General features: G+C 68.7%; 105 protein-coding genes and 2 tRNA genes. 80 read left to right on the forward strand and 27 right to left on the reverse strand.

Annotation, left to right across the window (positions count from 1 at the left end; all coding sequences use genetic code 11):
* Positions 1-129: 129 nt before the first annotated feature.
* Positions 130-1965 carry a long-chain fatty acid--CoA ligase gene (locus tag J7E25_RS04955; protein ID WP_214868538.1) on the reverse strand — a complete coding sequence of 612 codons (1836 nt, stop codon included), beginning with the start codon at positions 1963-1965 and terminating at the stop codon, positions 130-132.
* Positions 1966-2118: 153 nt separating this feature from the next.
* Here J7E25_RS04955 and J7E25_RS04960 point away from each other — a divergent pair, with 153 nt between their 5' ends.
* The 3 genes from J7E25_RS04960 to J7E25_RS04970 all read left to right on the forward strand — a co-directional run bounded on the left by J7E25_RS04960 (position 2119) and on the right by J7E25_RS04970 (position 5264).
* Complete coding sequence (locus J7E25_RS04960) at positions 2119-3069, forward strand: ROK family glucokinase (RefSeq protein ID WP_214868539.1); 951 nt, start codon at positions 2119-2121, stop codon at positions 3067-3069.
* Positions 3070-3121: 52 nt separating this feature from the next.
* Positions 3122-3811: a 1-acyl-sn-glycerol-3-phosphate acyltransferase gene (locus J7E25_RS04965; RefSeq protein ID WP_214868541.1), complete on the forward strand. Its 690-nt coding sequence runs from the start codon at positions 3122-3124 to the stop codon at positions 3809-3811.
* Positions 3812-3893: 82 nt separating this feature from the next.
* Positions 3894-5264 (forward strand): class II 3-deoxy-7-phosphoheptulonate synthase, encoded by a 1371-nt coding sequence (locus tag J7E25_RS04970; RefSeq protein ID WP_374196192.1) that lies wholly within the window; start codon positions 3894-3896, stop codon positions 5262-5264.
* Positions 5265-5385: 121 nt separating this feature from the next.
* Here the strand turns inward: J7E25_RS04970 and pknB are convergent, their stop codons facing one another.
* A complete protein-coding gene (pknB, locus tag J7E25_RS04975) occupies positions 5386-7299 on the reverse strand; it encodes a Stk1 family PASTA domain-containing Ser/Thr kinase (protein ID WP_214868545.1) in 1914 nt (637 codons plus the stop codon).
* Positions 7300-7421: 122 nt separating this feature from the next.
* Entirely contained in the window at positions 7422-8693 is a 1272-nt protein-coding gene (locus J7E25_RS04980; protein WP_214868547.1) for a LysM peptidoglycan-binding domain-containing protein, read from the reverse strand.
* 173 nt (positions 8694-8866) lie between these two features.
* Between J7E25_RS04980 and J7E25_RS04985 the strand changes: the two genes are divergently transcribed.
* Positions 8867-9205, forward strand: a complete 339-nt coding sequence (locus J7E25_RS04985; protein WP_214868549.1) for an Rv2175c family DNA-binding protein — start codon at positions 8867-8869, stop codon at positions 9203-9205.
* A gap of 65 nt (positions 9206-9270) precedes the next feature.
* Here J7E25_RS04985 and J7E25_RS04990 read toward each other — a convergent pair whose 3' ends face one another.
* On the reverse strand, positions 9271-10383 hold the full coding sequence (locus tag J7E25_RS04990; protein ID WP_214868552.1) for a polyprenyl synthetase family protein: 1113 nt from the start codon (positions 10381-10383) through the stop codon (positions 9271-9273).
* Between the two features lie 74 nt (positions 10384-10457).
* Here J7E25_RS04990 and J7E25_RS04995 point away from each other — a divergent pair, with 74 nt between their 5' ends.
* From J7E25_RS04995 to J7E25_RS05110, 24 genes are all read left to right on the forward strand, one after another.
* Complete coding sequence (locus tag J7E25_RS04995) at positions 10458-10841, forward strand: DUF3040 domain-containing protein (protein WP_214868554.1); 384 nt, start codon at positions 10458-10460, stop codon at positions 10839-10841.
* A 309-nt stretch (positions 10842-11150) separates the two neighbouring features.
* Complete coding sequence (gene mraZ, locus J7E25_RS05000; protein ID WP_129521516.1) at positions 11151-11582, forward strand: division/cell wall cluster transcriptional repressor MraZ; 432 nt, start codon at positions 11151-11153, stop codon at positions 11580-11582.
* A 103-nt stretch (positions 11583-11685) separates the two neighbouring features.
* Positions 11686-12639, forward strand: coding sequence for a 16S rRNA (cytosine(1402)-N(4))-methyltransferase RsmH (rsmH, locus tag J7E25_RS05005; RefSeq protein WP_214868556.1), 954 nt, complete (start codon positions 11686-11688; stop codon positions 12637-12639).
* The gene (locus J7E25_RS05010; protein WP_214868558.1) at positions 12636-13220 is read left to right on the forward strand and encodes a hypothetical protein; all 585 of its coding nucleotides are present in this window, start codon (positions 12636-12638) and stop codon (positions 13218-13220) included. Before rsmH ends, J7E25_RS05010 begins: the two co-directional genes overlap by 4 nt.
* 83 nt (positions 13221-13303) lie before the next feature.
* Complete coding sequence (locus tag J7E25_RS05015; protein WP_251038823.1) at positions 13304-15079, forward strand: penicillin-binding protein 2; 1776 nt, start codon at positions 13304-13306, stop codon at positions 15077-15079.
* Between the two features lie 13 nt (positions 15080-15092).
* Positions 15093-16640 carry a Mur ligase family protein gene (locus tag J7E25_RS05020; protein ID WP_214868562.1) on the forward strand — a complete coding sequence of 516 codons (1548 nt, stop codon included), beginning with the start codon at positions 15093-15095 and terminating at the stop codon, positions 16638-16640.
* Positions 16637-18049 (forward strand): UDP-N-acetylmuramoyl-tripeptide--D-alanyl-D-alanine ligase, encoded by a 1413-nt coding sequence (gene murF, locus J7E25_RS05025; RefSeq protein WP_214868564.1) that lies wholly within the window; start codon positions 16637-16639, stop codon positions 18047-18049. The genes J7E25_RS05020 and murF overlap by 4 nt, the downstream gene beginning before the upstream one ends.
* Positions 18046-19143, forward strand: a complete 1098-nt coding sequence (mraY, locus tag J7E25_RS05030) for a phospho-N-acetylmuramoyl-pentapeptide-transferase (protein WP_214868566.1) — start codon at positions 18046-18048, stop codon at positions 19141-19143. Before murF ends, mraY begins: the two co-directional genes overlap by 4 nt.
* Positions 19143-20693, forward strand: coding sequence for a UDP-N-acetylmuramoyl-L-alanine--D-glutamate ligase (gene murD / locus J7E25_RS05035; protein ID WP_214868876.1), 1551 nt, complete (start codon positions 19143-19145; stop codon positions 20691-20693). Before mraY ends, murD begins: the two co-directional genes overlap by 1 nt.
* A complete protein-coding gene (gene ftsW / locus J7E25_RS05040) occupies positions 20653-21903 on the forward strand; it encodes a putative lipid II flippase FtsW (protein ID WP_214868567.1) in 1251 nt (416 codons plus the stop codon). The genes murD and ftsW overlap by 41 nt, the downstream gene beginning before the upstream one ends.
* Complete coding sequence (murG, locus tag J7E25_RS05045) at positions 21900-23000, forward strand: undecaprenyldiphospho-muramoylpentapeptide beta-N-acetylglucosaminyltransferase (protein WP_214868569.1); 1101 nt, start codon at positions 21900-21902, stop codon at positions 22998-23000. Before ftsW ends, murG begins: the two co-directional genes overlap by 4 nt.
* A 91-nt stretch (positions 23001-23091) precedes the next feature.
* Complete coding sequence (murC, locus tag J7E25_RS05050; protein ID WP_214868571.1) at positions 23092-24492, forward strand: UDP-N-acetylmuramate--L-alanine ligase; 1401 nt, start codon at positions 23092-23094, stop codon at positions 24490-24492.
* Positions 24493-24505: 13 nt separating this feature from the next.
* Positions 24506-25555 carry an FtsQ-type POTRA domain-containing protein gene (locus J7E25_RS05055; protein ID WP_215009452.1) on the forward strand — a complete coding sequence of 350 codons (1050 nt, stop codon included), beginning with the start codon at positions 24506-24508 and terminating at the stop codon, positions 25553-25555.
* A 168-nt stretch (positions 25556-25723) separates the two neighbouring features.
* Positions 25724-26920: a cell division protein FtsZ gene (ftsZ, locus tag J7E25_RS05060; RefSeq protein WP_214868573.1), complete on the forward strand. Its 1197-nt coding sequence runs from the start codon at positions 25724-25726 to the stop codon at positions 26918-26920.
* A 31-nt stretch (positions 26921-26951) separates the two neighbouring features.
* Positions 26952-27623, forward strand: coding sequence for a YggS family pyridoxal phosphate-dependent enzyme (locus J7E25_RS05065; RefSeq protein WP_214868575.1), 672 nt, complete (start codon positions 26952-26954; stop codon positions 27621-27623).
* 33 nt (positions 27624-27656) lie between these two features.
* Positions 27657-28133, forward strand: a complete 477-nt coding sequence (locus J7E25_RS05070; protein ID WP_214868577.1) for a cell division protein SepF — start codon at positions 27657-27659, stop codon at positions 28131-28133.
* A gap of 6 nt (positions 28134-28139) precedes the next feature.
* Positions 28140-28445, forward strand: coding sequence for a YggT family protein (locus tag J7E25_RS05075; RefSeq protein WP_214868579.1), 306 nt, complete (start codon positions 28140-28142; stop codon positions 28443-28445).
* A 115-nt stretch (positions 28446-28560) separates the two neighbouring features.
* On the forward strand, positions 28561-29247 hold the full coding sequence (locus J7E25_RS05080) for a DivIVA domain-containing protein (RefSeq protein ID WP_214868582.1): 687 nt from the start codon (positions 28561-28563) through the stop codon (positions 29245-29247).
* Entirely contained in the window at positions 29237-29860 is a 624-nt protein-coding gene (gene lspA, locus J7E25_RS05085; protein ID WP_251038824.1) for a signal peptidase II, read from the forward strand. The genes J7E25_RS05080 and lspA overlap by 11 nt, the downstream gene beginning before the upstream one ends.
* 2 nt (positions 29861-29862) lie before the next feature.
* Complete coding sequence (locus tag J7E25_RS05090; protein WP_214868584.1) at positions 29863-30780, forward strand: RluA family pseudouridine synthase; 918 nt, start codon at positions 29863-29865, stop codon at positions 30778-30780.
* A gap of 149 nt (positions 30781-30929) precedes the next feature.
* Entirely contained in the window at positions 30930-34397 is a 3468-nt protein-coding gene (gene dnaE, locus J7E25_RS05095; RefSeq protein WP_251038831.1) for a DNA polymerase III subunit alpha, read from the forward strand.
* A gap of 47 nt (positions 34398-34444) precedes the next feature.
* Positions 34445-35758: a histidinol dehydrogenase gene (hisD, locus tag J7E25_RS05100; RefSeq protein ID WP_214868587.1), complete on the forward strand. Its 1314-nt coding sequence runs from the start codon at positions 34445-34447 to the stop codon at positions 35756-35758.
* Between the two features lie 94 nt (positions 35759-35852).
* Positions 35853-36326 carry a transcriptional regulator NrdR gene (nrdR, locus tag J7E25_RS05105; protein ID WP_214868588.1) on the forward strand — a complete coding sequence of 158 codons (474 nt, stop codon included), beginning with the start codon at positions 35853-35855 and terminating at the stop codon, positions 36324-36326.
* A gap of 42 nt (positions 36327-36368) precedes the next feature.
* On the forward strand, positions 36369-37430 hold the full coding sequence (locus J7E25_RS05110) for a quinone-dependent dihydroorotate dehydrogenase (RefSeq protein WP_214868589.1): 1062 nt from the start codon (positions 36369-36371) through the stop codon (positions 37428-37430).
* Positions 37431-37492: 62 nt separating this feature from the next.
* On the opposite strand, the gene J7E25_RS05115 is transcribed toward J7E25_RS05110, so the two are convergent.
* The gene (locus J7E25_RS05115) at positions 37493-38554 is read right to left on the reverse strand and encodes an App1 family protein (protein WP_214868590.1); all 1062 of its coding nucleotides are present in this window, start codon (positions 38552-38554) and stop codon (positions 37493-37495) included.
* 109 nt (positions 38555-38663) lie between these two features.
* Between J7E25_RS05115 and J7E25_RS05120 the strand changes: the two genes are divergently transcribed.
* From J7E25_RS05120 to J7E25_RS05140, 5 genes are all read left to right on the forward strand, one after another.
* A complete protein-coding gene (locus tag J7E25_RS05120; protein WP_214868591.1) occupies positions 38664-39326 on the forward strand; it encodes a TetR/AcrR family transcriptional regulator in 663 nt (220 codons plus the stop codon).
* A 115-nt stretch (positions 39327-39441) separates the two neighbouring features.
* Positions 39442-40254, forward strand: coding sequence for an ABC transporter ATP-binding protein (locus J7E25_RS05125; protein WP_214868592.1), 813 nt, complete (start codon positions 39442-39444; stop codon positions 40252-40254).
* Positions 40251-40940 carry an ABC transporter permease gene (locus J7E25_RS05130; protein WP_214868594.1) on the forward strand — a complete coding sequence of 230 codons (690 nt, stop codon included), beginning with the start codon at positions 40251-40253 and terminating at the stop codon, positions 40938-40940. Before J7E25_RS05125 ends, J7E25_RS05130 begins: the two co-directional genes overlap by 4 nt.
* The gene (locus tag J7E25_RS05135) at positions 40937-41677 is read left to right on the forward strand and encodes an ABC transporter permease (RefSeq protein ID WP_214868597.1); all 741 of its coding nucleotides are present in this window, start codon (positions 40937-40939) and stop codon (positions 41675-41677) included. The genes J7E25_RS05130 and J7E25_RS05135 overlap by 4 nt, the downstream gene beginning before the upstream one ends.
* Positions 41678-42601, forward strand: coding sequence for an ABC transporter substrate-binding protein (locus J7E25_RS05140; RefSeq protein ID WP_214868599.1), 924 nt, complete (start codon positions 41678-41680; stop codon positions 42599-42601).
* On the opposite strand, the gene J7E25_RS05145 is transcribed toward J7E25_RS05140, so the two are convergent.
* The 3 genes from J7E25_RS05145 to J7E25_RS05155 are packed head-to-tail and all read right to left on the reverse strand — an operon-like array spanning position 42598 to position 44649.
* Positions 42598-43305, reverse strand: a complete 708-nt coding sequence (locus J7E25_RS05145) for a DedA family protein (RefSeq protein WP_214868601.1) — start codon at positions 43303-43305, stop codon at positions 42598-42600. The genes J7E25_RS05140 and J7E25_RS05145 overlap by 4 nt on opposite strands.
* A gap of 40 nt (positions 43306-43345) precedes the next feature.
* Positions 43346-44272 carry a M56 family metallopeptidase gene (locus J7E25_RS05150; protein WP_308164373.1) on the reverse strand — a complete coding sequence of 309 codons (927 nt, stop codon included), beginning with the start codon at positions 44270-44272 and terminating at the stop codon, positions 43346-43348.
* 2 nt (positions 44273-44274) lie between these two features.
* Positions 44275-44649, reverse strand: a complete 375-nt coding sequence (locus J7E25_RS05155) for a BlaI/MecI/CopY family transcriptional regulator (RefSeq protein WP_214868603.1) — start codon at positions 44647-44649, stop codon at positions 44275-44277.
* Positions 44650-44758: 109 nt separating this feature from the next.
* Here J7E25_RS05155 and J7E25_RS05160 point away from each other — a divergent pair, with 109 nt between their 5' ends.
* From J7E25_RS05160 to holA, 10 genes are all read left to right on the forward strand, one after another.
* Positions 44759-46171, forward strand: coding sequence for a cytochrome ubiquinol oxidase subunit I (locus J7E25_RS05160; protein WP_214868605.1), 1413 nt, complete (start codon positions 44759-44761; stop codon positions 46169-46171).
* 12 nt (positions 46172-46183) lie between these two features.
* Positions 46184-47188, forward strand: a complete 1005-nt coding sequence (gene cydB, locus J7E25_RS05165; RefSeq protein WP_214868607.1) for a cytochrome d ubiquinol oxidase subunit II — start codon at positions 46184-46186, stop codon at positions 47186-47188.
* 2 nt (positions 47189-47190) lie between these two features.
* Positions 47191-48822 carry a thiol reductant ABC exporter subunit CydD gene (gene cydD / locus J7E25_RS05170; protein ID WP_214868609.1) on the forward strand — a complete coding sequence of 544 codons (1632 nt, stop codon included), beginning with the start codon at positions 47191-47193 and terminating at the stop codon, positions 48820-48822.
* Positions 48815-50557, forward strand: coding sequence for a thiol reductant ABC exporter subunit CydC (gene cydC, locus J7E25_RS05175; protein ID WP_214868611.1), 1743 nt, complete (start codon positions 48815-48817; stop codon positions 50555-50557). The genes cydD and cydC overlap by 8 nt, the downstream gene beginning before the upstream one ends.
* A 153-nt stretch (positions 50558-50710) precedes the next feature.
* A complete protein-coding gene (locus J7E25_RS05180; RefSeq protein ID WP_214868613.1) occupies positions 50711-52561 on the forward strand; it encodes a PA domain-containing protein in 1851 nt (616 codons plus the stop codon).
* Between the two features lie 158 nt (positions 52562-52719).
* Positions 52720-54195 carry an aminodeoxychorismate synthase component I gene (gene pabB, locus J7E25_RS05185; protein WP_214868615.1) on the forward strand — a complete coding sequence of 492 codons (1476 nt, stop codon included), beginning with the start codon at positions 52720-52722 and terminating at the stop codon, positions 54193-54195.
* A gap of 87 nt (positions 54196-54282) precedes the next feature.
* A complete protein-coding gene (gene leuS / locus J7E25_RS05190; RefSeq protein WP_308164374.1) occupies positions 54283-56856 on the forward strand; it encodes a leucine--tRNA ligase in 2574 nt (857 codons plus the stop codon).
* Positions 56857-56962: 106 nt separating this feature from the next.
* Positions 56963-57658, forward strand: coding sequence for a ComEA family DNA-binding protein (locus J7E25_RS05195; protein ID WP_214868619.1), 696 nt, complete (start codon positions 56963-56965; stop codon positions 57656-57658).
* Entirely contained in the window at positions 57659-60037 is a 2379-nt protein-coding gene (locus J7E25_RS05200) for a ComEC/Rec2 family competence protein (protein WP_214868621.1), read from the forward strand.
* Positions 60038-60061: 24 nt separating this feature from the next.
* Entirely contained in the window at positions 60062-61090 is a 1029-nt protein-coding gene (gene holA / locus J7E25_RS05205) for a DNA polymerase III subunit delta (RefSeq protein ID WP_214868622.1), read from the forward strand.
* Between the two features lie 75 nt (positions 61091-61165).
* On the opposite strand, the gene rpsT is transcribed toward holA, so the two are convergent.
* Together rpsT and J7E25_RS05215 are read right to left on the reverse strand one after the other, a co-directional pair.
* On the reverse strand, positions 61166-61426 hold the full coding sequence (rpsT, locus tag J7E25_RS05210; protein ID WP_214868623.1) for a 30S ribosomal protein S20: 261 nt from the start codon (positions 61424-61426) through the stop codon (positions 61166-61168).
* Between the two features lie 116 nt (positions 61427-61542).
* On the reverse strand, positions 61543-62373 hold the full coding sequence (locus tag J7E25_RS05215) for an alpha/beta fold hydrolase (RefSeq protein WP_214868624.1): 831 nt from the start codon (positions 62371-62373) through the stop codon (positions 61543-61545).
* Between the two features lie 140 nt (positions 62374-62513).
* Here J7E25_RS05215 and lepA point away from each other — a divergent pair, with 140 nt between their 5' ends.
* Genes lepA through hemW form a run of 3 tightly spaced genes read left to right on the forward strand, consistent with a single transcriptional unit; the run spans position 62514 to position 66260 of the window.
* On the forward strand, positions 62514-64370 hold the full coding sequence (gene lepA, locus J7E25_RS05220; RefSeq protein WP_214868625.1) for a translation elongation factor 4: 1857 nt from the start codon (positions 62514-62516) through the stop codon (positions 64368-64370).
* A 10-nt stretch (positions 64371-64380) separates the two neighbouring features.
* The gene (locus J7E25_RS05225; protein ID WP_214868626.1) at positions 64381-65031 is read left to right on the forward strand and encodes a DUF1990 family protein; all 651 of its coding nucleotides are present in this window, start codon (positions 64381-64383) and stop codon (positions 65029-65031) included.
* A gap of 2 nt (positions 65032-65033) precedes the next feature.
* Positions 65034-66260, forward strand: a complete 1227-nt coding sequence (gene hemW, locus J7E25_RS05230; RefSeq protein ID WP_214868627.1) for a radical SAM family heme chaperone HemW — start codon at positions 65034-65036, stop codon at positions 66258-66260.
* 6 nt (positions 66261-66266) lie between these two features.
* Here hemW and J7E25_RS05235 read toward each other — a convergent pair whose 3' ends face one another.
* The gene (locus J7E25_RS05235; protein WP_214868628.1) at positions 66267-66647 is read right to left on the reverse strand and encodes a DUF4870 domain-containing protein; all 381 of its coding nucleotides are present in this window, start codon (positions 66645-66647) and stop codon (positions 66267-66269) included.
* A gap of 127 nt (positions 66648-66774) precedes the next feature.
* Positions 66775-67209 carry a DUF4870 domain-containing protein gene (locus J7E25_RS05240; RefSeq protein ID WP_214868629.1) on the reverse strand — a complete coding sequence of 145 codons (435 nt, stop codon included), beginning with the start codon at positions 67207-67209 and terminating at the stop codon, positions 66775-66777.
* 190 nt (positions 67210-67399) lie between these two features.
* On the opposite strand from J7E25_RS05240, the gene hrcA reads away from it, so the two are divergent.
* The 13 genes from hrcA (at position 67400) to leuA (ending at position 80681) form a co-directional block, all read left to right on the forward strand.
* Complete coding sequence (hrcA, locus tag J7E25_RS05245) at positions 67400-68422, forward strand: heat-inducible transcriptional repressor HrcA (protein WP_214868630.1); 1023 nt, start codon at positions 67400-67402, stop codon at positions 68420-68422.
* 61 nt (positions 68423-68483) lie between these two features.
* Positions 68484-69581: a molecular chaperone DnaJ gene (dnaJ, locus tag J7E25_RS05250; protein ID WP_214868631.1), complete on the forward strand. Its 1098-nt coding sequence runs from the start codon at positions 68484-68486 to the stop codon at positions 69579-69581.
* Between the two features lie 6 nt (positions 69582-69587).
* Positions 69588-70322: a 16S rRNA (uracil(1498)-N(3))-methyltransferase gene (locus J7E25_RS05255; protein WP_214868633.1), complete on the forward strand. Its 735-nt coding sequence runs from the start codon at positions 69588-69590 to the stop codon at positions 70320-70322.
* Between the two features lie 24 nt (positions 70323-70346).
* On the forward strand, positions 70347-70706 hold the full coding sequence (locus J7E25_RS05260) for an HIT domain-containing protein (RefSeq protein WP_214868635.1): 360 nt from the start codon (positions 70347-70349) through the stop codon (positions 70704-70706).
* Between the two features lie 73 nt (positions 70707-70779).
* Entirely contained in the window at positions 70780-71793 is a 1014-nt protein-coding gene (locus J7E25_RS05265; RefSeq protein ID WP_215009521.1) for a PhoH family protein, read from the forward strand.
* A complete protein-coding gene (ybeY, locus tag J7E25_RS05270; protein ID WP_214868639.1) occupies positions 71790-72251 on the forward strand; it encodes an rRNA maturation RNase YbeY in 462 nt (153 codons plus the stop codon). Before J7E25_RS05265 ends, ybeY begins: the two co-directional genes overlap by 4 nt.
* Before the next feature lie 2 nt (positions 72252-72253).
* Complete coding sequence (locus J7E25_RS05275) at positions 72254-73570, forward strand: hemolysin family protein (protein ID WP_214868641.1); 1317 nt, start codon at positions 72254-72256, stop codon at positions 73568-73570.
* Entirely contained in the window at positions 73515-74456 is a 942-nt protein-coding gene (era, locus tag J7E25_RS05280) for a GTPase Era (RefSeq protein WP_214868643.1), read from the forward strand. The genes J7E25_RS05275 and era overlap by 56 nt, the downstream gene beginning before the upstream one ends.
* A gap of 145 nt (positions 74457-74601) precedes the next feature.
* Entirely contained in the window at positions 74602-75795 is a 1194-nt protein-coding gene (locus J7E25_RS18150) for a histidine kinase (RefSeq protein WP_214868645.1), read from the forward strand.
* Complete coding sequence (locus J7E25_RS05290; RefSeq protein WP_214868647.1) at positions 75792-76457, forward strand: response regulator transcription factor; 666 nt, start codon at positions 75792-75794, stop codon at positions 76455-76457. The genes J7E25_RS18150 and J7E25_RS05290 overlap by 4 nt, the downstream gene beginning before the upstream one ends.
* Before the next feature lie 87 nt (positions 76458-76544).
* Entirely contained in the window at positions 76545-77306 is a 762-nt protein-coding gene (locus tag J7E25_RS05295; protein ID WP_214868649.1) for an ABC transporter ATP-binding protein, read from the forward strand.
* On the forward strand, positions 77303-78703 hold the full coding sequence (locus tag J7E25_RS05300; RefSeq protein WP_251038825.1) for an ABC transporter permease: 1401 nt from the start codon (positions 77303-77305) through the stop codon (positions 78701-78703). The genes J7E25_RS05295 and J7E25_RS05300 overlap by 4 nt, the downstream gene beginning before the upstream one ends.
* A 202-nt stretch (positions 78704-78905) precedes the next feature.
* Positions 78906-80681: a 2-isopropylmalate synthase gene (gene leuA, locus J7E25_RS05305; RefSeq protein WP_214868651.1), complete on the forward strand. Its 1776-nt coding sequence runs from the start codon at positions 78906-78908 to the stop codon at positions 80679-80681.
* Positions 80682-80729: 48 nt separating this feature from the next.
* On the opposite strand, the gene J7E25_RS05310 is transcribed toward leuA, so the two are convergent.
* Positions 80730-81389, reverse strand: coding sequence for a trimeric intracellular cation channel family protein (locus J7E25_RS05310; RefSeq protein WP_214868653.1), 660 nt, complete (start codon positions 81387-81389; stop codon positions 80730-80732).
* A gap of 62 nt (positions 81390-81451) precedes the next feature.
* Between J7E25_RS05310 and recO the strand changes: the two genes are divergently transcribed.
* A complete protein-coding gene (gene recO, locus J7E25_RS05315; protein ID WP_214868655.1) occupies positions 81452-82189 on the forward strand; it encodes a DNA repair protein RecO in 738 nt (245 codons plus the stop codon).
* Positions 82186-82992, forward strand: a complete 807-nt coding sequence (locus J7E25_RS05320; protein WP_214868657.1) for an isoprenyl transferase — start codon at positions 82186-82188, stop codon at positions 82990-82992. Before recO ends, J7E25_RS05320 begins: the two co-directional genes overlap by 4 nt.
* Positions 82993-82995: 3 nt before the next feature.
* Here J7E25_RS05320 and J7E25_RS05325 read toward each other — a convergent pair whose 3' ends face one another.
* Positions 82996-83385: an AAA family ATPase gene (locus J7E25_RS05325; protein WP_308164376.1), complete on the reverse strand. Its 390-nt coding sequence runs from the start codon at positions 83383-83385 to the stop codon at positions 82996-82998.
* 250 nt (positions 83386-83635) lie between these two features.
* Between J7E25_RS05325 and J7E25_RS05330 the strand changes: the two genes are divergently transcribed.
* Complete coding sequence (locus J7E25_RS05330) at positions 83636-84301, forward strand: DsbA family protein (RefSeq protein WP_214868661.1); 666 nt, start codon at positions 83636-83638, stop codon at positions 84299-84301.
* Positions 84298-84426, forward strand: coding sequence for a hypothetical protein (locus J7E25_RS18155; RefSeq protein WP_285289803.1), 129 nt, complete (start codon positions 84298-84300; stop codon positions 84424-84426). The genes J7E25_RS05330 and J7E25_RS18155 overlap by 4 nt, the downstream gene beginning before the upstream one ends.
* Before the next feature lie 27 nt (positions 84427-84453).
* On the opposite strand, the gene J7E25_RS05335 is transcribed toward J7E25_RS18155, so the two are convergent.
* Positions 84454-84936: an aminoacyl-tRNA deacylase gene (locus J7E25_RS05335; RefSeq protein ID WP_214868663.1), complete on the reverse strand. Its 483-nt coding sequence runs from the start codon at positions 84934-84936 to the stop codon at positions 84454-84456.
* A 92-nt stretch (positions 84937-85028) separates the two neighbouring features.
* Here J7E25_RS05335 and dusB point away from each other — a divergent pair, with 92 nt between their 5' ends.
* The 11 genes from dusB to J7E25_RS05390 all read left to right on the forward strand — a co-directional run bounded on the left by dusB (position 85029) and on the right by J7E25_RS05390 (position 97951).
* Entirely contained in the window at positions 85029-86186 is a 1158-nt protein-coding gene (gene dusB / locus J7E25_RS05340) for a tRNA dihydrouridine synthase DusB (RefSeq protein WP_214868665.1), read from the forward strand.
* Entirely contained in the window at positions 86176-87435 is a 1260-nt protein-coding gene (locus tag J7E25_RS05345) for a deoxyguanosinetriphosphate triphosphohydrolase (protein WP_308164377.1), read from the forward strand. The genes dusB and J7E25_RS05345 overlap by 11 nt, the downstream gene beginning before the upstream one ends.
* 42 nt (positions 87436-87477) lie before the next feature.
* Complete coding sequence (gene dnaG, locus J7E25_RS05350; RefSeq protein WP_214868667.1) at positions 87478-89355, forward strand: DNA primase; 1878 nt, start codon at positions 87478-87480, stop codon at positions 89353-89355.
* A gap of 188 nt (positions 89356-89543) precedes the next feature.
* Positions 89544-91175 (forward strand): ABC transporter substrate-binding protein, encoded by a 1632-nt coding sequence (locus J7E25_RS05355; RefSeq protein WP_214868668.1) that lies wholly within the window; start codon positions 89544-89546, stop codon positions 91173-91175.
* Between the two features lie 84 nt (positions 91176-91259).
* Positions 91260-92354 carry an ABC transporter permease gene (locus J7E25_RS05360; protein ID WP_214868669.1) on the forward strand — a complete coding sequence of 365 codons (1095 nt, stop codon included), beginning with the start codon at positions 91260-91262 and terminating at the stop codon, positions 92352-92354.
* 1 nt (position 92355) lies between these two features.
* Positions 92356-93429, forward strand: a complete 1074-nt coding sequence (locus tag J7E25_RS05365) for an ABC transporter permease (protein WP_214868670.1) — start codon at positions 92356-92358, stop codon at positions 93427-93429.
* Complete coding sequence (locus tag J7E25_RS05370) at positions 93426-95114, forward strand: ABC transporter ATP-binding protein (RefSeq protein WP_214868671.1); 1689 nt, start codon at positions 93426-93428, stop codon at positions 95112-95114. Before J7E25_RS05365 ends, J7E25_RS05370 begins: the two co-directional genes overlap by 4 nt.
* Positions 95114-95971 (forward strand): ATP-binding cassette domain-containing protein, encoded by an 858-nt coding sequence (locus J7E25_RS05375; RefSeq protein WP_214868672.1) that lies wholly within the window; start codon positions 95114-95116, stop codon positions 95969-95971. Before J7E25_RS05370 ends, J7E25_RS05375 begins: the two co-directional genes overlap by 1 nt.
* A gap of 81 nt (positions 95972-96052) precedes the next feature.
* Positions 96053-96125: transfer RNA gene (locus J7E25_RS05380), tRNA-Asn, on the forward strand.
* A 138-nt stretch (positions 96126-96263) separates the two neighbouring features.
* Positions 96264-96611, forward strand: a complete 348-nt coding sequence (locus tag J7E25_RS05385) for a PadR family transcriptional regulator (RefSeq protein WP_214868674.1) — start codon at positions 96264-96266, stop codon at positions 96609-96611.
* Positions 96608-97951, forward strand: a complete 1344-nt coding sequence (locus J7E25_RS05390; protein ID WP_214868676.1) for a permease prefix domain 1-containing protein — start codon at positions 96608-96610, stop codon at positions 97949-97951. The genes J7E25_RS05385 and J7E25_RS05390 overlap by 4 nt, the downstream gene beginning before the upstream one ends.
* Positions 97952-97987: 36 nt before the next feature.
* On the opposite strand, the gene def is transcribed toward J7E25_RS05390, so the two are convergent.
* Positions 97988-98554, reverse strand: coding sequence for a peptide deformylase (gene def / locus J7E25_RS05395; protein ID WP_214868678.1), 567 nt, complete (start codon positions 98552-98554; stop codon positions 97988-97990).
* A gap of 52 nt (positions 98555-98606) precedes the next feature.
* Between def and J7E25_RS05400 the strand changes: the two genes are divergently transcribed.
* From J7E25_RS05400 to J7E25_RS05420, 5 genes are all read left to right on the forward strand, one after another.
* Positions 98607-99512 (forward strand): DMT family transporter, encoded by a 906-nt coding sequence (locus J7E25_RS05400; RefSeq protein WP_214868680.1) that lies wholly within the window; start codon positions 98607-98609, stop codon positions 99510-99512.
* 156 nt (positions 99513-99668) lie between these two features.
* Complete coding sequence (locus J7E25_RS05405; RefSeq protein ID WP_215009432.1) at positions 99669-100925, forward strand: glycosyltransferase; 1257 nt, start codon at positions 99669-99671, stop codon at positions 100923-100925.
* Positions 100926-100934: 9 nt separating this feature from the next.
* Positions 100935-101008 (forward strand) — tRNA-Ile (locus tag J7E25_RS05410).
* 170 nt (positions 101009-101178) lie between these two features.
* On the forward strand, positions 101179-101412 hold the full coding sequence (locus J7E25_RS05415; RefSeq protein ID WP_214868682.1) for a helix-turn-helix domain-containing protein: 234 nt from the start codon (positions 101179-101181) through the stop codon (positions 101410-101412).
* Entirely contained in the window at positions 101412-102650 is a 1239-nt protein-coding gene (locus J7E25_RS05420; RefSeq protein ID WP_214868684.1) for a tyrosine-type recombinase/integrase, read from the forward strand. Before J7E25_RS05415 ends, J7E25_RS05420 begins: the two co-directional genes overlap by 1 nt.
* 55 nt (positions 102651-102705) lie before the next feature.
* Here J7E25_RS05420 and J7E25_RS05425 read toward each other — a convergent pair whose 3' ends face one another.
* The 11 genes from J7E25_RS05425 to J7E25_RS05475 all read right to left on the reverse strand — a co-directional run bounded on the left by J7E25_RS05425 (position 102706) and on the right by J7E25_RS05475 (position 114069).
* The gene (locus J7E25_RS05425) at positions 102706-103278 is read right to left on the reverse strand and encodes a hypothetical protein (protein ID WP_214868686.1); all 573 of its coding nucleotides are present in this window, start codon (positions 103276-103278) and stop codon (positions 102706-102708) included.
* 8 nt (positions 103279-103286) lie between these two features.
* Positions 103287-103784 carry a single-stranded DNA-binding protein gene (locus J7E25_RS05430; protein ID WP_214868688.1) on the reverse strand — a complete coding sequence of 166 codons (498 nt, stop codon included), beginning with the start codon at positions 103782-103784 and terminating at the stop codon, positions 103287-103289.
* A 94-nt stretch (positions 103785-103878) separates the two neighbouring features.
* Entirely contained in the window at positions 103879-105702 is a 1824-nt protein-coding gene (locus tag J7E25_RS05435; protein ID WP_214868690.1) for a type IV secretory system conjugative DNA transfer family protein, read from the reverse strand.
* Positions 105703-105707: 5 nt separating this feature from the next.
* Positions 105708-106706: a DNA-processing protein DprA gene (gene dprA, locus J7E25_RS05440; protein WP_214868692.1), complete on the reverse strand. Its 999-nt coding sequence runs from the start codon at positions 106704-106706 to the stop codon at positions 105708-105710.
* A gap of 60 nt (positions 106707-106766) precedes the next feature.
* Positions 106767-108251 carry an ATP-binding protein gene (locus J7E25_RS05445; protein WP_214868694.1) on the reverse strand — a complete coding sequence of 495 codons (1485 nt, stop codon included), beginning with the start codon at positions 108249-108251 and terminating at the stop codon, positions 106767-106769.
* Positions 108248-108694: a hypothetical protein gene (locus J7E25_RS05450; RefSeq protein ID WP_214868696.1), complete on the reverse strand. Its 447-nt coding sequence runs from the start codon at positions 108692-108694 to the stop codon at positions 108248-108250. Before J7E25_RS05450 ends, J7E25_RS05445 begins: the two co-directional genes overlap by 4 nt.
* A 228-nt stretch (positions 108695-108922) precedes the next feature.
* Positions 108923-110062 carry a hypothetical protein gene (locus J7E25_RS05455; protein WP_214868698.1) on the reverse strand — a complete coding sequence of 380 codons (1140 nt, stop codon included), beginning with the start codon at positions 110060-110062 and terminating at the stop codon, positions 108923-108925.
* On the reverse strand, positions 110059-110595 hold the full coding sequence (locus J7E25_RS05460) for a DUF4365 domain-containing protein (protein WP_214868700.1): 537 nt from the start codon (positions 110593-110595) through the stop codon (positions 110059-110061). The genes J7E25_RS05455 and J7E25_RS05460 overlap by 4 nt, the downstream gene beginning before the upstream one ends.
* A 312-nt stretch (positions 110596-110907) precedes the next feature.
* Positions 110908-112371, reverse strand: coding sequence for an SCO6880 family protein (locus J7E25_RS05465; protein WP_214868702.1), 1464 nt, complete (start codon positions 112369-112371; stop codon positions 110908-110910).
* 15 nt (positions 112372-112386) lie between these two features.
* Complete coding sequence (locus J7E25_RS05470) at positions 112387-113772, reverse strand: conjugal transfer protein TrbL (protein WP_214868704.1); 1386 nt, start codon at positions 113770-113772, stop codon at positions 112387-112389.
* 27 nt (positions 113773-113799) lie between these two features.
* On the reverse strand, positions 113800-114069 hold the full coding sequence (locus tag J7E25_RS05475) for a DUF6112 family protein (protein WP_214868706.1): 270 nt from the start codon (positions 114067-114069) through the stop codon (positions 113800-113802).
* A 162-nt stretch (positions 114070-114231) separates the two neighbouring features.
* Here J7E25_RS05475 and J7E25_RS05480 point away from each other — a divergent pair, with 162 nt between their 5' ends.
* Positions 114232-115176 carry an abortive infection family protein gene (locus J7E25_RS05480; RefSeq protein WP_214868708.1) on the forward strand — a complete coding sequence of 315 codons (945 nt, stop codon included), beginning with the start codon at positions 114232-114234 and terminating at the stop codon, positions 115174-115176.
* The last annotated feature ends 167 nt before the right edge of the window (positions 115177-115343 follow it).

Genomic DNA, 115343 nt, shown 5'->3' on the forward strand with positions numbered 1-115343 from the left:
GCGCCGTCCGCGATACGGACGACGCCCATCAATATTGTGTGGCATCACAACTCCTGATCACTCAGGTGTTGCAACGACCCCTAGAACCCAAGCGGTCGGCGAGGGCCCCGCTCCGCTGTGCGGTTCGGCTCAGTGCACGATCGAGTGGCCCTCGGTCGCGGGCGCGCCGGAGTACATCGCCTCGATCTGCGGGGAGAAGTCCTCGAGGATGACGTTGCGCTTGATACTCATCTTCGGCGTCAGGTGGCCGCTCGCCTCGGTGAGCTCGATCGGGAGGATCGTGAATTTGCGGATCGACTCCGCACGCGAGACATTCTCGTTCGCGGCGTCGATAGCGCGCTGCACCTCGGCAAGGACGGCCGGGTTCGTGATGGCCTCGTCGATCGTCATGCCCGCGTCTTCGCCGTTGTTGTTGAGCCAGACGGGGAGCATCTCGGGGTCGAGCGTGATGAGCGCGGAGATGAAGGGCTTCTTGTCGCCTACCGCTATGACCTGTCCGACGAGCGGGTTCGCGCGGATCGGATCCTCGAGTGCCGCGGGCGCCACGTTCTTGCCACCGGCGGTGACGATGATCTCCTTCTTGCGACCGGTGATGGTCAGGAAGCCCTCGCTGTCGAAGGCACCGATGTCGCCGGTCTTGAGCCAGTCGCCATCGAACGTCGCGGCCGTCGCGTCGGGATTCTTCCAGTACTCCTTGAAGACGTTGACGCCCTTGATCTCGATCTCGCCATCGTCGGCGATCCGCACGGAGACGCCGGGAAGGGCCGGGCCGACGGTACCGATCTTCGACTTGTTCGCGAGGTTGACGGTGGCGGGGGCGGTGGTCTCGGTGAGCCCGTAGCCCTCGAGGATCGTGATGCCGAGCGAGTGGTAGAAGTGCCCGAGCCGTGGGCCGAGCGGCGCGGATCCGGATACCGCGTACTGGACGTTGCCGCCCATCGCCGCCCGAAGCTTCGAGTACACGAGCCTGTCGAAGACGCGGAACTTCAGCTTGAGACCGAACGGTACGTGGCCGCCGGCCGCCTTCGCCATCGAGTATGCCGCGGCGGTGTCGGCTGCGGCGCGGAAGATCTTGCCCTTGCCGCCCGCCTCGGCCTTCTGTTCGGAGACGTTGTAGACCTTCTCGAACACTCGCGGCACTGCGAGGAGGAAGGTCGGCTTGAACGTGCCGAGCGACGGCAGCAGCTGCTTCGTGTCGGGCTGGTGGCCCACGCGCACGCCGGCGTGCACGCTCAGCACGGCGATGAACCTGGCGAAGATGTGCGCGGTCGTGATGAACAGCAGCGTCGAGGCGCCGTTCGGATCGAGCACGACCTCCCGCAGCGCGATCGCGGCGTTGCGTGAGGTCTCGACGAAGTTCGAGTGGGTGAGCACGCAGCCCTTGGGCTTGCCGGTGGAGCCGGAAGTGTAGATGAGCGTCGCGATGTCGGAGCCGACCGCGAGGTTGCGGCGCCGCTCGATCTCGTCGTCGGAGACCTCGGTGCCGGAGGCGGTGAGCTTGTCGAGGTCACCGAGGTCGATCTGCCACACGCTGCGGATGGCGGGCAGCTCGGGGTGTACCTCGTCGAAGCGGGCGAAGTGGTCTGGCGTCTCGACGATCACGGCGATGGCGCCCGAGTCGGAGAGGTTCCACCGCACCTGCGCAGGCGAACTCGTCTCGTAGATGGGAACGAGCACCGCTCCGGCGAACCACGTCGCGAAGTCGATGAGCGTCCACTCGTAGCGGGTCTTGCACATGAGGCCGATCTTGTCGCCGGGCTGGATGCCGGCAGCGACGAGGCCCTTCGCGAGGGCGATGACCTGGTCGTAGAACTCACGGGTCGTCACCGGTGACCATCCGCCGTCGGCGGTCGGCAACGAGAACAGCACGGAATCAGGGGTCGCAGCTACGCGATCGACGAGCAAGTCGGTGGTGTTCGCCTCGACGTCGGGGGCCACCACTGCTGGGGTAGCGAATTCGATCACGGTAGCTCCTTCGGCACCGGGGAGGCTCACGCGCGGCGCGGGTGCTTGCGCAAACCTCGGCATTGGGGTCTATTACACTCTAGTCGTCGCCCGCCCGGCCATCAGGGCCCGGCACGACTCGACTTCATCCCTCTCCTGGAAGGCAGTTGCCTGGTGCACGCGATCGGAATCGACATCGGTGGTACGAAGATCGCCGGCGCCGTCGTCGACGAATTCGGAGCGATGGTGCGCAGCGAGCGGGTGCCCACTCCCGCGGGCGACCCGGCCAGCCTCGAAGACGCCGTCGTCGAGATGATCCGCTCGCTCAGTACCGGCCAGGAGATCACCGCCGTCGGCGTCGCCGCAGCGGGCTTCATCGACGCCGCACAGTCCACGGTGTACTACGCCCCCAACATCAACTGGCGCAACGAGCCCTTCCGCGAGAAGCTCGAGGCTCGCGTCGGCACGACCGTCGTCGTCGACAACGATGCGAACGCCGCAGGCTGGGCAGAGTTCCGCTTCGGCGCGGGCCGCATGGTGAGCGACATGGCCATGCTCACGATCGGCACCGGCGTGGGCGGCGCGATCGTCGCCGGAGACCGCCTGTTCCGCGGCGGCTTCGGCGCGGGCGCTGAGCTCGGCCACTTGCGAGTCGTGCCCGACGGCCTCGCGTGCGGCTGCGGCCAGCGCGGATGCCTCGAGCAGTACGGCTCCGGAAGGGCGCTGCTCCGCATGGCCAACGAGATCGCCGACGCCGGCGGCATCGGGCAGGGTCTGGCTCGAGTGCGCGACGAGCACGGTGCGCTCGACGGCCGTTCCGTCGGCGCGCTCATCGAAGTCGAGGATCCGGGCGCCGTCGCCGCGCTCCGCCAGCTGGGGCACTGGCTGGGCCAGGCCGCCGCGAGCCTGTCGGCCGTGCTCGACCCGCAGCGATTCGTCTTCGGCGGTGGTGTCGCCGTCGCGGGGGAGCTGCTCCTCGGTCCGGTGCGCGAGGCGTACCTCGAGCATCTTCCGGCGCGCGGATACCATCCCGAACCCGACTTCGTGGTCGCGGAGCTCGAGAATGACGCGGGAGTCGTCGGCGCGGCCGACCTCGCTCGCGTGTGGGTCGCCGAACACGCCTGAATCGCCCGGCGATAGGGTGAGTCGTGACCACTGGCCGGGAAGGGGCAGCACGGTGTTCTACTGGATCATGAAGAACCTCGTGGTCGGGCCGATCCTGCTGTCGATCTTCCGCCCGTGGGTCGTCGGGCTCGAGCACGTGCCGAAAGTGGGCGCCGTCGTGCTCGCGAGCAACCACCTCTCATTCATCGACTCGATCTTCCTGCCGCTCGTCGTCGACCGCCCGGTGATCTTCCTCGCCAAGAGCGAGTACTTCACGGGCAAAGGGCTGAAGGGCTGGGCGACGCGGGTGTTCTTCCAGGCCGCCGGACAATTGCCGATCGACCGCTCGGGCGGCAAGGCTTCGGAGGCATCGCTCGAGACCGGACTGCGCGTGCTCGGCGAAGGCCACATCCTCGGCATCTACCCTGAGGGCACCCGCAGCCCCGACGCACGCCTCTACCGTGGGCGCACCGGCGTGGCCCGCATGGTGCTCGAGGCTGGCGTGCCGGTCATTCCCGTCGCCATGATCGGCACCGAGCGCGTCATGCCGATCGGAACCCGGTTGCCGAAGGTGCGCCGCATCGGCCTCGTGTTCGGCGAGCCGCTCGATTTCAGCCGATTCGAGGGGCTCGAGAGTGACCGCTTCGTATTGCGCTCCGTGACCGACGAGCTCGTCTACGACTTGCGCGAGCTCAGCGGGCAGGAATACGTCGACGTGTATGCGAGTTCGGTCAAGGAGCAGCGGGCCACGCAATCGCGATAGGCTCGTTCTGCGGCGGTCGCAGCGTGCGACGCCGTATTCCATTCCCGGCGCTCCGTGCGCCCGAACCCTCCAGGACATTCCCGTGGTACAGCTCGTCGAGCCGGTCGTCAATGCAGATCCTTCCGTGATTGCCGGCCTCGACTATTGGCGCACGCTGCCGATCAAGCAGCAGCCCGCGTGGCCCGACCCCGAGGCGGCGCACGCGGCATCCGCAGAACTCGCGACGCTGCCGCCGCTCGTGTTCGCGGGCGAGGTCGACATCCTGCGCGACCGGCTGGCCGCGGCGTCTCGCGGCGAGGCGTTCCTCCTGCAGGGCGGCGACTGTGCCGAGACCTTCGCCGGTGCCACGGCCGACCAGATCCGCAATCGTGTGAAGACCGTGCTCCAGATGGCGGTCGTGCTCACGTACGGCGCCTCCATGCCGGTCGTGAAGATGGGTCGCATGGCGGGCCAGTTCGCCAAGCCCCGCTCGAGCGACATCGAGACGCGCGGCGACGTCAGCCTGCCCGCGTACCGCGGCGACATCGTGAACGGATACGACTTCACGCCCGAGTCGCGCGCAGCAGACCCTGCACGCCTCGTGAAGGGCTACCACACGGCGGCGTCGACGCTCAACCTCATTCGCGCGTTCACCCAGGGCGGGTTCGCTGATCTCCGCCAGGTCCACTCGTGGAACCAGGGGTTCGCCACCAACCCGGCGAACGCCCGCTACGAGTCGATGGCTCGCGAGATCGACCGCGCGATCAAGTTCATGGAGGCGTGCGGCGCCGACTTCGAGGCGATCAAGCACACCGAGTTCTACACGGGCCACGAGGGCCTGCTCATGGACTACGAACGGCCGATGACGCGCATCGACTCGCGCACCGGCACGCCCTACGACACGTCGTCGCACTTCATCTGGATCGGCGAGCGCACTCGTGAGCTCGACGGCGCGCACGTCGACTTCCTGTCTCGCGTGCGCAACCCGCTCGGCGTGAAGCTCGGCCCCACCACGACGCCCGAGGTCATGCTCGAGCTCGTCGAGAAGCTCGATCCCCACCGTGAGCCGGGTCGTCTCACCTTCATCACCCGAATGGGCGCAGGCAAGATCCGCGATGCACTGCCGCCCCTCCTCGAGGCGATCAAGGCGAGCGACGCGAACCCGCTGTGGGTCACCGATCCCATGCACGGCAACGGCATCACGACCCCCACGGGCTACAAGACGCGTCGCTTCGACGACGTCGTCGACGAGGTCAAGGGCTTCTTCGAGGCGCACCGGGCCGCAGGCACGCACCCTGGCGGCATCCACGTCGAGCTCACTGGCGACGACGTCACCGAGTGCCTGGGCGGCTCGGAGCACATCGACGAAGAGACGCTGGCGACGCGCTACGAGTCGCTCTGCGACCCGCGCCTGAACCACATGCAGTCGCTCGAGCTCGCGTTCCTTGTGGCCGAGGAGCTCGCGGCCCGCTGAGCACGCGCGGGGCATCCGGCAACGGATGCCCCGCGCTGCTGCCTGAACCGGGCGGCGCTCGTCTTCGCGCGCCATCCGCTCGATCGGTTCACCGCCCACGGCCGCGGGCGCGCTGCGCCGCTCAGCCGAAGTTGACGGTGACCTCGGAGCCGCGCTTCAGCATCTCACCGGGGGCGGGGCTCTGGACCGAGGCGACGACGGCGCCCTCGAGAAAGGCGGGCACGTTCGACGTGACCACGAACCCGAGTGCCTCGAGCTGCGTTCGTGCCTGTGCGATCGTCTGGCCGGTGATCACGTTCGGCACCTCGACGAGGTCTTGACCCTTCGAGGGCGTGAGCACGATCGTATCGCCGGGCCGGACGGGATCGGTCGCCGGCGTCGCGGAGATCACGTGATCGGCCGGCACGTCGTCGCTGAACTCGGCGTCGGCGTAGTCGAAGACGAGCCCGGCGTTGGTGATCGCGGCCTCGGCGTCGCCGACAGGAAGGCCGGTGACATCGGGCACCGGCCCGAGGGAGACCACGAGCGTGAGGGCGCCGAGCTCGGCGTAGGTTTCGCCGACCGGCGCGCCGTCGGCGTCGAGCACGGCGATGACCGATCCGGCGGCGACGTCGGAGGAGAACTGCTGCGCGTTCTGCTCGGCGACCGTGAAGTCCTTGAGCTGCGCGCGGGCGTCTGCCTCGGGCAGCCCGAGCACTGCGGGCACGCCCAGTATGCGCGGGCCGATCGAGACGAAGAGCGTGACGGTGGTGCCCCGCCGCACCTGCCTTCCGGCAGCCGGGTCGGTGCCCGACACCTGGTCGACCGGCACGACGGGATCGTTGCGCTGGTCGAGCTTGACCTGGAACCCGGCCTCCTCGAGCAGGTCGGTGGCACGATCGGGAAGAAGCGTCGCCGTCTCGGGCACCGTGGCGAGCGCGCCGGGGCCGGCGCCGAAGTACCATCCGGTGCCCGCCGCGAGCCCCGTGAGCAGCAGCACGAGGGCGAAGATCCAGTAGCCGCGCCGCTTGCGACGCTCGGCGCCCTTGGCGAGTGCGGCGGTGTCGTCGCCTTCGGATGCCTCGAGCGTCGGCGCCGCGGCGGGTGCGACGCGCCCGCCGATCACCTGCGTCGCTGCGGTGGCCGCTCCGGCCGGCACCGCGGCATCCGTCAGCACCATTGTGGCCTGTTCGGTGCGCGGCGACTGCGGACCGCGGATCGCCGGCTCGACCTCTCGGAGGCGATCGAGCATTTCGCGTGCATCGCGCGGGCGTTCCTCGGGGTCGCGGACCGTGGCCCACAGCACCAGCTCATCGAGCTCTGCGGGCACGGTGGGGTTCTTCGAGCTCGGCGTCGGCACGGAGTCGTTCGCGTGCTGGTAGGCGATCGCCATCGGTGCCTCGCCCACGTAGGGCTGGTCGCCGGTGAGCATCTCGTACATCATGATGCCGACGGAGTAGATGTCGCTGCGCGCGTCGGCGACGCCACGCGTGACGAGCTCGGGGGAGAGGTATGCGATCGTGCCGAGCAGCGCCTGGCCAGTGGCCGTGTTCGCGCTCGTGGCCCGTGCGAGACCGAAGTCACCGAGCTTGATGCGGCCGTCGTCGGCGAGCAGCACGTTCTCGGGCTTGAGGTCGCGGTGCACGATGCCCGCCTTGTGCGCCGCAGCGAGGCCCGCGAGCACAGCGTCCATGATGTCGACCGTCTGCTCGGGCGTGAGGATCTTGTAGTCCTTCAGCAGCTCGCGCAGCGTGATGCCGGGGAGGTACTCCATGACGAGATACGCCATGTCGGAGTCCTGCCCCTGGTCGAACACGTTCACGACGTTGGGGTGTGCCAGGCGAGCAGCCGAACGGGCCTCCTGCACGAAGCGCGTCTTGAACGAGTTGTCATCGGCGAGGTGCCCGTGCATCACCTTGATCGCGACGCGGCGCTCGAGGCGCAGGTCGGTCGCGAGATACACGGTGGCCATGCCGCCGCGGGCGATTCGCGAGCGCACCTGATACCGGCCGTCGACAAGACGGCCGATCATCGGATCTGCAGGCGCGGTGGTCACCGTTCGAGTCTACGAACACCCATATGCCTGATCTTGAACAAACGCCGTGGACGCGCGGATCGCAATCCCATCGTGATACGCGGATGTCGCGTGCAGATGTGGGGCGAGTCGGTACGCGGGGGCTACCCCAACTCGGAGAGCCAGGCCCGAGCCGATGCCTCCCACTTCGCGTAGTGGTCGGGGAACGCGCTCTCCTGCACGGCCTGTGCCGCTTGCGTGACGGTCATCGCCTCCCACCCGGCGATGTCGAGGAGGCCGAGGGTGCGGCCCGTGTTCGGATTCGCCGGGCCGCCGTAGAAGGCGGTCGCGGCGCGCACCGGATCGAGCACCTCCTCGACGGTGCCCCAGCCCTGGCTCGGCCGCTGCTGGAACAAGCCGAGGGAGCCGAGGTCGCCGTACTGCACGTTCTTCAGGCCCGATTCCTGCGCCGCCGCGGCGAGCGCGACGACGATGCCCTGGTCGGGCACTCCGAGCCCACGTCCGACGGCGACGATGATCGCGGCGTTGGCGCGCATCTCGTCGGTGAGCGCGACGTTCACCGACGCCACCGTCGTCACGGCGACGGGGCGGGGGATCCGCAGGGTCTGCCCGGGCTGGATGATGCCCGACGCGTCGAGGCCGTTGGCGTCGATGAGCTCCTGCACGCCGACGTCGTTGCGTGCGGCGATGTCCCACAGGGTGTCGCCGTCGACGACGACATGGGCGTCTTCCGTCGCCGTCTCGGGGGGCGTGGGTGCGGGCGCGGGCGCAAGCGCCGGCGTCGGAGCGGGAGCGGGGGTGGGTGCGGGTGCGGCGGCATCCGGGGTGCCGTTCACGGGTGGCAGCACGATCGCCTGCCCGAGGAAGATCAGGCTCTGGCGACTGAGCCCGTTCGCGCTCAGCACCTGCTCGACGTCGAGGCCGTAGGCGGCCGCGATGCCGCTCACCGTGTCGCCGGAGACCACCACGTGCTTCGCGATCTCCGCATCGGGGGTCGGAGCCGCGGCGGGCGCACCTCCGCCGGGGAGCGCGAGCCGCTGTCCGGGGAAGATGAGGCTCGACCAGCCGAGCCCGTTGAGCGCGAGCACCTCGGCCGTGGCGAGACCGAATCGCTCGGCGATGCTGCTCACGGTGTCGCCGTCGGCGACGGTGTATTCGGACGGAACGGATGCCGCGGCGCCCACCGCCACGTTCATGGGCTTGGCAGTGGTCGCCTTCGCCTTCGGCTGGCGCTTCGAATGCTGCGGCGTCGCCTCGGCCGGCTGGGCGATGCCGAGCGTCACCGCGATGGTGCTCACGATGGCGAGCGGCAGGGTGAGCAGACGACGGATGCGCCGTCGTCGCGGTCTGTTCAGCTCGGCGGCTTCGGTCGTGGGCGCGCGATCGGCCGCGGCGGCCTCGGACTGGTGGTGCATTGTTCCCCCTTCGCCGGCGTCCGATGCCGGCTCCCGCGCCAACCGTCGCACAGGCGTATAGGGGAGTCAAACACCTCGCCGCGCGTCCGCTGACTCGGGGTGGGTCCGTCGGCGGCGGCGAGATCCGAGAGTCGCGCTTTCCGCTGTCCCGCCGGACATGGCAGTCTTGAGACGTGACCGACGCCGCCCAGCCTGAATGGCTGACTGTTCCCGACCTCGTTGAATTGCTCGGGCAGAGCCCCAGCCGCATCCGCAGGCTCATCGATGACCGACACCTCCTTGCCACCCGCATCGACGGCGTGCTGAAGGTGCCCGCGTCGTTCCTTCGCGACGGGGAGCCGTTGCACGAGCTGCACGGCACCGCGATGGTGCTCGCCGACGCCGGATTCAGCGACGACCAAGCGCTCGAGTGGCTGCTGGCCGATGAGGACAGCCTCGGCACCACCCCGATCGCCGCCCTCCGCGCCGGCCGGAAGGCCGAAGTACGCCGCATCGCGCAAGCGCTCGCCTGAGCTTCGGGCAGGTCGTTCAGCCGAGGCTCGCGGCATCCTTCGGCCCGACCGGCCCCAGACGCCGGTCAGTGCGCCCGTCTGGTGACGGCCTTCGCGAGCGAGCCGAGCTCGGCTCGCGCATCGCGGCTCAACGGGGCCTCGGCGAGCACGGCGGTCGCCCGTGCCACGTGCTCGGCGATGATCCGCTCGATCTCGTCGACCGCTCCGCATTGCCGGATCGTGCTCTGCAGCATCCCCACCTGCTCGGCGTCGAGCTCGGGGTCGCCGAGCAGCTCGTCGAGCAGCCGGCGCTGTCCTGGTGCCAGGCGTTCGCGTGCGATCGCGATGAGCACCGTGCGCTTCCCCTCGCGCAGGTCGTCGCCGCTCGGCTTGCCCGTGACGTCGGGGTCGCCGAACACGCCGAGCAGGTCGTCGCGCAATTGGTAGGCGATGCCGAGCGGCAGGCCGAACTCGCGGAGCGACTCGAGTTGTGCGCTCGTGGCGCCGGCGATCGCGCCGCCGATCGTGAGCGGCGCCTCGACGCTGTACTTCGCGGCCTTGTAGATGATGACCCGTTCGGCCCGAAGCCGTTGCTCTGAGTCGGGCTTCGTCAGCCAGGCCCGCTCCTCGAGCACGTCGAGGTACTGCCCCGCGGTCACCTCGGTGCGCATGCGCATGAACTCGGCGCGAGCTGCTCGAGCGGACGCCCGGTCGGGCAGCGCCGAGAGCCCCTCGTCGAGCAGTTCGTCACTCCACCCGAGCAGCAGGTCGCCGAGGAGGATCGCCGATGCACGACCGAATGCGGCGGAGCTGCCTGCCCAGCCCGAGTCGTCGTGCAATTGCTCGAAGAGCCGGTGCGCCGACGGCGCCCCACGCCGCGTATCGGAGCTGTCGATGATGTCGTCGTGCACGAGGGCTGCGGCGTGGAAGAGTTCGAGGGCGGATGCCGCGGAGACGACCGGAAAGCGGTCGCCGTCGCCATCGGTGGCGTACGGGTCGAACCCCCGCGCGCGCACCGCTTCCCAGCCCCAGTAGCAGAACAGCGCCCGGAAGCGCTTGCCTCCGCTGAGAAAGCGCCTTGAGAACGCATCGAGCGGTTCGAGGTCAGTGCTGATGGAGCGGAGAATGGAAGAGCGTTCGGCGAGGAAATCCTCGATGCGTTCGTGCACCAGATCGACCAGCCGGGAACCGTGAGCCACCTGCCTAGCCTAGCGAGGCGGCGCAGCGCTAGAATGGACACGGATGCGTCGATCCCGAGCCTGAGGGGAATGAGATGCCGCTTTCAGAGCAGGAGCAACGTCTTCTCGAGGAGATGGAGCGGAACCTCTATCGCAATGACGCTGACTTCGTCCATGCAGTCGGCGGAGTTCGTGGACGCCGCCCCAACTACCGGTCGATCGTGCTCGGAATCCTCCTCGCCGTCGCCGGCATTGCCGCGCTCATCGCAGGGGTCGCGCTGCAACTCCTCGTGGTCGGCATCGTCGGTTTCGCTCTGATGTTCGGTGGTGTGCTCATCGCCATCACCCCCTCGAAGCGCGGGCCCATGTCGGCCGCGCCTGGGGAGCCGACGAGCGCCAAGCGCACTGCTCGCTCGGGTGGCGGCTTCATGGATCGCATGAACGACCGCTGGGATCGTCGTCAAGAGGGTCGCGAGTAACCCTCCACTTCCCACCACTTCACGGGTCGATCTTCGGATCGGCCCGTTTTTTCTTGCTCGGAGTGCCGCTTGACGGCCGCGCGCCGGGCCTTCGGGCCGCCTCAGCGCCCTGAGCCCGCCTCCTCGTCGAAGCCGCCGCGCCGTCGGTCCTCTCGTGTGCTCCATTTCCCTCCACGGCTCACTGCCGCGTATTCACAGGGAACTCCCATGCCTGAACCGCCGAAAACGAGCGAATGTCGTTGATTGGTGGATGAGAGTGGAGTAAAGTGGGGTCACCTGGATTCTGGCCGGAGGAAAGGGGGTGATGCGATGTTCCTCGGAAGCTACGAACCAAAGCTCGACGAGAAAGGTCGAGTCATTCTTCCGGCGAAGTTCCGTGAGGAGTTGTCGAACGGCCTCGTGCTCACACGAGGCCAGGAGCGCTGCATCTACGTGTTCAGCGTGCGGGAGTTCGAGAGCATGAGCGACAAGATCCGCCAAGCCCCGGTAACGAGCAAGCAGGCGCGCGACTACATGCGCGTCTTCCTCTCCGGGGCGTCAGCGGAGACCCCCGACAAACAGCATCGCGTCACCATCCCCGCCACGCTCCGCAGCTATGCGGGGCTCGACCGTGACCTCACGGTCATCGGCACGGGCAGCCGGGTGGAGATCTGGGATGCAACGGCGTGGCAGAAATACCTCGCCGAGCAGGAGGCGGCCTTCGCAGACACGGCGGAGGAGGTGATCCCCGGACTCTTCTGATCCTCTGGCTCCGACTCCCAGCCGGCCGCGCCTGATGCACTTCCCCGCACCAGGACGAACGGATGGGGATCGGAACCCGAGGCCCCGAAGGCAAGGCGGAAGTATGGACTTCGAACGTATTCACACCCCGGTGATGCTCGACCGAACGGTCGAGCTGCTCGCTCCCGCCCTCGAACGCGAGGGCGCGGTGCTCGTCGACGCCACGCTCGGCATGGGCGGTCACACCCGCGCATTCCTCGAGCGCTTCCCGAATCTCACCGTGATCGGCCTCGATCGCGACCCCGACGCCCTCGAGATCGCCCGAGAGCGTCTCGCGGCGTTCGGCGACCGCGTGCGGTTCGTGCACACGGTCTACGACGGCATCGCGCGCGCCGTGCGTTCCGAGGGATTCCGTGAGGTGCAGGGAGTGCTCTTCGACCTCGGCGTCTCGTCGCTGCAGCTCGATCGGGCCGAGCGCGGATTCGCCTACTCCAAAGACGCCCCGCTCGACATGCGGATGGACTTCACGCAAGGGCGCACCGCGGCCGACGTCATCGCCGAAGAGAGCGAAGACGAGCTCAAGCGCATCTTCCTCGACTACGGCGAGGAGAAGCTCGCGGCGAGGTACGCGCGGGCGATCGTGCGGGCCAGGGCGGAGGCCCCGATCACCCGTTCAGGCCAGCTCGTCGCGATCATCACCGCGGCAACGCCCGTCGTGGTGCAGCGGCAGGGGCATCCGGCCAAGCGGGTCTTCCAGGCGCTGCGCATCGAGGTGAACGAAGAGCTCTCGGTGCTGCAGGCTGCGATGCCCGCCGCCCTCGACACGCTCACCGTCGGCGGACGCATCGTCGTGCTCGCCTACCAGTCGCTCGAGGACCGCATCGTCAAGCGGGCCCTCCAGGCGGCTGCGAGCTCCAGCGCGCCCGCCGGGTTACCGATGGAGCTGCCCGAACATCGCCCGATGTTCAAGCTCCTCGTACGCGGAGCCGAACTCGCGAGCGAATCAGAACAAGCGGAGAACCCGCGTGCGAAGCCGGTGCGACTGCGTGCCGCCGAACGAGTGAGGAGGCCGTCATGAGCGCTGTGCCGGCCCAGTCCGTACCAGCCCCTCGCCGCATCGAGACCGAGCGTCAGCGACGCCTCCGCCCTGCGCCCGAACGCGAGATCAGCCGCGCCAAGCCCACGCTCGGCTATGCCGTGATCGCCCTCGGCAGCGTCGCGATCATCATCGTCGCGCAGCTGCTGCTCTCCATCGCGGTCACCCAGGGCGCCTACGAGATCGACGCCTACCAGGTGCGCCAGGCCGAGCTCGCGCGCGAGCAGCAGACGCTCAGCGAAGACCTCGATCGGGTCGAGTCGCCGCAGTTCCTCGCCATGAACGCCGAGGCGCTCGGCATGGTGCCGAACGCGAGCCCGGTGTACCTGCGTCTGTCCGACGGGGCGGTGCTCGGCCAGCCGACCGCCGCAACCGGCGGCGCCGGGGCATCCGCTCCGCTCGTGCCGAACACGCTCATCGACGGCGTGCCGCTCGTGACCGACCAGCAGAACGGCAACGCCGGGAACGCGGCGAAGCCCGAACATGCCGCCGACGCAGCCACGCCGAACCAGGCAGCCGCGCCGCCGGCGGGCAACGGACTCCCGACACCCGCGACGCACTGAACGCGCGCACGCCGCAGCACGAGGACGATGAAGATCACGAGGACGGGGGGCGGGAACGGATGAATCGCATCAGCCGGCACCCGATGCGTCGCATCTTGATGGCGGCGGTCGTGCTCGTCGCCCTCGTCGGCGTCTTCGTCGTGCGTCTCGTCGACATCCAGGTGGTGCGCGCCGCCGAGCTCAACGTGCAGGCCGAGGATGCCCGGTCCCAACCGGTGACCACCTACGGCGCGCGCGGCGACATCGTCGACGTGAACGGGAAGGTGCTCGCCGACAGCGTCATCCGGTACGACATCGCCCTCTCGCCGAAGAACGCCGGACCGGTCACTCGCGATGTTCCCGACCCCGCTGATCCCGCGAAGACGAAGAGCGAGACGATCCCGCTCGAACAGGTCGCCGCCGAGCTCGGCGCGGCCGTGGGCATCACGGGAGAGGAGGTGCTCGCCATCATCTCCGACCGCCTCGCCGACAACCCGAAGTCCGACTTCGCCTACGTCGCGAAGCTCGTCGACACCCCGATATACGAAGCGGTGAAGGCACTCGACATCCCCTGGGTCGAGCCCTACGAGCATGCGAGCCGTCGGTACCCGAACGGTGCCGTCGCCGGCAACCTCATCGGATTCGTCGGCGATGAGGGCGAAGCGCTCGCGGGCCTCGAACTCGCCGAAGACGAATGCCTCGCCGGCGAGAACGGGCAGGTCAGCTACCTGCACAGCCTGCGCGACTGGGTGACGATCCCCGGAACGGAGGTCGTGCACAAGCAGGCCCGCGACGGCGGCACCCTCAAGCTCACGATCGACAGTGACCTGCAGTGGTTCGTGCAACGCGCAGCGGAGGCGCAAGTGCAGGCGACCGGGGCCGATTGGGCGACGGTGACGGTCATGGAGGCGAAGACCGGCCGGCTCCTCGCCGTCGCCGACGTGCCGACGATCGACCCGAACGACCCCGCGGCAACGCCCGAGGGCGACCGCGGCTCACGGTCGTTCACCGCCCCGTTCGAGCCCGGCTCGACGTTCAAGGCGCTCACCGCGGCATCCGTCATCGACAAGGGCAAGGCCAACCCGCTCAGCGAGGTCATGGCGCCCTATCGCTACACGCCCGCGAACGGCGCCGACATCAATGACAGCTTCTATCACGAGGACACCCCGTACACCCTGACGGGCGTGCTCGTCGACTCGTCGAACACGGGCATGTCGATGTTCGGCGAGCGCCTGACCGACCAGGAGCGCTACGACGACATGCTCGCGTTCGGGCTCGGCGAGCGCACCGAGGTCGGGTTCCCGGGCGAGGAGCCCGGCGACCTGCACGGCGGCCCCGACGAGTGGGACAACCAGACGAAGTACGCCACGATGTTCGGCCAGGGACTCACCACGACCGCGGTGCAGATCGCGAGCGCCTACCAGACGATCGCGAACGGCGGCGTGCGCATGCCTGTCTCTCTCGTCGACGGATGCCGTGACGAGAACGGCGACGTCAGCAAGACCGAGTCCACTGGCACGCAGGTCATCTCCGAGACCGCCGCCGACGAGACGAGCCAGATGCTCGAGCGCGTGTACCTCGACGGCTGGCTCGCCGACAAGTGGGAGATCCCCGGCTATCGGGTGGCGGCAAAGACCGGCACGGCGCAGGTTCCCGACGGCGAAGGCGGCTACTTGAGCGGCTACCTCGTGTCGGTCTCCGGCTTCGCCCCGGCCGACGACCCCGAGTTCGTCGTTTCGGTGAGCATCATGAATCCCGTTAAGATGAACTCGTCCGCCGCATCCGCTCCCGTCTTCCAGCAGGTGATGAGCCAAGTGCTGAAGAAGTATCGGACCGTTCCGTCCGGCGCCCCGGCGCCCGAGCTGCCAGCCACCTGGTGAGAAAGTTGGGTTCGTGACCGGATCGCCTCCCACGGCCCTCCGGCCGCAGCATCCGAGCCCCCGATCCGTTCACGGCCTCGCCGAGGCGTTCGGTCTCGAGGTGCGCGGCGACGTCGACGGTCTCGAGATCACCGGCGCAGCGCTGTCCTCGGCCACAGTGCGCCCCGGCGACCTCTACGTCGGCGTTCCCGGCAGGAATGCGCACGGAGCCGACTTCACCGCCGCCGCTCGCGATGCCGGCGCGGTCGCCGTGCTCACTGACGAGGCCGGTGCCGAACGCGCCGCAGGAGCCGGGCTGCCGATCCTCGTGACGCCCGACGCGCGAGCCGCGCTCGGCGACGTGGCCGCATGGATCCACCGCACGGCCGAGAATCCGGCGACCCTCTTCGCCGTGACCGGCACGAACGGCAAGACGAGCGTCGTCTACCTGCTCTACGGAATCCTCCGCCAGCTCGGCATCGTCGCCGGCCTCACCTCCACTGCCGAACGGCGCATCGGCGACGAAGCCGTCACGAGCTCGCTCACGACGCCCGAGGCGAGCGAGCTGCACGCGCTGCTCGCGCGCATGCGCGAGGTCGACGTGCGCGCCGTCGGCATCGAGGTGTCGGCGCAGGCGCTCTCGCGGCATCGGGTCGACGGGCTCGTGTTCGACGTCGTCGGGTTCACGAACCTCACGCACGACCACCTCGACGACTACGCGTCGCTCGAGGAGTACTTCGACGCGAAGCGCGAGCTGTTCCAGCCCGAGCGCGCACGTCGCGGCGTGATCACGGTCGACTCCGAATGGGGGGAGCGACTCGTCGGCGCGTCCCGCATCCCGGTGACGACGCTCACGACCGTCGACGGCGTCGAGGCCGACTGGCGCCTCACCGTGCTCGACGAGACGGCCACCCACACGAGCTTCGTGCTCGACGGCCCCGAAGGGCGCCACCTCGAGACGAAGGTGCCCCTGCTCGGCTGGTACATGGCGGCGAACGCCGCGCTCGCGATCATCATGCTCGTCGAGTCGGGCATGGATCTCGAGCGCATCGCGCACGTGCTCGAGCGCGACGGCGGCATCGATGCGTACATCCCGGGTCGCGCCGAGCGCATCTCGGGCGATCGCGGCCCCGTCGTCTACATCGACTACGGGCACAGCCCCGATGCGTTCCTGCAGACCCTCGGCGCCATCCGTCGCTTCACCTCGGGCAAGCTCGTGATGGTCTTCGGCGCCGACGGCGACCGTGACACCACGAAACGCGCCGAGATGGGCGCGATCGCGGCACGCGGCGCCGACGTGGTCGTCATCACCGACTTCCATCCCCGCTTCGAGGACCCCGCCGCCATCCGCGCGGCGCTCATCGCGGGCGCGCGCGCGGCGGTGCCCGAGCGTGAGATCCACGAGGTTCCCGACCCGCGAGCCGCGTTCCGCGCCGCGCTCGCCCTCGCCGGCGAGGGCGACGCGATCCTCTATGCGGGGCCCGGCCATGAGGACTACCACGAGGTGCGCGGCGTGAAGATCCCGTATTCCGCTCGCGAAGACTCGAAGCAGGCGCTGCGCGACGCCGGGTGGCTCGAATGATCGCGCTGACCCTCGCGGAATTCGCGGCTGCCGCCCCGGGCGAACTCCGCCTCGACGGCACCGACGCGACGCCCGAGACGGTGGTCTCCGGCGCCGTCACGACCGACTCGCGCGAGGTATCGCCCGGCGGCGTGTTCGTCGCGAAGCGCGGAGAGTTCGACGACGGCCACCGTTTCGCTCCCGCCGCCGCCGAACAGGGCGCCGCTCTCCTCGTCGTCGAACGACCGCTCGACGTGCCGGTGCCCCAGCTCGTCGTGGCCGACTCGGTCGACGCGCTCGGTGCGATCGCGGCTGAGGTCGTGCGGCGCGTGCGCTCTCACGGGCAGCTGCGCATCGTGGGCGTCACCGGATCGAACGGCAAGACGACCACGAAGAACCTCCTCCGCACGGTGCTCGAGCGGGTGGGTCCCACGGTGGCCGCCCGCGCCTCGTTCAACAACGAGGTGGGGGCGCCGATCACGATGCTCGAGCTCACCGACGAGACCCGGTTCCTCGTCGCCGAGATGGGCGCGAGCGCGGTCGGCGAGATCGCCCGGCTCATCCGCTTGGCCAAGCCCGACATCGGCATCGTCCTGAAGGTGGGCCTCGCGCATGCGGAGGGATTCGGCGGCATCGAGCAGACCGTGCGCGCGAAGTCCGAGATGGTCACCGAACTCCTCGAGACGGATGTCGCGGTGCTGAACGCCGACGACCCGCGGGTGGTGCCCATGGCCGACATCACCGCTGCCCGTGTCGTGTGGTTCGGGCTCGGCGAATCAGCCGACGTGCGAGCAGTCGACCTCATCGCGCACTCCCGCGGCACCGAGTTCACCGTCGTCCTGGCGAGCGGCGAGCGAGCACGAGTGCGCTTCGGCGTGCTCGGCGAGCACCACGTCATGAACGCGCTCGCGGCGATCGCGGCATCCGTCGAACTCGGCGTGCCGCTGCCGGCCGTCGTCGAGGCTCTCGAGTCGGTCACCCTCGCCGAGCGCTGGCGGATGCAGCTCATGGGCGGCCGCGACGACGTCACGATCATCAATGACGCCTACAACGCGAGTCCCGACTCGATGGCCGCGGCGCTGAAGACCCTCGCGCAGGTGAAGTCCCCGGGCGGGCGCACGATCGCCGTGCTCGGCGAGATGAGCGAGCTCGGCGAGTTCTCGGGCGAGGAGCACGACCGCATCGCCCTGCTCGCGGTGCGACTCGGCGTGTCGCAGCTCGTCGTCGTCGGCAAGGGCGCGAGGCGCCTGCACATCACCGCGATCAACGAGGGCTCATGGGACGGCGAATCCGCCTACGTGGAGACCGCAGACGAGGCGTTCGACCTTCTCGTGTCCTCCATCCGTCCCGGTGACACGGTGCTCGTCAAATCGTCGAACTCGGCGGGCCTGCGTCACCTCGGCGACCGACTGGGAGAATGGTTCTCGTGAGAGCACTGCTGACTGCCGGAGCCCTGTCGCTCTCCTTCACGCTGTTTCTGACCCCGTTGTTCATCCGCCTCTTCACGAGGCTCGGGTGGGGCCAGTTCATCCGCGACGACGGTCCGAAGAGCCACCACGTGAAGCGCGGCACGCCCACCATGGGCGGCATCATCTTCATTCTCGGCACCCTGTTCGGCTATTTCGTCGCGACGCTGCTCGTGAGCAATGAGCCGCCGACGGCATCGGGGCTGCTCGTGCTGCTCATGATGGTCGGCCTCGGCGCCGTGGGCTTCATCGACGACTTCCTGAAGACACGCAAGAAGCAGAGCCTCGGACTCGGCGGCTGGGCGAAGGTGCTCGGCCAGGTCGCCGTGGCGGCGGCGTTCGGGCTGCTGGCGCTGGAGTTCCCGAACGTGCAGGGCGTGACCCCGGCGAATACGAAGATCTCGTTCATCCGTGACCTTCCGCTGGACTTCATGGTGTTCGGCACCATCGTCGGCGTGGTCCTCTACGTGCTCTGGATCTGCCTCATCACGGCCGGCACCTCGAACGCGGTGAACGTCACCGACGGCCTCGACGGCCTCGCCACGGGCGCCTCGATCCTCGCGATCGGTTCGTTCGTCATCATCGGGTTCTGGCAGTTCAACCAGTCGAAGTTCGGCGAGAACCTCAATCCGAGCGACCTGTATCGCAGTTACGACGTGCGTGACCCGCTCGACATCGCGATCGTCGCGACGGCTATCGTCGGCGGCCTCATCGGCTTCCTCTGGTGGAACACCAACCCCGCGCACATCTACATGGGAGACACGGGCTCGCTCGCGCTCGGCGGCGCCCTCGCCGCGCTCGGGGTCGTCAGTCACACCGAGCTGCTGCTCCTGCTCATCGGCGGTCTCTTCGTGATCGAGACGGGCTCGGTGATCGTGCAGCGCGCCTACTTCAAGCTGACCCGTGGCAAGCGCATCTTCCTGATGAGCCCGATCCACCATCATTTCGAGCTCAAGGGCTGGGCCGAGGTCACGATCGTCGTTCGCTTCTGGATCATCGGCGGCCTGTTCGTGGCCGCCGGCGTCGGCAGCTTCTACTTCGAATGGCTGCAGCGTTGATGGCGGATGCCGCGACGACCCCGCCGAGCTCCACTGCCCGCCTCGACTCGCTCACGAGCTGGCACGCCGACTGGAGCGGACTGCGCGTCGCCGTGCTCGGACTCGGCGTGACGGGGTTCGCCGTCGCCGACACCCTCACGGAGCTCGGCGCGAAGGTGCTCGTGCTCGCGCCCGATGCCGACGACGACCGGGCGCGCATCCTCGAGGTCATCGGTGCCGAACTGCTGCGGCATCCGCTCGACTCGGTGCCCGACGGGCTCGTCGGCTTCGCCCCCGAGCTCGTGGTCGCCTCGCCCGGGTTCCATCCCGACCACCCGGTGCTGGAGTGGGCAGGGGAGACCGGCACCCCGGTGTGGGGTGACATCGAGCTCGCCTGGCGCGTGCGCGACAAGGTGAACGCCGCCGAGTGGATCCTCGTGACCGGCACGAACGGCAAGACCACGACAGTGCAGCTCACGTCGACGTTCCTCGCGGCGAACGGCCTGCGCGCAGCGCCCTGCGGGAACATCGGCGTGCCCGTCCTCGATGCCGTGCGCGATCCCAGCGGATTCGACGTGCTCGTCGTGGAGCTCTCGAGCTACCAGCTCCACCACCTGCCGACCACCGGACCTGGAGCCCTGCATCCGTGGGCGAGCGTGTGCCTGAACGTCGCCGACGACCACCTCGACTGGCACGGCTCGGCCGAGGCGTACCGTTCGGCGAAGGGCACCGTCTACGCGAACACCAAGGTCGCCTGCGTCTACAACCGCGGCGACGACGCGACCGAGCAGATGGTGCGCGACGCCGACGTCGAAGAGGGAGCCCGGGCGATCGGGTTCGGGCTCGACGTTCCAGGGCCGAGCGACTTCGGCGTCGTCGAGGGCATCCTCTGCGACCGTGCCTTCCTCGACGAGCGGCAGAGCTCCGCGCTCGAGATCGTGACGGTCGGCGAACTCGAGCCGCGCGGCCTCGCCGCGCCGCATGTGGTGGCCAACATCCTCGCGGCATCGGCGCTCGCCCGATCCTTCGGCGTGCCGGTCGGGGTCATCCACGATGCGCTCGGCGACTTCCGACTCGACGCGCACCGCATCGAGACGGTCGCGGTGGCGGGCGGCATCCGCTGGATCGACGATTCGAAGGCCACGAATCCGCACGCCGCCGAGGCCTCACTGCGGGCGTTCGGGCAGGTCGTCTGGATCGTCGGCGGGCTCCTGAAGGGTGTCGACGCCGACGCGCTCGTGGCCGCGCACGCGCCGCGCCTCCGCGCCGCCATCGTGATCGGCGTCGATCGCGCCCAGCTCGTCGCGGCATTCGCACGACACGCGCCGGCACTGCCCGTGTTCGAGGTCGCCGCGGATGACACTGAACGTGTGATGCCCGAGGCGGTCGCACTGGCTGCGGCGGTCGCGGGGGAGGGCGACACCGTGCTCCTCGCGCCGGCCGCGGCATCCATGGACCAGTTCGCCGACTACGCCGACCGCGGCCGGCGATTCCACGACGCGGTCATCGCACAGCTTGGGGGTGAGGCGGATGGCGACCCCGCCCCGCAAGAGCCGCCCAGAGAAGGCTGAGCAAGCGGGCATCTCGGCCGCCCGCATCGGGCTCGGCCGTGTGTTCCGCGTCGAGTCGAAGGACTACTTCCTGCTGCTCGGCACGACGCTGTTCCTCGTCGTGTTCGGTCTCATCATGGTGCTCTCCTCATCGTCGGTCGAGTCGCACCTCGATGACGGCGGGTTCTTCGTGCAGGCGACCCGACAGGGCCTCTACGCGCTGTTCGGGATTCCGATCATGCTCATCGCCAGCCGGATGCCCGAGACGCTGTGGATGCGCGTCGCGTGGCCCGCCCTCATCGCCTCGTGCGTGCTGCAACTCCTGGTGGTCGCGACCCCGCTCGGCATCACCGTCGGCGGGAACACGAACTGGCTCGAGATCGGGCCCGTGCAGTTCCAGCCGTCAGAGCTCATCAAGGTGGCGCTCGTCATGTGGCTCGGACTCATCGTGACGAAGAAGGAGCCGTACCTCGGCGAGTTCCGGCGGGGCATCCTGCCGATCCTGCTCGTCGGCGGCGGCTCGATCGGGCTCGTGCTCCTCGGCGGCGACCTCGGCACCGTCATGATCATGGGCGCGATGCTCCTCGGCGCGCTCTTCCTCATCGGCGTCCGATTCCGGCTCCTGCTGCCGCCGGTCTTCCTCGGCGCGATCGCCTTCGTCATCGTCGCCGTCTCGAGCGACAGCCGGATGCGTCGCATCACGGCGTTCCTCGAGGAGAACTGCTCGCAATACGACCAAGAGGACTGCTACCAGATCCAGCACGGGATGTTCGCTCTCGCCAACGGCGGGGTGTTCGGGGTCGGACTCGGGAACTCGGCGGCGAAATGGTCGTGGCTGCCGGCCGCCGACAACGACTTCATCTTCGCGATCATCGGCGAGGAGCTCGGCCTCATCGGCGCAGTCGTGGTCATCGCCCTCTTCGTCGTGCTCGCGGTCACGTTCGCGCGCGTGCTCCGGGCCGCTCGCACGCAGTTCGCGCGCGCGGTGACCGCGGCGGTGCTCGTGTGGATCATCGGTCAGGCCTGTGTCAATATCGGTGTCGTGCTCGGCGTCTTCCCCGTTCTCGGTGTTCCCCTTCCCCTCGTCTCGGCGGGCGGCACCGCCCTGCTCACGACGCTCTTCGCAATCGGCGTCGTCCTGTCGGTCGCGCGCGACCCCGAAGCGCCCGCTCGCGCCGCGGCTCGTGCAGAGGCCCGCAAGGCACGTGCAGCGGGGCGCCCGCTGCGATGACCGTCTACCTGCTCGCCGGCGGGGGAACCGCCGGTCACGTGAACCCGTTGCTCGCGGTCGCCGACCGCTTGCGCGAACGCGACCCCGAGGCGCTCGTGCTCGTGCTCGGCACTGCCGAGGGTCTGGAGTCGAGGCTCGTGCCGGCGCGCGGCTACGAGCTCCTCACGATCGCGAAGGTCCCGTTCCCGCGTCGCCCGAGCCGAGCCGCGCTCGCGTTCCCTGCCCGGTTCCGTCGGTCGATCGACGACGTGCGCGCCATCATCGCCGATCGCGGCGTCGACATCGTTGTCGGCTTCGGCGGCTACGTCGCAACGCCCGCGTACTTCGCGGCACGCCGCGCCGGCGTGCCCGTCGCGATCCACGAGGCGAACGCGAGACCGGGTCTGGCCAACCGGCTCGGCGCGCGATCGGCGGCGGCCGTCGGCGTCGCGTTCGCCGGCACCCCCCTCCCGGGCGCCGAAGTCGTCGGCATGCCGCTTCGCAGAGAGATCGAATCGCTCGACCGCCCGGCGCTTCGGGCCGAGGCGGCGGAGTTCTTCGGCCTCGACGCGGATCGCCCTGTCGTGCTGGCGACCGGCGGCTCGCTCGGCGCGCGTCGCATCAACCGCACGGTGGTCGAAAGTGCGGACGCGATCACGGATGCCGGGTGGCAGGTGCTGCACATCACAGGAGCCGCGTCGGAGGTCGCCGATCCGGCCGTGGCCGGCTATCGCATGGTCGAGTACGCCGACCGCATGGACCTCGCGCTCGCTCTCGCCGATCTCGCCGTCTCCCGGGCCGGCGCCGCAACGGTCAGCGAGCTCGCGGCACTCGGCATCCCGGCCGTCTACGTGCCCTATCCCGTCGGCAACGGCGAGCAGCGCTTCAATGCAGCCGAGGTGGTCGGAGCGGGTGGAGGCATCCTCGTCGACGATGCGGCGTTCGTGCCCGCGTGGGTCACCGCAGAGCTCGCGCCACTCCTCGGCGACCGTGAACGCGTCGCGGCGATGGCCGAGGCAGCGGCATCCGTCGGCCACCGTGACGGCACCGATCGAATGGTCGCGCTCGTCGACGCCGCGCTCGGCGGGGGAGCCGGCCAGTCCGCGCGAGGCGCGTAACGTTGAGTGAGCGGATGCCGCGGCCCCGCTTCACACCGAACGATTCATCGACCAGACCGAGATCGACCACACCGAGGAAGACCCGCACCCCGTGACCATCAAGCCCGACCTCTCCGTAAAGATCCCCGCCGAGCTCGGCGCCGTGCACTTCGTCGGCATCGGCGGATCCGGCATGAGCGGCATCGCACGGCTCTTCATCGGCGCTGGTCATCGCGTCACGGGCTCCGACGTGCGCGACTCCGACAACATCGCGGCCCTGCGCGAGCTCGGCGCCGAGATCGCGATCGGGCACGACGCCGCCAACCTCGGCAATGCCGATGCGGTCGTCGTGACCGGCGCACTGTGGGAGGACAACCCCGAGTACCGGCTCGCGCTCGAGCGAGGACTGCCGGTGCTCCACCGGTCGCAGGCGCTCGCCTGGCTCATCGCGGGCCAGCGTCTCGTGTCGGTCGCCGGCGCGCACGGCAAGACCACGTCGACGGGCATGATCATCACGGCCCTGCTCGAGCTCGGCGCTGATCCGAGCTTCGTGAACGGCGGCGTCATCGAGGAGCTCGGCGTGAGCTCGTCGGCGGGCGAGGGCGAGCTCTTCGTCGTCGAGGCCGATGAGTCCGACGGCTCGTTCCTGCTGTACGACACCTCGGTCGCCCTGATCACGAACGTCGATGCCGACCACCTCGACCACTACGGATCCCTCGAGGCGTTCGAGCAGGCGTTCGTCGACTTCGCCGATCGTGCCCGTGAGTCGGTCGTGATCTCGTCCGACGATGCCGGCGCGAAGCGCGTCTCCGAACGGCTCTCGCACGAGAACGTGGTCACCTTCGGCGAGGCGGCGGATGCCTCGGTGCGCGTGCACTCCATCGAGACCGACGGTCCTGTCTCATTCGCCATCTCCTACCGGGGCGTCGACCACCGCGCCACGCTCCGCATCCCGGGCCGGCACAACGCGATCAACGCAGCCGGCGCGTTCGCGGTGCTCGTCGGCCTCGGATTCGACCCCGCGGCATCCCTCGACGGCATCGCCCGGTTTGCCGGCACAGGCCGCCGCTTCGAGCTGCACGGCACCGTCGGAGGCGTGAGCGTCTACGACGACTACGCTCACCACCCGACCGAGGTCGCCGCCGCCCTCTCGGCGGCGCGCACCGTCGTGGGTTCCGGGCGGATCATCGCAGTGCACCAGCCGCACCTCTACAGCCGCACCAGGCTGTTCGCGAACGAGTTCGCCGAGGTGCTCGAGCGGTTCGCCGATGAGACGGTCGTGCTCGACGTCTACGGGGCGCGTGAAGACCCCGAGCCCGGCGTCACCGGCGCGCTCGTGAGCGAGCGGTTCGCGGACGCGACGCACGTCGCATACGTGCCCGATTGGCAAGAGGCCGCCGACTACACGGCGCGCATCGCGCGCGAGGGCGACTTCGTGATCACCCTCGGCTGCGGCGACGTGTACCGCATCGTGCCGCAACTGCTCGGCTCGCTCGAGCGGGAGCGCGGATGAGGGCGCGCGGCGCGTGAAGCGGCCGCAGGGGTTCGACCAGCCGGCCACGCGTCGTGCCGAGCGGCACAAGCCGCCCGACGAGGCGCCGCCCGTGGGCGAGTCGGCCGCCGCGGCGCCGCCCGTCGGCGCGTCCCAGCGGAAGGCCCGATCGAAGCGGTCGTCCGATCGCGATCGGGTGGCGACCGAGCCGATCGCGGTCATCGCGGCATCCGGCAGCACAATGTCGCACACCACCGATGCCGAGCCAGGGCAACTCGTCGCGGCATCCGGATCGGCCGTCGCGGAACGCTCGCGCGACGCCCGCTCGCCCAAGCGCGTCCTCGCGGCGGCCGCGCGAGAACGTCGCCGGTACGAGCGACTGGAGGTGCGCCGCTTCACGAAGCGGTCACGTCGCCGCCGGCTGGTCTGGACCGTGGTGCTCGGCTCGATCGCGGCGCTCGTCGCGGTCGTGATCGGCGGGGCCTACTCGCCCCTGATGGCACTGCGGGACGTGCGCGTCGAGGGTGCCCAGCGCATTCCCGCCGCCGACGTGCAGGCGGCCTTCGCCGGCATGCTCGGCACGCCGCTGCCACTCATCGCCTCGGCCGACGTGCATGACGCGCTCTCGGCGTTCCCGTTGATCGAGACGTACTCGACCGAGACGATTCCGCCCGGCACGCTCGTGGTGCGAATCGTGGAGCGCACGCCCGTCGGCGTCATCGACACGGGTGATGGCCTCGAGCTGGTCGACGCGGCCGGCGTGGTTATCGAACGACCCGACGCGCGGCTCGAAGGTCAGCCGCTCATCGAGGCCGAGGGCGGCATCGCGGGCGAGGGGTTCCGCGCCGCGGCCGCCGTCGTGCGGAGCCTGCCCGCCGAGGTGCGCGCGCAGCTCGTCGGCGTGCAGGCGGCGACCGCCGACGACGTGCGGCTCCAGCTCGCAGCGGGTGCGACGGTCGTGTGGGGGAGCGCTGAGGACTCGGAGCTGAAGGCGGCGGGGCTCGCGAGGCTCATGCAGGCGGCGCCGCCCGATTCGGTCTCGCAGTACGACGTCTCGGCGCCGTCGAGTCTCGTGACGGAGTGAATCAGGCGAATCGGATGCTGCGGGCACGAGTCTTGCGGGCGGTTCGCGACACGCGGGCTGTCCTTGCGCAGCGGCGGGCACGTCACACGTACCGTCAAGTCAGGAATTGCATACTCAGCAAGACTTTAACCTTCGACTAGAGGTTCAGAGTTTCGACGGAGGCCGGACGTGTCATCAAACCAGAACTACCTCGCCGTCATCAAGGTCGTCGGTATCGGCGGCGGCGGTGTCAACGCCGTCAACCGCATGATCGAACTCGGTCTCCGCGGAGTCGAATTCATCGCCATCAACACCGATGCGCAGGCGCTGCTCATGAGCGACGCCGACGTCAAGCTCGACGTCGGCCGCGATCTCACCCGCGGCCTCGGTGCAGGCGCCGACCCAGAGGTCGGTCGCCGTGCGGCCGAAGACCACGCCGAAGAGATCGAGGAGGCGCTTGCGGGCGCTGACATGGTCTTCGTCACGGCCGGCGAGGGCGGCGGCACGGGCACCGGCGGCGCACCCGTCGTCGCGCGCATCGCGAAGTCGATCGGCGCACTGACCATCGGTGTCGTCACCAAGCCATTCGGGTTCGAGGGCAAGCGTCGCCAGACGCAGGCCGAACAGGGCGTCGGCCGGCTGAAGGAAGAAGTCGACACGCTCATCGTCGTGCCGAACGACCGCCTGCTCGAGATCAGCGACCGCGGCATCTCGATGCTCGAGGCGTTCGCGACGGCCGACCAGGTGCTGCTCGCCGGCGTGCAGGGCATCACCGACCTCATCACCACGCCGGGCCTCATCAACCTCGACTTCGCCGACGTCAAGTCGGTCATGCAGGGCGCGGGTTCCGCGCTCATGGGCATCGGCTCCTCGCGAGGAGCCGATCGTGCGATCAAGGCGGCCGAACTCGCCGTCGCGAGTCCGCTGCTCGAGGCCTCGATCGACGGCGCGCATGGCGTGCTCCTCTCGATCCAGGGCGGCTCCAACCTCGGCATCTTCGAGATCAACGACGCGGCGCGCCTCGTGCAGGAGGCCGTGCACCCCGAGGCGAACATCATCTTCGGCGCGGTGATCGACGACACCCTCGGCGACGAGGTGCGCGTCACGGTCATCGCCGCCGGATTCGACGGGGGTGAGCCGAGTTCGAGTGCGAAGCCCGTCGAGGCACGGCGCTCGAACTTCGCCACTGCGGCCGTCGGCGCCGGAATCGGCGGCTCCGCGCTGTCGGGCGACACCGGCGATGCCATCGGCGAGATCAACATCGATGAGCTCGTCGAGACGGCGAACTGGGGCGAGGCGTCGACAGGTGCAGGCGACCAGATCGTCTCTGACCCCGCCTTCGACAGCGGCGACGACGATCTCGACATTCCCGACTTCCTGAAGTGAGCGGCGCGCTCCAGACCGGTAGGCGGTGCGCATGAGCGTACTCGCCGACCGGCTGGCCGCCGTGCGCGCGGCCATCGCCGAGACCGCTGAGGCGGCCGGGCGATCGCCCGACGAGCTCACGACCGTGGTCGTCACGAAGTTCCAGCCCGTCTCGCTCGTGGCCGAGCTCGCGGAGCTCGGCGTGCGCGACATCGGCGAGAACCGCCACCAGGAGGCGCAGGCGAAGGCGGCCGAGCTGGCAGGCCTCGGGCTCCGCTGGCACTTCGTGGGTCAACTGCAGAGCAAGAAGGCCAGGCAGGCGCTCGCCTACGCGTCGGTGATCCACTCGGTCGACCGGCCCGGCCTCGTCGACGCGCTGCGATCGGATGTGGCATCCGTCGACTGCTTCGTACAGGTGAACCTCACCGACGACCCGGGGCGGGGCGGCGTCGCGCCGAACGAGCTCGACGCCCTCGTGGAGCGCGTGCTGGCGGCATCCGGACTCCGACTGCTCGGTCTGATGGCGGTCGCACCGCTCGGCGAACCCGCTCGCCCTGCGTTCGCACGCATGAGGGAGTACTCGGAACGCATTCGTCGAATCGCTCCGGACGCGCGAGGATTGTCCATGGGAATGTCCCACGACTACCGCGACGCGATCATGGAAGGTGCGACACACCTCCGGATCGGCACCGCAATCACCGGGAATCGGCCGGTCGCCGGTTAGCCTCGAAGAGACGGAAAACAGACGGAGGCAGCGATGTCGAACCCGCTCAAGAAGACCATGGTCTATCTCGGACTCGCCGATGAGGAGTTCGAAGACGAGACTCCGCAGACGCACGCGCAGCCACAGGCTGCGCCGATCGTGCACGCCGCCCCGGCGCCGAAGACCGGCGCGGCGGTGACGCCACTCCGAAAGCACCACGCACAACCGAGCACACCGCAGGCGGAGATGAACGAAATCCTGACCGTGCACCCGCGTCAGTATCGAGACGCGCAGGTGATCGCCGAGTCCTTCCGTGATGGAGTGCCGGTGATCATCAATCTGTCGCAGATGTCGGATGCCGATGCGCGGCGCCTGATCGACTTCGCGAGCGGGCTCTCGCAAGGCCTCTACGGCAAGATCGAGCGCGTCACGAGCAAGGTGTTCCTGCTCTCGCCCGCACACGTGGTGGTCTCGGGGGAGACCGGTGAGACCGAAGGCGACGTCGACGCGTCGTTCTTCACGCACGCGTAGCTGCACGTGGGCGCGTTCTCCGTCGTCTGGAGCATCCTCTACACGTTGCTCCTCATCTATTTCTTCGTGATGTGGGGGCGCTTCATACTCGACCTCGTGCGCACGTTCAACCGATCCTGGCGACCCCGGGGGGCGTCGCTCGTGATCGTCGAGGCCGTGTACAGCGTCACCGACCCCCTGGTGCGGTTCTTCCGGCGGGTCGTGCCGCCGATCCGCATCGGCCAGATCGCGCTCGACCTCGGGTGGAGTCTCGCGATGCTCGTCATCATCGTGGCCATGACCGTGGTGTCATGGCTCGCTGCCGCGGGCTGATGATCTCCTGCGAGGAGTGGGGCCGAGACGATCGGCACTGCGCCTCTCAGGATCTCTTTGCTAGCGTTAGCTGAACATGTTCGAAACAGTTCGACAGATTTGAGGGTGGAAAGCCATGGCGCTAACTCCGGAAGATGTGGTCAACAAGCGCTTCCAGGCGACGAAGTTCCGGGAAGGGTACGACCAAGACGAGGTCGATGACTTCCTTGACGAGGTGGTCGTCGAGCTTCGCCGGCTGAACCAGGAGAACGAGGAGCTGCGCCAGCGAGTGAACGCGGCCGAGGCCCGTGCCGCGGAGGCCGGCAAGGCATCCGCCGCGGCGCCGGCGCCTGCCGCGGTCTACACCGAGCCTGCTGCGCCGCCGCCCACGGTGGCCGTGCCGACGCAGGCTCCGGCCCCGCAGTCGGACTTCGACGAGCAGGCCAGCACGACCAACCTCCTGCAGCTGGCCCGCCGGCTGCACGAGGAGCACGTGCGCGAGGGCGTCGAGAAGCGCGACGCGCTCATCGCCGAAGGCCACGCAACGGCGGCTCGCGTCGTTGCCGAGGCCGAGGCGAAGCAGCGCGCCCAGATGGGCATTCTCGACCAGGAGCGTCTCGCGCTCGAGAAGCGCGTCGACGAGCTTCGGGTGTTCGAGCGTGAGTACCGGCAGAAGCTCAAGAGCTACATCGAGGGCCAGCTGCGCGACCTCGACACGGCAGCACCCGTTTCCGTCTCGGGCAACCAGGGCTTCTCTTCGCCGGTGAGCGCGGGCGTGCCGGCCGAGCAGCCTGCGCCGACCTTCCAGGGCTTTGGAGGCTGAGCGGGCCGCCAAGGTCGGCATCGCCAGTGCTCTCCTGGTCTTGGCCGGCGCCGCGATTGCGGCGTACGGCCTCGACCAGTTGAGCAAGTTCCTCGTCGTCTCGAACCTGACCGAGGGCGAAATCGTGCCGGTGCTCGGGTCAGCGCTGGAGTGGCGGTTCGTGCGCAACCCGGGCGCGGCGTTCTCGCTCGCGAGCGGCATGACCTGGATCTTCACCATCCTCGCGGCCGCCGTGATCACGTTCATCGTGTGGTTCGCGCGTCGCATCCACTCCATCGCGTGGGCGGTCGTGTTCGGGTTGCTCCTCGGCGGCGTGCTCGGCAATCTCACCGATCGACTCATGCGAGAGCCGAGTTTCGGCCTGGGGCACGTCGTCGACTTCATCTCGACGCCGTGGTTCATACCGGCCATCTACAACTTCGCCGACATCGCGATCGTGTCGAGCATGGTGCTCTTCATGGTCCTCACGATCCGCGGCGTCGGGCTCGACGGAACTCGCGATGTTCGGCCGAACACGGTGGCGCCCGATGCCGCGGCGAGCGACGCGGCGAGCGACGCGGCGAGCGACGGCCGCGCGTTCTCGGCGAGCCCTGAGCTCGCACGCGAGTCCTGAGCATGGAGCATCGCTCGTTCCCCGTTCCCGACGGGCTCGACGGCGCACGCGTCGACGCGGGCCTCGCCAAGCTCCTCGGCTTCTCGCGCACGCTCGCGGCCGAGATCGCGACGGAAGGCGGCGTGCTGCTCGACGGGACTTCCGTCGACAAGTCCGACCGCCTTCGCGGTGGTGCGTGGCTCGAGGTGAGCTGGGAGCCGCCGCGCACGCTCGCGATCGAGCCGATCGCAGTCGCCGACCTCGGCATCGTCCATGACGACGCCGACCTCGTCGTGGTCGACAAGCCTGCCGGCGTCGCGGCACATCCGTCGCTCGGCTGGAACGGGCCGACCGTGGTCGGCGCCCTCGCGGCCGCCGGGTTCCGCATCTCCACCTCGGGCGCACCCGAGCGCCAGGGTGTCGTGCACCGGCTCGACGCGGGCACCAGCGGGCTCATGGTCGTTGCGAAGTCCGAACGTGCCTACACAGAGCTGAAGCGCCAGTTCCACGACCGCGAGGTGGAGAAGATCTACCACACCGTGGTGCAGGGTCGCCCCGACCCCCTGGCCGGCACGATCGACGCACCGGTCGGCCGGCATCCCCGCTCGGAGTGGAAGTTCGCGGTGCTCGCTGGCGGCAAGCACGCCGTGACGCACTACGAGACGCTCGAGGCCTTCCGCGCCGCGTCGCTCCTCGAGGTGCACCTCGAGACCGGGCGGACGCACCAGATCCGGGTGCACATGGCGGCGCAGCGGCATCCGTGCGTCGGCGACACCATGTACGGCGCCGATCCCACGCTCTCTGCACGCCTCGGCCTCAGCCGGCAGTGGCTGCACGCGCGACAGCTCTCGTTCACGCACCCCGCCGGGGAGTGGGCGACCTTCGTCTCGGAGTACCCGAGCGACCTCGCGCACGCGCTCGAGGTGCTGCGCGGCGACTGACGGGCGCGTGCACGCGAGTCCTGATGCCGCCGGGTCGCAGGGTCGCCATAGACTTTGAAGACCCCCGGAACCGAACTCGCAGCACCCCGATTTGGAGCCCAGTGGCCACCGATTCCTTCGTCCACCTGCACGTGCACAGCGAGTACTCGATGCTCGACGGTGCAGCACGGGTCGGCGAGCTCATCCAAGCCGCGAAGGGCGAGGGGATGCCCGCCGTCGCCATCACCGACCACGGCAACGTGTTCGGCGCGTACGACTTCTGGAAGCAGGCGACCGACGCCGGCATCAAGCCGATCATCGGCACCGAGGCCTACATCACGCCGGGCACGGCCCGCGGCGACAAGACCAGGGTGCGCTGGGGCAACGGCGGCGGCGACGACGTGTCGGGTTCCGGCGCCTACACCCACATGACCCTGCTCTCCGCGACGACGGAGGGCATGCACAACCTCTTCCGGCTCTCGAGTCGCGCCTCCATCGAGGGCTACTACTTCAAGCCGCGCATGGACCGCGAGCTCCTGCAGACGTATTCGAACGGGCTCATCGCCACCACGGGCTGCCCGAGCGGCGAGGTGCAGACCAGGCTGCGGCTCGGGCAGTACGACGAAGCACTCAAAGCGGCATCCGACTATCGCGACATCTTCGGCCGCGAGAACTACTTCGCCGAGATCATGGACCACGGGCTCGGCATCGAGAAGCGCATCATGGACGACCTGTTGCGCCTCGCGAAACAGCTCGATCTCCCGCTCGTCGCCACGAACGACCTGCACTACACGCACGCGCACGACGCGAAGAGCCATGCGGCACTGCTCTGCGTGCAATCTGGCTCGACCCTCGACGACCCGAACCGGTTCAAGTTCGACGCCGACGAGTTCTACCTGAAGACCGCGGCAGAGATGCGCCACCTCTTCCGCGATCACCCCGAGGCGTGCGACAACACGCTGCTCATCGCCGAGCGCTGCGACGTGAAGTTCAACACGAGCGCGAACTACATGCCCCGCTTCCCGGTGCCCGAGGGTGAGAGCGAAGAGAGCTGGTTCGTCAAGGAGGTCGAGCGCGGGCTCCACGTGCGGTATCCCAACGGCATCCCCGACGAGGTGCGAAAGCAGGCCGACTACGAGGTCGGAGTGATCCTGCAGATGGGGTTCCCCGGCTACTTCCTCGTCGTCGCCGACTTCATCAACTGGTCGAAGAACAACGGCATCCGCGTCGGGCCGGGCCGTGGCTCCGGTGCGGGCTCGATGGCGGCCTACGCGATGCGCATCACCGACCTCGACCCGCTCCAGCACGGCCTCATCTTCGAGCGCTTCCTGAACCCCGACCGCGTCTCGATGCCCGACTTCGACGTCGACTTCGACGAGCGTCGTCGCGGCGAGGTCATCAGGTACGTCACCGAGAAGTACGGCGACGAGCGAGTCGCGCAGATCGTCACCTACGGCACGATCAAGGCGAAGCAGGCGCTCAAAGACAGCTCGCGCGTGCTGGGCTTCCCGTTCGGCATGGGCGAGAAGCTCACGAAGGCGATGCCGCAGGCGATCATGGGCAAGGACATCCCGCTCACGGGCATCCTCGACAGGGATCACCCTCGCTACAAGGAAGCGGGGGACATCCGCGCCCTCATCGAGACCGATCCCGAGGCGAAGACGGTCTTCGAGACGGCGCTCGGCCTCGAGAACCTGAAGCGGCAGTGGGGCGTGCACGCCGCGGGCGTCATCATGTCGAGCGATCCGCTCATCGACATCATCCCGATCATGAAGCGGGAGCAAGACGGCCAGATCGTCACGCAGTTCGACTATCCCGCGTGCGAGGCCCTCGGTCTCATCAAGATGGACTTCCTGGGGCTTCGCAACCTCACGATCATCGACGACGCGCTCGACAACATCGGGGCGAACCGCGGATTCCGGCCGGTGCTCGAAGATCTCGCCCTCGACGACCGTGCTGCGTACGAGTTGCTCAGCCGGGGCGACACGCTCGGCGTCTTCCAGCTCGACGGCGGGCCGATGCGCTCACTGCTTCGTCAGATGAAGCCCGACAACTTCGAGGACATCTCGGCCGTCATCGCACTGTACCGCCCGGGCCCCATGGGCGCGAACTCGCACATCAACTACGCCCTGCGCAAGAACGGGCTGCAGCCGATCACGCCGATCCATCCCGAGCTCGAAGAGCCGCTGCGAGAGATCCTCGACACGAGCTACGGCCTCATCATCTACCAGGAGCAGGTGATGGCGATCGCCCAGCGCGTGGCGGGGTTCTCCCTCGGCCAGGCCGACATCCTGCGACGTGCGATGGGCAAGAAGAAGAAGTCCGAGCTCGACAAGCAATACGAGGGCTTCAGCGGCGGCATGAAGGCCAACGGGTTCTCGGATGCCGCGATCAAGATGTTGTGGGACATCCTCCTGCCCTTCTCCGACTACGCCTTCAACAAGGCGCACTCGGCCGCCTACGGCGTGCTGAGCTACTGGACCGCCTACCTCAAGGCGCATTTCCCCGCCGAGTACATGGCGGCGCTGCTCACGAGCGTGGGCGACGCCCGCGACAAGCTCGCGCTCTACCTCAACGAGTGCCGTCGCATGGGCATCAAGGTGCTGCCACCCGACGTGAACGAGTCGATCGGGTACTTCGCCGCCGTCGGCGACGACATCCGCTTCGGCCTCGGTGCGGTGCGCAACGTCGGCTTCAACGTCGTCGACGCCATCAGGGCTGCCCGAGAGCAGAAGGGGCGCTTCGAGTCGTTCCACGACTTCCTGAAGAAGTCGCCGCTCCAGGTCGCCAACAAGCGCACCGTCGAGTCGCTCATCAAGGCGGGCGCGTTCGACTCGCTCGGCGCCACGCGTCGGGCCCTCGTCGAGATCCACGAGAGTGCGGTCGAGTCCGTCGTGAAGGAGAAGCGCGCCGAGGAGGTCGGCGACTTCGGGTTCGACTTCGACAGCCTCTTCGAGGAGCACGAGAAGCACGCGGTGACCCTCGTTCCCGACCGGCCCGAGTGGGCCAAGCGCGACAAGCTCGCGTTCGAGCGCGAGATGCTCGGCCTGTACGTCTCCGACCATCCGCTCGCAGGACTCGAGGCGCCGCTCGCGAAGCACGCCTCGACGACGATCACCGACCTCCTGAGCTCGGACTCCACCCAAGACGGCGACACCGTCACGGTTGCAGGACTCGTCACGAGTGTGCAGCATCGCGTGGCGCGCCAGAGCGGCAACCAGTACGGCATGATCCAGGTCGAGGACTTCTCGGGCGACATCACGGTGATGTTCATGGGCAAGGCCTACCAGGAGTTCGCACCCGGACTGAAGGGCGACTCGATCGTCGTGGTGCGCGGCCGGGTGAGCATGCGCGACGACGGCATGAACCTGCACGCCTACAGCGTCTTCTCGCCCGAACTGGGCCAGGGCGACGAGGTCGGGCCGGTCATCATCTCGCTGCCCGACGTGCGAGCCACGACCGACACGATCTCTGCACTGGGCGACGTGCTGATCCGGCATCGAGGCGAGACCGAGGTGCGCTTGCGGCTCGTGAAGGGCCGCTCGGCGCGGGTGTTCGAGTTGCCGTACCCCGTGCGCGTCACCGCCGACCTCTACGGGGAGCTGAAGAGCCTGCTCGGCCCGAACTGCCTCGTGTGACGATGGCGGTCTCGCCCCGGCGATGTGCTCGCTAGGCTGGATCCGCCATGCTGCGTACCATCGACCTCCGCGGAACCCGTCCGACCCAGCGAGAGCTGCTCGCGCTCGTGCCGCGGGCCGCGACGGATGTCTCCGCCGCGCTCGAGGTCGTGCGCGCGCTCATCGACGACGTGCGAGAGCGGGGTGAGGCCGCGCTCCTCGACCAGGCCGAGCGACTCGACCGGGTGCGACCGACGGCAGTGCGCGTTCCCGTCGAAGAGCTCGACGAAGCGCTCGCCGGGCTGGCCCCCGACATCCGCGACGCCATCGAGCGCACCATCGCCCGCGTACGTGCCGCGAGTGCCGCGCAGGTGCCGGCGCCGGAGACGACCGTGCTCGGCGACGGCGCGGTGATCGAGCAGCGCTGGCAGCCCGTCTCCCGTGTCGGCCTCTACGTTCCCGGCGGCAAGGCCGTGTACCCGTCGAGCGTCGTCATGAACGTCGTGCCGGCGCAGGTCGCGGGCGTGCGGTCCATTGCCCTCGCCTCGCCGCCGCAAGCCGTGTTCGGCGGACGGGTGCACCCGACTGTGGCGGGCGTCGCCGCGCTGCTCGGCATCACCGAGGTCTACGCGATGGGCGGTGCCGGAGCGATCGCTGCGTTCGCCTACGGCGTCGACGGCATCGGACTCGACCCCGTGCAACGGGTCACCGGCCCCGGCAACGTCTACGTCGCGGCGGCCAAGCGGCTCGTGCAGGGCGTCACCGGCATCGACGCCGAAGCCGGCCCCACCGACATCCTCATCATCGCCGACGACTCCGCCGACGCCGACTTCGTCGCGGCCGACCTCGTGAGCCAAGCCGAGCACGACGAGCTCGCGGCAGTCGTGCTCGTCACCGATTCCGCGGCCTTCGGCGACGAAGTGCTCGAGCGGCTCGCGGAGCGCGTCGCGGCCACGAAGCACCGCGATCGCGTGCGTGAGGCGGTCACCGGCGCGCAGTCAGCGCTCGTGCTCGTCGACGACCTCGTGCAAGCGACCGACTTCGCCAACGCATTCGGACCGGAGCACCTCGAGATCCAGGTGCGCGACACCGATGACGTGCTCTCGCGCATCGAGAACGCGGGGGCGATCTTCGTCGGCGCATACTCGCCGGTCAGCCTGGGCGACTATGCCGCGGGCTCGAATCACGTGCTCCCCACGGGAGGCCAGGCGCGGTATGCCGCCGGGCTCTCGGCGGCGACGTTCCTGCGCCCGCAGCAGGTCGTCCGCTACGACGAGGCGGCCCTTCGCGAGGTCGCGCCCGTCATCGCGGCACTCTCGAACGAGGAAGACCTCCCCGCGCACGGCGAGGCCGTGACGGCGCGCTTCGGCGATCGGCGCTGACACCGGTTCGGGTCATCCGCTGACGCCGGTTCGGGTCATCCGCCGCCGGGCCGGCAGCCGCCCGGTCCTCCACCGCCGCTAGGCTGGAAGGACCATGCACTGTCCGTTCTGCCGTCACCCAGACTCACGCGTCATCGACTCGCGCACGAGCGACGACGGGCTCTCGATCCGTCGCCGTCGCCAGTGCCCCGAGTGCGGGCGGCGGTTCTCGACCACCGAGACGGCGAGTCTCGTCGTGATCAAGCGCAGCGGAGTGGTCGAGCCGTTCAGCCGAGAAAAGGTCGTGCTCGGCGTCAAGAAGGCATGCCAGGGCCGCCCCGTCACCGACTCCGACCTCGCGGTGCTCGCGCAGAAGGTCGAGGAGACCATCCGTTCGACGGGCGCTTCGCAGATCGAGGCGAACGACATCGGTCTCGCCATCCTGCCGCCGCTCCGCGAGCTCGACGAGGTGGCGTACCTGCGATTCGCGAGCGTGTACCAGGCCTTCGAGTCGCTCGACGACTTCGACGCCGCCATCGGGCAGTTGCGCGCCGAGCACGGCCGGCTCCCGGCGCGCCCCGTCGAGTGAGCCGTCGGCCGGGCGGCGCGACTCCGATAGCCTGAGTCCGGCATGTATCGACTCCTCTTCTCCCTCTTCCTCTCGCGCATGGATCCCGAAGACGCGCACCACTTGGCGTTCCGGCTCATCCAACGGCTCCCGGTGTTCGGTCTCGGCCGGCTCGTCGAGCGCTTCACCGCGCCCGATCCGGCGCTTGGCGTCGAGGCGCTCGGGCTTCATTTCCCATCCCCGTTCGGTGTCGCCGCGGGCTTCGACAAAGACGGCTTCGCCGTACGCGGGCTCGGCCACCTCGGGTTCGGCCATGTCGAGGTCGGCACGATCACGGCGGTCGCACAGCCGGGCAATCCACGTCCGAGGCTGTTCCGGCTCACCGCCGATCGTGCGCTCGTGAACCGCATGGGGTTCAACAACGGCGGCGCGGATGCCGCGGCGGGGCGCCTCTCGCGCCTGTCGCGCCGCACCGATCGACCGGTGCTCGGCGTGAACATCGGCAAGAGCCGCGTGACACCGGTCGACGAGGCCGTTGCCGACTACGAGCGGAGCGCGCGCGTGCTCGCACCGTTCGCCGACTACCTCGTGGTCAATGTGAGCTCCCCGAACACCCCGGGTCTGCGCGGGCTGCAGGAGCTCGACGCCCTCGCGCCGCTGCTCGAGTCCGTGAAGGTCGCCGCGGGACAGACCCCGTTGCTCGTGAAGATCGCGCCCGACCTCGCCGATGACGAGATCGGGCGCATCTGCGAACTCGTCGTGAGTCTGGGGCTCGACGGCATCATCGCCACGAACACCACGATCGCATGCGAGGGCCTGACGGCGCCGGCATCCGTGGTCGAGGCGATCGGGGCGGGCGGCCTGTCGGGCGCGCCCCTCGCGGCTCGTTCGCTCGCCGTGCTCCGGCTGATCCGCGACCGGGTCCCGGCCGAGCTCTGCGTCGTGTCGGTCGGAGGTGTGGAGACTGCGGCCGATGTGCAGGATCGCCTCGATGCCGGTGCCACGCTCGTGCAGGGCTACACCGCGTTCATCTACCGTGGGCCGTTGTGGGCACGGCAGGTGAACCGAGGGCTTCTTCGGTACCGCCGCAATCGCTCCGCCGTGGCGTCATCGCAGGCGGTGTAGAGGCCGGGAGAGAGGCCGAAAATCCTCTGCGTACCTGAGGACTTCTCGACCATGTACCCCGATCAGAGCATGCCGACATCGGCGAGCTGGTCGGCGATGGTCGAGCCATCGCTCGCCGAGACCCACGGCACGTCGTCTGCTCCGTGCTGCTCGGCCTTCGTCCGTCCGCCGGCGAGCACGGCCTCACCGGTCGATAGGCGCCGGATCGCGATCGCCGCGACGCGGCCCGGGTGCTCTGCCGCGAATCGGGCGTAGAGCTCTTCGTCGTGCTGTCCGTCGTCGCCGATGAGCAGCCACCGAACGTCGGGGAACTCCTCTGCGAGCCGCTTGAGGTTCTCCTCCTTGTGCGCACGCCCGCTGCGGAACAGGCGGTCATGCGTCGGGCCCCAGTCGGTGAGGAGCAGCGGCCCGGCCGGATAGAGGTTGCGTGAGAGGAACCTCGTGAGCGTCGGCGCGACGTTCCATGCGCCAGTCGAGAGGTAGATCACCGGTGCTCCCGGGTGGGAGCGCACGAGGCGTTCGAAGAGCACGGCCATGCCGGGAGTCGGGATGCGGGCGTGTTCGTCGAGCACGAACGTGTTCCACGCCGCCACGAGCGGTCGTGGCAGGGCGGTGACCATGACCGTGTCGTCGACGTCGGAGATGATGCCGAAGTGCACCTCGGGGCCGACGATCCAGATCGGCGCGTCGACCGACTGGGAGCCCTCGGTGTGCAGCGTCGCCTGGTGCCAGCCGGGAGCGAGCTGCACCGGCACCCTCGTGTCGACGACGCCGCCGCGGTCGGCGAGCACCTCGATGCGCTCGCCGCCGACCTCGATGACGACCGACACGCCGCCGATCGGCACGCTCGTGAAGCTGCGCCACCCGCGGATGCCCTGTTCGCCGCGACGGCGACGGCGCTTCGACGGCTCATTCGGATCGATCGGCCGGCTGAGCAGCACACGGCAGAAGATGCGTGCCCAGTCGGTGGATCCGTAGCCGGTGTACGGCACGATCGTGGGCACCTGGCCACGACGGCGAGCCCAGCGTTCGCGCACCTCGTGCACCCAGTCTTCAAGGCGCGCGGCGCGATGCCGGACCTGGCGCTCTACGGATCCGGCCGGAGTTGGGGAGCTCGCCGGCATCCCATCAGTCTGGCATGCAGCCACCGTGGGTTGCGAAACGCGATCGGCGTGGGTGGTGTCGTGTACCCCGGTCGTCCCGGTAGAGTAGATGCGCAACTGAGGAGGTTCCGTGCCGAACATCGACGTGATTCTGGGGGCCGAGCCCGGCCGGAAACGGCCTGTTCGCACAGAGCCCACGCAACGTCGCAGTACGCAGCGGCTCGACGCCCTGCTCGATGCCGCCGCCGAGATCGTCGACGAGACCGGCTTCGAGCGGTTGACGACGCAGATGGTCGCCGAACGCGCCGGCGCGTCGATCGGCACCGTCTACCGGTACTTCCCCGATCGCGTCGCCGTGCTGCACGCGCTCCGTGAGCGTTGCATCCGGCGCTATCGCGAGCGGGTGGCCGACGAGTTGGCGCGCGTCGAGCTCACGGAGTGGTGGGATGTCGTCGACGTCGCGCTCGATGCGTGCGCGGCGTCGTACCGCGAAGAGCCCGGCTTCAGCGTCGTGCAAGCCGCCGCGCGAGAGACCGCGGCCGACGACATGGAGCCCGAGTTCGCGCACCGCATGGCACGCCTCATCGAGGCGGAGTTCGGCGGCGAAGCCGAGCCGACCGAACTGCGTTTCCGGTTGGGCATCGCGATCGAGCTCGGCGACGCGCTCATCAGCCGTGCGTTCGAGCGCGAGGCATCCGGCGATGAGCGCTACCTCGCCGAAGCGAAGCGCCTCGTGCAAACCTATCTCGCCGAGCACCTTGGCGAGGCGCTGCGCGCGAGCACCGCCGCCTGACGACGCGAGGCACCCTCCGACGACGCGCTTGCCGCGCCGTTTGCCTCCCGGCGTGAATGGTGTTTGGCTTGGATCCGCACGTCGAATGACCGCCCGACACGGGGATTGAGGCCAGATGATCGAGTTCCGCGGCGTCACCAAGCAATTCCCCGATGGCACCGTGGCCGTCGCCGGTGTCGATATCGTCATGCCGCCGCACAAGACGACCGTGCTCGTGGGTTCCTCGGGCTCCGGCAAGACCACCCTGTTGCGCATGATCAACCGCATGGTCGATCCCACGAGCGGCCAGGTGCTCATCGACGGTGCGGATGTCGCAACCGTCGACCCGGTACGCCTTCGTCGCGGCATCGGCTACGTGATGCAGAACTCGGGCCTGCTGCCGCACCGCAAGGTCATCGACAACATCGCGACCGTGCCACTGCTGCGCGGCACGAGCAAGGCCGAGGCACGCGCGCACGCGCTTGAACTGCTCGACACGGTGGGCCTCGATCGCTCCCTCGCCGACCGATACCCGAGCCAGTTGTCGGGCGGCCAGCAGCAGCGTGTCGGCGTGGCGCGAGGCCTCGCGGTGGATCCGAACATCCTGTTGATGGACGAGCCGTTCGGGGCGGTCGATCCGATCGTGCGGGCCGAACTGCAGCAGGAGCTGCTGCGATTGCAGGGCGAGCTCGGCAAGACCGTCGTCTTCGTGACGCACGACATCGACGAGGCGTTCCTGCTCGGCGACCAGGTGGTGATCATGCAGCAGGGCGGCAAGATCTCGCAAGCGGCGGCGCCGGCCGAGATCCTCGCGAATCCGGCCGACGAGTTCGTCGCGGACTTCGTCGGGGCCAACCGGGGCAAACGTGCGCTGCACCTCACCGAGGTCGATGGTCGCAGCGTCGTCGTCGACGCCGACGGCCGCCCGGCTGGGGTCCTCGCCCCGTGAACTGGCTCTGGTCGAACCTCGACCAGGTCGGCGAGCTCATCCTCGTGCACCTGGCATTGTCGGTGCCCGCGATCATACTGAGCTTCGTGGTGTCGGTTCCGATCGGGTGGTTCGCCCATCGATATGAGTGGTCGCGCAGCGTGCTCCTGTCGTTGTGCGCGCTGCTCTACGCCGTCCCGTCGCTCGCGGTCTTCATCGCGCTGCCCGCGGTGACCGGCCTCAGCCTGCGATCACCCCTGAACCTGGTCATCGCACTCACGCTCTACGGCATCGCCGTGATCGTGCGAACGGCGGCCGACGCGTTCGATGCCGTGGATCGCGACGTGCTCCAGTCGGCCACCGCCATGGGGTACTCGACGGCCGGGCGCTTCTGGGGCGTCGAGCTCCCGCTCGCCGGACCGGTGCTCCTCTCCGGTCTGCGGGTCGTCGCGGTGAGCACCGTGAGCCTCGCGACCGTCGGCGCGGTGATCGGGGTGCAGAGCCTCGGCAGTCTCTTCACCGACGGCTTCCAGCGTGGCATCGAGGTGGAGATCATCGCCGGCGTCGTCGCGACGATCGCGCTCGCGCTGCTGATCGATTGGTCGTTGGTGCGCATCGGGCGGTTGCTCATGCCGTGGTCGCAGCCCGACGTGAAAACCGGCCGCGCCAAGTCGACGACGCTCGTCGAGCAGGCGGATGCCGCATGAGCCTCTTCCTCGATGCCCTCGCGTGGCTCTCCGACCCCGCCCACTGGAGCGGCGACGGGAGCATCCGACAGCGCATCGGCGAGCACCTGTGGATCTCGCTCGTCGTGCTCCTGATCGCAGCGGCGATGGCACTGCCGGTGGGCGCGGCCGTGGGCCACACCGGTCGTGGCCGCGAACCCGCCGTCAGGGTGTCGGGCGGACTCCGCGCCCTGCCGACCCTCGGCGTGCTCACCCTCTTCGCCCTCTGGCTCGGCATCGGCCTGCAGGCGCCGGTCATCTCGCTCGTCATCCTCGCGATCCCGCCGCTCCTCGCGGGGGCCTACGCGGGCTTCGAGTCCGTCGACCGGCGCACCATCGACGCGGCTCGCGCGGTCGGCATGCGCGAGATGCAGATCGTCGGCAAGGTCGAGCTCCCGCTCAGCCTGCCGATCGTGGTCGGTGGCATCCGCTCGGCCGCCCTCCAGATCATCGCGACCGCGACGCTCGCCGCCTACGTCGCCGACTTCGGCCTCGGCCGGTTCATCTTCGAGGGCCTGAAGATCCGTGACTACGGCGAGATGCTCGGCGGCGCCATCCTCGTCATCGTCCTCGCCCTCGTCGTCGACGGGTGCTTCGCCGCCACCCAACGTCTCGTGGTGCCCGCCGGGGTGCGGGCCACGAGGTCTCCAGTGCTTCGCTCCGGGCCGGCCCGGCCACGAGCGGTCGTGGGGCAACCCATCAATGAAGGGAATCAATAGATGATCACAGCAGGAAAAGGCCGGCTCGCTGCCCTCGCAGCGGTCGCGGTCGGGGCGACAGTGGCCCTGGCAGGGTGCGCATCCGGGAATCCACTCGACGAGGGATCGGGCGATGGCGGCACCTCGGAGACGATCGTCGTCGGCTCGCAGGACTACTACTCGAACGAGATCATCGCCGAGCTGTACGCCCAAGCACTCGAGGAGAACGGCTACACCGTCGATCGCCAGTTCCGGATCGGCCAGCGCGAGGTCTACATCCCCGAGCTCGAGAGCGGCGGCATCGACGTCTTCCCCGAGTACACGGGCAACCTCCTCCAGTACTACGTGCCCGACACCGAGGCCACGACGAGTGACGACGTGTACGCCGAGCTCGAGACGTCCCTCCCCGAGGGGCTCCGCGTGCTCGACCAGTCGCCGGCGACCGACCAGGACTCCTACAACGTCACGAAGGAGTTCTCCGAGGCGAACGGCGTCACGAGTCTCGCCGATCTCGCGAGCGTCACCACGCCGCTGACGCTCGGGGGCAACTCCGAGCTCCAGACCCGGCCGTACGGCCCCGAAGGGCTCAAGGAGGTGTACGGCGTCGACGTCGCCTTCACCCCGATCGAAGACAGCGGCGGCCCGCTCACGCTCAAGGCGCTCGAAGACGGCCAAGTACAGATCGTCAACATCTACAGCGCCAACCCCGCGATCGCGACGAGCGACCTCGTGACGCTCGAAGATCCCGAAGGGCTCTTCCTCGCCTCCAACGTCGTGCCCGTCGTGAGCGAGAAGGTCACCGACGAGATCGCCGAGATCATCAACACCGTGAGCGCCGCGCTCACCGCCGAAGACCTCGTCGAGCTCAACGCACAAAGCGTCGATGAGCAGCAGTCGGCTGAAGACATCGCTGCCGACTGGCTGGCCGAGCAGCAGCTCTTCTAACGGCCCACGTCGAGATTCGAGGGGTCGGATGCTGCGGCATCCGGCCCCTCGTCGGTGGGTTCGACCGCCGCCACCATGTGCTTGGCCTCCGAGCGCATGAGCAGCTTCTTCACGCCCCAGACGCCGAAGAGGAAGAGTGCGATCACGCCGACGAAGAGGTAGCCGGCCCAGTGCAGGTCACGGCTGAGCTCACGGTAGCTGCCTGCGGCGAGCGAGCCGGCGCTGACGTAGGCGAATGCCCAGACGACGCAGGCGGGCACGGTCCATGAGAGGAAGCGCCGGTACCGCATCGTGCTCATGCCGACGGTGAGCGGCACGAGTGAATGCAGCACGGGCAGGAAGCGCGAGATGAAGACCGCAGGTCCGCCGCGCCGATCGAGGTAGCGCTGGGCTCGGTGCCAGTTGTGCTCTCCGATCCGCCGGCCGAGCCGCGAGTGCAGGATGTGCGGCCCGAACCACCGTCCGAGTGCGAAGCCGATGCTCTCGCCGGCGAGTGCGCCGAGGATGACCGTGACCGTGAGCGCGAAGTACTCGACGACGCCCCCGACGGCCGTCGAGGCGACGAGCACGACGGTGTCGCCCGGCACGACGAGCCCGATGAGCACTGAGGTCTCGAGGAGGATGCCGACGCCCGCGAGCAAGGTGCGGGCGATCGGATCGACGCTCTGCACGGTGTCGAGGATCCAGTCGAGGATCTCGTTCATGCGTTCGAGCGTATCGAGCCGCGTGACCGGGCGCGTCAGACTAGCGGAGGATTCCGAGCATCGCGGCGACCGGCAGGGCGACGAGGGCAGCGGATGCCGCGACCACCGCCGCGCGCAGCGCGAAGGCCAACTCGCCGCGATCGGATCCGATCCGGGCGAGCCGCGCGGCGAGCATCGCGGCGTCGGGACTCACCCCGCCCGCGTCGGCGTACGCGCCGAGCTCGCCCTCGCTGCCGACCCGTTCGATTGCTCGCCGGAGCGGATCGGCACCCACTTCGCGCCGCGCGCGGTCGTCGGCGAGCATCTCGGTGAGCCACGCGACGGAGCGCTCGGCGCGATTCGCGATCGGGAACCAGGGGAGTGCACTGTGCCAGGCACGGAAGGCCAGGAGCACGAGGTGGTGGAACTGGTCGAGGTGGGCCCGCTCATGCGCGATGACCGCGGCGAGCTCGTCGTCGTCGAGCGCATCGACGAGCCCGGCGGTGAGCACGGTCGCGGTGCGGATGCCCGGCACGCAGTATGCGAACGGCACGGAGTGGGCCAGCACCCTGGTGTGCGGCTGACCGGGCAGCGGGTCGCTCAGCACGTCGATCAGCTGGTGCTGCCGGCGACGTTCGCGCTCCGCCCGCACCGCGGTCGACGCGAGATTCAGCGAGAGGTGCACGGCGAGCAGGGTAGCGAGTGCGAGGGCGGCGAGCTGCACGAGCCCGAAGCCCGCCGGGATCGGTCCGGCGATGAGGTGAGGGAGGAGTTGGGCGGCGGCGGCGAGCAGGGAGCCCGCCGGCGCGGCTCCGACGGCGAGGAGGCATCCGATCATCGACAGCCCGCCCGCGAGCGCGATCGCCTGCCACAGCGCGACGGCGATCGCGGGGGAGCGGGCAGGCCACGATGCTCGTGAGAGGGCGACGGGGACCGGCCAGGCGAGGGCGAACGCCAGCGCGCCGAGCGATGCTGCGACGACGAGCACGGTCAGCGGTGGGTGTGCTCGTCGAGCAGACGCCGGAGGATGGCGGCCTCGCCGTCGCTCACTGAGCCGACGAAGCGGGCGAGCGCGGCGTCGCGGTCGCTCGCGCGGTCGAGCACCTCGTGCATGAGCTCGGCCGTGTGCTCTTCGCGGCTGAGGAGTGCGCGGTACCGGTGGGGACGCACGTCGCGTGCGCGGGAGACGAAACCCTTCCGCTCGAGACGGGAGAGCACGGTGAGCACCGTCGTGGTCGCGACGGCCCGCGCCGGCCCCTCGCCACGCTCCGCGAGACGGTCGCGCAATTCGTTGGCGGTGAGCGCGGCATCGTTGCTCCACAGGAGCTCCATCACGGAGCGCTCCAGTTCACCGAGACTCGCCATGCCTCCAGACTACCGTCGGCGTGCCAAATGTTCTACGCTCTGTAGAAGAAAGTTCTACACGTTGTAGAACAACGAGGGCCGTGAGGCGATCGTGTGAGAAGGGGCATCCGTGAACGAACTGCTCGACCCCCTGCTGCTGTCGAGATGGCAGTTCGGCCTCACCACCGTCTACCACTTCCTCTTCGTGCCTCTCACGATCGGCCTCGCGAGCACCGCCGCCGTCTTCCAGACCGCGTGGTACCGCACCGGCAGGGCCGAGTACCTCCGCATCACACGGTTCTTCGGCTCGATCTTCCTCATCAACTTCGCGATGGGCGTCGTCACGGGCATCGTGCAGGAGTTCCAGTTCGGCATGAACTGGTCGGAGTACTCCCGTTTCGTCGGCGACGTGTTCGGCGCACCGCTCGCGCTCGAAGGCCTGCTCGCGTTCTTCTTCGAGGCGACCTTCATCGGGCTCTGGATCTTCGGCTGGGACAAACTGCCCCGCGGCCTTCATCTTGCGACGATCTGGGCGACGGCGATCGGCAGCATCATGTCGGCGTACTTCATCATCGCGGCGAACGCGTTCATGCAGAACCCCGTCGGCTACGAGATGAATGCCGAGAAGGGGCGCGCCGAACTCGTCGACATCTGGGCACTGCTCACGAACCCCGTCGCCCTCGCCGCGTTCCCGCACACGATCGCGGCGAGCTTCATGGTCGCCGCTGGGCTCATCATCAGCGCCGCCGCCTGGCACCTCGCGCGCAACCAGCACCTCGACACCATGCGCACGGCGCTGAAGTTCGGTCTCTGGACGATGGTGGTCGCCGGCGCACTCACGACGATCTTCGGCGACCAGCTGAGCCTCGCGATGGTCGCGACCCAGCCCATGAAGATGGCTGCGGCCGAAGCCACGTACGACACGGTCTGCGCCGCGGATGCCTCGTTCTCGCTCTTCACCCTCGGCACACCGGACGGCTCCACCGAGCTCTTCTCGATCAGGGTGCCCTACTTGCTGTCGTTCCTGTCGACGCACACGTTCGACGGGTGCGTCGAGGGCATCAACGACCTCCAGGCCGACTACACCGAGCTCTACGGCCCGGGCGACTACGCGCCGATCATCTGGATCACCTACTGGGCGTTCCGGTGGATGATCGGCCTCGGCCTCCTGCACGTCTTCATCGCGGTCGTCGGCCTCTGGGTCACGCGAGGCGGCCGCACCCCGAAGCAGCCGTGGGTCTGGCGGGTCGCCATCTGGAGCTTCCCGCTCTCGCTTGCCGCGATGATCGTCGGCTGGGTCTTCACCGAGATGGGTCGCCAGCCCTGGATCGTGTTCAGCCTGCTGCCCACCGAGTCGGCGGTCTCGCCGAACGTGAGCGTGCTCGAGGTGCTCATCTCCCTCGTCGCCTTCACCCTGATCTACGGTGCCCTCGCGATCGTCGAAGTGCGGCTCGTCATCCGCGCGATCAGGAGCGGGCCGCCCGAGGTGGGCGAACCCGATCCCGAGACCGGCCGCGTCGAGCCCGCCACCACGGTGTACTAGGAGGAAACGGACATGGATCTCTCAGTTCTGTGGTTCTGGATCGTCGCGTTCCTCTTCGTCGGCTACTTCGTGCTCGACGGATTCGACTTCGGCGTCGGGATGTCGCTGCCCCTCCTCGGTCGCGACGAGACCGACCGTCGCGTGCTCATCAACACGATCGGCCCGGTGTGGGACCTCAACGAGACGTGGGTCATCGTCGCGGGCGCCTCGCTCTTCGCGGCATTCCCGGAGTGGTACGCGACGTTGTTCTCGGGGTTCTACCTCCCGTTGCTGCTCATCCTGCTCGCGCTCATCGCTCGCGGCGTCTCGTTCGAGTACCGTCATCAGCGCCCCGAGGCGGCGTGGAAGCGACGGTTCGACGGCATGATCACCGTGGGCTCCGCCCTCCCTGCACTGTTGTGGGGCGTCGCCTTCGCGAACATCGTGCAGGGCGTGCCCCTCGATGCCGGGCACAACTACACCGGTACCCTCGTCGACCTGCTGAATCCGTATGCCCTCCTCGGCGGGGTCACGACGCTGCTGCTCTTCCTCACGCACGGCGCGGTGTTCGTCTCGCTGAAGACGGAGGGCGAGCTGCGGCACCGTGCACGGCACCTCGCGACCAGGGCCGGGGCCGTGACCATCGTCATCGCAACGGCGTTCCTGCTCTGGACGGGTCTGGCCTTCGGGACACCCTGGTTCTGGGTCTTCGCGCTCGTCGCCGCCGCGGCACTCATCGGCGGCTGGCTCGCGAACACTCGCTCCGCTGAGCGAACGGCTTTCACCCTGCTCGCGATCACTGTCGCAGCCGCTGTGCTCGCGCTGTTCTCAGCGCTGTTCCCCGAGGTCATGCCGGCGTCGAACGACCCCGCCAACAGCCTGACGATCGCGAACGCGTCGAGCTCGACGTACACGCTCACCGTCATGAGCTGGACGGCGCTCATCTTCCTGCCGCTCGTGCTCGCCTACCAGGGCTGGACCTACTGGGTGTTCCGGAAGCGCGTCACCCGCGCCTCGATCGACGCTGCGGCGCACTGACCGTGAAACCCCTCGACCCGCGACTCGTATCGCGCTCCCGCGCCGCTCGTGGCTTCCTCCTGTCGGGTGCCGCGCTCGCCCTCCTGCAGGCCGGAGCCATGATCGCGTTCGCGTGGTCGCTCACGGCCCTCGTCACGGGGTTCATCGGCGGGGCCTCGACCGCGGCCAGCGGCGGGGCGCTCGCGATACTGCTGGCCGCGGCATCCGTGCGCGCCCTCGCGGGGTGGCTCTGGGAATGGGTCGGCTCCGCCGGGGCAATGCGGGTGAAGTCGGAACTGCGCGACGACCTGCTCGCAGCGCTCGAACGGCAGCCCAGGGGGAACCGGGGCCTCACGACTGCGCGCGCCGCGACACTGCTGGGGCCGGGGCTCGATGCACTCGACGAGTACTTCGGCCGCTACCTGCCGCAACTCGTGCTCACCGTGGTCGCGACCCCCGTGCTCGTCATCTCCGTGTGGATGGCCGACTGGGTCTCGGGGCTCATCCTCGTCATCGTGCTGCCGCTCATCCCACTGTTCATGGCGCTCATCGGCATGGCGACGGGGGCCGTGCAGCGCCGGCAATGGCAACGGCTGGAATCGCTGTCGAAGGGATTCCTCGAGGTGGTCGGCGGACTGTCGACGCTCATGGTGTTCGGCCGGGCCGAGCGTCAGGTCGGGCGCATTCGCGACGTCACCGAGGCGTACCGAGCGAGCACGATGAAGGTGCTGCGTGTGACGTTCCTCTCCGGCTTCACCCTCGAGCTCGCCGGCAGCCTCTCGGTCGCGCTCGTGGCGGTGTCGATCGGGCTCCGGCTCGTGGCGGGGGACTTCACGCTCGCGCCGGGGCTCTTCGTGCTCGTGCTCGCGCCCGAGGTCTTCCTCCCGATCCGCAACGTCGGAGCCGCCTTCCATGCCTCCACGGCCGGTCTCGAGGCCTCGCGCGACGCGCTCGACGCGCTCGATCAGGCCGAGGGGGCAGAGGTGCCGCCCTCGCGGGGGGCCGATCCGGCGGGAATCACGGATGCTGCGGGCCTCCGAATTCGCGACCTCCGGGTGATCCGCGACGGCGCCGTCGTGCTCGAGGGCCTGAGCTTCGACGTCGCGCCGGGTGAGTTCGTCGTCGTCACCGGTGACAGCGGCTCGGGCAAGTCGAGCCTCCTCTCAGCGATCCTCGGGTTCGCCGACCTCGAGGGCGAGGTGACCATCGACGGCGTGCCGGTCGGTGCCGCGACGCGCTCGAACACGTCGTGGGCCGGCCAGGCACCGCAACTGCTCGCGGGCACGATCGCCGAGAACGTGCGGCTCGGGCAGCCGGATGCCGCGGCTTCGCTGCTCGAGCACGCCCTCCGCGTCGGGGGCGTCGACCTGCCGGGCCATCGCCGGCTCGGGCCGAGCGGCGCGGGGCTCTCAGGCGGGCAGGCACAGCGCGTCGCGACGGCACGAGCAGTGCACCGCCTGCTCGCCGCGGACGCTCGCCTGCTCCTGCTCGACGAGCCGAGCTCCGCACTCGATGCCGATCGTGAGCTGGAACTCGGCCGCCGACTCCGGGAGCTCGCCCGCGAGGGCCGGGCCGTGCTCGTGACGACGCACCGGCCGGGGCTCGCCGAGGCAGCGGACCGTACCGTTCCCTTATCGGAGGTCGCCCGTGTCTGACCGCGCATCCGCCGTGCTGCGGCACGCCGTGCCGCCACTCCGTCGGCTCCTGCCGCAGGTGCTCCTCGGCCTTGCGGCCGGGCTCTCGACCGTGGCACTGCTCGCCGCGAGCGCGTGGCTGATCGTGCGGGCCGCCGAGCAGCCGCCGGTGCTGTACCTCTCGCTCGGCGTCGTCGGCGTGCGCGCCTTTGCGCTCGGGCGGGCCGTGTTCCGTTACCTGGAGCGCCTCGCCGGGCACGACGCGGCGTTCCAGCAGCTCGCGGCGATCCGCACGGGCGTGTTCGAGCGACTGCTGCCGATCGCGCCCGATGGTCTCGCCGCCACCCGCCGCGGCGATCTGCTCACGCGCTTCGTCGGCGATGTCGATGAGCTCCAGAGTGTCTCGCTCCGCATCGTGCAGCCCGTCGTGAGCGCCGTCGTGGTGGTGGTCGTTGCGATCGCCGGCCTCGCCTGGCTCGCCCCGGCCTCGGCCCTCGCGGCGGCCGGATGCCTCGTCGCGGGCGTCATCGTGGCGATCGTCGCGCAGCAGGTCATCGCGGCGCGAGCCGACCGGCGCCTCGCACCCTTGCGCGGAGAACTGCAGGCGGCCGTCGTCGAGCATGTGCAAGCGCTCGACGTGCTCGTCGCGTTCGATGCCGCCGCGCCGGGGCGCGCACGCATCCGACGGCTCGGGGAACGGCTCGAGCAGGCGATCCGCAGGCGGGCGTCGGCCGCGGGCATCACGGCGGCGGCGATGAGCGCTGTGGGCGGATTCGCTGCGGCGGCGAGCATGTGGGCCGCAGAGCCATTGCTCGCCGGCGGCAGGATCGACGCGCCCACGTTCGCGGTGCTGTGCCTCGTGCCGCTCGCGATCGCCGAGGTGTCGGCCGCGCTCCCGAGCGCGATGGGTTTCATCCGCGTCGTACGCACGAGCGCGGAACGGATCGCGGATGCCGTGCCCGATGCGATTCCCGGCGGTGTGCCGCTCCCGCCGCGGGCGCCGGTCGAGCTGCCGACCGGACTCGGTGCACCCGCGCTGCGCCTGCGCGGAGTGAGCGCTCGGTGGCCGCACGTGGCGGGCGCCGACGACTCGCACGGTGGTGAGTCGTGGGGCGAGGACTCGAGCATCGCACCGGCCGACCTCGGTGCGCTCGACCTCGACATCGAGCCGGGGGAGCGGCTGCTCGTCGAGGGCCCATCGGGCTCGGGCAAGACGACTCTCGCCCACGTGCTCGTGCGGTTCCTCGAGTACGAGGGATCGTACCGATTGGGCGGTGCCGAGGTCCGCGACCTCGATCCGATCGAGGTTCGGCGCATCGTCGGGCTCGTCGAACAGCGCCCATGGCTCTTCGACGAGGACATCCGTCAGAATCTGCTCTTCGCGCGAGACACCGCGAGCGACGAGGAGCTCCTCGCCGTGCTCGCCCGGGTTGGTCTCAAGGGTTGGGTGGTCGAGCGCGGCGGACTCGGCGCACCCGTCGGCGAGCGCGGTGCACTCGTCTCAGGTGGGCAGGCGCAGCGCATCGCCCTCGCTCGCGCGATGCTCGCCGACTTCCCAGTGCTCGTGCTGGACGAGCCGACGGCGAGCGTGGATCCCGACCGGGCCGACGCGCTGCTGCGCGACCTCCTCACCGCTGCGGGGCCCGACCGATCGGTGGTGCTCATCTCGCACACCGGCGCCCCGCGAGAGCTCATCGATCGGGCGATCTCCGTGGAACCGAGCCCGTCGTCGCCGGTGCTCCAATACGACGCCTAACGGGTCCAGAGCTCCGATTGTTCGGCGAATCCGAGCGCATCGCGCACACCTGTTGCGTGTACCGCCCTGCATATGGCGCGTCGTGGCGGCCATCTGGTTGACTCTGGTCCACATCACCGGCCTGCGACACCTGATGCTGAGGAGCATTTCGCTATGAGAGCCACTATCACCGGTACCACCCTCGCCGTCGGCGCCGCACTCCTGCTGGGTGCGGCGCCCGCGTACGCACACGATGAAGTGTGGGTCGACGACAGCACGATGGACTCCGGAAAGGAGACGCACCACCACGACGCCCAGCAGCACGGCGAGGAGGAAGGACACCTTCCAGCCTCGAGCGAGAACGTCGACCTCATCGGCAAGCTCGACCTCTTCGGCGATGAAGAGCAGCCCGGCCGAATCGCCGACGTCTCGGCGTATGGCGACTACGCGTACCTCACCGCCTTCTGGGAGCCCGAGTGCGACCGCGGCGGGGTGTACATCGCCGACATCTCCGACCCGACCTCGCCCGAGTTCGTGTCCCTGGTCCCGAGCCACCGCGGCACGTTCAGCGGTGAGGGTTCGCAAGTGATCCACCTCGAGACGAAGTACTTCAGCGGCGAAGTGCTCGCCTACCAGAACGAGCTCTGCCCGGGTGAGACGAAGGGCATCGGCGGCATCACGCTCATCGACGTCACCGACCCCACGAAGCCGAAGAAGCTCGTCGAGGGCTTCGGCGATTTCTCGGTGAACGGCAAGGCGCAGACGACCGCGAACGAGACCCACTCGGTGCGCATGTGGACCGACGGTGACAAGGCGTACGCCGTGCTCGTCGACGACGAGGAAGACACCGACGTCGACATCCTCGACATCACGAACCCGTCGAAGCCGAAGCTCATCTCGGAGACCTCGCTCGACGCCGAAACGGCCCAAGCGCCCGGAGCGGTGCACGGTGATGCGGTGTTCCTCCACGACATGGTCGTCGAGGAGATCGATGGCGTGCAGACGATGCTCGCCTCGTACTGGGACGGCGGCTACGTGAAGCTCAACGTCGACGACCCCGCCACCCCCGTGTTCATCGCCGACACCGACTTCGCGGCGGCCGATCCGGTTCGCGCCGAATTCGGTGAGACGATCTCGCCCGAGGGCAACGGGCACCAGGCGGAGTTCACGAACGACAACGAGTACTTCATCGCCACCGATGAGGACTTCGACCCGTACCGTGTCATGGCCACCATGGCGGACGGCACCGCGTTCACCGCCGTGCAGGGGTCCGACGTGCCTCAGATCGACGCCGAGACCAGCCTCGCCGGAGGCACCCGCTACCTCGGCCTCGCGTGCGACGCCGCTTCGGTGCCGCCCGCCGATGGCACGGCGAGCGTCGCGGTCATCGAGCGCGGCGTGTGCGACTTCGTCGTGAAGGTGCAGAACGCCCAAGCCGCAGGGTACGAGGGTGTGATCGTGTTCAACCGCACCGGGGTCGACGGCTGCGACTCGCTCGTGTCGATGCTCGTCACGGCGGACATCCCCGCGGTGTTCGTCTCGCGCACCGACGGATTCCGCATCCTGACGGGCGGGGTTCCGGCCGACTACACCTGTGACGCATCGGGTGCCGGCACCGCGATCCCGACGGCGATCGGGGCCTCCGGCCAGGATGTCGAGATCTCGGCGGTCTTCGACGGATGGGGCTACGTGCACCAGTACGACGCCGACACGATGCAGGACGTCGACCAGTACTACGTGCCCGAGAGCCAGGACCCGGCGTACGCGTCGGGCTTCGGCGACCTCTCGGTGCACGAGGTCGCGACCGATCCCGATGAGAACCTCGCCTACATCTCGTACTACGGGGCCGGATTCCGGGTCCTGAGCTACGGGCCCGACGGCATGGAGGAAGTCGGGCACTTCATCGACGAGGGCGGCAACAACTTCTGGGGCGTCGAGGTGCATGAGCACCCGAACGGCCAGAAGTACGTGCTCGCCTCCGACCGTGACAGCGGCCTGTACATCTTCCAGTACGACGCGCCGTGATCGCGTGATCGAGTGAACGAGTGATCGAGTGATCGAGTGAACGAGTGATCGAGTGATCGAGTGAACGGATGACGGTGGGCCGGCGCGAGAGCGCCGGCCCACCGCCATGTCGCCTCGTCTCCATCGCAACCTTCCGGGCGCACACCTAGGCTGAGAGGATGCCGCGCCGCGTCCGAACCCGCTCGTTGTCCGAGTGGCGCGACCCCGAGGCCGTATTCAGGGCGTGGTACGCGGATGCCCCCTACGCGGTGTGGCTTGACGGCGGCTCGGACGCCGCCTCCGGCGTGAGCGTCCTCGCCTCGGCGCATGCGGGCAGCGAGTTCGTGACCGCCGACGTCGCGAGCGGCACCGTGACGCGTTCGACACCGATGCGCGGCGACCGCGACGAGGTCACCGTCGAGGCATCCGTGTTCGAGGTGCTGGCTGAACAACTCGCCGGCTCGCTCCCGACTGCCGATCACGAGGTCGGAGGGCCGCTCGGCTGGTTCGGCTGGTTCGGCTACGAGCTCGGCGCCAGGCTGAACGGCGTGCCCGTCGAGGCGGCCGACACGCCGGATGCCGCATTCCTTTTCGTCGACCGCGCGATCGTCTTCGATCACGGCACGCGCTCGGTGCGCCTCGTGTGGATAGACCCCGACGACGCCGAGCAAGCCGGCCAAGACGACGCTGCCGAGGTTCACGCCTGGGCCGACTCCACGAGTGCCGCTCTGCAATCGCCGCTCGAGGAGTCGGCGATGGCAGCCCCGAAGCTGACTGCGTCGACCCCTGTCGACGAGGACTCGGCAGCGCAAGCGCCCGGAGTTCGCTGGCGCCACGGCCCGAACGCCTACGCGTCCCTCATCGCCGAGTGCCAGGCCGCGATCCTGCGCGGCGATGCGTACCAGCTGTGCCTCACCAACCGCATCGACATCGAGGCGCGACCCGACCCCGCCGAGACCTACCTCGCCCTGAGGGCCTCGAGTCCGAGCCACCATGCCGGCTACCTCCGGTTCGGGGCCTTCGCGTTGCTGAGCGCCTCGCCCGAGCAGTTCCTGCACGTCGAGCCCGACGGACTGGTCTCGACGAAGCCGATGAAGGGCACCCGCCCACGCAGCCCCGACCCGGCGCTCGATGCGGTGTTGCGACGCGAGCTCCTCGAGAGCGAGAAGGAACAGGCCGAGAACCTCATGATCGTCGACCTCATGCGCAACGACCTCGGTCGTATCGCCGAGCTCGGCAGCGTCTCGGTGCCGAGCCTCCTCGACGTCGAGGAGTACGCCCACGTGCACCAGCTCGTCTCGACGGTGACCGCGCGACTCCGGCATCCGCTCACCGCACTCGACGTCGTCCAGGCGGCGTTCCCCGCCGGGTCGATGACCGGGGCGCCGAAGCACAGCGCCATGACGATCCTGCACGAGCTCGAGCGCGGCCCCCGCGGCGTGTACTCGGGGACGTTCGGGTACCTCGGCATCGACGGCAGCGCCGACCTGGCGATGGTGATCCGTTCGATCGTCCTGACCCCCGATGGCGCGAGCATCGGTACCGGCGGCGGCATCACGGCGCTCTCCGTCGCCGACGACGAGATCGAGGAGACGCGAGTGAAGGCGCGGGCGCTGTTGGCCGTGCTCGGCGCGGCGATGCCCCATGCAGAGTGAGTAGTCTTGATGTTCGAGTGCGCCGGGATCCGGCGCGCCCGGAACCCGGGAGCCCGCCCGGGGCAGCGACACACGATTGAGAGTCACGTGGCATACGATCAGGACCCAGCACACGCCGACGCCGGCGCGTACGACTTCGCCTCGATCCAGGCGAAGTGGCTTCCCGTCTGGGAAGAGCTGCAGCCCTTCCGTGCCGGCCTGCCCGGCGACACGAGGCCGCGCAAGTACATCCTCGACATGTTCCCCTACCCGTCGGGCGACCTGCACATGGGCCATGCCGAGGCCTTCGGCTACGGCGACACCGTCGCTCGCTACTGGCGCCAGCAGGGGTTCGACGTGTTGCACCCCGTCGGCTGGGACTCCTTCGGCCTGCCGGCCGAGAACGCGGCGATCAAGCGCGGCATCGACCCGCGGCCGTGGACCTACGACAACATCGAGCAGCAGAAGCGCTCGTTCCGCCAGTATGCGCCGTCGTTCGACTGGTCACGCGAACTGCACACGAGCGACCCCGAGTACTACAAGTGGAACCAGTGGCTCTTCCTGAAGCTCTACGAGAAGGGCATCGCCTACCGCAAGGCCGGACAGGTGAACTGGTGCCCGAACGACCAGACGGTGCTCGCGAACGAACAGGTCATCGACGGGCACTGCGAGCGCTGCGGCGCCGTCGTGACGAAGAAGGCGCTCACGCAGTGGTACTTCCGGGTCACCGACTACGCCGACCGGCTGCTCGACGACCTCAACCAGCTCGAGGGGGCGTGGCCGTCGAAGGTCCTCTCCATGCAGCGCAACTGGATCGGCCGTTCGGCCGGCGCCGACGTCGAGTTCGAGATCGAAGGGCGCGATGAGCGCGTGTCCGTGTTCACGACGCGCCCCGACACGCTCTATGGCGCGACCTTCATGGTCGTGGCGCCCGACTCCGAGCTCGCCGCCGAGCTCGCCGCCGAGGCATCCGACGAGGTGCGCTCACGGTTCCAGGGCTATCTCGACTCGGTGCGTGCCGAGAGCGACATCGACCGGCTGAGCACCGAGCGCCCGAAGACCGGCGTCTTCCTCGAGCGCTACGCGGTGAACCCCGTGAACGGCGAGCGGTTGCCGATCTGGGCAGCCGACTACGTGCTCGCCGACTACGGCCACGGCGCGATCATGGCCGTGCCCGCCCACGACCAGCGCGACCTCGACTTCGCGCGGGCGTTCGGGCTGCCGGTGCGCGTCGTGGTCGACACGAATGCGCCGGTCACCGGCGTGATCCCCGTGATCCCGCTCGACGAGCACGGTGACCCCGTGCTGCCCGACGACTTCCAGCCAGTCGATCCGGCATCGACGGGCCTCGCGCTCGCGGGGGAGGGCCGGCTCATCAACTCCGGCCCGCTCGACGGCTTGAGCAAGTCGAACGCGATCCGCCGGGTCATCGAGCTGCTCGCCGAGCGCGGTCTCGGCAGGGCGTCGAAGAACTTCCGGTTGCGCGACTGGCTCATCTCCCGCCAGCGCTACTGGGGCACGCCGATTCCGATCATCCACTGCGCCGAGTGCGGCGAGGTGCCGGTGCCCGAGAGCGAGCTCCCGGTCAGGTTGCCGGATGCCGCCGGGCTCGACCTGAAGCCGAAGGGCGCGAGCCCGCTCGGCGCCGCCGAAGAGTGGTCGAAGGTGGCCTGCCCGAATTGCGGCGGCGACGCTCGCCGCGACTCGGACACCATGGACACGTTCGTCGACAGCTCCTGGTACTACCTGCGCTACCTGAACCCGAACGACGACACGATGGCGTTCGACCCGGCCGAGGCCGAGAAGTGGATGCCCGTCGACCAGTACGTGGGCGGCGTCGAGCACGCCATCCTGCACCTGCTCTACTCCCGATTCATCACCAAGGTGCTCTTCGACCTCGGCTACCTGAGCTTCACCGAGCCGTTCACGTCGCTCCTGAACCAGGGCATGGTCATCATGGACGGCGCCAAGATGTCGAAGTCGAAGGGCAACCTCGTCGAGTTCGCGGGCGAGCTGTCGGCGCACGGCGCCGATGCGCTGCGGGTCACGCTCGCGTTCGCCGGGCCGCCCGAAGACGACATCGACTGGGCGGATGTCTCGCCCGTCGGCTCGGCGAAGTTCCTCGCTCGCGCGTGGCGCATCTCGGGCGAGGTCACCTCGAGCCCTGACGTCGAGTGGAAGTCGGGCGATCCTGCGCTGCGCCGCATCACGCACCGGTTGCTCGCCGATGCCCCGAGCCTCATCGAGGCTTTCAAGTTCAATGTCGTCGTGGCCCGGCTCATGGAGCTCGTGAACGCGACGCGCAAGGCGATCGACTCGGGTGTCGGGGCAGGGGATGCCGCAGTACGGGAGGCATCCGAGGTCACGGCCATGATCTTGAATCTCTTCGCGCCGTATACCGCCGAAGACATGTGGGAGCGGCTCGGCTACCAGCCGACGGTGGCGCTCGTGCCGTGGCGCAAGGCCGATCCGGCCCTCCTCGTCGAGGAGTCGGTCACCGCGATCGTGCAGGTCGACGGAAAGGTGCGCGACCGGCTCGACGTGTCGCCCAAGGTCTCCGGCGAGGAGCTGGAGGCGCTTGCGCGTGCGTCGACGGGCGTCGCCCGCGCGGTCGGCGATCGCGAGATCGTCAACGTCATCGTGCGCCCTCCGCGGCTCGTGAACATCGCCACACGCGCCTGACCGGCAGGCGGCCGACTCGCCCTCGACAACTGTTCGAGGGCCCGAGGCGTCCGTTGACCTGATCGAGTGCGTGATCTGGCCGTTCAGGCTCGCTTAGCGTGCGGGCATGCCCGCGAGCCCCGACCCCCATCTGCTCGATGCCCTCGACGCGCTCGATCCGGTCGCGCGCCGCGCAGGCCCGCGCGTTCGCATCGCGGTGGGTGCCGCCGTCGTGCTCTTCGTCGTCGCGGTCGCCGTGGCTGCGATGCTCTCGTTCGCTGCGAGCGGCGGGGGCGGCCAGGGGCGCATCGACGCCGTCGAGATCGAGGCGACGGATGCTGCGGGCGGGCAGCCGTCGGTCGACGAGGTCGCCACGACCCCGCTGCTCGTACACGTGCTCGGTGCCGTGGCGAAGCCGGGGCTCGTCGAGCTCGCGGCCGGCTCACGCGTCGTCGATGCGGTAGCCGCTGCGGGAGGGTTCACCGTCGAGGCCGACCCGGCCGGCGTCAATCTGGCGCGCCCCGTGGTCGACGGCGAGCAACTCGTGGTGCTCGCGATCGGGGAGGCGCCTCCGCCCGGCTCTGTCGCCGGTGCGAGTGCCGGTTCGAGTGGAGCAGGCCCGCCTGGCGACGCCGTGGTGCACCTGAACACGGCCGATCTCGCAGCGCTCGACACGTTGCCCCGCATCGGCCCGGCGCTCGCGCAGCGCATCATCGACTGGCGCGACGCGAACGGGCCGTTCACGAGCGTCGACCAGTTGCTCGAGGTCGCCGGCATCGGCGATGCGGTGTTCGCCGGGCTCGCCGACCGCGTGGGTCTCTGAATGCGAGACCTCCGATTGCTCGTGCCCGCCGTCGCGGCCTGGGCGGCCGCGTGGGGTGCGGTCGCCGCCCCCGATGTGGGCGTCGCGCCATGGCTGTTCGCTGCGGCGGGCTGGGCCGTCGCCGGCCTCACGACCGCGGTGCTGGTTGGCGTGCTGCTCGCGCGAAGGCGCGACGCGTGGATCCCGAGCCGGGGTCGCAAGCGCCTGATCGTGCCCTTCGCCGCGACGGCGCTCGTGTCACTCGCCGCGTGTGCACTCGTTTCGACGGCGGCGGCGCTCGCGCTCGACGCACGCGAGAGCTCGCCCCTGCAGAACGTCGCCGTGCATCACGGTACGGCCGCCGTGATGATCGAGCTCACGACAGCGCCCCGTCCCGCGACCGCCCTCTGGTTCGATCCGGCGGCGGATCCACCGGTTCGCCTCGAAGGGCGTCTCATCGCGGTGGATGGTCGTGCAGCACCGGCGGTGCCGGTGACCGCCATTGGCTCTGCACCTGCCGACGGGCTCGCGCTCGGCGCACACGTGGCGTTCGATGCTCGCGTCGCGGCGCTTCCGGCAGCGGAGGGGTCGGCGTTCCGATTGCGACCGGTCACCGACGTCGAGGTCATGGCTGCTCCGCCGCCCTGGCTCGGCTGGTCGGCGGGGCTTCGCAGCGGATTCGCCGCCGCAGCGGGCTTGCTCGACGGAGACGGCGCCGCGCTCGTGCCCGGACTTGCGATCGGCGACACCGGTGGGGTCGGCGCCGAACTCGACGCCGCAATGAAGACGAGTTCGCTCAGCCACCTGACGGCAGTGTCTGGGGCGAACTGCGCGATCGTCACGGCAGCCGCCTTCGCCCTGGCGGCGGCCCTCGGCCTCACCCGATGGATCCGCGTCGGAATCGCACTCTTCGCCCTGATCGGCTTCGTCGTGCTCGTCACCCCCGAGTCCAGCGTCGTCCGGGCCGGCGCCATGGCCGTCGTCGTGCTGGCCTCGATCGCGTCGGGTCGTCAGGGCGGCGGCATCGCCGCCCTGGCGCTCGCGGTGGTGACGCTGCTCACCATCGATCCGTGGTTCGCGCGCGACTACGGGTTCGCCCTCTCGGTGTGCGCGACCGCCGGGCTGCTGCTCCTCGCCGCGCCGCTCACGGGTGCGCTCGCACGCGTGATGCCCGTGCCGATCGCAGCCTTCCTGGGCGTGCCGCTCGCCGCTCAGCTCGCGTGCCAGCCCGTGCTCGTGCTGCTCGACCCCGGACTCGCACTCTACGGCGTGCCGGCGAACCTTCTCGCGGCCCCGGCGGCACCCCTTGGCACGGTCGTCGGCCTCGTGGGCTGTCTCCTCCTGCCGGTGCTGCCATCCGTCGGATTCGCCTGCCTCCAGCTCGCGTGGCTGCCCGCGAGCTGGATCGCGCTCGTCGCGCACGGCGCTTCCGCGATGCCGCTCGGGCGATTGCCATGGCTGCCCGGCGCCCCGGGCGCCGTGCTCCTGGCCGCGTGCACAGCCGTGGCGCTCTGGCTCGCGCTCTCGCGCCGACGTCGACCGAGGCTGCGCACATCGGCGTGGGCGGCCCTCATCCTCGCCGTCGCGATCCCGTTCGGGATGCTCGTCGGCGCACCCGCCGTCAGCTTCGTCACGAAGCCCGGCGAGTGGGATGTCGCAGCCTGCGACATCGGGCAGGGCGACGCCGTGCTCGTGCGTTCCGCAGGTGAGACGGCGCTCATCGACACGGGCCCTGAGCCTGCCGCGCTGCAGCGATGCCTCTCGCTCCTCGGCATCGATCGCATCGACCTGCTCGTCGTCACGCACTGGGACGCCGACCACGCAGGGGGAGCGGAGGCCGTCGTCGGCCGCGTCGGAACGGTGATCCACGGCCCACTCGACGGCGAGCGTTCCAGCCGCGTGCTGGATCCGCTCACGAGCGGGGGAGCCACCGCGATCGAAGTCGTCGCCGGACATCGAGGCGCACTCGGCGATGCGCGCTGGAGGGTGGTGTGGCCGAAGCCCGGTGCGCTCCCCGGCAATGACGCGAGTGTCGTGCTCGACGTCGACGCTCCGGGATACCGCGGCGTGTTCCTGGGCGACCTCGGCGAAGGCGCGCAGTCGCGGCTTCTCTCGTCGGTCGACCTCGGCGCCTTCGATCTCGTGAAGGTGGCACACCACGGGTCCGCCGATCAGAGCGAGTCGCTGTACGACGAACTCGGCGCCACGGTCGGGCTCATCGGCGTCGGCGCCGACAACGGCTACGGACATCCGACCGAGCGGCTCCTCGATCTCCTCGCCGACGTCGGCACCGCCGTCGTGCGCACCGACCGCACGGGCACTGCGGTGCTCACCGCGAACGACGGCGGCTTCGAGCTGTGGACGGAACGCGGCGCGGGCGGCGTCGGTGCCCGACCGTAGACTTGACGCGGAACGGGAGGTGCTGTGGCGGCACGCGCGAGTGGATCAGTCAAGGCGAAGGCGGCGATCCCGCAATTGCCGTGGCACGGCGTCCGCCCCGCTCCGGTGGTGCTCGTGACGGGCGGCGAAGACGTGCTCGCCGAGCGCGCGACGACGATGCTCCGAGACTTCCTGCGCGCTGAAGATCCCGCGCTCGAGGTGAGCGACCTCGAGGCCGACGGATATCGCCGCGGCGAGCTCCTCACCCTCGCGAGTCCCTCGCTGTTCGGCGAGCCACGGCTCATCCGGGTGCAGGCCGTCGAGCGGGCGAGCGACGACTTCCTGCTCGATGCGCTCGACTATCTCAGCCAGGTCGCCGATTCGACGACCCTCGTGCTCCGGCACAAGGGAGGCGTGCGCGGCAAGAAGCTGCTCGACGCGATACGCGCGGGCACGGGCGGCGGCATCGAGCTCGTCTGCGCCGAACTCAAGAAAGACGCCGAGAAGCAGGATTTCGCCGCCACCGAGTTCCGTGCCGCCGGTCGAAAGATCAGCCTCGGGGCCTTGCGTGCGCTGGTGGCCGCCTTCAGCGATGACCTCGCCGAGCTCGCCGCCGCGTGCCGACAGCTCATCGCCGACGCGCCCGGCGACATCTCCGAGGCCGTGGTCGCGCGTTACTACGGCGGCCGCGTCGAGACCAATTCCTTCGCCGTCGCCGATGCGGCGATCGCCGGCCGCCATGGAGACGCTCTGATCGCCTTGCGTCACGCGCTCGACAGCGGCGCAGACCCCGTGCCGATGGTGGCAGCGTTCGCCATGAAGGTGCGCACGATGGCCAAGGTGTCGGGGGCGCGCGGCGGCGGGCCACAGCTCGCCACGTCGCTCGGGCTCGCACCGTGGCAGGTCGACCGTGCGCGTCGCGATCTCGCGGGCTGGAACGACGAGGGGCTCGCTCGTGCAATCGAGGCGCTCGCGGCCACCGACGCAGCAGTCAAGGGTGCAGAGCGAGACCCGGTGTTCGCCCTCGAACGACTCGTCGGCGTCATCGCCTCCCGCGGCCGCGATCCTCGCTGAGGTCGCCCCGCCGTCTGCCTGAACGCTCGAAGGCCCCGCACTCTCGTGCGGGGCCTTCGAGCTGAGTCACTCGCGTCAGAGCGAAGCGACCTGCTTCGCGATCGACGACTTGCGGTTCGCAGCCTGGTTCTTGTGGATGACGCCCTTGCTGGCCGCCTTGTCGAGCTTGCGCGTCGCGACACGGAGGGCGCTGGTGGCCTTCTCCTTGTCGCCCGAGGCGATCGCGTCGCGCGTCGCGCGAACGGCGCTCTTCACTTCGCTCTTGACGGCCTTGTTGCGCTCCTGCGCCTTGAGGTTGGTGCGGATGCGCTTGATCTGCGACTTGATGTTTGCCACGTGGTTCGTCTTTCCTTCTATGCGGGTACCGGATATGCCGAGCGAAGGTAGAGGGGCCTCGCCGGCGAATCGTGCGGGGTGGGACCCACACGGAAGCCAACAGGCAACGATACCAGCTACTCCCCGGCCACACCAATGCGGCTCGTCGACAGCGCATCGGAGGCGGTGCCATCATGAGCGGATCCCGATTCGCGTGCGATCCGGCGATGTCGCGCGGCCACCGCGGCGCGTCGTTCGAGCTCGGCCACGGCCCCTGCCACGACGGCCGCGAAGTCGTCGGGGCGCACGAGGCTCACGAGATGGGTGGCGCCGGGCACGACGACGAGGCGAGCGTCGCGTGCAGCACGCAGCATCCGTCGTTCATCGAATCGGAAGTGATCGAATCGACCGTTCACGAGCCACACGGGAACCTCGACACGAGCGAGTGCCGCCTCGGGGTCCATCGACGCCGCCGCCTCGAGCACGGGCGCCATGACGTCGAGGGCGACGCCGCCCGCGAGCACGTCGTCTGCAGCACCGGGCGAGAGGAAGAGGCGCGTCATCAGATCGTGCAGCGTGCGGCCGCGGTCAGGCAGTCGCCCGATCAGCGCCGCGAGTCGACGGTACCCGGCGAGTGCAGGACCCCGGGGCCGGGTGCCGCACGACGCCGCCACGAGCCCATCGAGGCGATCGGGATGCCTCGCCGCGAACTCCATCGCCAGGTAGCCCCCGAGACTCAGCCCCACGAGCAGTCGCGGTACCGGGAGCGCACCGGGCGGGTTCAGCCCCTCGTCGATGATGCGCATCGCCACGTCGAACGAGAAGGGCTCGCCGAGCCGGGTTCCGTGCCCGGGCAGGTCGATCGCGACCACGTCGAGGTCGTGTCGTGCGAGCATGGCGCACTGCCTCCGCCACATCGTCGCCGAGGTGCGGAGACCGTGCACGAGCACGACGCGGGCGCGAGGCATCCGTCAGCCCGCCTCGGTCGCACTCACGACGTGCGCACCGGCAGTCACGATGACGGTCATGATGGTGCCAGCCTAGCCAGCGGGCCTCCCACGCGACACCCGTCGAAAGCAGGGCCGGATCTCATGGGAGAATCGTCTGGATGTCCCCTCGAGCCGCCAATCCTCCGGTGCCCGCCGCCACCGACCCTGCCGTGATCCGCAACTTCTGCATCATCGCGCACATCGACCACGGCAAGTCGACGCTTGCCGACCGCATGCTCGGCATCACCGGAGTCGTATCCGACCGCGACATGCGCGCCCAGTACCTCGACCGCATGGACATCGAGCGTGAGCGCGGCATCACGATCAAGAGCCAGGCAGTGCGCATGCCGTGGCAGGTCGGCGGCACGTCGTACGCGCTCAACATGATCGACACACCGGGTCACGTCGACTTCAGCTACGAGGTCTCACGCTCGCTCGCGGCGTGCGAGGGGGCGATCCTCCTCGTCGACGCAGCCCAGGGCATCGAAGCGCAGACCCTCGCGAACCTCTACCTCGCGCTCGAGAACGACCTCGAGATCATCCCGGTGCTCAACAAGATCGATCTCCCGGCCGCGGAGCCCGAGAAGTACGCACGCGAGCTCGCCGACCTCATCGGCGGCTCGCCCGACGACGTGCTGAAGGTCTCCGGCAAGACGGGGGTCGGTGTCGAGGAGCTGCTCGACCGCGTCGTCGAGCGCATCCCTGCGCCCGTCGGCAACGCGGATGCCCCGGCACGGGCCATGATCTTCGACTCCGTCTACGACAGCTATCGCGGCGTTGTCACCTACGTGCGCATGATCGACGGCCATCTCGCGCCGCGCGAGCGCATCCAGATGATGTCCACGCGCGCCACGCACGAGATCCTCGAGATCGGCGTGAGCGCGCCCGAGCCGACGCCCGGCAAGGGACTCGGCATCGGCGAGGTCGGCTACCTCATCACGGGTGTGAAAGACGTGCGGCAGTCGAAGGTCGGCGACACCGTCACGACCGCCGCGAAACCCGCGACCCAGGCGCTGCCCGGTTATACCGAGCCGCTGCCCATGGTGTTCTCGGGCATCTATCCGATCGACGGCGGCGACTACCCCGAGCTTCGCGAGGCGCTCGACAAGCTGAAGCTGTCGGATGCCGCGCTCGTCTACGAGCCCGAGACCTCGGTCGCCCTCGGCTTCGGCTTCCGCTGCGGCTTCCTCGGACTCCTGCACCTCGAGATCGTCACCGAGCGGCTGCGCCGCGAGTGGGGGCTCGACCTCATCGCGACCGCACCGTCGGTCGTCTACGAGGTGACCACCGAAGACAAGAAGACCGTCACGGTCACCAACCCGAGCGAGTTCCCGACGGGCGCGAAGATCGTCGAGGTGCGCGAGCCGATGGTGCGCGCGGCGATCCTCGCTCCGAAAGACTATGTGGGCACGATCATGGAGCTCTGCCAGAGTCGCCGCGGCGCGCTCCTCGGCATGGAGTACCTCGGTGAAGACCGCGTCGAGATCCGCTACAACATGCCCCTCGGCGAGATCGTCTTCGACTTCTTCGACCAGCTGAAGTCGAAGACCGCCGGCTACGCCTCGCTCGACTACGAGCCCACGGGCGACCAGGCGGCCGATCTCGTGAAGGTCGACATCCTGTTGCAGGGCGAGCAGGTCGACGCGTTCAGCGCGATCGTGCATCGCGACAAGGCCTACGCCTACGGCGTGCTCATGACGGGGCGCCTGCGCGAGCTGATCCCGCGGCAGCAGTTCGAGGTGCCGATCCAGGCTGCGATCGGCGCCCGCATCATCGCGCGCGAGTCGATCCGCGCCATGCGCAAAGACGTGCTCGCCAAGTGCTACGGCGGTGACATCAGCCGCAAGCGCAAGCTCCTCGAGAAGCAGAAGGAGGGCAAGAAGCGCATGAAGATGGTCGGCCGGGTGGAGGTGCCGCAAGAGGCGTTCATCGCCGCGCTGAGCGGCGACACCGAGAAGAAAGACGCGAAGAAGTAAGGGGCGACGGATGACCCGACGCAGTACCTTCACCGACCAATCGGTCACCTACGGCGCGATCGGGGCGACCCTCGCGCCTGATCTCCTGCGCTATCCGCCGGCGGGCTATCGCCCCGCTGAAGACGCCGTGCGCCTCGGCAGCGGCACCGAGCGCTTCGAGCGCGCCGCCGAGTCGCTCATGACCTGGGGCATCCAGCGGGGCGCCGGCTTCACGGTCGCCGACATCTCCACGGGCACCGGCGCCCAGTACCCCGGCATCGTCTACGACGCCGACGGCTCGCCGCTCAGCGACCAGCCGGCACCCCGCACCGAGGAGCGATTCGGCCCCGACGGAACGCCCTACGTCGCCGCCGGCATGACGGCGACGCTCCGCCGCAAGGGTCGCTTCCGCACCCAGTCGACGCCCGTGCTCGTCGTCTACGTGATCGACGAGCCCGACCGCATCGGCTTCGCGTACGGCACGACCGCCGACGGCCCCGAGAGCGGCGAGGAGTCGTTCATCCTCGAACGTCGCGACGACGACACTGTCTGGCTCACCATCCGGTCGATCCTCGCGACTCGCGGCGGTATCCGCGGCCTGTTCGCGCCGGGCCAGCGCCGGAAGCGGCGTGAACTCACTCGCGTCGAGCTCCGCGCCCTGCACCCTGCGGGTGGCGTGTAGGCGTGGGATCAGCCCTCCCGCTCGGCGACCCGGCGCCGGCCGATGGCGTGTTGCCGCCATCCGCGGCCGCAGGGGCCGCTGAGCGCGCATTCGGCGTCTACGTGCACGTGCCGTTCTGCCGTGTTCGTTGCGGCTACTGCGACTTCAACACCTATACGGCCGGTGAACTGCGCGGTGCACGGCAAGTCGATTACGCCGATCACGCCATCGGCGAGATCCGGATGTCGCGACGAATGCTCGAGGCATCCGGCGTGCCTGATCGCCCCGCCCAGACGGTCTTCTTCGGCGGCGGAACGCCGACCCTGCTCCCCGCCGACGACCTCGTGCGGATGCTCGGGGCTGTTCGCGACGAGTTCGGCTTCGCCGCCGGCGTCGAGGTGACGACCGAGGCCAATCCCGATTCGGTGGGGCCCGACGACCTGCGGCGCCTCGCCGAGGGCGGCTTCACCCGTGTCTCGTTCGGCATGCAGTCGGCCGTGCCGCATGTGCTCGCGGCACTCGATCGCACGCACGACCCGGCCCGCGTTCCGCTCGTGGTCGGCTGGGCACGTGACGCCGGGCTCGACGTGAGCCTCGACCTCATCTACGGCACGCCGGGGGAGTCGCTCGACGATTGGCGGCGAAGCCTCGAGGCCGCCATCGGGCAGCGCCCGGATCATCTCAGCGCCTACGCGCTGATCGTCGAGCAGGGAACGAAGCTCGCCAGGCAGATCCGCCGCGGCGAACTCGCGACGCCCGACGACGACCTCGAGGCCGACATGTACGAGCTCGCCGAAGACCTGCTCGGTGCCGCGGGCTATGAATGGTACGAGGTGAGCAACTGGGCGACCGCGCCCGTGCACCGTTCACGGCACAACCTCGGCTACTGGCGCAGTGACGACTGGTGGGGCGTTGGCCCGGGCGCGCACAGCCACGTCGGCGGCGTGCGCTGGTGGAACGCGAAGCATCCGGCCGCATACGCCGAACGTGTTGCCGCCGGGGTGTCGCCGGCGGTCGGCCGAGAGGTGCTCGATACGCCGACGCGAGAGACCGAGCGAGTACTGCTCGGCACCCGCATCCGCGAGGGAATCGGCCTCGGTTCGCTGCGCCCCGAAGGCCGCACGGCGGTTGCCGGCCTCATCGCCGACGGGCTCGTCGACGCGAAAACCGCCCTCTCAGGTGGGCTCGTGCTCACCATGAGAGGGCGGCTGCTCGCCGACGCCGTGGTCAGGCGCCTGCTCGAGGCGTGACGCCGCTCAGCTCACGAACTTGATCGTGAGCGGGTACGCGTAGGGCTGGCCCTGGTTCGCCTTCACTGCGGCGATGATGCTGAAGACGATGATCAGCACGCCGATCGCCGCCATCAGCAGGAATCCGATGAGGATGATCGTGAGGATCGAGCTGACGATCATCGCGATGGTCATCGTGATCTGGAAGTTCAGCGCCGTCGCGGTGTGTGCGCGCACGAACGGTCCGCGATCCTTCAGTACGAGGTAGCCGATCAGGGCGGGGATGAATCCGAAGAAGATGCCGCCCACGTGCACGAGCGTCGACCAGAGCCGCTCATCGGCCGGGCTGAGCTGCGGATTCCCCTGGTAGGGAGCGGCCGGCGGGGGAGGCGGGGTTGCGTCGGACATGGTGAGCGTCTCCTAGGTCGTGTCGCCGAATGGCGGTACTCGGTCGATCTCATGGTGGCACAGACGAGCGCGCCGGGGGCGGATTTCGCCTTCCCCGGCGCGCTCGTCGACCGCGTGGTGCGAGCGTCTACTTGATGAGACGCACCGAGAACGGGTAGCGGTAGTGCTTGCCGTCCTTCGCCTGGAGGAACGCGATGATGGAGAACACGACGCCGAGGATCCAGACGACCCAGGCGAGCAGCGACAGCACGCTGCCGAGGCCGAAGGTGACGACGGTCACGAGCGCCGTGACGATCCAGACCGCGATGTACGCGAAGACCAGCGTGATCTGGAAGTTCAGCGCCTCCTTGCCCTCGGTGTTCGTGAACGTGCCACGATCCTTGAACACGAGCCAGATGATGAGCGACGGCAGGAATCCGAGGACTCCACCGAGGTGCGCGAACGAACCCCACTGGATGTCCTGCTCAGGCGACAGCGGCGCGGCAGCGACCGGCTGGGGAGCTGCCGGCTGCGGCGGCGGCGGGACGTTGGGGTCGGGGGTCTGAGCATTGGGGTCGGTCATGAGCGTGCCTTTCAGGGTTCTCTGATGAACCGCGACTGTGAAGGAGATTCGCAGCCAGGGGTGACGCGCGGATTACCCATACGGTAGCGCTGAGACCCGCGGGCTGGCAACGACTGCGGCAGCGGATGTCGCGATATGATTGGCACTCAGGTAGAACGAGTGCTAAGCCGGTGCAGGGAAAGCGAGGGTCATGGTCTCCGAACGGAGTCTCGCGGTGCTCCGCGCGATCGTGCAGGACTACGTGGCATCGCGCGAGCCGGTGGGCTCGAAGACGATCGTCGAGCGCCATGCGTTCGGCGTGTCCGCCGCGACGATTCGCAATGACATGGCGCTCCTCGAAGAGGAGGAGCTCATCGCGGCGCCGCATACGTCATCGGGCCGGATCCCCACCGACAAGGGGTACCGCGTCTTCGTCGACCAGCTGACCGACGTGCGTCCGCTGACCCAGGCGCAGCGGCAGGCGATCGAGACCTTCCTCGGCGAGTCGAGCGACCTCGACGAACTGCTCGCTCGCACCGTGCGCCTGATCGCCCAGCTCACGAAGCAACTCGCCGTGGTGCAGTATCCGAGCTTCACGAGCGCCCGCGTGCGGCACGTCGAGCTCGTCTCGCTCGCGCCGAACCGCGTGCTCTGCATCCTCATCGCCGACTCCGGCCAGGTCGAACAACGACTCGTCGAACTCGAGCAGCCTGTCGACGAAGACACCCTCGCCGACCTGCGCGTGCGCCTCAACGAGATCGCAGCGGGGGCGACGATGGCGGATGCCGCGATCGCGCTCTCGGGCGAGGTCCGCTCCGCCGACCGCCGTCACGCCGCGGTGATGCACACGCTCGCCGCGACGCTCGCCGAGCAGGCGCGTGTGCAGCGCACCGACCGGCTCGTGGTCGCCGGTGCCGCCAACCTCGTGCGAACCGAGCAGGACTTCGCCGGCTCGATCCTCGGTGTCATCGAGGCGATCGAGGAGCAGGTCGTACTGCTGAAGCTCTTCGGCGAGATGGCCACCGACGAGCACGGCGTCGCGGTGCGGATCGGGCGTGAGAACGCCTCCTTCGGCCTCGGGGAGACCTCGGTCGTCACGAGTGCGTTCGAGATCCCCGGGCGCGACATCTCCCGGCTCGGGGTCGTGGGGCCGACCCGAATGGACTACTCCAACAGCATGGCGGCGGTTCGCGCCGTGGCACGCTACCTCTCCCGCACCCTCGGCGAGAGCTGAACCCCGTCATTCGCCGCGACACCGGCGCATTGCATCCGGCAACCGAAAGGACAAGCCCTCCGTGGCCGACCACTACGAGGTCCTCGGCGTCGCACACGACGCCACTCCCGACGAGATCAAGAAGGCGTATCGGCGCCTCGCCCGCGAACTCCACCCCGACGTGAACCCCGGAGCCGAGGCATCCGAGCGATTCAAATCGGTCACGCACGCCTACGACGTACTGAGCGACCCCAAGCAGCGCCAGCAGTACGACCTCGGCGGCCAGGGCGGCTTCAGCGGCCAGGGCTTCAGCGGATTCGGCGACATCTTCGAGACGTTCTTCGGGGCCGGCCAGACCACTCGCGGGCCGCGGTCGCGACGCGAGCGCGGGCAGGACGCGCTCATCCGGGTGGAGGTCGGGCTCGAAGAGGTCATCTTCGGCACCCACCGCGACATCGAGGTCGATACCGCGATCGTGTGCGGCACCTGCCACGGCAGTTGCTGCCAGCCAGGCACCTCGCCCGTCACGTGCGACATCTGCAACGGCACCGGCTCGATCCAGCGCTCGGTGCGCTCGCTGCTCGGCAACGTCATGACGTCGAGTCCCTGCGGTACCTGCCGCGGCTACGGCACGGTCATCGCGACACCGTGCGTCACGTGCCAGGGACAAGGACGCGTTCGCGCCCGGCGCACCGTGCCCGTCGACATCCCCGCCGGCGTCGACACGGGCGTGCGCCTGCAGATGCCGGGCTCGGGAGAGGCCGGCCCCGCCGGCGGCCCGAACGGCGATCTCTACCTCGAGATCAAGGTCAAGAACCACGAGGTCTTCAGCCGCAACGGCGACGACCTGCTGTGCTCCCTCGACGTGGCGATGACCGACGCGATCCTCGGCACCAGCACGACGATCCCCGCGCTCGACGGCGACGTCGAGGTGGAGCTCAGGGCAGGCCTGCAGAGCGGCGAGATCCTCACGGTGAAGGACCGCGGAGTCACGAAGCTCCGCGGCACCGGGCGGGGCGATCTCAAGATCGGCGTGCAAGTCGTGACGCCCACGAAGCTCTCGACGAAGGAGCGCGATCTCATCCAGCAGTTCGCCGCCTCGAAGAAGCCGCACGCGCCCGAGCTCGGACACTTCCAGCAAGGGCTCTTCGCGCGTCTCCGCGATCGGTTCCTCGGCTAGGCCGGCGTGAGCAGCCTCTATCTCGACGAGTCGCTCGAACTCGACGCCGTCACGCCGGGCGCAACCGTCGAGCTCTCGGGCGACGAGGCGCGTCACGCGGTCACCGTGGCGCGCGTGCGCACAGGTGAGCGCATCGCGATCGGCGACGGCCGCGGCATCCTCGTGCGAGGCGTGGTGGTCTCGACCGGCGCCCGCGAACTCGTGCTCGAAGTCGAAGAGGTGCTGGTCGAAGAACCACCCGAGACGCGGATCACGCTCGTGCAGGCGCTGGCGAAGGGCGACCGCGACGAGCTCGCTGTGCAAGCGGCGACCGAGCTGGGCGTCGACGTGGTCGTGCCGTGGGCGGCCGCCCGGTCAGTGTCGCGCTGGGAGGGCCCGAAAGCTGAGAAGGGCCGCCAGCGCTGGGCGAGCATCGTGCGCGAGGCGGTGAAGCAGTCGATCAGGGCCTGGCTCCCGCCGGTTGCGCCGGTCACGGCGACCGGCGACCTCGCCGGCCTGCTGCAGGGCACGCGGATGCTGCTGCTCGAACCCACTGCCACGACACCCATCACCGACATCCGGCCCGACGGTCGCGACCTCGCCCTCGTGGTGGGTCCCGAGGGCGGCATCTCGCCGGCGGAGCTCGAGCGGCTCGTCGCCGCCGGCGCGGAGCCGGTGCGACTCGGGGCATCCGTCTTGCGCACCTCGACCGCAGGGCCGGCCGCGATCGCCGTCCTCAACGCCGCGCTCGGGCGGTGGTGAGCCATCGATCGCTACGATGGTGGAATGAGCGACTCCGGCGCACGGCCCTCCCTCTTCGAGCGGATCGCCACTCGTGAGATCCCTGCGCGCATCGTGCTCGAGACCGAGCGCGTGATCGCGTTCCACGACATCGCGCCCAAGGCGCCGTTGCACGTCATCGTCACCCCGAAGGCCGGCGACTACCGCAACGTCGTCGAACTCGCCGCCGGAGATCCCGGTCTCCTCGCGGAACTCGTGGCCGCGGCCCACGAGGTCGCGGATTCACTCTCCGACGGTCAGTTCCGGCTCGTCTTCAACACCGGTCCCGATGCCGGCCAGACCGTCTTCCACGTGCATGCCCATGTGCTCGCCGGAGGGCTCGAGGAGACCTCGCTTGGCGACTGATCCGTACGGCCAGGGCGCCGCGCCGCAGCCCGCGCGCGACGATGAGGAGCGCCTCACCATCGACGGCATCGCCATGGTGCGCCTCCTCGGCCCACAGGACCGCCTGCTCTCGAGCATCGAACGCGAGTACCCCGGTGTCGAGGTCCATGTGCGCGGCAACGAGATCGCGATCCGCGGCGACGTCGACGGTCGCACCCGCGTGCGTCGCCTCATCGAAGAACTCCTGGAGCTCGTTCGCAACGGCCAGGATCCGACACCCACCGAAGTGAGGAGCTCGGCCCGAATGCTCGAAGCCGATCCCAATGCCAAGCCGTCCGAGATGCTCGGGCAGGTCATCGTCTCGAGTCGCGGAAGGACCATCCGACCGAAGACCGAGGGCCAGCGGCAATACGTCGATGCGATCGACGAGCACACGATCGTCTTCGGCATAGGCCCGGCCGGCACCGGCAAGACGTACCTCGCGATGGCGAAGGCCGTGCAGGCCCTGCAGCGCAAAGAGGTCAATCGGATCATCCTCACCAGGCCCGCCGTAGAAGCGGGGGAGCGCCTCGGCTTCCTGCCGGGCACGCTCACCGACAAGATCGATCCGTACCTGCGCCCGCTCTACGACGCGCTCAACGAGATGATGGATCCCGAGCTCGTGCCGAAGCTGCTCGCTGCTGGCACGGTCGAGGTCGCTCCGCTCGCCTACATGCGCGGCCGCACCCTCAACGACTCGTTCGTCGTGCTCGACGAGGCCCAGAACACCACGCCTGAGCAGATGAAGATGTTCCTGACCCGTCTCGGGTTCGGGTCGCGCATGGTCGTGACGGGCGACGTCACCCAAGTCGACCTGCCGATCGGCGCGAGCGGACTGCGGCTCGTCACCCGCATCCTCGACAACGTCGACGACATCCAGTTCATCCGGCTGACGAGCGCCGACGTCGTGCGTCACTCGCTCGTCGGCCGCATCGTCGACGCCTACACCGAATACGACCAGCGCACGCAGGCCCAGCGGTTCGAGCGTGATCAGGCTCGCGAGTTCGCGAACCGCGCCGAACGGCGTGGCCACGCCCCGCGCGATCACCAGCCGAGGAAGAACAGTTGAGCATCGAGATCAACAACGAGTCGACCATCGCGGTCGATGAGGCCGCCATCCAGCGGCTCGCCGTCTACGCGCTCGACGCCATGCACGTGCATGCCGATGCCGAGCTCGCGATCGTGCTCGTCGACGAGGGCGCCATGGAGCAACTGCACGTGCAGTGGATGGATGAGCCGGGGCCCACCGACGTGCTCAGCTTCCCGATGGACGAGCTGCGTCCCGGCACCGAAGACCAGCCCACCCCGCCGGGCCTGCTCGGCGACATCGTGCTCTGCCCGCAAGTCGCGCAAGCGCAGGCACAGACGGCCGGTCACGAGCTCATCGACGAGCTCCTGCTGCTGACGACCCACGGCATCCTCCACCTGCTCGGGTTCGACCATGCCGAGCCGGCCGAGGAGAAGGAGATGTTCGGCGTGCAGCGCGACATCCTCGTCGGCTTCTCCATGCAGGAGCGGCGCCGCTGACCATGGAGCCATGGCTCTTCCTCGGAGCGGCACTCGTGCTCGTCGCATTCGGCGGCCTCATGGCCGCCGTCGATTCAGCCATCGGCGTGAGCTCGCGCGCCGACATCACCGACCTGGCCATCGGGTCGCGGGCGCGCCGCTCGCTCCTCGCGATCGCCGTGGACACCGGCGCTCACGTGAACGCGGTGAACTTCATGCGCATCATCGCCGAGACGACCTCGGCGGTGCTCGTGACGCTCGCGTTCACCTTCTTCATCGAGAGCATCTGGCTCGTGCTGTTGTACTCGGCCCTCATCATGACCGCCGTCTCGTTCGTGCTCGTGGGGGCGAGCCCGCGCAGCGTCGGCCGTGCGCACGCGGCTACGGTGCTCCGTCTCACGGCTCCGCTCGTGCATTTCCTGCGTGTGCTCCTCGGCCCGCTCGCGGGGGCGCTCGTCACGCTCGGCAACCGGGTCACCCCCGGCCGAATCCGCTTCGCCGGGGTGTCGAGCGAGGAGCAACTGCTCAGCATGGTCGACGAGGCGACCGAGCTCGACGTGCTCGAGGAGGGCGACCGCGAGCTCATCCACTCGATCTTCGCGTTCAACGACACCGTCGTGCGCGAGGTCATGGTGCCGCGCACCGACATGGTCACGATCGATGCCTCCGAGCATCTCGCCCATGCGATGGCGCTGTTCCTGAAGGCCGGCTACTCGCGCATCCCGGTCGTCGAGCGCGACGCCGACGACGTCACCGGCATCCTGTACCTGCGCGATCTCGCACGACTCGGCTTCGAACAGCCCCTCGATGCCGAGGGCCTCACCGTCGGTGAGCTCGTGCGCCCCGCGGTCTTCGTTCCCGAGTCCATGAAGGCCGACGCGTTGCTCCGGCAGATGCAGCTCGAGTCGAACCACCTCGCGATGGTCGTCGACGAGTACGGCGGCATCGCCGGACTCGTCACGCTCGAAGACCTCATCGAGGAGCTCGTCGGCGACATCTCCGACGAGTACGATCGCGAGGCCGCCCAGGTCGAGGAACTCGAACCGGGCCGGTATCGCGTGAACGTGCGACTGCCGATCGGCGAGCTCGGCGAGCTCTTCGGACTCGACCTCGAGGACGAGGACGTCGACTCGGCCGGCGGGCTGCTCTCCAAGGAGCTCGGCCGGCTCGCGCAGCCCGGCGAGCGCGTGACCGTCTCGGGCCTGTTGCTCGAAGCCGAACGCACCGAGGGCCGCCGCAAACGCATCTCCACCATCCTCGTCGAACGCGACCAGGCGCTCATCGATGCGCAGACCGCGTTCGAGTCGGGCGACCCCGAAGGAAGGAACAGCCGTGGCTGAGTACCGTGCCGGATTCGTCTCGATCGTCGGGAGGCCCAACGTCGGCAAGTCCACGCTCACCAACGCCCTCGTGGGGGAGAAGGTGGCGATCACGAGCTCGAAGCCGCAGACCACCCGGCGTGCGATCCGGGGCATCGTGCATCGCGAACGCGGGCAGCTCATCCTCGTCGACACGCCCGGTCTGCACCGCCCGCGCACGCTGCTCGGCGAGCGATTGAACACGCTCGTGCAGTCGACGCTCGGCGACGTCGACGTGATCGCGTTCTGCGTTCCGGCGAACGAGGCGATCGGCCCCGGCGACCGCTACATCAACGAGCAGCTCGAGCAGTATCCGAGGGCCAAGAAGGTCGCGATCGTGACGAAGACGGATGCCGCATCGAAGGCGCACGTCGCCGAGCAGCTGCTCGCGGTCTCGCAATTGCGCGAGTGGGACTCGATCGTCCCGGTCTCGGCGCCGCGCGGCGAGCAGCTCGAGGTGCTCGTCGACGAGCTCCTCGCGCTCATGCCGACCGCGGAGCACGAGCTCTACCCGGCCGAGATCCTCACCGACGAAGACGTCAACGAGCGCATCGCCGAGTTCGTGCGCGAGGCGGCACTCGAGGGCGTCTCCGACGAGCTGCCGCACTCGATCGCCGTGACCATCGACGACGTCATCGAGCGCGAGGACAAAGACCTCGTCGAGGTGTATGCGAATCTCTACGTCGAGCGTGACAGCCAGAAGGGCATCATCATCGGCAAGGGCGGCGCGCGGCTCCGCGAGGTCGGGGCCACCGCTCGGGCGCAGATCGAGGGCCTCCTCGGCCGCAAGGTCTACCTCGCCCTGCACGTGAAGGTCGCGAAGGACTGGCAGCGCGACCCCAAGCAACTGGGGCGCCTCGGCTTCTGAGCACGGTCCGCAGCGACGCAGCCGGCCTCCTGAGACCGGAGTGAGCTGGGCGACCGCGCCGGTGGGCACCTCGGAAACTACATCGCAAGAATGATTCCGCAGCCGACGTGAGGCCCGCGCCTCGCCGGGCGCGTACGGTGGATCGGTGCCCACCTCGATCAGCCGCGCCAGGTTCACGACCGATGCCGTACTGGCGGGCGTGTTCGCGGTGCTCTGCCTGCCGTTCGCAGCACTCGGCGGCTGGCCCGACTTCGTGGTGCTCGCCGCCTTCACGGCGGCGCTCGTGGTGCGCCGCCGGGCGCCGGCGTGGTCGCTCGGGATCGCCTGGGGCGCCGCGCTCCTGCAGATGACGATGCTGCGCGACCTGCAGCTCTACGATGCTGCAGTGCTCGGCGTGCTCTATTCGACCGCCGCGCACGGCGGTCGGGTGCTGAAGTGGCTCGGCCTCGCTTCGGCCGGCGTCGGGGCCCTGCTGGCAACCGGGTACCTCGCGGTCGTGAAGCCGCTCCTCGACGACGCCGGATTCGTCGGCGCGGGAGACCCGTTCAGCACGGTGCTCCTGTCGGCCGTGCTCTTCGTCGCGTCGATCGCGGTACTGGTGCTCGCGTGGACCACTGGCCTGCTCGTGCGTGCGGTTCGCGACACCCGCGAGGTGCGGCGGCGCGAGGAGACCGCGACGCGCGAGCGCGCACTCGTCGAGTACCGCTACGCCGTGGAGCAAGAACGCAATCGCATCGCGCGTGACATGCACGACGTCGTCGCGCACTCGCTCGCCGTCGTCATCGCGCAGGCCGACGGAGCGAGGTTCGCGGCTCCCACCCGGCCCGAGGCGGGCATCGAGGCGCTCGACACGATCGCGGGCGTCGCACGCGGCGCGCTCGGCGACGTGCGGATGCTGCTCGCCGAACTGCGCCACCATGAGGCAGGCACCCCGCAGCCCGTGCTCGACGACCTCGGCGAGCTGCTCGAGCAGGTGCGCGCCGCGGGCCTCGACGTGCGCTTCACGGAGGCAGGTGAGCGCCGTCAACTCGGCACGGGGCACCAGATCGCGGTGTACCGCATCGTGCAGGAGGGCCTCACGAACGCCTTGCGGCACGGCGACGGCTCGGAGCCGGTCGTCGTCGACTTCGCATGGGATGCATCGGGTGTGGAGCTCGAGGTCGTGAACGCGATGCACTCGGATTCCGCCTCGGCCGAGCCGCACACCATTCGGCACGGCATTCCCGGCATGCGCGAACGCGCACAACTCGCGGGCGGATCGCTCAGCGCCGAGGCCGGCGACGATGGGCGATTCAGGCTCCGCGCCCGTGTGCCCATCCAGCCCGGGAGCACCGCATGAACGCCATCCGCGTGGCACTCGTCGACGACCAGGCCCTCTTCCGGGCGGGCGTGCGCATGCTCGTCGAGTCGCAGCCCGACCTCGACGTCGCCGGAGAGGCGGGCGACGGGGCATCCGGTGTGGTCCTCGCCGCCCGGTCACGGCCCGACGTGATGCTGATGGACGTGCGGATGCCGGTGCTCGACGGCATCTCGGCGACCGAGCGCATCCTCGCCGAGGCCGACCGTGAGGGGCGCACGCCGCCGCGGATCCTCGTGCTGACGACCTTCGATCTCGACGAGAATGCGGCCCGGGCGATCCGGGCGGGAGCGAGCGGGTTCGTGCTGAAGGATGCCGACCCCGAGTTCCTGCTCGCATCGATCCGCACCGTCCACCAGGGCAACCAGGTGATCGCCGCCTCGGCCACGCGCGAGCTGTTCGCCCACGTCGGCCGGGGGAGCGGGCGTCGTCCGGCTCCGGCGGCCTGGGCGGAGCTCACACCGCGCGAGCGTGAGATCTTCGCCCTCGCGGCGCGCGGGCTCTCGAACGCCGAGATCGCGGCATCCGAGTTCCTGAGCGAGGCGACCGTGAAGACGCACGTGAGCCGCATCCTCGCGAAGCTCGGCCTCCGCGATCGCGTACAGCTCGTCGTCTTCGGCTACGAGCACGACCTCGGCAGCTGAATCGGCCGCCCCGTCATCCTCGAGGATGACGACGAACCATCCGACCGCCGGATGCCGCGCCTCAGGCGCCTCCGTAGCTTCGATGTCATGCAGATCCAACCCTCAGACCTCGGCCTCATCGCTCGCGTCGCGACCCTCGGCAAGCACTACGGGGAGGGGGCGGGAGCGGTCACCGCGCTCGACGACGTCTCGCTCGGGCTCCGCCGTGGCGAGTTCACCGCCATCATGGGCCCGTCGGGCTCGGGCAAGTCGACGCTCATGCACATCATGGCCGGCCTCGACACCGCGAGCTCCGGCCGCGTGTGGCTGGGCGACACCGACATCACCGAGCTCTCCGACAGTGCGTTGACCGTGCTGCGCCGCCGGCGCGTCGGGTTCATCTTCCAATCGTTCAACCTCGTGCCGACCCTCGACGTGCGCGGCAACGTGATGCTGCCGTTCGAGCTCGACGGCCGTCGCCCGAGCCGGGACGAGCAGGCGTGGATCGACGAGCTGCTCGACACGCTCGGTCTCGGTGCGCGGCTCGGCCACCGGCCGCACGAGCTCTCGGGCGGGCAGCAGCAGCGGGTCGCGATCGCGCGGGCCCTCGCGACCCGCCCCGACCTCGTGTTCGCCGACGAGCCCACCGGCAACCTCGACTCCCGCACCGGCCGAGAGGTGCTCGGCCTCCTCGCCACCGCGAGTGCGCGCTACGGCCAGTCGATCGCCATGGTCACGCACGATCCGATCGCGGCGAGCCACGCCGACCGCATCCTCTTCCTCGCCGACGGGCGGATCGTGCGCGACTCGGCGCGATCGACGCCTGAGGACATCTCGACCTTCATGCTCGCGATGGAGGTCGCGGCATGATGAGCACACGAGTGAAGGACCAGTTGCCCACGCTCCTCGTCGCAGCGCTGGCCGGCACCTTCGGCGTCGCCCTGCTCCACATCACCGGCCTGCTCGGTGCGGCGATCGCCGCAGACGACATCACCGGCGGGAGCGCCACCGTCGCGCTCATGCTCGGCGTCGTGGCGATGGTGTTCATCGTGATCGCGATCTACGTGAGCGCGATCGTCACGGCGAACACGGTGTCGACCGTCGTCGCCGGACGCACCCGGCTCATCGCGCTGTTGCGCCTCATCGGCTCGAGTGCTCGCACACAGCGGGCGCAGATCGCCAGGGAAGGGCTGCTCGTGGGCGTCGCAGGGGCGGCCATCGGCATCGTGCTCGGCACAGGCGTCGCGTTCGCGCTCGACGAGATCGCCGTGGCGAACGAGCTAATGCCGGCGACCGACTACGGCTATCTGAACGTCTGGGTCGTGCTGCCTGCGGTCGCGGTCGTCGTCACGACCTGGCTGGCGTCATGGGTGGGCTCCCGGCGGGTGCTCCGGGTGCGGCCGATCCAGGCGATCGGCAACTCGAACGAGCAGGATCGCGAGGAACTCGGCCGTGGCCGCGGTCGCAACGTCAGCGCGATCGTGTTGTCGGTGCTGGGCCTCGGCATGCTCGTCGCCGGCGTCATCTGGGGCCCGGCCAACCCCGTGTGGATGCTCGTCGCCGTGCTCGGGGGCATCACCTCGTTCACCGGCATCGTGCTCGCCGCCAACGTCGTCATGCCACCGGCCCTTCGCCTCGTCGGGCGCCTCTTCGGGGGCTCGCCTGCCGCCCGTCTCGCGGCCGAGAACGCCGTGCGCCATCCCGAGCGGAGCTCTCGCATGACCATCGGGCTCGTCATCGGCGTGACGCTCGTGACGACGTTCGCCGTCGCGATAGAGTCCTACCGCGCGATGCTCGTCGCCGCGCAGCAGCTGCGGCCGGAGGTGTACGCGGGCATCGACGAGATGCTCAACGCGACCGTCGCGGTCTTCACGGTGCTGATCGGCTTCAGCGCCCTGATCGCAGCGATCGGCATGGTGAACACTCTCTCGCTCAGCGTGATGCAGCGCACTCGGGAGCTCGGCCTGTTGCGGGCGCTCGGGTTCGACCGTCGGCAGCTTCGGCGCATGATCGTGGTGGAGAGCGCGGCGCTGACCCTCGCGGCGACGGCGATGGGCGTCGTGCTCGGGTTCGCGTACGGGTGGGCCGGCGCGCAGGCCCTGCTCGGCGGCGCCCAGGGTGAGACGACGTTCGTGCTGCCCGGCATTCCGTGGGCGCTGTTCGGGGGGCTCCTCGTCGCCGCGGGCGTGCTCACCCTCGTCGCGTCGATCGCGCCGGCGCGTCGTGCGATGCGGGTCTCGCCAGTGGTGGCACTCGCGGTGGAGTGAACGACGATGTGAACGGATGCCGCGGCGCCCGCGGCATCCGTTCAGCGTCATGTTTCGCGAGCGCGCATGCTCGGTGTTAGCCTTGACCCGTGCTTCACGGTCTGCTCCTTCTTAGCTGCCGCAGCGAGTCCTAGTTCACAGGCCTCCCTCGCTGCGGAGTTCGTCGTCGGCTGAATCCTCAGGCAAACGAGAAGAGCACCCAATGCAGAACACCCAGAAGCCATCGTCGATGCCGGTGCATCGGTACCGCCCGTTCCACGAGCAGATCCGTGTCGAGCTCCCTGACCGCACGTGGCCCTCCAAGCGCATCGAGCGCGCGCCCCGCTGGTGCGCCGTCGACCTGCGCGACGGCAACCAGGCCCTCATCGACCCGATGAGCCCCGAGCGCAAACGCATCATGTTCGACCAGCTCGTGCGCATGGGCTACAAGGAGATCGAGGTCGGCTTCCCGAGCGCGAGCCAGACCGACTTCGACTTCGTGCGCAGCCTCGTCGAAGAGGGCGCCATTCCCGACGACGTCACGATCCAGGTGCTCACCCAGGCGCGCGACCACCTGATCGAGCGCACCTACGAGTCGATCGCGGGCGCCAAGCAGGCGATCGTGCACCTCTACAACTCGACGAGCATCCTGCAGCGCGATGTGGTGTTCCGCACCGACAAGCAGGGCATCATCGACATCGCCCTCCACGGCGCTCGCAAGTGCCGCGAGATGGAGGCATCCGTTCCCGGCACGACCGTCTACTACGAGTACTCGCCCGAGAGCTACACGGGCACCGAGCTCGAGTTCGCCGTCGACGTGTGCAACCAGGTGCTCGAGATCTTCGAGCCGACCCCCGAGCGCAAGGTCATCATCAACCTGCCGGCGACGGTCGAGATGGCGACGCCGAACGTCTACGCCGATTCGATCGAATGGATGTCGCGGCACCTCGCATACCGCGAGAACGTCATCCTCTCGCTGCACCCCCACAACGATCGCGGTACCGCCATCGCAGCGGCGGAGCTCGGCTACCTCGCCGGCGCCGACCGCATCGAGGGCTGCCTCTTCGGCAACGGCGAACGCACGGGCAACGTCGACCTCGTGGCGCTGGGCGTGAACCTGTTCACGCAGGGCATCGACCCGCAGATCGACTTCTCCGACATCGACGAGATCAAGCGCACCACCGAGTACTGCAACCAGCTGCCGGTGCCCGAGCGCCACCCGTGGGCGGGCGACCTCGTCTACACGGCATTCTCCGGATCCCACCAAGACGCCATCAAGAAGGGGTTCGAGGCGATGGATGCCGAAGCGGCCCGGCGCGGCGTCACCGTCGACGAGCTCGAATGGGCCGTGCCCTACCTGCCGGTCGACCCGAAAGACCTGGGCCGCAGCTACGAGGCCGTGATCCGCGTCAACTCCCAGTCGGGCAAGGGCGGTGTCGCCTACCTGCTGAAGACCGACCACGCTCTCGACCTGCCGCGACGACTGCAGATCGAGTTCTCGGGCGTCGTTCAGGCCAAGACCGATGCCGAAGGCGGCGAGGTCTCGAGTGCCGAGATCTGGCGCATCTTCAACGACGAGTACCTGCCGGCACCCGCCGACCATCCCGACGAGAAGTGGGGCCGCTTCGAACTGCTGTCGCTGCGCACCGAGAGCGCGCTCGACGGGGTCGTCAACGTGCACGTCGGGCTGCGCGACGGCGAGGAGCGAGTCGAAGCCGACGCGAACGGCAACGGTCCCATCTCTGCGTTCCTCGCGGTGCTCGGCGCCGAGGGCGTCGACGTGCGGCTGCGCGACTACGTCGAGCACACGCTCGCCGCGAGCGGCAGTTCCCAGGCGGCCGCATATGTCGAACTCGAGGTCGAGGGCCGGGTGCTGTGGGGCGTCGGCATCGACGGCGACATCTCCACCGCGTCACTGAAGGCGGTCGTCTCCGCCGTCAACCGTGCGCTGCGCGGAGCCCGGGTCGAGGCCGGCCAGCTCGAGGCCGTCACCGCCTAGCGATCGGATGCCGCGTGCTCGACACTCGGGCTCGCGGCATCCGTTCGCTCAGGCGCGCCGCCAGACCTTCCAGCTGCCGAGTGCCCGCTGCTCGGGAAGGCTCCAGCCGTAGCGCACCGAGCCGAGCCTGATGAGGGTCGTGACGACGACGCACGCCGTGGCGGCAACGATGATGGGCGTTCCCATCGCGACGAGCACGACGAGCAGCGTCGTGCCCACGGTCGCCGCGACCGCGTAGAGCGAGCCGACGTGCATCAGTGCGATCGGCAGGTTGAGCGCGACGTCGCGCAGGATCGAGCCGCCGACGGCCGAAAGCACGCCCACGAACACCGCGGGCACGACGGGCACGCCGTAGGCGAGGGCCTTCGAGGTGCCGATCGCGCCGAAGAGCCCGATCGTCACGGCATCGAGCGCGATGATGAGGCCGTTCAGCCGCGCGAACACGCGCAGCAGCAGCATCCCGAGCAGTGCAGCGGCGGTGCCGACCGGCAGGTACCAGTTGCTCGCCATCGCCGCCGGAAGCTGGTTCAGCAGAAGGTCGCGCAAGAGACCGCCGCCGAGCCCGACGATCACCCCGATCAGGGCGACGCCGAGCAGGTCGATGCGGCGCTCGGTGAGGCGGGCGGCGAACATGGCGCCCTGAATGGCGCCAACGGCGACGGCTGCCAGGTCCATCCAGAGCGGGATGGTGAAGAGGGGGGCGGCCATGGCACCAGTGAATCACGCGAGCGCCTCGGCCGTGCGCGGCCGCGAACGCGAGATAATCGAATGTGCCCGTGTATCGAGATGAAGCCGTCGTGCTCCGCACCCACAAGCTGGGTGAGGCCGACCGCATCCTCACGCTGCTCACGCGCCGGCACGGCAAGGTCCGAGCGGTCGCGAAGGGAGTGCGCCGAACCGGGTCGAAGTTCGGCGCACGGCTCGAGCCGTTCATGGTCGCCGACCTGCAACTCTACGAGGGCCGCAGCCTCGACGTCGTGACCCAGGCGGAGTCGATCGGCTCCTACGGCGCGGAGATCACGCAGGACTACGGCTCGTACACGGCGGCGAACGCGATGGTCGAGGCGGCCGACAAGCTCACCGAAGACGAAGGATCGCTGCAGCAGTACCTGCTGCTCGTCGGCGCGCTCCGTTCGCTCTCGCGACTGGAGCACGGTGCCAGCCTCACCCTCGACTCCTACCTGCTGCGCGCACTCGCCCTCGCCGGGTGGGCGCCGAGCTTCCAGGACTGCGCGCGCTGCGGCAAGACCGGCGAGCACACGGCGGTCGTCGTGCAACTCGGCGGCGTGGTCTGCGATGACTGCGCCCCGCCCGGCACGCCCCGCATCGCCCGCTCGACCGTCGCCCTGCTCGGCGCCCTGCTCGCCGGTGATTGGGCTTTCGCCGAGGCGGCCGGAGAGGGCGACCGCAACCAGGCGAGCGGCATCGTCGCCGCCTACACCCAGTGGCACCTCGAGCGCGGCCTCCGCTCGCTGCCCCACGTCGACAGAGAAACGGCGGCCCCGTGAGCCCGAAGCCCTACACCCATCGTGACGCGGTGCCCTACCGGCCGATCGATTGGACGGGCCTCTATCCTCCCGAGCTTCCGAAGGGCGCCGTGCCGAACCACGTCGCAATCGTCATGGACGGCAACGGCAGGTGGGCGAACCGTCAGGGCCTCACGCGCATCGAGGGGCACAAGGCAGGGGAGGCGGCGCTCCTCGACGTCGTGGCGGGTGCGATCCAGGCCGGCGTGAAGCACATCTCGGTCTACGCGTTCTCGACCGAGAACTGGAAGCGCTCGCCCGAAGAGGTGCGCTTCCTCATGGGCTACAACCGCGACGTGCTGCACCGGCGGCGCGACCAGCTCAACGAGTGGGGCGTGCGCATCCGCTGGGCTGGGCGGCGGCCTCGGCTCTGGGCGTCGGTCATCAACGAGCTCCAGTACGCCGAAAAGCTCACCGCACGAAACGACACGCTCACCCTCACGATGTGCGTGAACTACGGCGGCCGCAACGAGATCGCCGACGCCGTGCGCTCGATCGCCGACGACGTGGCATCCGGGCGCCTCCGCCCCTCCGCCGTCTCCGAGAAGCTCATCGCCAAGCGGCTCTACGTGCCCGAACTGCCCGACGTCGACCTCTTCGTTCGCAGCTCAGGCGAGCAGCGCACCTCGAACTTCATGCTCTGGCAGTCGGCATATGCCGAGATGGTCTTCCTCGACACGCTCTGGCCCGACTTCTCGCGCACCGACCTCTGGCAGGCCATCGGGGTCTACGCAGCCCGCAACCGCCGCTTCGGCGGTGCGGTCGACGCCCCGACCGCGGGCTGAGCGCTATCGCGTGGCTCGGGCGAACGCCCCCGAGAGCCACGTCTCTGCCTCGCGAGGGCTTCGGAGCCGCACGATCGTGAGCTGCGGATGCATCGCCGCGGCGCCTTCGACGAGGGATGACCACTTCGAGTGGGTGCGCCAGGCCCAGCGCACGATGTGGTCGGCGTCGGTGAAGACCGTGCGCAACGGCGCCTCGACGTTGCCGTTCCAGAGCACCTCGCGTCGCAGCCGGCGCCTGATGGTGCGCCGCAGCACGCGGACCATGACGAGCGGCCGCGGATAGTCGAGCCACACGAGGAGGTGCGCACGTGATGCGAGGAGGTCCCGAGCGTCGGAGTAGAGCCACTCGGTGGCCCACTCGGCTCGCGCGGTGAAGGCGGCGACATCCTCCAAGAAGCTCGGACGCGGGGTCCAGCCGGGCCCGTGTCGCAAGGCGTCGAGCTCGTGATACGGAATCCCGGAAGCGGCTGCAAGCCTCCTTGTGAAGGTCGATTTCCCCGCCCCGCTCGTGCCCGCGACGAGCACACGGCGGGGGCGAAACGGGAGCGGGTGTGAAGGGCCGAGCATCATCCGAGCGTATCCAACGGCGTTGTCGCATTCCGGGGCGGGAATAGGCGGCCAGCAGCATCCGTTCGCATACATCGTGAGTGAACCCATCAAGATCGACATCTGGTCCGACATCGCGTGCCCGTGGTGCTACATCGGCAAGCGCCACCTCGAGAGCGGCATCGCCGCGCTCGGCGCCGACGCCCCCGAAGTCGAGATCGAGTACCACTCGTTCGAACTCGCGCCCGACACCCCTGTCGACTTCCATGGGTCCGAGGTCGACTTCCTCGCCAAGCACAAGGGCTTGCCGGCCGCGCAGGTGCACCAGATGCTCGAGCGCGTCACGGGCGTCGCTGCCGCAGCGGGGCTCGACTACGACTTCGACGCGCTCCAGCACACGAAGACCCTCAAAGCCCACGAGCTGTTGCACTTCGCGAAGGAGCAGGGCCAGCAGCTCGAGCTGACCGAGCGCCTCATGCGCGCGTACTTCACCGAGGGGCGCCACGTCGGCCGTATCGACGACCTCGTCGAGCTCGCGGCCGAGGTCGGGCTCGACGCCGACGCGGCACGCGCCGCCCTCGAGTCGGGTCGGTTCGCCGCCGACGTACAGGCCGACATCGCCCAGGCCGGCGCCTACGGCATCAACGGCGTGCCGTTCTTCGTGTTCGAGGGCAAATACGGCGTCTCGGGGGCGCAGCCCGCCGAGGTCTTCGCCCAGGTGCTCACGCAGGTCGCCGGCGAGCGCGACGAGGCGGCAGCGTGACCGACGAAGCGGTCATGACGACGGATGCCGCAGCGCCATCGCCGTTCACGATGGTGGCGGGCGACCCAGCGGCGATGGTGTGCGAGGGCGACGTCTGCTACGTCCCTGAGGCGCCCGCAGAGTAGCGCGCGCGGCACCCGGCGTGCTGCCGGCTACTCCGGGTCGCTGATGTCGGCCACGGTGGCATCGAACGCGTCCACGAGCCGGTCGGCATCCACGAAGAGGCTGCGGCCGTGCTCGCCCGCGCCCATCGACACGCGGCGCCCGGCGATCGTGGCGTCGACCACGACGGGCCACGCGGTCGTCGAGCCGAGGGGCGTGATGGTGCCGCGCTCGTATCCCGTCGCGGCGAGTGCGAGCGAGGCATCCGGCAGCTGGAGCTTGTTCACACCGAGCAGCGCCCTGAGCTTGGGCCAGGAGATCTTGCGGCCACCGGGCACGAGCGCGAAGACGTAGGTGTCGTCGCTGCGCTTCACGACGAGCGACTTCACGATGTCCGCAGGAGTGATGCCCATGAGCTCGGCGGCCTCCTCGAGGCTGCGGGCCGCCGGTCGCTCGATGATGTCGACCTCGAGGCCGCGCGCCGCGGCATCCGCTCGCACGCGTTCTGCACCGATGAGCTCACCGTCGGTCATCTCGTCCTCCACAGTCTCGTTCTCCTCGGAATCCTAGGCGCGTACGCGGTCGGTGGGCGTCGGCGGCCACAAGTCTGGGAGAATCGACGGTGATGTCTTCGATCACCACCCTTCCCGCGGGCCCGCTCACGATCGGCGGGCTCCAACTCGACGTGCCCGTCGTGCTCGCCCCCATGGCGGGCATCACGAACACGGCGTTCCGCCGGCTCTGCCGGGAGTTCGGCGCGGGCCTCTACGTGAGCGAGATGATCACGTCGCGCGCACTCGTCGAGCGCACCCCCGAATCGATGCGGCTCATCACGCACCACGAGTCCGAGACGCCGCGTTCGATCCAGCTCTACGGTGTCGATCCCAACACGGTCGCCGAGGCCATCACCATGCTCGTGGCCGAAGACCGCGCCGACCACATCGACCTGAACTTCGGATGCCCCGTGCCGAAAGTCACCCGTAAGGGCGGGGGCGCCGCGCTGCCGTGGAAGACGGGGCTGTTCCGGGGCATCGTCGAGGGGGCGGTGCGCGCCGCGGGCGACGTGCCCCTCACGATCAAGATGCGCAAGGGCATCGACTCCGACCACCTCACGTACCTCGAGGCCGGCCGCATCGCCGAGGGCGCCGGCGTCGCCGCGGTGGCCTTGCACGCGCGCACGGCCGCCGAGTTCTACTCGGGTGAGGCCGACTGGTCGGCGATCGCGAGACTGAAAGAGACCGTCACGAGCGTGCCGGTGCTCGGCAACGGCGACATCTGGTCGGCCGACGACGCGCTCCGCATGGTGTCCGAGACCGGCTGCGATGGCGTGGTCGTCGGGCGCGGATGCCTCGGCCGCCCGTGGCTCTTCGGCGACCTCGCTGCTGCGTTCCGCGGCGAGACGCGCACGGCCACGCCGTCGCTCGGCGAGGTTGCGCAGACCTTCCGCCGGCACGCCGAGCTGCTGACCGACTTCTTCGACAGCGAAGAACGCGGGTGCCGCGACATCCGCAAGCACGTCGCGTGGTACTTCAAGGGCTACCCCGTGGGCGGTGAGCTTCGCGCGCGCCTCGCAACGGTCGAGTCGCTCGAGCAGCTCGACGAACTGCTCGCCACCCTCGACTGGTCGACTCCGTACCCGGGCGAAGGCGCGGAGGGGCCCCGGGGGCGTGCGGGCACGCCGAAGAAGCCGGCCCTGCCCGAACGCTGGCTCGACACGCAAGAGCTCGTGGGCGATGACCGTGTCACTCTCGTCGACGCAGAATTGGACACCAGTGGCGGCTGACGCGACCGTGGGGCGCTACACCGAGTTCGATGCCGATCGCTGGCTGCCCGAGCAGCATTCCTCACCCCGAAGCGACTTCGCCCGCGACCGCGCGCGCCTCCTGCATTCGAGTGCGCTCCGGCGGCTCGCCGCGAAGACGCAGGTGCTGAGCCCCACTGCCGGCCTCGATTTCGCACGCAATCGGCTCACGCACTCGCTCGAGGTCGCCCAAGTCGGTCGCGAACTGGGGGAGAGCCTCGGCCTCGACCCCGACATCGTCGACACCGCGTGCCTCGCGCACGACCTCGGGCATCCGCCATTCGGCCACAACGGTGAGCGCGCGCTCAACGACTGGGCCGTCGATATCGGGGGATTCGAGGGCAACGCGCAGACCCTGCGCCTGCTCACGCGGCTCGAGCCGAAGGTCTTCGGCGCCGACGGCCGCAGCTACGGGCTGAATCTCACGCGAGCGAGCCTCGACGCCAGCTGCAAGTATCCGTGGCCCGCGGAGTCGTCGATCGCCGATCCGAGCGGCCGGGCGAAGTTCGGCTTCTTCACCGAAGACCTCGAGGTGTTCACCTGGCTCCGTGAAGGAGCGCCGGCCGGCGTGCGGTGCATCGAAGCTCAGGTCATGGACCTCTCCGACGACATCGCCTACTCGGTGCACGACTTCGAAGACGCGATCGTCAACGGCTACATCGATGTCGCGGCGCTCGGCAGCCGGGTCGACCACGACGAGCTCGTCGACTCGATGCACGAGTGGATCGGTGGCGAGATCGGTCACGACGGCCTCATCGCCGCGTTCGACCGGCTCGACCGGCTCGACGGCTGGCCAGTCGCGTGGAGTGGCTCGCGTCACGATCTCGCAGCGCTCAAGAACCTCACGAGCCAGCTCATCGGCCGATTCGTGCACGGCGCCATGTCGGCCACGCTCGCAGCGCACCCCGCCGCGAGCCTCGTGCGCTTCGGCGCGAACATCGTCGTGCCACCCGACGTGCAGGCCGAGATCGCGGTGCTGAAGGGCATCGTCGCGACGTTCGTGATGTCACGCAACACGAGGCAGCCCATCTACGCGCAGCAGCGGCGCATCCTCGCCGATCTCGCCGACGTGCTCCTCGCGAGCAACGGAGCGGAGCTCGACCCGGGGTCCTCGGCCGACTGGGCTGCTGCCGCCGACGACGCGGCGCGGCATCGCGTCGTGGTCGACCAGGTCGCGAGCCTCACCGACCAATCGGCGCTCGCCTGGTACGAACGGCTCGTGCAACGCTGATGGCAGCCTTCCCGGCCCGCCCGGCGAACTAGGATGAAGTCCATGGCGGGCCGCATTCGACAGAGCGATGTCGATGAGGTGAAGGCCCGCGTCAACATCGCCGACATCATCGGCGAACACGTGAGCCTGAAGTCGGCCGGCGTCGGCTCGCTGAAGGGTCTCTGCCCCTTCCACGACGAGCGCAGTCCGAGCTTCCACGTGCGGCCCGGGCTCGGCTACTACCACTGCTTCGGCTGTGGCGAGTCCGGCGACGTCTACACCTTCCTCCAGCGCATGGACCACGTCTCCTTCACCGAGGCGGTCGAGCGGCTGGCCGGCAGCATCGGCTTCGAGCTGCACTACGAAGACGGCGGGCAGGCATCCGACCACGGCAACCGAGCGCGACTGCTCGCCGCGAACCAGGCCGCTGCCGAGTACTTCATCGAGCAGCTCGGTTCGCCCGAGGCGGACGTGGGTCGGCGGTTCCTCGGTGAACGCGGGTTCGACGCCGAGGCGGCGAGGCGATTCAGCGTCGGCTTCGCGCCGAAGAGCTGGGACGCGCTCACCAACCACCTGAAGAGGCGGGGGTTCACGACCGAGGAGCTGGCAGCGGCCGGTCTCGTCTCGCAGGGGGACCGCGGCGTCTACGACCGCTTCCGCGGCCGGCTCGTGTGGCCGATTCGCGACGTCACCGGGCAGACCGTCGGGTTCGGCGCGCGTCGCCTGCTCGACGACGATCAAGGCCCCAAATACCTGAACACACCCGAGACCGCGATTTACCACAAGGCGCAGGTCCTCTATGGCCTCGACCTCGCCAAGCGCGACATCGCCAAGACCCATCGCGTCGTCGTCGTCGAGGGCTATACCGACGTGATGGCGTGCCATCTCGCCGGTGTCACTACTGCGATCGCGACGTCCGGCACCTCCTTCGGCATCGATCACATCAAGGTGCTCCGCCGCGTTCTCGGCGACGACTCCGGACTCGGAGAGGTCGTGTTCACCTTCGACGGCGATGCGGCAGGGCAGCAGGCGGCGATGCGGGCGTTCGCCGAGGAGCAGCGCTTCGCGGCGCAGACCTTCGTCGCCGTGGCGCCCGACGGGCTCGACCCGTGCGACCTCCGCCTTGCCCGAGGCGATGCCGCGGTGCGTTCGCTCGTCGACTCGCGTCAGCCGATGTTCGAGTTCGTCATCCGTCACACGCTCACCCGCTACGACCTCGAGACGGTCGAGGGGCGCGTCGCGGCATTGCGGGCGGCCGCGCCGATCGTCGCCGACATCCGCGACCCGTCGCTCCGCCCCGGATACACGCGAGAGCTCGCTCGCATGCTCGGGCTCGAACTCGCCGAAGTGACTCGCGCGGTACGCGGTGCCACGGGGCGGGCCAAGCCGGGCGGTGAGCGCGAGGGCCAGTCGGCGGCATCCGGTGCCACCTCCGGCCAGTCGGGGGCGACGGATGCCGCGGAGCGCCCGTTCTCGATCACCGAGCTGCCGGGCGACCCCTCGACGCGCCTCGAGCGCGACGCGCTGCAGGCGATGCTGCAGTTTCCCGACGCCGTCGGCGACGACCTGCTGCGACACGCGGCGGACAGCCGATTCGGCAACGCATCGCTCGCGGTCGTGCGCGATGGCATCGCGTCGGTGCTCGCTTCGCCCGATCCGGCCATCCGCATCGATCGGGTCGTCGCCGAGGTGCCGGCCCCGTTCGCCGGCGTCGTTCAGCAGCTCGCGGTCGCGCCGGTGCCGCAACGCGCCGAGGCCGAGCTCGAGTCCTACGTGCGAGGCGTCGTGAGCGCGCTCGTCGATCGCGAACTCCTGAGGCAGAAGTCCGAACTGCTCGGGCGGCTCCAGCGCACCGACTCGACCGACGCCGCGGCATTCGCCGCGCTGCAGCGCGCGCTCGTCGAACTCGAGACCGAGCGACGCGCCCTTCGAGCCGAGTGAGTTCCGGCCGTCATCCGGGCACTCCACGCGGATCGCGTGCGTGGAAGATTGCAGATCGGTAAATATTCCTCCGTTTCGATGGCCCTCGATGCAACATCCGGCCCTCGTGTGCTAGGTCTGAGGTATACGAAAACGCGCCGCGGTTCGCTGCGGCGCGCTTCATTCCTGACAGGAAGAGGTAGACGGATATGACATCCGCATCCACAAACCGGCGTCGCGGCCTCATCGCGGCGGCCGGTGTCTCGGTGGCAGCTCTTGCTCTCGCCGGTTGCACGCCCGGCGGTGGCGGTGGCGAAACCGGCGGCGGCACGCTGACGATCGGCACCACCGAGCAGGTCACGGCGCTCGACCCGGCCGGTTCATACGACAACGGTTCGCTCGCGGTGCACACGCAGGTCTTCCCGTACCTGTTGAACACCGACTACCAGAGCACTGAAGTGGTCCCCGACCTCGCCGAGTCGGCCGAGTTCACTTCCCCGAGCCAGTACACAGTCACCCTCCCCGAAGGCCTCAAATGGGCGAACGGCAACGATCTCACTTCCGCCGACGTGAAGTTCACCTTCGACCGCCAGCTCGCCATCGCGGACCCGAACGGCCCGTCGGCGCTGCTCTACAACCTCGACAGCGTCGATGCACCGGACGACACGACCGTCGTCTTCAACTTGAAGGCGGAGAACGACCAGGTCTTCCCGCAGATCCTCACGAGCTTCCCCGGCGCGATCGTCGATGACGAGGTGTTCGCGGCCGACGCGCTCACTCCCGACGACGAGATCGTCGAGGCGAACGCGTTCGCAGGGCCGTACGTCATCACGAGCTACGACTTCAACAACCTCATCTCGTACAAGGCGAACCCCGACTACAAGGGTCTCCTCGCCCCGGCGAAGACCGAGACGGTGAACGTCAAGTACTACACCGATGCGTCGAACCTCAAGCTCGACGTGCAGGAGGGCAACATCGACGTCGCGAACCGCACCCTCAGTGCGACCGACATCGAAGATCTCCGCGGCAACGACAACGTCAAGGTCGTCGACGGCCCCGGTGGCGAGATTCGCTATTTGGTGTTCAACTTCAACACCATGCCGTTCGGTGCCACGACAGCTGAAGCCGACCCGGCCAAGGCGCTCGCCGTCCGCCAGGCGATCGCCGACCTCATCGACCGCGACGCCATCTCGGAAGATGTCTACAAGGGCACCTTCACGCCCCTGTACTCCTACGTGCCCGAAGGTCTCGCCGGCGCGAACGAGGCGTTGAAAGGGCTGTACGGCGACGGCAACGGCGCGCCCGATGCCGACAAGGCGGCCGAACGGCTCTCTGCAGCCGGCATCACGACGCCGGTCGCGCTCAACATCCAGTACGTGGCCGAGCGCTACGGACCGTCGTCGAGCGATGAGTACGCCGTCATCAAGGAGAGCCTCGAGGAGAGCGGCCTGTTCACGGTGAACCTGCAGTCCACCGAGTGGGTCCAGTACTCCGAGGATCGCGTCGCCGACCTGTACTCCGTATTCCAGATGGGCTGGTTCCCCGACTATTCGGATGCCGACAACTACCTCACGCCGTTCTTCCTCAAGGAGAACTTCCTCGTGAACCATTACGACAACCCCGAGGTGAACGACCTCATCCTCGAGCAGGCGGTCACGCAGGACCCGGCGCAGCGTGAGGCGCTCATCGGCGAGATCCAGGACAAGGTCGCGGCTGACCTCTCCACGATCCCGTACATGCAGGGAGCCCAGGTCGCCGTGGTCGGAACCGACATCGAAGGTGCCGAAGACACCCTCGACGGCTCGTTCAAGTTCCGGTACGCCGCTCTGTCGAAGGGCTAGTTCCGACTAGAGTCGTTGAAGCTCGACGACGGGGGCGATCTGCTACCGCGGGTCGCCCCCGTTCCCCTGTACCCCGAGGATTCCATGAGCACACTTGCCACCGCGCCCGTCGCCGAGGGAGCGCCCGCCGCGGGCCGACCGAAGCCGAAATCGCAAGGCGGTGGGTTCGGACGCTATCTGCTCGTCCGATTCCTGCTGATCTTCCCGACCATCTTCATCCTCGTCACCCTCGTCTTCTTCCTGATGCGAACGACGGGCGACCCGATCACCGCCGCACAGGGCGGGCGCCTCGGACCCGAGGCCCTTGCCGCGCTCCGTGAGGCCGCCGGCTACGACCGGCCCCTCTTCATCCAGTACTTCGAATACCTCGGCCAGGTGGCGACCTTCAACTTCGGTTCGACGCTTACCACGAACCGTCCGGTCATCGACGTGCTCACCACCTACGGCCCGGCCACGTTCGAGCTCGTTCTCTACTCGCTCATCGTCGCCTTCGCGGTCGGCATTCCGCTCGGCCGCCTCGCGGCCTACCACCGCGACAAGCCGCAGGACGCAGTGTTCCGCGTGCTCGCGATCCTCTGGTACGCCGTGCCGATCTTCTTCGCGGGCCTCCTGCTGAAGCTCATCTTCGCCGTGTGGCTCAAGTGGCTCCCCGTCGCCGGGCGCGCGAGCGTGAACGCCGAACTGCAGATGCAGCTCGTGCCGAACAAGACCAGCTTCTACACGATCGACGCGCTGATGACCGGCGACCCGGCGGTCCTCGGCGACGTGCTCGCGCACGCCGTGCTGCCGGCGATCGCTCTCGGCCTCCTCACGGGCGGCATCTTCCTCCGGCTCGTTCGCACGAACGTGATCGGCACGCTCGCGACCGATTACGTCGATGCGGCGCGCTCACGCGGTGTCGCCGAGTCTCGGCTGCTGCGCAAGCACGCCTATCGGCCGGCGCTCATCCCGATCGTCACGGTCATCGGCCTGCAGATCGCACTGCTCCTCTCGGGCGCGGTGCTCACCGAGACCACCTTCGAGTGGAAGGGCCTCGGCTTCATCCTCGCCGAGTTCCTCGAATCCCGTGACTTCGTCGCCGTCCAGGGCATCGTGGTGCTGCTCGCGGTGATCGTCGCCCTCACGAACTTCGTCGTCGACATCATCGCGGCGTTCATCGACCCGAGGGTGAGGTACTGACATGACCGCGGCATCCGTCACCCCCGTGCGCCGTCGCCCACTGCGCGATCGGCTTCCGATCGTGCACCAGCTCCGGCAGAGCATGGGCCTCCAGCGAGGCATGCTCGTCGCCGGACTCGTCATGGTCGCGGTGTTCATCCTGTGCTCGATCGTCGCGCCCCTCATCGCCCCATACGGATTCGCGCAGCGCAAAGACGAGTCAGGGGCCTTCGGCACACAGCAGCCGCCATCGCCCGAACACGTGTTCGGCACCACGGTCGGCGGCTACGATGTGTTCTCTCGCGTGATCTGGGGCACCCAGACCGCGATCCTCGTGATCGTCATCGCAGTGCTCCTCTCGATCTTCATCGGCGTCGCGCTCGGCCTCTACTCCGGGTACTTCGGCGGCTGGCTCGACCGCGTACTCGTCGTCGTGTGCGACGCGATCTACGCCTTCCCGTCGCTGCTGCTCGCCATCGTGCTCTCGATCGTCATCTCGGCCGGGCAGTCCAACCTGTGGGGCGGCGTCCTCGCGGCGGCCGGGTCCATCACGGTGGTCTTCATTCCGCAGTACTTCCGGGTCATCCGTGCCGAGACGGTGCGCATCAAGGCCGAGGCGTTCGTCGAGTCGGCGAAGGTCCTCGGCGCCTCGAACGCCCGGATCGTGTTCAAGCACGTCTTCCGCAATGCCACGCGCACCCTTCCGCTCATCATCACGCTCAACTCGTCCGAGGCGATCCTGACCCTCGCCGCGCTGGGCTTCCTCGGCTTCGGCATCGAGCCGACGGCGGCAGCCGAGTGGGGGTACGACCTCTTCAAGGCGCAGTCGGATGTCACGAGCGGCATCTGGTGGACGGCCTTCTTCCCGGGCGCCGCCATCGTCTTCACCGTCCTCGGCATCACCCTGGTCGGCGAGAGCCTCAACGACCTGGCCGATCCGCGGCTCAGGGGCCGTCGCCGCGTCGCGCAGGCGGCCGGCGAGGTCGCCGCGACGTCGGTCGTGCCCGGCGGCACGCTGACGGCCGGTCCCGGAGGCCTCGATGGCCTCGAAGACGGTCAATCGTTCGACGAGCACGGGATCGAGGTCAGGCGATGAGCACGGTGGTCGACATCAGGAACCTCGGCGTCTCGTTCGCGACGGATGCCGGGGCGGTCAAGGCGGTCGACAACGTCTCGCTGTCGGTCGGCCGCGGCGAGGTGCTCGCCATCGTCGGCGAGTCCGGCAGCGGCAAGACGGTGACGGCGAAGACGATCCTCGGACTCTTGCCCGAGACGGCAACGACCCGGGGCGCCGTAGTGCTCTCCAACCGCGAGGGCACTCGGGAGAGCGACATCATCAGCCTCTCCACACACCAGCTCCGTGAGGTGCGCGGCACCGACGTGGCCATGGTGTTCCAAGAGCCGTCGACCGCGTTGAACCCGGTGTACACCGTGGGCTGGCAGATCATGGAGGGCATTCGCGCCCACAGCGACATCTCCAAGAAGGAGGCGCGCGCGAAGGCGATCGACATCCTGCGACGGGTCGGCATCCCCGATCCCGAGGAACGCGTCGATCACTATCCGCACCAGTTCTCGGGCGGGCAGAAGCAGCGCGTGGTCATCGCCATGGCGCTCGTGCTCGACCCCGGCCTGATCGTGGCCGACGAGCCCACGACAGCGCTCGACGTGACGGTGCAGGCGGAGATCCTCGATCTGCTTCGCAAGTGCCGCGATGAGTTCGGCACGGCGATCGTGCTGATCACGCACAACATGGGCGTCGTCGCCGATCTCGCCGATCGGGTCGCGGTGATGTACGAGGGCAACGTCGTGGAGCAGGCCGACGTCGAGACGCTGTTCTCGGCTCCGCAGGCCGACTACACGAAGGCTCTCCTCGCCGCGGTGCCGTATGTGGGTCACGGCGCCGCCAGCGCGGTCGAGCGGGTGGCCGCACGGGCCGCGGGCTGGGCCGAGCTGACACCCGTCGTCGAGGCGCGCGGACTCGAGATCTCGTATCCTGGCCGATTCGGCCGGCCGGGGTTCCGTGCCGTCAACGGCGTCGACTTCGTCATCCGTCCGGGGGAGGTGCTCGGTCTCGTCGGCGAGTCCGGCTCGGGGAAGACGACCATCGGTCGTGCGATCGCCGGTCTCACGAAGGTAACCGGTGGATCACTGCGCGTGCTCGGCGCCGAGATGAACGGCATCCGCGAGCGGAACTTCCGTCCCCTTCGCAGTCGGCTCGGGTTCGTGTTCCAAGATCCGGCTTCGAGCTTCAATCCGCTCCTGACGATCGCCGAGTGCGTCGCCGAGCCGCTCATCATCCACGGCAGGGCGAAGGACGCCAATGCCGCCAGGGTGCGGGTGAACGAGCTGCTCGAGGCGGTGCAGCTGCCACGCGCATATGGCGACCGCTACCCTCACGAGCTGAGCGGCGGCCAGCGGCAGCGCGCGAGCCTCGCCCGCGCGCTCGCGCTCGAACCCGAATTGCTCATCGCCGATGAGCCCACGTCGGCGCTCGACGTCTCGGTGCAGGCGCGCGTGCTCGAGCTGTTCGCCGAACTCCAGCGCGAGTTCGGCTTCGCGTCGCTCTTCATCAGTCACGACCTCGCGGTGGTCGACCTGCTGGCCGATCGCATCGGCGTGCTCTACCGCGGTTCGCTCGTCGAGGAGGGCACCGGCGCCGAGGTGCTCGGTGCTCCGAAGCATCCGTACACCCAGCGGCTCCTCGCCTCCCTCCCGGTGCCCGACCCGATCGCCCAGGCCGAGCGCCGCACGGAACTGCGGCGAATCCGGGAGGCGAGCTGATGCCCCGTGCCGCGCACCGGTATCCGATCGTGCTCAGCGATCTCTCGATCGAGTACCCGGCCCATGGGGCGAGCCCGGCTCATGTCGCACTCCACGGGCTCTCGCTGACGATCGCACCGGGGGAGGTGCTCGGAATGCTCGGCAGTGCGGGCAGCGGCAAGAGCACCCTCGCAAAGGTGCTCTCGGGCGTCGCCTTCGAGCCGCGCACCGGCGATGTGCGACCCGTGATCACGGGTGGGGAGGCCACGGTGCTCGGCCACCAGTTGCGCGGCCTCTCCAAGCGCAAGCTCCCGGAGTACCTCTTCCACGTGGGCTACCTGCCGCAGGATGCCGCGTCGACCCTGCCGGCCGACCGCACGGTCGCCGAGATCGTCGCCGAGCCGATTCTCGAGCGCGACCGCAGATACAACCGCCACGCGCTCACGACACGAGTGGCGACGATGATCGACGGCGTTCGGCTGCCGCTCGGCATGCTCGATCGCTTCCCCTACGAGCTGAGCGGCGGCCAGCGCCAACGCGTCGCGCTCGCCCGCGCACTCGTGCTCGGCCCGTCGGTGCTCATCGCCGACGAGCCGACTGCCGGGATCGATCTCACGGTGCGCGACGCGGTCGCCCAGCTCATCCGCGATCTGCGCGAGCAGCACACGTTCTCGGCGATCATCATCAGCCATGACCTGCCGGTGCTGCGCCGCACCGCCGACCGCATCGCCGTGCTCGACAAGGGCGAGCTCGCCGCGATCGGCACGATCGACGAGGTCTTCCACGATCCGCGGCATCCGTATGTCATGGCACTCGCGGGTGCGCTCGACGCCGGACACGCGGTGATCGACGAGCTCGACTCCGGCCCATTGGCATGACGGATGCCGCGGCCTCTCGGGGCCGGCTCGAATTGGGAGTCGGGCATTCCCTTTGCTAGAGTATCGATGCTGAACAAGCGATCCTCCATAGCTCAATTGGCAGAGCAATCGGCTGTTAACCGATAGGTTCTTGGTTCGAGTCCAAGTGGGGGAGCAGCAGAACCCCGTCCTTCCGTAGAAGGGCGGGGTTTCTTGTGTTAACCGCGTCTACGTTGCCAGTCCGGCGGCAGACAACACCTAGATCAGCAATGCCTAGAACCACAAGGTATAGTGAGTGGTGATCGGGGGTCTCATGAACATCGACAAGGATCTGGTCGCCGCGATGGCAACGCCGCTCGTGCTCGCGATTCTCGTGGAGGGCACGAGCTACGGGTACGCGATCCTCAAACGGGTCCGCGAGCTCTCCAGCGGCGAACTCGAATGGACCGACGGCATGTTGTATCCACTGCTCCACCGGCTCGAGCGACTGGGCTACATCCACGCCGAGTGGGGCGTATCGCCCGAGGGCAGGCGCCGGCGCTACTACGAGATCACCGAGGCCGGGCACGCTCAACTGACGGAGCAGCGGCGGCAGTGGGACACTGCGACCCGCACTCTTGGCGGACTGTGGGGACTGGCGCTTCCGGTGGCACGAGCATGAGCATGGATTCCGTCGAGCAGCAGATCGACCAATGGCGCGCGGCGGTCCTGCGGGGTCGCGCGGTCGACGGAGGCGACGCCGACGAACTCGAGGGTCATCTGCGGGAGCAGATCGAGGACCTCGAGAGCGCTGGACTCTCGGGCGAGGAGGCCTTCCTCATCGCGGTCAAGCGGCTCGGTGAAGTGGATCTCATCACCGCCGAGTTCGCCCGCGAGCACAGCGATCGGCTCTGGAAGCAGCTCGCGATGTCGCACGCCGACGAGAGCGAGCGCCGGCCGATGCTGACGATGCTCGGCTTCGCGACGGCCACCGCCGTGCTCATCCAGGTTGCTCGGCTTCTCGCCGGCTTTCCCGGCCCGAGCAGCGCGTGGTTCGTACGGGATCTCAGCCTCTTCGTACTGCCCGTGCTCGCGGCGTATTTCGCGGTCGTGCGAGGGATGCCGTGGAGACCGGCAGTCGGCCTCGCCGGGGCGGTAGCGGTGCTCGGGGTGGCCGTGAACGTCTTCCCGTTCGCTCCGGGCTCGAGCACGGACATGCTCGTCGCGATTCACCTCCCGATCGCGCTCTGGTTCGTCGTGGGTGTCGCCTACGTCGGGGGAGACGTGCGATCAGCTGCTCGGCGCATGGATTTCATCCGATTCACCGGCGAGTGGGCGATCTACTATGCGCTGATCGCCCTCGGCGGCGGGGTGCTGCTCGGCCTGACCAGCCTCGTGCTCACCCCGATCGCCCCCGGCGCGATCCCGGAGGTCATGACCTGGGTAGTTCCATCGGGAGCCGCGGGCGCCGTGGTGGTGGCAGCTTGGCTCGTCGAGGAGAAGAAGAGCGTCATCGAGAATCTCGCGCCGGTGCTCACCGCCATCTTCACGCCGCTGTTCGCCGTCATGCTGCTCGTATCGGCGATCGGCTACCTGGCGGCCGGCATCGGGCTCGATTTCGACCGCGACCTGCTGACCGTGTTCGACGTGCTCCTGCTCGTCGTCGTCGGTCTCGTCGTCTACGGCATCTCGGCGCGCGACACGAACCGCCCGCCCGGTGTGATGGACGTGCTCCGCCTGGTGGCGGTCATCGCCGCGGTCGTGCTCGACGTCCTCGTGCTCGGCTCGATGCTCGCCCGCGTGGGCGAGTTCGGGTTCACCGCCAACCGGGTGGCGGCGCTCGGGCTGAATGTGGTGCTGCTCGTGAACCTCGTCGTGACGGCATGGCTCATCGCCCGCCTGCTCATGGGGAAGGCGCCGGCGGTGCGAATCGAGCGGTGGCAGACCGGATACCTCCCGGTATTCGCGGCCTGGGTGCTCGTGGTCGTGCTCGTCGTGCCGCCCCTGTTCGGCTTTGCGTGACCGCACGGCATTCGCGCGCTGCGCAATGTTGCGGGCTCAGCCCTCGAGGTCGTCGACGCCCGGCATCCACTGCTGGCCCGGCTGCCCCCAACCGAGCTTGCGATTGATCTTCGCGACGATGCGCTGGTCGCGCTCGCCCAAGCGGTCGGTGTAGAGCACGCCGTCGAGGTGGTCGTACTCGTGCTGAAAGATGCGCGCGAGCCAGCCCTCGGCCTCGATCTCGAACCGGACGCCCTCGAGGTCGGTCGCGCGGAGGATCGCTCGCTCGGCGCGACGCAAGCCGAATCGCTCGCCTGGGAAGGAGAGGCAGCCCTCGGACTCCTCATCGGGGTCGGGCTCGCCGACGGGCGGTGGGGAGATCCAGAGTTCGGGATTGATCGCGACGCCGCGCCAGCGGGTGCCCGCTTCGTCGACCCAGCCGAAGGTGAAGAGCCGGAGCGCCACACCCACTTGCGGAGCGGCGAGGCCGACGCCCGGCGCCGCGTCCATCGTCTCGAAGAGATCTCGCACCAGCGCCCGCAGCTCATCGTCGATCGACTCGACGGGCAGGGCGGGGGAGTGGAGGACCGGGTCGCCGGTGATTCGTATGGGGAGCACGGCCATTCGGACAGGATATCGGGGGACGAGCGGGTAGGGTCGATGCGTGGATCCGGACATGAGCGAGCTCACAGAGCAGATCGCCCTCGACCCCACCTCCTTCATCGGAATTCCGCTTGCGCTCGTGGGAGCGGTCTTCCTGTCGCTGGGCGCGCAGTTCCAGCATCGCGGCGTGGTGAAGGTCGAGTCGCGCACCGTCGACACGCTCGGCAAGGGGTTGAGCTTCAACCAGCTCGCGCTGCTGCTCGCGCGCCCGTCATGGGTCCTCGGCTCGGTCATGCTCGGGCTTGCCATCGTCTTCCAATTGTCGAGTCTCTACTTCGCGCCGATCATCGTCGTGCAGCCGCTCGGCGCGATCGCGCTCGTGATCACCTCGATCCTGAACTCGCGCATCAACCATGTCAGTCTCAAGCACAAGTCCATCATCGCGATCATGATGTGCGTCGGCGGTGTGCTGCTCTTCGTCGGCGTCGCGGCCTTCACCGCGGTCGACAAGCCGGTGACCGATCAGCACCTCATCACGATTCTGATCATCCTCGCCGTCGTGCTCGCGGCAGCCGGAGTGGCCTTCGGATGGATGCGCCGGCACATCCGGGCTATCTTCTACGTGATCATGGCCGGCGTGCTCTACGGGTTCGTGGCGACACTCGCGAAGGTGGTGCTCGGCCGACTCCAGCAGGGGGAGTTCGAGTGGCTCACCTGGCTGTGTGTTGTGGGCCTGCTGGCCGCGACCGGCCTCGGTGCGTACTTCGTGCAGAATGCCTACGCATCGGGCCCGCCCGACCTCGTCATCGCGGGGCTCACGGTGGTCGACCCGATGGTCGCGGTCGCGATCGGCATCATCGTGCTCGGGGAGGCGTCGCAGGCGCCGCTCTGGGCGAACGGGGTCTTCGTACTCGCCGGCGTGATCGCCGTGGTGGGCGTCTTCCAGCTCGCGAAGAACCACCCGCAAACGCGAATCTGAGCAGAATCGCACTCCCGAGCGCGAAACTCCACAACGACGCCGCGCGGCGCGCACTGCGTAGACTATGGTCGGATTCAGTCTGCGCGCCGACCCTGCGCCGCGACGCCCACCGGGGCCGACCGTCCCGAACCGACGAACTGTGAGGAACAACGCCACGTGTCTGACAATCCCGGTGCTACACCTTCCGCCGGCACCGACGGCGCAGAGACGGAACGGCCGCTCAGGATCCTGATCGGCGCCGACACCTTCGCTCCCGACGTCAATGGGGCAGCGAAGTTCGCCGAGCGCCTGGCCGCCGGCCTGGTCGAACGCGGTCACGACGTGCACGTCATGGCCCCTGCTGCCAGCCGCAAGCACGGCACCTGGAAGGAAGTGCACGAAGGGCAGGAGCTCACGGCGCACCGCCTGAACAGCTGGCGCTGGTATCCGCACGACTGGCTGCGCTTCGCGCTGCCGTGGCGCATCCGCCAGAACAGCGCCCGCGTGATCGACGACGTGAAACCCGACGTGGTGCACTTCCAGTCCCACATCATCGTGGGGCGGGGCCTCTCGCTCGAAGCCGAGAAGCGCGGCATCCGGATCGTCGGTACCAATCACTTCATGCCCGAGAACATGCTCGAGTTCACGCTGCTGCCTGCAGGCTGGCAGGAGTGGGCAGTCGGGCTCGCGTGGAAGGCCGCCCGCCGGACCTTCGGGCGTGCCGAGGCCGTCACAACGCCGACGCGCAGAGCGGCTCAGTTCCTCGAGCGACACACCGGGCTCTCGGGCGTTCACGCGATCTCGTGTGGAATCGACGCACACAAGTACGAGCCGAGCTGGGAGCCGCGCAGCGAGAATCGCATCCTCTTCGTCGGACGCGTCACCGGCGAGAAGCAGATCGACGTGCTGCTGCGTGCATTCGCGCTGCTCCCGGCCGAGCTCGACGCGAAGCTCGAGATCGTCGGCGGCGGCGACCAGAAACGCAACCTCGAGCACATGGCCGTGGAGCTCGGGGTCGCCGATCAGGTGACGTTCACCGGCTACGTCGCCGACGACGCATTGCGAGGCGCCTACCACCGGGCATCCGTGCTCGCCATGCCCTCGATCGCCGAACTGCAGAGCATCGTGACGATGGAGGCCATGGCCTCGGCCCTGCCGATCGTGGCGGCGAACGCGATGGCCCTCCCGCACCTCGTGCACGACGGCGAGAACGGGTACCTCTTCGAGCCGGGCAGCCCTGAAGACCTCGCGGCGAAGCTCCAGATCGTGCTCGAGGCGCCGCCTGCGGAGTATCGCGCACTCAAGGAGGGCTCGCTCCGCCTCATCGCCGCCCACGACATCCAGCGCACGATCTCGACGTTCGAGAGCCTGTATCGTGGGAAGCCGGTGACCGACCCGGTCACCGATGTCGCACCGGTGGCGCTCCCCGAGTGACCCGGGCGCGGGGCGGTAGCTCAGCCGGTTAGAGCAGTGGACTCATAATCCATCGGTCACGGGTTCAAGTCCCGTCCGCCCTACGATAAATCGACCTGATCAGGATTTCTTGCCTCAACCAGAGGGCAGGGACTTGATGTCGTCAACGTTTATTCAACGCTTATTCGTGAGCGCGCGCCATGACGGGCGCTCTGCGAGCAGGGTGATCGACCGTGTTCGAGTGAACTGGGTTCACCTCGAACACCTTCGTGTCATGAACAGCGAACGCCTCTCCCGGCTCGGCCTCGAGCCCGTGTTGACCACGAGCGAGCTCGCCGACTACCTCGGCGTGCACGTGCAGGCCATCTACGATCTGCGCACCGATGGCCGTGGTCCGGCCGGCATGCGGGTCGGCCGGGAGATCCGCTACCGGGTATCCGACGTGATCCGTTGGCTCGATGTGCTTCACGAGCCTGAGGTCGTCTCGGCGCGTGGAGGTGAGGGCTGATGGCCGGCCGGCCACGGCTGCCGATCGGCACCTACGGCACGATCCAAACCACCGAGCTCGCTCGCGGGCGTGTCCGCGCACAGACGCGCTTTCGCGACTGGGACGGGCAGACACGGCAGGTCGTCGCCACGGGTGAGAGCCGCAACGCGGCGGTCACTGCCCTGAAGGTCGACCTCAACGAGCGGATGCGGCATGCCGGCACGCAGGGCTCGCTTACCCCCGACTCTCGATTCGCAGATCTGGCGGACGCATGGCTCGACGACTTGCGGCTGGACGTCGAGCGTGCGGAGAGCACGAAGGAGACGTACGGCCGGCAATTGCGCACCCAGGTGTTGCCGTTCTTCGAGGACTTCGCGGTGCGAGAGATCACGGTCGGAAGGATCGAACGCTACTTGAAGCAGCAACGTCAGGTCTCGTACTCGATGGCCAAGCACTCCAAGACGACGCTGAGCATGGTGCTGGCGTTCGGGGTCCGGCAGGGACTCCTCGAACGGAACCCGGTGAAAGAGACCTCGCAACTAAAGAAGCCGAAGCGGATACCTAAGGCGCTCACCTCCGAAGAGCTGGCGGCGATTCGAACGGCCGCGAGCGAGTTCGGGACCGATCCGAACTGGATGGGACCTCGACCGGACGGCCAGGTGAGGGACCTCATCGAGGTCATGCTCGGCACGGCCACCCGCATCGGCGAGGCGCTCGCGATCCGCAAGTGCGATGTGGACGTGACGGCCGACCCGCCGCGGGTCGAGATCTGCGGCACGATCATCCATCGCACCGGCGTGCCCGTCTACCGACAGGAGCATCCGAAGACGAAGGAGTCGAACCGAGTGGTGCCAGTGCCGTCGTTCGCGGCAGCCGTCATCAGGCGCAGGCTGGCGTCTCTCCCGGCAGATGCCGAGCCTGAGCAGCTGCTGTTCTACTCGAAGAACGGCACGCCACTCATGCCGGCGAACGTCAGACGGCAGTTCCGGAGAATTCTCGATCTAGCAGGCCTGGGTGACGCAGCCATCTCACCGCATGCGTTCCGGCGGACCGGTGCGACGGCGATTGCACACGAACTCGGCTTGCAGGCCGCCGCGGATCTCCTGGGGCATACTTCGACGGCCGTTACGAAGGAGCACTACGCGGAGCCGGACCGGTCCGTTACGTCGCGCCCGGCGGCGGTGCTGCAGCGACTGGCGCCGGAGCCGGCAAGCGAGGAGGAGGGCACCGACGCGGGGATGTGGGACGTCTGGGAGTAGGCTTCCGGGTTTGACGACTGCGCCTCATCGAGCGGGGGCGCAGTCGTGCGTTGCATCATGGGAGCCGATCCGGGGCGATGAGTGCTTCGGCTTCTCGGCGCGCAGCGAGATCGTCGAGCACGAACTGCACGAAGTCCGCATCGCGGTCATCGATCACGGCGTCGTCGATGCTGTTTGCTGCGGGTTCGCCTGGCCAAGCAGTTTGGCGGGTTGGCCGGTCGCGGTCGAGGCGGGTGCCGATGGTCGCGACCCAGTCGTGGAGGCGGTTGCGGGCGTCGGCGAAGTCGCGGTGCCATCCGAATGGTGCGGAGCCGTGCTGGTCGGGGTCATAGGCGCTGAGCCAGTGCAGGTGGAGGGCGGAGAGTTCCCAGACCAGTTCGGAGTGCCGGTGCCAGAGCGGCGGGATCACGGATGCCGGGAGCCCGTACGTTCGGCGGAGCCAGTTGACCCACCGGTTGAGCTCGATCCACTCGACCTCGGCTTGGTCGGCGGTGAGGAGATTCCAGTTGATCGGGTGCGGAGGTTCGGCACCGAGAGCGGCGTCGAGATCGTCGAAGGCGTCGTCGTCGAACGCGCCGCCGAATAGCGGCTGCTGACCGGTTGGGGTCTCGTGCGCCGTGTCCGTCACGGCCGGGCTCAGATTCCGACGGTTGCGGCGCTCGAGCGAGTGGGCGCGGGTTCGGGCACAGCAGTCGGCATGGCTGCGGTCGGCTCTTGCTCATGCGCCGGCTCGCGACCGACGGCGGCATTTTCGCGACGAGCCGCAGCAGCCTGTCGGCGGGTGCGGTCGACGTCGTAGTCGGTGCGGGCGAGGTCGTGGCCAATCTTCTTGGCGACGAACTCTTCGCGTTCGATGATGTTGCCGTCGCGTTCGACTTGGTAGGTGTGGATATAGCCCTCGGCGATGAACTGGTCGCCCTTCGCGAATCGGGCCATAGCGCGATCGGCAGTGGCGCGGTACGCGACGAGGTCGTGGAACGTCGGGGACAGTTCGGTGAAGGTGCCGTCATCTTCGCGGCGGAACTGGGGTTGGCCGATGCGGGCGTAGAAGCGGGCGTCGCCGCGTTCGGTGACGGTGTGCTGGGGTTCCGTGGCGATGAAGCCGGAGACGGACTGTTGCGTGCGGAGCGTCATGGGACTTGCCTTTCGGTGTCAGGCGGATCGACGATCCGCTCTCACCTGCAGGTGCGCCCGCACTCCCGAGACGGGTGCGCGCAGCATCCGGTACCTACTCGGTGGGCTCGCCTACCTCGTCGGGGATCGGCGCCGGTGTGGGCGGGGGCGTCGGCTCGCGCAGGAGAGCTTCGATCTCGGCGCGTCCGGTTCGGAGGATCTTGGCGTCGGGACGGGTGGTCCACATGCGGAGGCGGGCGACGATCGGTGGTGCGGATCTGAGCAGGATGAGGCCGGTGCCGAAGGGCAGGGTGCGGATTGTGTCGGGTGGCATCGTCGCAATCCGGCGGACCGAGCGTTGCGCAGAGCGGGAGCCGCGATCGCCCACAGTGGTCGAGTCGGTGGTGTCGTCGCGGTCGCCGATGAGGGTGGAGAGGTCCTGGAGATCCTTCGAGTTGGATGCTCCGCCGAGGATGATCTTGACGATCGAGGCATCCCAGATGGTGCCTGCCGCGTTGTCGGACCATTTCGTGCGCGCCTGGGAGAGAGATTGCAGGACGGGCATGGTGGTGATGCCGGTGCCGCCGCCTTCGGCCATGAGGTTCGGTAGGGACGGCAGAGGTGCGAGGTTGCCGATCTCATCGAGCGCAAGCAACAGCGGCGGGTCGAGGCGGGCGCCGGGGCTGCGGGCAGCGAGGCGGCGGGTCGTTTCGATGACGTCTTCGAGGAACGCGGCGACGAGCGACGCGCAGTTGTTCGCGCCGGCGCCGGTGGCAAGCAGGTAGAGGGTGCCGCCATTGCGGAGGAAGACCTCGGGGTGGAACTGTTCGTCGTCGGTCGGGGAGACAGCGTCGAGCACGCGTGGGTCGGCGAGGGCGGCGAGGGAGAGGGAGACGCCTTGCCAGATGGAGTCGCGGGTGCGTGGGTCGGCTTCGAGCATGGCTTGGAGTGAGTCCGCCCAGCCGATCGCCGCTGCGGGGCTGGTTGTGAGGATGGCGACGGCGTCGGCGGCGGCGGCAGGGTCGAGGGTCCACCGGAAGAGTTCAGCCGGGGTGCGTCGGTCGAGGGCTGCAGCATGGAGGAGCGCTTGCAGGGCGACTCGTGTCTTGGCTTCCCAGAATCCGCCGCCGTCGACGCCCCCGGCTGCGAGCCCGGTGCCGGCTGCGAGACCGGTTGCTCGGATCATTGCGATGAGGGGATCTTCGCAGCCGCGGATCGGTGACCAGCGGAGTCCAGCCGGGATGCCGGCGGCGAGCTGCTGCGGGTCGAAGACGGCGACAGGGCCTGCATGTTGGCGGGCGCGGAGGGTGGCGGTCAGGTTGTCGGGGCGGGTGGAGGTCGTCACGACTGGGCCGGGGGCGTCGAGGATGGCGTTGATGACGATGTGGGCGCCTTTGCCGGAGCGCGGTGGTCCGATGACGAGGATCGAGTCCTCGACCGATGCCCATACGCCGGTGTTGCGGGAGCTGCCCAGCAGGTAGCCGATGTCGTTCGGTCGCGCGGAGGCCAGCGACGGTCGGAGATGCACGGCACGCTTCATGAGCGCTGTACGTGACGCGGTGCGGCCCACGTCGGCTTTGGTCGCGGACCCGGGGAGCCGGTACGGGTCGGTTCGTTGGGCACGGCTCGAGGCGCGCAGCATCCGCCATACGAAGGTGACGAGGGTCGCTGTTGCGGCCACCAGCATTGCGGCGGTAGCCCAGTATGCGACGGGATTCAGGCCTGGGGCGCCGAGGACGGTCGCCGGGTTGGCAGGATCGAGCAGCATTGCCAGGCCGGTCTCGGGGCCGCCGGCGGGTTGGGCGATGCCTGTTGCCCACGCAGCGGTGCTGCCCGCGGCGCGGAGCAGTACCGCGAAGACGGCGCAGCTGATGAGCAACCCCATGCCGAGGTTGGTGAGCTCGTCGCCGAGGGCGCCCGTCGTGCGTTCGGCGGCCATGGCGCTCAGCGGACCAGGTAGGCGGTTGGTCGGATGCCCCGGCGGGTGCGAGAGTACGTTTGCGGCCGGTCAGCGGCGAACCGGATGGCGGGGTCGATGAGCACAGTGACGTCGTCGGCGTCCGCGACGAGGGCCGCGGTGCCGTCCTGGATGAGTCGATGGGTGCCGGCGCTGGTCGGGGAGGTGAGCGGGCCTGGAATGGCGGCGACCGGGCGGCCGAGTGCGCTCGCGAGACTCGCGACGTTCAGCGCCGCGGAGCGTCGCCCCGCCTCGACGACGACGGTCGCGCCGCTCAACGTCGCGATCAGCCGCGCCCGTTGCAGGAATCGCCACCTCGTTGGGGCTGCGCCGGGTGGCAGCTCGGCGACAAGCAGGCCGCCAGCTTCGACGATGTGCGCGAAGAGGTCGTCGTGGGCGCTGGGTTGCGGGCGGTCGAGTCCGCTGGCGAGTACCGCGATCGTGCGGCCTGGGGCGGCGCCGTTCGCGCCGCGGTGCGCGGCTGCGTCGATGCCGTACGAACCGCCAGAGACAATCACTCGCCCGCGCCGCACAAGGTCAGACGAGAGCGTGGTGGCGATGTGGGTGCCGTACGCGGTTGCCGCTCGTGCCCCGACGATCGCGACCCGATCCGACAGTGGTGCCCCGAGCAGCGCGGAGTCGCCACGCAGCCAAAGTGCGAGCGGCGCGCTGGGACCGAGCTGTCGGAGCTCCACGGGCCACACGGCATCGGCGGGCGTGAAGGCGTGCAGGTCGTGCTGCTGCATGTCGGCTTGGATGCGGTCGAGCTGCCCAGGGTTCAACCGCGGGGCGAGGCGCTGCCGCCAGAGCTCGCCCTGGGCGGGCTCGACGCCAGCCGGCAGCGGTGTCCGCGTCGCGAGTAGCTCCAGGGTCTCGACAGGACCGATCCGGCCGACGAATGTGCCGGTGATGATGTCTGCCGGTTCGGAGACTGCGGCGAGCGTCATCCGTGCGGCACGGTCTTCATCCACTTGGTCAGCGGTCACGGTGCCTCCTCGATCTGTTCGTCAGGTGCGCTCTGATGTCCGCGCTGCTGGGCGAAACTGTCATTGGCCGGCGGTCATCCGTGCCGTCGTGTCGAACGCAGCCATCTCGTCGGGGTGGAGTTGGTGCTGCACGACGAAGCTACGGTCCTTGATCCGCCAGAGCCCCTGCCCGGTGCCGAGCGCCGGCAGCAGTTTCTGCTCCGTTCCCGACAGCCCGAGAGCGGTCGCGGTGGAGCCGAGCTGGTCGGGCTCCTGCCGGTAAACGATGCGGGTCTCCGCATTCGCGAGGAGCGATGATGCCAGGGCGCGCATCGCGGAGCCGGAGTCGCCGACGTTGTCGAGGTCGGAGAGCTTGTGGAACACGAGCATGTTCGCGATCCCGAAATGGCGCGCGAGACGCCACTGGGCGTCCATTCGACGAAGGAGTGCCGGATACGCCATGAGCCGCCACGCCTCGTCGTAGATCACCCATCGCTGCCCGCCGGCCGGGTCGGACAGCGCCGACTCCATCCACGCCGATGAGCACGTCATGAGCACCGAAATCAGCGTCGAGTTCTCGGCCACACGCGACAAGTCGAGCGAGACCATCGGCAGCGACGGATCGAAGCGAACCGTAGACGGCCCGTCGAATAGGCCCGCGAGATCGCCGGCGACCAGGCGTCGCAGGGCGTGCCCGACGAGTCGGCCGTCTTCGGCCAGACGACGCTCGGGGTCATCCTCCGTGCTCGGTGCGAGAATGCGGTCGACGACCATCGGCAGGATCGGCACCTCCGCGCTGCGCACCGCGTCGCTGAGGGCGAGGTCGATCGCGGTGTGCTCGAGTGGGCTGAGCGGTCGATCCAACACGGTTTCGGCAAGGGCACCGATCAACTCCCGACGTCGCGCCGACAGTTGCGCCGTCCATTCCGCATCGGATGTCGCAGAAGGGCGGAGTCCTTCGTCGAGTGGGTTCAGACGATTGCGAAGGCCGCGGCCGAGGATGATCGCTTTGCCACCGACAGCCTCGGCGACCGCGGTGTGCTCACCCTTGGGATCGCCGGGCACATACACTCGCCGGCCGAACGGCAACGATCTCGTGTAGAGCGACTTCGCCAGCGACGACTTGCCCGAGCCCACGATGCCGGCCAAGACAACATTCGGAGCGGTAATCAATCCCCGTTGGTAGAGCACCCAAGGGTCGTAGACGAACGAGCCGCCCGAGTACAGGTCCTGGCCGACGAATACCCCGGCCGACCCGAGACCGGCCTCTGCGAGGAACGGGTAGTGGCCGGCCAATGTGGCTGACGTGTCCTGATGCTTCGGCAGGCGGAGACGCCCGGGCGTCCGAAGCGCAGCGGGGCCGGGCTCGCCTCCAGAGGGCAGGTAGTGCGCGGAGCGGGCCTCCGCTCGCTCCGCGTCATGCTGCGTGCGCCGGTCAGCGGCCGTGGCCTTGCGCGCATCCTGCTCGATTCGTGACGCGATGTGCTTTCGAGCGAGACGATCCTGACGGCGCTCATCGCGAGGGTTGACCAGCGATGCTGTGTGGAGACGTTCGTCGACGCTCACATCGCCACCGCACGACCCGCACCCGAACCCGACGGCGCGAGCGTCGGGTTCGCCAACCAAGCATCCGCAACGGCCTGCGGCGACCGCTCGAACGGCGCCACCGACGGCCGCCCTGCCAGTGCTGGCACTGGGTCTGGCTCCGGTACGTACCGCTTCAGTAGCGACACGTATCCGAAGGTGTCGCTGTAGGTCAGCGCGTATGGCGACCCGAACGGCTCGATTGTGTGATCGGTGCTGCCGGCAGGCACGGCGTCGTACACGTACCCGTCCGCGAGCGCGGCCTCGACGGTCGCGTCACCGCGGTCGTATTGCCGCAGTTGATAGATCGCCGAGATCGGGCCCTCCCGATCGATCAGTGCGAGAAGCTCTTCGGCTTCCTCGCCCTGCAAGAAGGCGACGCTGACCCACCGTGTCGACGGCTCGTCACGTTCGAAGACGTACATGCTCGGCCCCAATCAGGATGCTTCGCATGAGAGGTGCGCCAGCGTAGCCGACCCGCTGGTGGGCGAACCTGACTGCCCGTCCCTACGAAGCAGCTTGAATGTGTATGGTGCGCAACATCTTCATCGGACTGCGGCAGCCAGAGACCACACGCATTCCGCTGAGGATCCTCATTCGAACTCGACAACGATGCATATTGAATTCACAAGGACGACTCTTCGTGCGGCGCCTCAGGCCGTGTCGAAGTCCGCAAGCGTGTCTTCCAGCGGTCGAGGGCTCGCGATCTCGCGAAGGCGCGCTGTGCGTCCGTGGCGACGCTCCACCACTCCGTGAACGACAACAGTCGTACCCTCGTCCATCCACTGATGAATCTCGGTCAGTTGTTCTTGCCTCACCCGAACGTCGACGCGCCCAACGCGAGCACCGGTGGGACTCGGCGTCTGAATCGCAATCTCACCGAATGGATCGCCTGGAACGTGCCCGATGTGAATGATCGGCCCTGTGATGACGCGTAGTGGGTCCTGCTTCGGCGATGACAGTAGCCGAACCGTCTTCGCGACGATCTCGCGCGCCTCTGCTGGGATCGTGACGGCGCGGGGTTGAGCTGCCGCGACGGCTTCAGCCGGCGCCCAAGTGAACTCGGTACTCAGCCATGAGACTCCTGGCTCAGACAGAGTTCGGTTCACCTGAGCGAAGATCTCCTTTGACCCTCCGGCAATCACGACGGGCAGCAGGTCGCGGGACTGCGGCTCTCGCGCTGGCTGGATGACGTTCTTGTCGTATGCTGCGAGCGCTTGTGCGAGCGTGCGGGTGACCCTTCGCTCCTCCGACTCTGGCTGCACGGAGTCGAATGTGACACCAGTGAGGTGCGGCTCCAGCTCGGCCTTCGGATCACCGACGCGCAGGAGAACAGGAAACACGAACGAGCCGACCTCCGTGTGTGCCAAGCGTGCCTCTCGCGCGATGTCATCGCCAAGCTTCGAATAGTTGCTGCCGATGGACTGCCGAGGTCGTCGGGCTGTCGTGGCAGCGGCCCGTATCATGCCGAACGCTGAGCCGATGACTGTAGCGCCGGCTTCCAGCGCGATGGTTTGCGCACCATAGACGTCGTTATCGATCCGGAAGCGGGTGATGTCAAAACGCACGAACTCCAGCGCGCGTTCGACGGTAATGACGCTCTCTTGATGTGCCGAGGCGATCCGCTCAGTGATGTCGCTCCATTCGAAGGAGCCTCGTCGCACAATTGGCGGCAAGTACATCTCTGCGCGCTCGAACGCCCACAGATCAGCACCACCAGGATTGCGCGCCGAAACCTGCCAGCCGCGGTCGCGCAAAAGGGCTGCGATATCGGTGGACATCTCAACGTTCATGCTGCACCTCCACCCCCCTCCAGGAACGCGTAGACCTCATCGCGCCAGTCGTATAACGTCTCCGGAGTCAAGCGGTCCGCGCTTGTGAACTTCATCGATTCGGTGTGTTGCACGCGATCGAACCGTTTCCCGAATGCCACTGCCCGATGCACTGTCGACGACGGCTTGCTGTCGATCCAATCACCAACCACGGACGGCACTTTCACCATCACGACATAGATGGGATGGAAGCTCGCGGACCACTTGCCAACCCACGAAGGTTCAAGCGAAAGCGTCGCCCTGCCAGGACCGACCTTGAACCCGCTTGTGCACTTGACCTGTACTTCAGCGCTCGCCCGCCCAAACTTGAGGGTGACATCAAGCGCGTCAACATCCTCATCTGACGTTGTCTCGAAGAACCCGACACCGGCGTGGGCTGCGAGGGCGCGCAGGTACGCGACACCGTATCTACCCCGCCGTCCGTTATCGCTGAAGTTCGTATTGGCCGGCACAAGCAGGCGAGACTGAGGAACGCCCGGCGCTGGACTCGTCACGCTCACTCCCCACTCAGGTTTTGCCCACCATAGCGCTACCCGATCCGACATGGTGCGTCGGCCACGCTCACAGAGGGGAGCGATTGCGCACGCCAGTATTGACGATGCGGATCCTCGAGACTGCGGATCCGCCGAACATCCCCGACGACGTGGCCGCCTGCGGTGGCCTGCAACAGGCCCCGCGTTCACCTCAGCCCTTGCGGGTCCAGCCCGTCGGCCGGCCGCTCGGCGTGCTCCGCCGGAGACTACCTATACGTAACTCAGCGGTCCCGCCGCGGAAGCTCGGGCTGGGGATGAGGTGGGAGACGCACACTAGACGCTCCGGCACAGCGGCAGCGCCGCCGCCGTGAACGCCTGCGCCTGCTGGCCGACGAGGCGCCGCACCTCGCAAGAAGCTTGAATCGCCGCCTGCTCGATCGCGGCCACCGCGGCGTCGAGCTCGTCGACCGTGGGCGCGGTCACAGTGATGAGGCCTGAGACGCGCAGAACGCCGTGGCCGGCAGTGAGGTCGGCTTCCTGCTGGAGGACGTCGTCGTACTCGGCGGTGGCCGAGGCATCCTCGATCTGACCGATGCGGCGACGCTGGTGGGCGTCGCTGATGAGTTCGGTCTTCTTCTTGCGGATGTCGCGGGCGGCATGGTCTGCGCGCACAGGCAGGTAGTGCAGCGAGACGGTACGGAGGACGCCGTTCGTGAAGACGAGCGGTGCGAGGAAGCCGGGGTAGACCTGTGATCGGGGCCACTCGCTGATCCACAGCACAGCATGCAACGCCGAGTCGGTGTGGAGTCGATCCCATGTCTCGGTGACAGCAACCGGGCCTGCGGTGGCCAAGTCCTGGCCAACATCTGGGTGACGTTCGAGGTCGACGCCGACCGCGGGGTCGTATGCCGTGCGCAGCGACCTCGCTAGCTCTGGCGCGCTGAGCCAGCCACCGACGATGAGGTCTGCGGCGCGGAGAGCGCTGCTGAGCGCAGTCATCTCCTGCCGGAGCACCGCGGCTGCTCCGCGCATCCCCCCGCCGTTCGCGCGGATCTGCCGGGTGGCTGCAGTGAGGTCGAGCGCGAGGCTGATGGTGGTGGCGTGGCGTTCTCCGGCGGGGCCGGCGCGTTCGATGAGGTCGCGGTACGTGTTCGCGGCCCAGGAGTCGTCGTCGGTGCCGTGGCGTTCCCACCACTCGGCGAGGCCGGTGCCGGAGTCGGGCAAGGTTCGCTCGCTGACCTGGATGCGGGCGATGCGGCCGGATCTGCAGGTGCCTGCCAGCACGCGTCCCCATCCGGCGACGCGGCGGTGCTGTTCGCCGGGGTCGACGAGTGCGAATGCGGGGTGCGAGATTGCGATGATCGCGGTGAGGGTCTGCTGGTGTGGGTCGTGGACCATGACGGCGCCGGACTCGGGATCGTGCCATTCGCGCAGCGCAGCGGCGTCGCCGGGTAGCGCGAGCGTGCCGACCGGGCGGGGGCGGATGATGCGTCGCCGGTAGGTGAGCTGTCCGCGCGCAGCGCGCAGCATCCATTTGGTGGTGATCGGAACCCACTCAACGATCTTTCGTCCGCCGATCGGGACGGCGGCAGTGAGCGCGGCGGTGCCCCAGATCGGTGAGGTCCAGGCGATGCCGGCCGCGCCGGCGGTGTAGAGGGCGGCCACCATGGTGAGCAGTCCGATGGACAGGGCGATGAGCTGTGGGGCTGAGAGACCGAGGAGGATGCCGCGGCGGGTCAGTCTCGAGAACTGCACTGGCGCGAGGCGGTAGTCAGGGCGTGCGGTGTCGGTCTCCATGGGACTGGTGTCCTTTCAGGTTCGGGATGTCGGTGGCGCCGGTGTCGGCGGCGCAGGAGCTCGCGAGCGCGGCGGTGGGACTGGCGCGGGGGAGGGTGGTGTCGGCGGTGGCGGCGCGGCGGATTCGCCCGCGGCGCCGGTATGGGAGTCGGCCGTGTTGCCGATGGAGCTGCCGAACTGTTGGCCGGCTCGGGCGGTGGCGGCTGCGACTTGGGCGCCGGCGACCACGGCGATCCCTGCAGGGCCGGCCGCCGCCCCCGCGCCTGCAGCGCCAGCTCCTGCGCTACCTGCGGCCGCACTCCCTCCTGTGGCGCCGGCGCCCGCACCGGATGCGCTGGTGCCGACCGTGCTGCTGCCCGCACCAACCCCGCTGGGCCCTGCACTGTTGGCGGTCGGTGTTGGCGCGGCCGAAGCGCTCTTCCCGCCGCCTCCGCCGTCGAGGATCTTCTTCGCGCTGTCGACCCCGGGCCCGCCCGGAACAGGTACGGGGCGGTTGAGCGCGGACTTGGCTTCCTGCTCGCTGGACATCGCGTGGTACATGTCGAAACCGACGAAGTTGAGGAACTTGTACGTGATGTATGGGGCGAACGCGGCGATGAACATCAACACGATGCCTGCGATCGGGTCACTGATCGATGCGAGGTCGGCGTCGATCGGGGCGGCGACCTGAGCGATGGCGACGAGGAAGATCACGACGAGCACGAGCTTGGATAGCACCAGCGCAACAACGAACGCGACCCACTTCGAGAACCAGCCCTTCGTGGCATCCCATGTGGCACCAGCGAGTGCGATTGGCCCAAATACGATGGCGACGAGGAGGAGGGCTTTGCGGATCAAGAGCGAGAACCAGACGATCGCGGCGGCGCTGATCGCCAGAGCGGACAGGAAGATCGTCACGATCGCGCCGACACCGGGGGCGGCGATGTTGATCGTGGTCAGCCCACCGGCAAGGAGGGCGATGCGATCGCCCATGCCTTCCATTGTGTTTCCGGATGCCCGGACGATGCCGATCGCGAGCTGGTCGGTGATCTCCAGGAGCAGTGCTGTGAGAGTGATGATCACGAAGGATCCGAGGATCGATTTGGCCAAGCCGAGGCCGGCGCGGGGGAGGGCGGTCGGGTCTCGGTGGATAAGCCCGGTGATCAGTTGCAGGAAGAAGAACATGAGAGTGATGAACACGGCGACGCCGAAGAGCACGTTGAAGACGTCGAGGTAGCTCGGGTCGGTTACGTCGACGAGCGTCGTTGTGTCGAAAGCCGCCCAGACCGCTTCGAACATCCATGCGGCGGCGGACCCCATCGCGGCCGCGAGCCAGTCGAAGGGGGCCGTGACGAGTGAGGCGGTGCCCTCGCCGACCGCGGTGCAGACCTCGGCGATGACCGGGACGTCGCAGACGCTCATGGTCGTGCCCTGTTCAGCGGGGCGGCCTCAAACGGCCTGGCCAACGTTCCAGAAGAAGTTTGTGAGCGTCACCGCGGCGCCACAGATGATGGCAGCCCCACACGCGATCAGCACGCCTGACTTGCCCCGCGAAGCGAGGTGCGGGTTGGATGAGTTCGCGCCGAAGCCCCACACGATCGCCGCCACGATGAGCGCGAGCACGGCGAGGATGAGGCCGATCGTCATCACCGCTCCGACGATGACGCGCAGTTGGTCGATGCCGGGTAGGCCGGTGCCATTGGGGTCAATGTCGATCACTGGATGCTCCCTCGGTCGTTTCGACTGTCAGGAGCGAGGTGTGCAGGCCAGTCCTAGAACCCGGGCTGCCGCGCAAGCGCGCTCCCGCCTGGCAGGACCTGCCGCAGAAAATGCGCTGGCACGATCTCTGATCAGTCGCAGAACGGATGCGAAGATTGTGGGATGTCGAACCCGTTCACCTCCGCCTGGAATCCACCCGCGGCAGCGCCGCCAAGTCGGGTCTCACGCACCACTCGGAACAACGTTGTCGATTGGCTCGCGCTGTCGGGACATTCGTGGGCGGGGAGGATGCACGACGAGGATTTCCTGGCTCGCCTCTACGAGTTGGGAGAGCTCGGAAGCACAGACACTCGATTCTCGGACGCCGCTGGAGATATATGGCAACACCGAACTCGCAACGACGACTGGGACGACGACTGGATTTTCACCGATGCGAGATTCAACCTTCGCGACGGTAGCGACGAAAACCTCCTTCGCTTCTTGGCTGAGACGGTTCACCCGCTTGTTCGTCCTGACCCCGACGCCGTTGCCCAACTGGTGACCGGATACAACGACGCACTCCGCGCCGACGGCTTCGAGCTATATGAGACTGGGCGAATCGGTCTGCAGCCCATATACGGTTGGCGTCAGATTGCGGCGGTACGAGCCCCAGCAGCCAGTCGTCTGCGAGATCATCCCGACCTGGCAGACAAGCGTGTTCTGATCCAGCATCTCGACCGAATCAACCGAGATATCGAGTCTGATCCCGCGGCCGCAATCTCGTCGTCGAAGAATCTGCTGGAGACCTTGTGCAAGATCGTCTTGTCGGATCGCGGCGTCGAGTATCCCGCTTCGGACGATCTTCCTGGTCTCTTCGCAAAGGTGGCCGCCGAGCTGGCTATCAATTCCAACTCCGTGCGGGACGACCAACGCGGTAGCGATGCAATCAAAAAGATGATGCGCACGCTCACGACGACGGTGCAAGCGGTCGCTGAAGCTCGTAACTCGTCCCTGGGGGACGGACACGGGGGCGAAGTAGAAAGTCCGGCGGAGGCCCGCCACGCTCGGCTGGTCTACAACGCGACCACCGCAGTTGCAGAATTCGTCGTTGACACGTGGCGCCCATAGCTCCCAGCCACCACTGACGTACGCAAGATTTGCATCTCGCGGCCCAGATGGGCGACCAAGGCAACGGGGTTTCAACGGGGCGAGGCTGAGATCTCTCATCGCGATGCTGCCAGCCCGGCAGGGGGCTGCGTGATCCAGAGATCGTTCTTCCCCGGCAGACGAAGTCG

Source organism: Agromyces sp. ISL-38, assembly GCF_018613935.1.
Lineage (GTDB): Bacteria > Actinomycetota > Actinomycetes > Actinomycetales > Microbacteriaceae > Agromyces.

Coding starts and splice junctions, on each gene's coding strand:
- J7E25_RS04980 (WP_214868547.1), bottom strand. CDS start 8,693: ATGCACCACCAGTCCGAGGCCGCCGCGGCCGATCGCGCGCCCACGACC.
- J7E25_RS04995 (WP_214868554.1), top strand. CDS start 10,458: ATGCCGCTTTCAGAGCAGGAGCAACGTCTTCTCGAGGAGATGGAGCGG.
- mraZ (WP_129521516.1), top strand. CDS start 11,151: ATGTTCCTCGGAAGCTACGAACCAAAGCTCGACGAGAAAGGTCGAGTC.
- rsmH (WP_214868556.1), top strand. CDS start 11,686: ATGGACTTCGAACGTATTCACACCCCGGTGATGCTCGACCGAACGGTC.
- J7E25_RS05010 (WP_214868558.1), top strand. CDS start 12,636: ATGAGCGCTGTGCCGGCCCAGTCCGTACCAGCCCCTCGCCGCATCGAG.
- J7E25_RS05015 (WP_251038823.1), top strand. CDS start 13,304: ATGCGTCGCATCTTGATGGCGGCGGTCGTGCTCGTCGCCCTCGTCGGC.
- murF (WP_214868564.1), top strand. CDS start 16,637: ATGATCGCGCTGACCCTCGCGGAATTCGCGGCTGCCGCCCCGGGCGAA.
- murD (WP_214868876.1), top strand. CDS start 19,143: ATGGCGGATGCCGCGACGACCCCGCCGAGCTCCACTGCCCGCCTCGAC.
- ftsW (WP_214868567.1), top strand. CDS start 20,653: ATGGCGACCCCGCCCCGCAAGAGCCGCCCAGAGAAGGCTGAGCAAGCG.
- murG (WP_214868569.1), top strand. CDS start 21,900: ATGACCGTCTACCTGCTCGCCGGCGGGGGAACCGCCGGTCACGTGAAC.
- J7E25_RS05065 (WP_214868575.1), top strand. CDS start 26,952: ATGAGCGTACTCGCCGACCGGCTGGCCGCCGTGCGCGCGGCCATCGCC.
- J7E25_RS05070 (WP_214868577.1), top strand. CDS start 27,657: ATGTCGAACCCGCTCAAGAAGACCATGGTCTATCTCGGACTCGCCGAT.
- J7E25_RS05080 (WP_214868582.1), top strand. CDS start 28,561: ATGGCGCTAACTCCGGAAGATGTGGTCAACAAGCGCTTCCAGGCGACG.
- J7E25_RS05090 (WP_214868584.1), top strand. CDS start 29,863: ATGGAGCATCGCTCGTTCCCCGTTCCCGACGGGCTCGACGGCGCACGC.
- dnaE (WP_251038831.1), top strand. CDS start 30,930: ATGCTCGACGGTGCAGCACGGGTCGGCGAGCTCATCCAAGCCGCGAAG.
- hisD (WP_214868587.1), top strand. CDS start 34,445: ATGCTGCGTACCATCGACCTCCGCGGAACCCGTCCGACCCAGCGAGAG.
- nrdR (WP_214868588.1), top strand. CDS start 35,853: ATGCACTGTCCGTTCTGCCGTCACCCAGACTCACGCGTCATCGACTCG.
- J7E25_RS05110 (WP_214868589.1), top strand. CDS start 36,369: ATGTATCGACTCCTCTTCTCCCTCTTCCTCTCGCGCATGGATCCCGAA.
- J7E25_RS05115 (WP_214868590.1), bottom strand. CDS start 38,554: ATGCCGGCGAGCTCCCCAACTCCGGCCGGATCCGTAGAGCGCCAGGTC.
- J7E25_RS05125 (WP_214868592.1), top strand. CDS start 39,442: ATGATCGAGTTCCGCGGCGTCACCAAGCAATTCCCCGATGGCACCGTG.
- J7E25_RS05135 (WP_214868597.1), top strand. CDS start 40,937: ATGAGCCTCTTCCTCGATGCCCTCGCGTGGCTCTCCGACCCCGCCCAC.
- J7E25_RS05140 (WP_214868599.1), top strand. CDS start 41,678: ATGATCACAGCAGGAAAAGGCCGGCTCGCTGCCCTCGCAGCGGTCGCG.
- J7E25_RS05145 (WP_214868601.1), bottom strand. CDS start 43,305: ATGAACGAGATCCTCGACTGGATCCTCGACACCGTGCAGAGCGTCGAT.
- J7E25_RS05155 (WP_214868603.1), bottom strand. CDS start 44,649: ATGGCGAGTCTCGGTGAACTGGAGCGCTCCGTGATGGAGCTCCTGTGG.
- cydB (WP_214868607.1), top strand. CDS start 46,184: ATGGATCTCTCAGTTCTGTGGTTCTGGATCGTCGCGTTCCTCTTCGTC.
- J7E25_RS05180 (WP_214868613.1), top strand. CDS start 50,711: ATGAGAGCCACTATCACCGGTACCACCCTCGCCGTCGGCGCCGCACTC.
- pabB (WP_214868615.1), top strand. CDS start 52,720: ATGCCGCGCCGCGTCCGAACCCGCTCGTTGTCCGAGTGGCGCGACCCC.
- J7E25_RS05195 (WP_214868619.1), top strand. CDS start 56,963: ATGCCCGCGAGCCCCGACCCCCATCTGCTCGATGCCCTCGACGCGCTC.
- J7E25_RS05200 (WP_214868621.1), top strand. CDS start 57,659: ATGCGAGACCTCCGATTGCTCGTGCCCGCCGTCGCGGCCTGGGCGGCC.
- J7E25_RS05215 (WP_214868624.1), bottom strand. CDS start 62,373: ATGCCTCGCGCCCGCGTCGTGCTCGTGCACGGTCTCCGCACCTCGGCG.
- lepA (WP_214868625.1), top strand. CDS start 62,514: ATGTCCCCTCGAGCCGCCAATCCTCCGGTGCCCGCCGCCACCGACCCT.
- J7E25_RS05225 (WP_214868626.1), top strand. CDS start 64,381: ATGACCCGACGCAGTACCTTCACCGACCAATCGGTCACCTACGGCGCG.
- J7E25_RS05235 (WP_214868628.1), bottom strand. CDS start 66,647: ATGTCCGACGCAACCCCGCCTCCCCCGCCGGCCGCTCCCTACCAGGGG.
- J7E25_RS05240 (WP_214868629.1), bottom strand. CDS start 67,209: ATGACCGACCCCAATGCTCAGACCCCCGACCCCAACGTCCCGCCGCCG.
- hrcA (WP_214868630.1), top strand. CDS start 67,400: ATGGTCTCCGAACGGAGTCTCGCGGTGCTCCGCGCGATCGTGCAGGAC.
- J7E25_RS05260 (WP_214868635.1), top strand. CDS start 70,347: ATGAGCGACTCCGGCGCACGGCCCTCCCTCTTCGAGCGGATCGCCACT.
- J7E25_RS05265 (WP_215009521.1), top strand. CDS start 70,780: ATGGTGCGCCTCCTCGGCCCACAGGACCGCCTGCTCTCGAGCATCGAA.
- J7E25_RS05275 (WP_214868641.1), top strand. CDS start 72,254: ATGGAGCCATGGCTCTTCCTCGGAGCGGCACTCGTGCTCGTCGCATTC.
- era (WP_214868643.1), top strand. CDS start 73,515: ATGCGCAGACCGCGTTCGAGTCGGGCGACCCCGAAGGAAGGAACAGCC.
- J7E25_RS05290 (WP_214868647.1), top strand. CDS start 75,792: ATGAACGCCATCCGCGTGGCACTCGTCGACGACCAGGCCCTCTTCCGG.
- J7E25_RS05295 (WP_214868649.1), top strand. CDS start 76,545: ATGCAGATCCAACCCTCAGACCTCGGCCTCATCGCTCGCGTCGCGACC.
- J7E25_RS05300 (WP_251038825.1), top strand. CDS start 77,303: ATGATGAGCACACGAGTGAAGGACCAGTTGCCCACGCTCCTCGTCGCA.
- leuA (WP_214868651.1), top strand. CDS start 78,906: ATGCAGAACACCCAGAAGCCATCGTCGATGCCGGTGCATCGGTACCGC.
- J7E25_RS05310 (WP_214868653.1), bottom strand. CDS start 81,389: ATGGCCGCCCCCCTCTTCACCATCCCGCTCTGGATGGACCTGGCAGCC.
- J7E25_RS05335 (WP_214868663.1), bottom strand. CDS start 84,936: ATGACCGACGGTGAGCTCATCGGTGCAGAACGCGTGCGAGCGGATGCC.
- dusB (WP_214868665.1), top strand. CDS start 85,029: ATGTCTTCGATCACCACCCTTCCCGCGGGCCCGCTCACGATCGGCGGG.
- dnaG (WP_214868667.1), top strand. CDS start 87,478: ATGGCGGGCCGCATTCGACAGAGCGATGTCGATGAGGTGAAGGCCCGC.
- J7E25_RS05355 (WP_214868668.1), top strand. CDS start 89,544: ATGACATCCGCATCCACAAACCGGCGTCGCGGCCTCATCGCGGCGGCC.
- J7E25_RS05360 (WP_214868669.1), top strand. CDS start 91,260: ATGAGCACACTTGCCACCGCGCCCGTCGCCGAGGGAGCGCCCGCCGCG.
- J7E25_RS05365 (WP_214868670.1), top strand. CDS start 92,356: ATGACCGCGGCATCCGTCACCCCCGTGCGCCGTCGCCCACTGCGCGAT.
- J7E25_RS05370 (WP_214868671.1), top strand. CDS start 93,426: ATGAGCACGGTGGTCGACATCAGGAACCTCGGCGTCTCGTTCGCGACG.
- J7E25_RS05375 (WP_214868672.1), top strand. CDS start 95,114: ATGCCCCGTGCCGCGCACCGGTATCCGATCGTGCTCAGCGATCTCTCG.
- J7E25_RS05385 (WP_214868674.1), top strand. CDS start 96,264: ATGAACATCGACAAGGATCTGGTCGCCGCGATGGCAACGCCGCTCGTG.
- J7E25_RS05390 (WP_214868676.1), top strand. CDS start 96,608: ATGAGCATGGATTCCGTCGAGCAGCAGATCGACCAATGGCGCGCGGCG.
- def (WP_214868678.1), bottom strand. CDS start 98,554: ATGGCCGTGCTCCCCATACGAATCACCGGCGACCCGGTCCTCCACTCC.
- J7E25_RS05400 (WP_214868680.1), top strand. CDS start 98,607: ATGAGCGAGCTCACAGAGCAGATCGCCCTCGACCCCACCTCCTTCATC.
- J7E25_RS05415 (WP_214868682.1), top strand. CDS start 101,179: ATGAACAGCGAACGCCTCTCCCGGCTCGGCCTCGAGCCCGTGTTGACC.
- J7E25_RS05420 (WP_214868684.1), top strand. CDS start 101,412: ATGGCCGGCCGGCCACGGCTGCCGATCGGCACCTACGGCACGATCCAA.
- J7E25_RS05430 (WP_214868688.1), bottom strand. CDS start 103,784: ATGACGCTCCGCACGCAACAGTCCGTCTCCGGCTTCATCGCCACGGAA.
- J7E25_RS05435 (WP_214868690.1), bottom strand. CDS start 105,702: ATGGCCGCCGAACGCACGACGGGCGCCCTCGGCGACGAGCTCACCAAC.
- J7E25_RS05450 (WP_214868696.1), bottom strand. CDS start 108,694: ATGTACGTCTTCGAACGTGACGAGCCGTCGACACGGTGGGTCAGCGTC.
- J7E25_RS05455 (WP_214868698.1), bottom strand. CDS start 110,062: ATGAACGTTGAGATGTCCACCGATATCGCAGCCCTTTTGCGCGACCGC.
- J7E25_RS05465 (WP_214868702.1), bottom strand. CDS start 112,371: ATGGAGACCGACACCGCACGCCCTGACTACCGCCTCGCGCCAGTGCAG.
- J7E25_RS05470 (WP_214868704.1), bottom strand. CDS start 113,772: ATGAGCGTCTGCGACGTCCCGGTCATCGCCGAGGTCTGCACCGCGGTC.
- J7E25_RS05480 (WP_214868708.1), top strand. CDS start 114,232: ATGTCGAACCCGTTCACCTCCGCCTGGAATCCACCCGCGGCAGCGCCG.